We start from the raw sequence: 115,343 nt of genomic DNA on the forward strand, positions 1-115,343 counted from the left end.
ATCCTGTAACAGGCGACAAGGCCAGAGGTTTTCGTGAAGAAGGATATATGCCCGAGGCAACCGCTAATTTCCTGGCCCTGCTCGGATGGAACGCTGGTACGGAGCAGGAGGTTTTCAGTATGGACGAAATGATCAAAGCTTTCAGTTTTGACAGAGTACATAAAGCGGGCGCGCGTTTTGATATCAACAAAGCCAACTGGTTCAACCAGCAGTATCTGAAACACCGCTCCGAAGAATCCATCAGGGAGGAAGTACTTCCGCTTTTGGCTTCTAACGGATTGCAGGTGACCAGCGGACAAGCCGGGCAGATTGTCCATCTGCTGAAAGACAGAGTTCATTTTGTAAAGGAAATTGTGGAGGAGTCACGCTTTTTGTTTGCAGCACCGGAGGAATATGATCAGGATGTGGTAGTCAAAAAATGGAACGAGGAGTCGGTAAGTGCGATCACTGGTTTCAAGGAAGCATTGGAAAAATATGAAGGAGATTTCGTTGCAGATCAGATCAAGACGATCCTTTCGGGAACAATGGAAGCGCTGGGTATTAAAATGGGGAAAGTAATGCAGGCATTACGCCTGGCCGTAACGGGTGCCGGAGCAGGACCAGACCTTATGATTATTATGGAAATACTTGGGAAAGCCGAAGTGGTCAACCGGCTTCAGATAGCCCTTGACCGTTTACCTGCTCAGATTCGCCTGGCATAATTGTATTATAACCGTTGGATCATTTTGTGTTGAAAACAGATTCATGCTTTTATACTTTCGTAAACAATAATTTTTATTTGTTCAGCAAAAATCCGATCGCTGACAGCTTTTAAAACCTATGGCTAAGAAGAAACAAACCGATACTTCGAAACCTGCTGCCGAAAAGCCGCGCGTTCATAAAGACCTGGATGGTTTTGACATCAAGATCAATTCTTTTGGCGAAATCACGACAAGCTTTGATATGGATCGTATCAATGAGTTCCTGAATAAAAATGTGGATGATAAAAAGCTGCGGGACAGGGAAGATATTCCGGGAAGAAAAACGCGGAAGTCCAAAAAGAAGACGATCAGTGAGGAGGAAGAGGAGTAGGAAAGCCAGGTAGGGGCAATCCGCCGGAAGAACAGGGTGATAAATTGTTGGCAGGAAATGGAAAAACATATTCACGAACTTTAAGCTGTATAAAACATGAATTCGCACGAGATTGATTACAAAATTATAGGAGACGATATCCAGGTGGCTGAAATTGAACTGGATCCCAATGAAACCGTCATTGCCGAAGCAGGAGCAATGCTGTTTATGGAAGACGGCATTCAGTTTGAAACAAAAATGGGAGATGGTTCGGAGGCCAACCAAAGTATCATGGGTAAGATATTCCAGGCAGGTACCCGCATTCTTACCGGCGAGTCTTTGTTCATGACGCACTTCACCAACCGTGGTGTGGGGAAGAAAAAAGTGGCTTTTTCGGCGCCTTACCCTGGTACCATCATGCCGATAGACCTTTCCAAAATTTATGGTAATGAACTGATCGTGCAGAAAGATGGCTTCCTTTGCGCCGCTATGGGAACCAGTATGAAAATACATTTTAACCAGCGTTTCGGGTCGGGCTTATTCGGAGGAGAGGGTTTTATATTACAAAAGCTGAAGGGCGACGGGATGATTTTTGTACATGCCGGAGGAGTAGTAATGGAAAAGCATCTGAATAATGAAACCCTCCGGATAGATACCGGCTGCGTGGTGGCTTTTGAGCAGTCGCTGAGTTTTGATATACAGCGTTCAGGAGGACTTAAATCGATGGTTTTTGGCGGGGAAGGTATGTTCCTGGCAACATTGCGTGGTACCGGGCGCTGCTGGATACAGTCCATGCCGATCTCCAAACTGATTCAACGGCTGGCCGTGGGCGGGCCCAATTCCGGCAAAGAGAGTGGTTCGGTAATCGGCGGACTGGGTCGTTTGTTTGAGGATTAAGCCTTGATCATATCAAATATCTAAAAAGGTATGGGAGCAATTCCGTACCTTTTTTGGTGATTCACCTGATCACTATCAGCTGTGTATAAGATCCCTGTTCCGAAATTATTTTTAAAATATAGGTGCCCGCAGATAAGGCATTAACCGGGCGGATGGAGGTAAGCCCGATCACATCATCTTTGGAAGTCCGGATAGGATACTGATGTCCAAGGTTATCATAGAGGGAAAAATGCATGTCGCCTTCAATATCTGATCTGACATAAAAGTGTTGCCCGCTTACAGGGTTCGGGAATGCCCTGAGAGGCTGAGGTTCACCGTTCAGAAACATGGCAATTACCGGCGAATAGCTTTTCAGTCCATCGGGACTACGATACTCAATACGATAGTATATGCCTTTGTCGCCCCTGATGGGATCTGTGATGGTATATAGGTTAGACTGGTTTACCGTTTTTACAAAACGCCCCCCGGGCAAATCCGAGAAAACCTGCCGGTCGGTACTTCTTTGAACCACCATGTCGGCAATATCATTGTTAACTGCCATAAGCCAGGAAATCCTCACCTCTGAATCCTCCATGTCGGTCCGCAGGGAATGGATGAAGTTGGTTTGTTTTAAGGTATGATCAATCCGGAAAATATCGGTTACGCTGCCCGGAAGAATGGGGTGGCTTCCTGTAATCCTTATTTTATATTCACCGTTGGGCAGGTTGGCGGGGAGGGTGATATTGGCAAGCCCATTTTTCCCTGTGCCGACTGTGTCAATAAACTTTCCGCGCGCATCCAGTAATTCGGCATGCACGGCCAGGATATTCGGAATGGGTTCCGTCCTGTAGGGCAGGGTAAAAGACGCACCCGGGAATGTCCTGGAGGGTAACACGCCGGTATGGATAAAAACCGATGGAAGATAGGGCTTCACTGTTTTGAACAAAGAGTCGGACAGATTCCTGTTCCAGGAACGGGCGGCCAGGGTCAGGCCCTGCACCCCGCCAGACACGTTCTCAAAATGTGCGTTGATCGTCCTGGGTATTTGCACAGTATCCAGGTTGGGGCCTTGGAAGGTATTGAAATCTTTGAGAGAAGCAAGCCTGCGCTGCGCATTTACAATGGCCGGTACAGGCCTCGGAATGGACAAGCCGGCTGAGTTTTCGGCGATGATCCAGGGGATTTTTACCCCGAAATCTGTCCGGCTTTTATCAATCAGATATTTAATACTTGAAAAGTAATCCTCTTCCTTCACTTCAAGCTGCGCGTCATTTTCTCCATGTGACCACAATACTGCCCTGATTCCCAGCGTAGCATGGAAGTATCTTAATGTATTTTTGATATTGCTGTAAGGCTGGCGGTTTGGCCAGGTTTTACCTACATAGATATTAAAACCATCTTTTCCGGAAGCTGCGTCCTTATAGTTGGCGGCATTTGCAGCTGCCCAGGCAGCATTCATAAAAAGAACCGGTACCCGAAACCTGTCAGCAAGCATGTCGCCAAGTTCTCCCCAGTACCAGGAGGTTTCGCCGGTAGGATACAGCAGGCTTTTGGCTTTGATGGGTTCAAATTCCATGGAGCGCATCGGGAGGTCCTGTGCTACGGTTATGTTTTCGTTGTTGAGGTATTTGTTGGTATCGTTGAGAGAAACCACCCTGTCCGACGCGTCCCTGGCTCCCAGATTCTGCATGCCCATTGCATTGGAATTGCCAGCTACAAGAAAGACCTCGCCCACTCCGAACCTTGGAACAAGCGCTATATCCGTCTCGTGATTTAACCTCGTACCTGTTACTTCCAGCCGGTAGCTTCCTGCCTTTAATCGGGTGGTGAATGAGAAAAAGCCTTGGGTAATGTGAGCCGCCGGTATGGCGTAATGTATATCCGTACCGCCGGTTTCCGGAGTAATGGTAGCGGTCAGAGTACTGTAGGGATAAAAGCAATATCCGGTAACGGCAATACTGGCCGAGTCTTGAAGATCCCGCTGCATGACTTGATTGTTAACGGGGTTGGTAATCAGTAACTGTGCCGAACAGCAGCCGGTGATCAGACAGAAAAGTAGTGTAATCCTGCCGGAAGTGTTAAGAAAAGTGCGTGAGAAAAACTGGACAAACTGAAGTTGTGATGATAGCATCCGGCCATATTTAGTATAGAACGGAAGTGAAAGTTAAGATAATATAATCCCAATTCCTATTTTGGAAGTTGTCGGATTCCTAAAATAAAAAACCCTGCGAAATCAGGCGAAGATTCCACAGGTTTTTTTTATTTCGGAATAGTTCTAAACCAAATCAACGGTACGTCCCGTGCGTACAGATTCATCGCAGGCAAATGCAATTTGCAAGCTGGTCACTGCATCCTGCAGGTGATCGGTAAGATCTGTGTTTTCCAGGATTGCTTTCAGGAAAAAGCGTTGTTCCCTGTTACACAATTCCTGATGGTCGGGCTCGTCTTCCAGGTTGATCCAGGTATCTTCCTGCACAAATTCATCCTGGTCGTTCAGGTCGGCATGGTGGACGCGGATGGATTCTGTTTTTGTATGAGCTTCTACTGACGATGATTTTCCGGCTCCGCCTGCGTCCTTTGCCACAATGGAAACCGAGCCTTTGGGGCCTATCACATCCTTCACAAAAAAAGCAGTTTCGCTGATCATTGGTCCCCAGCCCGCTTCGTACCAGCCCACGGATCCATCTTCAAACCAGATCTGAAGCTGGCCATAGTTGTAGTTTCCGGCAGGGATATCTTCCGTAAGGCGCGCGCCGATCGCATTCACACGAAGAGGTTTGGAGCGAGTCATCTGGCACATCACATCTATATAATGAACGCCACAGTCCACAATTGGGCTCAGGCTTTTCATCAGGTTGCGGTGTACGCCCCACATGTAGCCATGGCTTTGCTGGTTCAGGTTCATGCGCATGACCAAGGGTTTGCCGAGGTTCTGAGCCTCTGCCACGAAACGTTCCCAGGATGGATGATGGCGTAAAATATAACCAACCACTACCTGTTTCCCTGCCTTTTTGGCGGCCGCCACTACATTTTTAGCTCCCTCAACGGTTGCAGCCAATGGCTTTTCTATGAAAACGTGTGCACCGCTTTCCAATGCCTGAATGGCAAAAGTTTCGTGCGTATCAGGATAGGTGGAAATACAGACTGCATCGGGCCTGGTTACTTTCAGGGCTTCTTCGTAATCACTGTAAAGGTCGTACCCGCCTCCCAGGTTTTCATTCAGGATTTCTTTGCTTTTTCCGGTTGATACAATTCCGCAAATCTCGAAACCGTCCAGTAACTGGTATGCAAAGGCGTGCGATGCACCCATATTACCACAGCCTACCACCAGAACTCTTAGTGGATTTCCATTTTTTAAAGAAGACATAGTAACTCAATTAACATTTAGATTGTAAGGATTGCCGGGAGCTCCGGCCACTTTCAGCAGGCAAGTAAAAAACATCAAAAATAAGGAATAAATCCGGTATAGAGAAAACTCATAAACGGCATTTATGCTGATAAGCATCATCCTTTTTTTGATTTGTAACCAGTAATAATAAAATATACAATATTAGGGGCAAAAGAGTTTGAAATTCAAATTAAAGGTTGCAACTATGTGAAAAAACTCACCCTCTATTTAGTACAGTGAAACATTCCAGAAATTTACCTTCCGCAAGAGGACTGCTGCTCTTTGCATGCCTGATGTTTTCTTTCCAGGCTTTTTCACAAAATGATTACAAACCAAAGTTAGGCCAGATAGACCGGCAGTCTCTGGAAATGACGGCCTATGAAAAGGACAGCACGGCTGATGCGGTAGTCCTCTACGACTATGGTGAGGTCCGGTTTATTTACGACTCCAACCTAGGCATTGTGCTGGAGATGGAATGTTGGGCACGGATCAAAATCCTGAAAGAATCGGCACTGGACAGAGCTTCTGTTTCGCTGCCCTTCCGGGATGGCGGGGAGTTTAAGCTTGATGAGCGGATAGACGGCCTAGTAGCGTATACCCACAATCTTGAGAACGGGCAGATCGTCACCACTAAAATGGATCGGAAATCTGTAAAGACCGAAAAGCTGTCCGATAAATATAAGGCTTATAAATTCAATCTCCCGAATGTTAAAAAGGGTTCGGTTATTGAATATTCCTATACCAGAAGTACTCCGTTTAATCTGCGTGACAAGCCGGACGGCTGGTCTTTCCAGGGCTCTGTGCCTTTCAAATGGAGTGAATACAGAATTAAAATCCCTTATTTCCTTGACTACAAAATGGCAATGAAGGGGTATCTTTCTCTGGATGTGAACGAGCGCCAGCAGGAGAATCTGACGCTCGGGCACAGCACGTATAACGGTGTAGGAACTTCCTACAGGTTCGTAGTGAAGGATGCGCCCGCGTTCAGGAATGAGCCGTTGATTACCACTCCGTCGGATTATATATCCCATATCGATTTTGAACTTTCAGGCATATCTGTTAAAGGTGAAATAGAGAAAAAGTATTCACAAACCTGGGAAAATGTGGATGAGACACTCAACAGTGTGCCCTGGTTTGGAGGCGAACTGAGAAAGAGCGGGTACCTGAAAGATGTGCGGGACAATATAAAAACCACAGCCACTGACCCCGAAAAGCGTATGCTGCTGGCGTATGATTTTGTGAAGGACTATATGAAATGGAATGGAGATTATGCACTGGGGTCCAGCGGGGGTGTGAAAAAATCGTTTGATGCAAAGAAGGGAACTGCCGGGGAAGTGAACATCATGCTCACCACCTTGCTGCGTGAACTGGGGCTGGACGCCAACCCGGTTGTATTAAGTACCAGGAGCAACGGGCGGATATCAACCGAATTCGCTCTCATGGATCGGTTTAACTATGTGATCTGCCATGTTAAAATGGGTGAAAAGGAATATCTGCTGGATGCAACCAATCCCTACGCCAAGCCCGGAATGCTGCCGGAGCATGCCCTGAATGAAATCGGAAGGCTGGTTCCGTCCAAAGGAACGGGGCGGTTTCTGGAGATAGTACCCAAGGACAGCAGAAGCAGGCTTGATATGATTGAGGCCGTCGTTGACCCGGCAGAAGGCACCCTCAAAGGAACCTATAATATATCCATGTCGGGTTACGAGGCTTTGAGCTGGCGGGGAAAATACGCAGGGGAGACCGATGACGTATACAAAAAGGAGCTCAGGAAAAGCTTATCGGACTGGAAAATTGATACCATTACGATCGCCAATAAATCAGAGGACCTGCTGGGCACTGTCAAAATAAAATGTGGTTTTACGATTGAACCGGAGAATGCCTCCGAAGATGTGATTTACCTGAACCCGATTATGGTGAACAAATGGACCGAAAACCCGTTGAAGAGCCCCGAGCGTATTTATCCGCTCAATATGGCAAGCGGGATTTCGCAGACAGTCATCGCCAACATTAAAATACCGGCAGGATATAAACTGGAAGAGATACCCAAGAGTGAGATCATTTCATTACCAGAGAAAGCCGGAAAGTTCACTTACCAGGTAAGGCAGGCCGACAATATGATACAGGTGAGTAGTGTGATTGTAGTGAACAAGCTGCAGTTTGCGGCAGAAGAATATGGAGACCTGAAAGAGCTTTTTGAACGTGTTGTACAAAAACATGCGCAGACACTCGTAATCAAGAAAGTAAACTGATATCCTGCTGCCGGTTATGAAAAAATTACATTTAATGATTGTAATGATCAGCTGTGCGTTGGGTACACCTTGTTGTTACGGGCAGGAGGAATTCATTTTCGGGAAAGTTACCCCGGCGCTCATCAAAGATGCAGATGCGATTATAAGGCTGGAGGAAGATATTTTTGAGGTCCAGTCAAAATCGGAGGCCAGAAGCCGTAAACGGAGAGTCATCACAATTCTGAATGAAAACGGAGAGTCGAGGTATAGCCAGACCGTGATCGGTTATAACAAGCTTACCAAAATCACGGATGTATCGGGAGCGATATACGGAGCAGATGGCAAACTCCTCAGAAGGCTAAAAGCTTCGGATATTGAGGACTACAGTGCATCCGGCAATGAGTTGACCGATTCCAGGATAAAGCTTGTTGAATTTGGTAAAAAAAGCTATCCATATCCCTATACGCTGGAATTGAGCTATGAAACAAAGGATAAAAACATGATGTTTTACCCTGCCTGGGATCCGCTTGGCGGGCCGAAAACGTCGGTTGAAAAATCGATTTTCAGAATTACCGTTCCGGCTGGTTTTGAGTTTCGTTACAAGGAGTACAACGGTGTACCGTCGGCGGAGAAATCAAAAGACAAAAACGGCAATGACAACTACCAGTGGGTGATGAATAACATTCCGGTTGTAGAGGCAGAATCTTTTCAATTGCCTGACATTGACCTGAATCCCATGGTACTGACGGCGCCCAGCGAGTTTGAAATTCAGGATTATGCGGGAAACTTTACCAACTGGCAGGATATGAGTAAGTTTTACTATGACCTTAATGCCGGGAGGGACGTGCTGCCCGCCGCGACGGTGGAGGAAATCAAAAATCTTGTCAAAGACTGTAAAACTGAAAAAGAAAAGGTGTATCGGATATATAAATGGGTACAGGGCCGCACCCGTTATTATAGTATCCAACTGGGGATTGGCGGATGGCAAACCATTGATGCCACCACAGTGGCTACGAAAGGATATGGCGATTGCAAGGCACTGACTAATTTTGTACTGGCATCTTTAAAACAGGCCGGTATAGAGTCGTATGCCGCGCTCATTAAGGCAGGAGATGACGAAAAAATCAATACTGAATTTCCTTCCAGCCAGTTCAATCATGTGATAGCCTGCACCATTGCTGATAAGGATACCATCTGGCTGGAATGTACCAGTCAGACATCTCAACCCAATTATTTGGGAAGTTTCACGGGCAACCGGCATGCATTGCTGGTGATGCCGAAAAACGGAAAACTGGTAGCGACACCTGGTTATGATTCCGGGTCGAATTTCAGGCGCAGAAATGCCAGTATTAAACTGGATGAAAACGGTGCGGGACAGCTTTCAACCAAAACGGTGTACGGAGGCCTTCAGCACGAATCCAGAAAGAGACTGCTGGATAACAGTTCGCATGACGACCAGAGAAAATGGCTGTTGAATAACCTCAATCTGCCGAGTGTAGAATTGAAAAGATTTGAATTTCTGGCAGGGACATCTCTGCAGCCGGTTGTTACAGAAACACTGGAAATGGATGTCAGGAATTTTGCAGGAAAAACAGGTTCCAGGTTGTTTTTGAAACCAAACCTGATGACCAGGACTGTAGAACTACCCATCCAGGCGGAAAGGAAAACGGATTTTTACTTGCCGCCGGGTACTTATAATTTTACGGATGCGGATAGCCTGCGTTTTGAGTTACCTGCCGGTTTTGTACCCGAATCGGCTTTGCCAGCTTTTAAAATACAATCGGCTTTCGGTGTTTATGAGGCGTCTGCCACGCTTTCGGATAACAAACTCATCTATTTCAGAAAGCTGACCATGAAGGGAGGAAGATACAAGAAGGCGGAGTATACGGCCTGGCTTGATTTTCTGAAAGCTGTTAAAAAGGCTGACCGCGCGCAGGTGGTTCTCGTGAAAAAGTAATCGTCGGGCGGGTGGGGTTGTTTTGCAGTATCCTGTCTTGCAATGGGTGGGTATTGGCAGCATTCATGGTAAGATCTGCGAATAATTGATTAATTACTGAAAGATATCTCAAACCATAGTCCGTTATCTTTGGAGAAATTTCTGTATACCGGTCACAGCCCGTGTTAATATTTAATCTGGCAAAAGCTGGCCTATATAGCCAACAGATGCGTATTAATCGTTGGTATGGGCAGTTTACCGAACCTGGAGACGCTACCTACTGTTATGCATGGCAGGCACGGACAGTTCGGAGAGGCCCGGAATTGTTACCAAGTGATTAACACTCAATCTATATTACCCGCGTACCAAATTTTAAAGTTTAAAAATCATGACAGAGGATATTTCAACAACTGAATTAGAGAATATACTGGAAAAGGCGCAGCAGGCTTTTTTGATTACAAAACAATATCCTCTTTCCAGAAGGATATCTTTCATGCGTGCCGTTGCGGATGAAATTGAAGCACTCGGTCCGGAACTTATTGAGGCAGCCATGGCAGAAAGTAATTTGCCCGAGGCCCGGCTGACCGGCGAAAAAGGCAGAACGATTTTCCAGTGGAGGAGTTATGCAGATGCAGTTGAACGCGGAGATTCCCTGGCCGCCAGTATTGACACTGCTAATGCAGAACGGACACCTCCCAAGCCCGACATCAGAAAAACCAATATACCATTAGGTCCTGTGGCAGTATTTGGCGCAAGCAATTTCCCCTTCGCATTCTCGACTGCAGGCGGGGATACCGCAAGTGCTATTGCGGCAGGTTGCCCGGTGGTGGTAAAAGCGCACCCGGGCCATCCCAGAACTTCTCAGCTCATGGCAGACGCCATCAGCCGTGCAGCGGTTAAAAGTGAGATGCCGGAAGGTATATTTTCGCATGTAGTAAGTTCCACTTATACCACCGGACAGTTGCTGGTAAGCCATCCAGTGATCAAAGCAGTGGGTTTTACAGGGTCGTACAGAGGCGGAATGGCTTTGGTGGAACTTGGAAATAAAAGGAAAGACCCGATACCGGTGTTCTCGGAAATGGGAAGTATTAACCCCGTGTTTCTGTTGCCGGAAAAACTGAAAACCTCAGCCTCTGATCTTGCCAAACAATATGCAGGCTCGCTTACGCTGGGAGTTGGACAATTCTGTACCAATCCAGGCCTGGTAATTGGTACAGAAGGTGAGGATCTGGATACCTTTATCCATTCATTAAAAGAAGTCATAGCTCAGGCATCTCCGGCCAAAATGCTGAACACCGGGATAGCACAGGGATATTATATCAATAAGGACATCGTAACGAGCCAGGCAGGTGTGGAAATCGTGGCTGTGGCCGAAGCGGAAATACTGGAAGGACATGGTATTCCTACGGTTGCAACGGTATCTTCGGAGGAATTTCTGACCAATGAACACTTGCAGGAAGAGGTGTTCGGACCATTTGCTCTGATCGTGAAATGTAAGGATGTGGCTGAAATGAAGGCAGTTGCAGATACGATACACGGGCAGCTGACGGCTACTTTACTCGGTACCGGAGAGGACCTCGCAGCCAATCAGGAGCTGATTTCCCTGATCCAGATCAAATGTGGCAGGATCATGTTTAATAATTTTCCGACGGGCGTGGAGGTATGCAAATCCATGCACCATGGCGGTCCGTTCCCTTCTGCGAGCGACAGCCGGTTTACCTCCGTTGGTCCGGATGCTATCAAACGTTTCGTTCGCCCGTTCAGTTATCAGAACTGGCCCGATGAATTATTGCCTGATGAACTGAAAAATGCCAATCCGCTTGGAATATGGCGAACCGTAAATAACGAACTGACAAAGGAAGCCCTGGGGTGATCTGATATTTTTACAAGTATTCAATTCAGAGGCTTTACCAATAAAATAGTAGGTCAATAAAATGGCAATTCCGCAGGGGTTGCCATTTTTTAGTGATATACTTACAACTCTATTTCACGACCAAGCCTTATAATGAACGAAAAAACTTCATTCAAGCCGTCTTTGAGCCTTACTGATGCCACCATGCTGGTAGCTGGAAGTATGATCGGTTCGGGTATTTTCATTGTCAGTGCCGACATAACGCGCCATACCGGAAGCGTAGGCTGGCTTATGTTTGTTTGGCTTATTACAGGATTTATGACCCTGACGGCTGCATTAAGTTATGGTGAACTGAGCGCGATGTTTCCAAAAGCAGGCGGACAATATGTTTATCTGAAGGAAGCCTACAACCCGCTCATCAGCTTTTTGTATGGCTGGAGTTTTTTTACAGTGATCCAAACTGCCACCATTGCTGCTGTGGGGGTTGCCTTTGCCAAATTTACCGCCTACCTCATTCCCCAGCTCAGTGAAGACCTGGTGGCCCTGGACCTGGGTTTTCTGAAGATATCACCGGCACAGTTGCTTTCAATAGTCATTATTGTATTCCTTACGTTTATTAATACACGTGGAATCAACAGCGGAAAAATCATACAGACTACCTTTACACTTGCCAAGTTGCTGAGCTTGTTGGGCCTCATCGTTTTCGGGCTGCTTTTTATGAAACCGGAGGTATGGAGTGCCAACTGGGATGCAGCTGTGATGTGGGATCTTCATAAGCTCAATCTGGATGGAAGTATCGAAACATATACGACCATTGCAGCTTTCGGTGCTATTGCTGCTTCCATGACAGGCTCAATTTTCAGCAGCGATGCATGGAATAACGTGACGTTCATAGCCGGAGAGATCAAAAATCCGCAGCGGAATATCGGCCTTGCCCTTGGCCTGGGGACGCTGATCGTTACGCTTATTTACGTATCGACCAACATCATGTATACCGGCGTTTTATCACTTCAGGAAATAGCTGCTTCGGACAAAGACCGAGTGGCAGTATCTGCCTCACAAATGATATTTGGGAATTGGGGTACCATCATCATTGCGGTAATGATCATGATCTCGACCTTTGGCTGTAATAACGGGCTGATCATGTCAGGCGCAAGGGTATACTATTCCATGGCCAAAGATGGTTTGTTTTTCAAAAAAGTGGGGGTTCTGAACAAAAACGCCGTTCCCGGATTTGGCCTTTGGATACAGTGTATCATTGCCTGCCTGTGGAGCCTGAGTGGTAAATATGGTAATCTGCTAGATATGATCTCCTTTGTAGTGGTTGTTTTTTATATGCTCACGATTATAGGTATTTTCATTCTCCGGAAAAAAATGCCTGATGCCCCCAGGCCCTACAAAGCTTTCGGGTACCCTTTTCTGCCCATTATTTACGTGATCATGGGCGTGTCTTTTTGTGTTTTGCTGATCTTCTTCAAGCCGGAGTATACCTGGCCGGGGCTTGTCATTGTGTTGCTGGGTATCCCGGTTTATTACCTCATCGCACGCAAGGACATTAAAGCTTAGGCCCGAGAGGGGGAATAAAAGTGTATAAATAGTTGGTCTCCGTTCTCCCTTTCCTGTCTTCATTTTTGCGCGGACAAGCATGTATGTAGCGTTATTAGGAAACTATCCAAGGGAAACGAGAGCCAGATATGTAGCTATTCGGACTCGAAGCCGGCAATCCACATAAAACGTCATAATCGGGCTAACCTATTTATTTTTCGTTGCCTTCTGAACTGCAAAACGGAACCCAGAATAAACAGTAGGAACAATATGAGAAGCGTCTTGCCAATCAATGGATCTGTCGGCCCGCTTGCCAAAGGATGTCCCACCGGCACACGGGTGAATGTTTCGTTTACAGTTGGAAGAAGCGACAGAAAGAAGCTGAATGAAAGAAAAAAGTTTTCGAAAAAACGTGATCGGTTGTTTCCCGGTTTCTTCGCATACAGATAGTAAGCCGTTAAGATCAGGATGATAATTAAAAGTGCAAGAATATGTCCTGGATTGACCCCTTTGACACTGGAAAGACCCAGAGCTGTCAGTGAGGCAAACAGGGTGAAATAGAAATATATTTTTCCGGATAACTTTCCCAAATCTATCCTGGCGCTTTTGAATAGAGATACAAATGCTGCGATGATGGCTATAATACCAATAACGGTGTGAAAAATGCCTAAATACGAGAGTCCCATAATTTTTGTGTTTTATTAATGGCACAAAGTTGGGCTAATAAAAATAAAATAATTTTATGGATTGGTTCAGATATTTGGTGAATCGGATCTCTGAAACACCGTGTCCTGTTAAAGTCAGGCTACATTTGGTTATTCTTTTTGTTTGGACCGGTAATGAGATGGAGAGGTGCCAAACTTGTCATGAAAACTTTTAGTAAAATTTGCCAGATCATTGAAACCACAATCATAAGCTATATCCGTAATACGCCCATTAGAAGCAAGCAGGCGCTCTGCCGCCTTCTCCAGACGCTTGGTTTTGATATAATTGGCGGGGGAATCATTATATAGCTTCCTGAATTCCCGTTTAAAGGAAGATGCACTCAGATTGCATTTCTCTGCCAGGCCTTCTATGCCGATTTGCGAAAACAGATTGCCTTCTACGATCTGTTTGAATGTGAATTTTGTTGAAGAAAAAAGCTGGGATAGAATGACTTGTACAATCTCCGCATCCTGTGTCTGCGATAGGAGAAGAATAATCTCTTTTAGCTTTAAAACCAAAATCTCCTCATTAACCAAGGATGGATTCTCGAAATAAAAGAGGAGTCCGTCTATATACTTTTGAATCAGGAAATCATTACTAATTGCAGCTCTGGATTGATTCGTTACGCGGTCGTTTGATTTTAAAATCTGAGGGAGCTCCCGGTCGTAAATTTTTTTCAGAATATCTGCGTGAAACGTAACAATTACAATTTCACCGTTGCGATCTATACGGCTGTTTTGGATTTGTTTTCCGGAATTCAGACAATTCAGCAATAAGGATTGATGGGTTTTTATTTCCAAATGATCTCCTTCTGATCGATAATCCATTTCACCTTTCAACATATATAAGAAGCACGCTTGCTCCGCCACCGGAAAGGTAAATTCGAAAGGTGGCTTTAAATCCAGCTTTTGAATAAGTGTCTTACCAAACAGATCGAATTTTTTATAGTCGGTAACCATTAGTAAAATGATAGCTTTTAAATGTAAAATAACAACAAAGGTCTCATTCAAAACTAAGCCAATTTAAGTATGGACAAAGTTATGAATGAGACATTGCTGAAGATCTTCTATTCCGTTATTCAGTAGGGGTATCAGGAAACAAGTACCGCCTCCGATGTCACCGGTACTTTCAATATTTTCGAAATTAAGCAGTTTTTTTCTGCCTCCTTCGTGATTGCCTCAAATTCTTCTGAACTGGAGCCTGACACATTACCTGTTATTGATAGATGCACGCCGGTAATTCCGGATCCATCCACGGTTACAACCGCTTCCGTGTCCAGCGAAACCGGAAAGATGCCCTTTTCTGTCAGCGCATAACTTACGGCCATCGTAAAACACCCTGCATGGGCAGCTGCTAACAATTCTTCAGGGTTGGTCCCTTTTTCATCTCCTACAAAACGGGTCCTGAAACTGTAATTTGTTTTGTTTAAAATTTCACTTTGTGTAGTTAGTTCTCCTTTTCCTTCCTTTAGGCTTCCTGCCCAATGCGCTTTTGCTTTCCGTTGCATATTTGTATCAGATAGATATTACCGTCGATATTGACAATGCAAAGTTGGGACATTCGGACTGGAAAGTCCTTGCATATCAGGCCGACAATTTGGCAATTTGGGTCATCCTGACCTCCTTATCCATCGTTTGTGTCCTCGCAGACGACCCTCGCCTGTGTTTATGTAATTTCCGAATTAAACCTGTGGTTTGGACTAACCACAAGAACCATCAAAATTCCATTGGTATACTGGATGGTACATGGTAAGGAGATGACGTCAAAAACTACACTGCATTTATTATCGGCTCAGTATGTGGAGCGATTACAAAGTATTTCAAAACACCAGATGTATAACAACGGTGGAGGTTTTTGCCTCTTATCAACCTCAGGTCCTGCCTGGCTTTTTTACGAAGGTGACCTCCCTCTCACAATCGCCGTCTTACCCTTGCGACTATACAATTACTCCGAGTGAATGCCTTTATAAACTTCTTATCTAAGATTACCCCGCTTTCGATCGAGGTTCAGCAAGCCATTAACGCTATTACGGTTTTCCGAAAACCTGCAAAGGGAGATTTGCTGCTTCGAAACGGAGAGATATGTCGCGAATTTCATTTCCTGGCTGAAGGGTTTGCCAGGGTTTATTATTTAAAAGATGGTAAGGATGTAACGGCATGGTTTACAGGCGAAGGAGGAATCGTAAGTGCAATTGATAGCCTTTTTACCGGGAATCCTTCCATTTACCACATTGAGATTTTGGAAGATGCGGAGGTATATTCAGGAGAAGCTGAAACTGGGCTATATAGCATCTTATCTGGGTATCGGCCACAGGAGCATCTCAGCCGGATTCGGAATCAGTATGGATAATCTGAGGCGTTCATTCACAGGTAATATAGTTCAGTTCGGTTACGCCGCAGGTGAATTGCCGGGTAGATATCAGTTTTAGTTTTATTTTGTCTTTGATGTCTGTAAACAATGGTATGCCTTGCCCAAGGATAATGGGGTTGACAAAAAGCCAGTAGCCGTCAATCAGGTTGTGCTGATGAAGCGAATGTGTGGCCTTGGGACTGCCGAAAACCAGGATTTCCCCGCCCGGCTGTTGTTTTATTTCATTGATGTTATCCGAAAGATTGTCGCTAATAATGGTTGTGTTGGTCAAGCCCGCATCTGTCATCGTTTTTGACAGCACCACTTTATGAACCTGGGCATACCATTTAGAATGCTCGATGTCGTGCCTGGATGCTCCGGGCTGGTCGGCGGCGGTAGGCCAGTAACTTTCCATCATTTGATACGTTACCCGTCCGTACAATGCGGTGTCGCCTTTACTGATACGCTTACCTACATGATCGAAAATTTCTTCATCCACCTTGATCCAGTCCATTTCACCATTTGGCCCGGCTACAAAGCCGTCGAGAGATATGTGCATAAATGAAATTACTTTTCTCATGGTTCGGTATTTACTGGTTGTCAATGATTGCTTTCCTGTAAATATAGGCAAATGTTATGCTGTGCAAAGTCTTTTTCGTGTTACAATGAGAGATTTGTAAAAGGAGGGCATAGCCTGGCAGGTTTCTGATGTAACCTGACGCAAAAATAATTCACAGGTTTTTACAAGGCTCCTTATAAGGGAGCCTGTATTTGGGATCAAAAATGTATTCTTTCCAAAACCAGAATTTAAGCGGGTAAATTTTGAAGGTTCTGTATAGAATAGAATCAGATGGATTCTTCTGGCTGTATTTTTTAAACTCGCTTATCAATTCTTCGTGGTTTTCTATAGCCAGGCCCCTGTTGGAAAATCCGCACTGGCCGCTGTTGTAAAAGAAGTCGAACCCATAAAAGATTCTGTCCTGAAATATAAACCCAAGTATAAATGATACGGGGGCCGTATTTGAAATAATGATGACGGATAATATGGCAATGATAACCGTCTTCTGCCGTTTGGAACTCATGATGTGTTGTCAGCTGTATGGATGGAGATGTTTGTCCTTTGATTATCTGATATTTAGAACCTGAAGCTGAAAGCCCAATGCGATTTTAATCCGCAGATAATCAGTTCATTTAATAATGACATCAACGGATCGTATTTATTTCTTAGCTACCTTTTCCCATTTTTGGGTATGGTCATTCCATTGATAGGGGCCTGGTTTAGATATAAATCCATAATAAAACTTATCAATAAAAAATGGTTCATCGATATAAGGAGTGGTCCAATTGGGTTTAGTGAGATATATGCGCCACATGAATAGATATTTCCACTCTCTTTTTCGATAGCAACGGTACAATTTGTGATCTGCTTTGGGCAAATTCTTTTGGTACATATGATAACTGTCGCTTTTTTCTATCGTAGTTATATCTCCGCTTGAAAAATAGCGAGCATCTTTACTGACGAAATAGAATGGAATACCCGCAGTGTCGTAAAGGAATATCGAAAGAATTTCCGATACCGGGGGTAAGTTTATTAGTAGCATGAATACTATTAGGTACTTGGCAAATTGAATCGCTGTTTTCATAAAGTGAGTCAATCAAGAAAGAACCGCATTCACAATATAATTACGGCTGTTTGCGCTTTATTGGAATCTAATTTGTAGAGGAAATACATGCAGAAAGGATATAGAAACTGTATGAATATCGTTAAGTTAAAAATTATTACACTTTAACTTAACGATATTGAATTATCCTTGGCATGACATAGAAAATATTTCTCGTGAGCTGTGAATTCCGCATGTCATTCTTCTGGAAATTATACTAAGAGCGTGTTTGGGAATTATATTTTGTCTGTTGAGTAAATTCGTTGTAACATGATTTGAATATTCGCTAAATACAGCCATCCTACACTGGATGTGACGGTATACTCATAATCCTTGACAATTCTTCTAAAGAAATTAGACCAAGCAATAGTTCTCTCGACTACCCATCTTTTGGCAACCGGAATAAAGCCTTTCGTTGATTCGGGCTTAGCAGCTTTTTCAAATTTGATCTTATGTTTTTCAATCTCGTCTGCGAAAACTCCTGCATACGCCTGGTCACCATAAATTTTAACCAAGCGCTCGTTTTGGCAAATAATGTCTGGCATAAATCCTAATGCAGCTGCACCGTCATGTATGTTTGCAGCATGTACTTTGGCAAACCAAAGCCTTCCACCACTGTCAACGAGAAATTGTCTTTTTCTCCCATTTACTTTTTTGTGGGCGTCCAATCCACGGTTCTCCCAAATCATTGGAGCCAATTTAACTGATTGGCTATCAGCGCTAAATATAGCAGGATTTTCATCTCTGCCATTGTTTTTTCTATCGAGCTTATTGAGGGCAATATTAATTTCTGCGAAAATATTTGACTTTTTCCATTTGGAAAAATACCAAAATATGGCCTGCCAGGGAGGATAGCTATCGGGTAAGTTTCGCCACTGACAACCTGTTCTTAAAATGTAGAAAATCGCATCTATAACATCCCGCAGATTCAATTTCCGCTTACGTTTTGTATCCAAAAATACCGATATTGCACCCCATTGGAGATCGGTCAGTCTAATATACTGTTTAATCAACTCTTTAACGTTTGGTCACTGCAAAGATGGTACGATCTCTATTCTTCTCAATTCCCAAACACGCTCTAATGCAATTTATTAACTTCAATTAAACCGGATTTGCCAATATAAGGGAACAAAACTTAATCCCTCCATGCCGTTATTCTGAATTTTGAATTTATATTCTTTTTTTAAGGTTGCTTCTAGGGTATACAGCTCATCTGGTGTAAACTGGGTATCGTCTTGCAAAAGAAACTCTAACTCTCTGATGTCCCCTGCCGGGCCAATATAATATACTACTATAAATTTTTCATTTTTAAACTTGTTAATCAGTGAAGGAAATTTGGCTGTAATGATATCTTTTATTTTCTTTTGCTCCGATTCCGTTGTGATAATATCGTTTAAAATATTATTCCTGATTTTGCTCGACATCTGTACTTTTTCTTTTTTTAGCACATTCCGTGAATTTCCAATACTCATAAATCTTGAATGTGAGTTTATACTTCCATTATCTATTCGGTTTATATTGTACGTTTCTCCTTTCACCTTAAATGAGGTTTTTCCAAGGTATTTCTGAGCATTCGCTATACTAAAATTTAGCAATAATATCACAATTAGCTTCATTTTCATAATTCATTTCATTTAGGACATTTGGATAAATTAATTAAGCTAAACATGGCATTCGGTGTGAGATTGGGAATAGTTGGATAATTATATTCCGGAAATCTTTGTTTAAAGAGGTCCAAATAGTAGAAGTATTTATTCGATATCGTATTATAACTGGTGGGATACTTCGTCCCACCAGAGGTTATTTCAATTAACCACTTATAATACTCGGGAGTAAAGGCGTCTGGTACCGTCATGCAACACCCATCGGAATTAATTATACGCGCCATATCCTGCAGCAGCTTTGCTTCAAACTCTATATTTGATTTCCCGTTCGTCAAATATTGAGTTGTTCCACCTTGGTAATGAGTATTTTGATATGCATGAAACAATTCTTCTGTAAGGGTATGATAATTTATTTCCCCGGCGGACTGAAAAATTACCTTCTTACTGGCCGGCTGATACCCTCCTGAACTTGCCAGATTGGGATCAATATACCAATCCATTCGATGGTTTGCGGCAACCAGATTCCCATAAATAGTTTTCCCTACGCACTTTGCAACAAGCTCTTCCAAAACATCGTTTAAACGTATTAATTGCGCAGTCGTATAATTTGTAAAGCGTTTAAGGCTGGACACCCTGCCGACCACCTGCCCATAGATTGAACCTGCTCCCCCGGTTGCACCTCCATAACTTATTACGCCGCCAACGACACCCATAAAGCCATTGGAAGAGGTACTTGTCGGTGGTGGAACGGATGGAAAACATATTACCTGTGTATACATATACTGACACGGAGCACTATAACCGATGTCTGGAACGTATGCACATGAACTGTAGTCAACCTCATAACAATCCTGTTGTGCGATTCGGCCTCCTTCGGAGTTAACTGATTCGTTTACGATTTTTCCGTTGTGAACCATAAGCGCTCTCACGAACTCCCCCTTTTCATCTTCAACTACAATCTTTCCGCTCCAATTTTCAGTCTGATCTTTTTGGTTCTCAGGATCATCTGGAATAAAGGTTGCGATCTCAAAACTGTAATTCTTATTATTTTTCTTAGAAACAATAAAAAAGGAAGAGGCTCCATATGAAACGGAGCCGCCGTGTCTATCAATCAAGAAAATTTCTTCCTCCAAAGAAAATGGAACAATCAATCTTTCTCCATCTGGTCTAGTAACACCGTATGTATTTTCCCATTGTAATTTTCGTCTTAGAATTCTTTCTTTTTTATTCTTGCCCGTAGTTTTAAATTAGAGAGCTTACTCATTTCTTCCTCATAATTGGCTCTCACTTTCAAAATATCAAAATCGCCTGGGTTATCATTTGAACTTTGGCGATCAGATAAGGTGTCTGTAGGTATTGAACAGCCATATATTGCCAATCCGAATAGGAGGACATATAGCAGTAGTAAAGGAAACGAATAAATTGTCTTCATAAGATTTAAAAATTAGATAAAAGTATGTGTATGATAATTGCCTTAAATTATATAAATATAATCAAAAATAGAAGGTTATGTTTATATAAGATAAATTTTTTGGTAGATACAATCAAATATCGTTAGGTGGTAATAATATATTGAATTGTGATCGTTTATGATACATTTTGTTGCTTTAAGGCGGCCTATAGTTTCTGAGGTTGGATCTGTTGGATCTAATTATTTCTATTATTTTTTTACTATTAGTAGAATGTTTTCTGTGTAAATGTCGGCGTCAACTTTTTGCTGCATTGCGATTGCTACGGTATGGTTACATTCTTGGCAGTATACTGGATTTTCGCTTACCAAGTATTCAGCTCTAACAGGATCATTGATAGAAAAGGATATACCGCGCAAAGCGTTAGGACAAACATTTTTGCGCAAAAATATTGCTTGACGCCCTTGGCTTTTTTTGGAAAAATTCTCAACTCTACCCGACTTTTAGACATTTTTAGATATCTATCGCTTATGATATCGTTCTTGAAAGTTGATAATAAGATTAAGTTGTTATTTAGCCGGTTCATTTAAATGCCACGGGCAAGGGGCATTCACCCGGATATTTTAAAGGGTCTGGCCGTAACCACCACCTCCCGGTGTTTCTATGGTCAGTATATCATCGGTGTTAACTCGAAGGCTGCAGATTCCGGGTAAGGCCCGGGCAATGTTACCGGTAGCCAGGGTGTGTTTTCCGCATTTACCACTATGTCCTCCCTGAAGGCCATAGGGTGCAATGGTACGGTGCTGTCCCAGCAATGTTACCTGCAAGGGCTTAAGAAACTGAATTTTTCTGATCATGCCGTTGCCGCCACGATACAATCCCTTACCTCCGGAGTTTTTACGGATCCCAAATTCCAGTAGCCTTACGGGGTATTTGAGCTCCATTTGTTCCGGATCGGTGATGCGGGTATTGGTCATGTGCTGGTGTACGGTGGACCTTCCTGCAAATCCCGGCCCGGCGCCAACGCCTCCGCCTATGGTTTCGTAGTAACCAAAATGTTCGTTGCCAAAAAGGAAATTATTCATGGTTCCCTGGCTGCAGGCAGCGAGGCCGAAAGCTTTGAGTAAGGTATCTACAAGGCGCTGGCTCACTTCGGTATTGCCACCTACTACGGCAGGACAAAGACTCACGTCATCGGAAAAAACGGGGTGGAGAAAGCTGTTGTCAGGGAGTTTTATTTCCACATTTTTCATCAGCCCGTCGTTGAGCGGAATTTCCTTGTTTACCAGTAAACGGAGCACGTATAGAATCGCGCTGTATAAAATGGAGAGATTGGCATTGAGATTATTGGGATGGACACCCGAGGTGCCGGAAAAGTCAAAGAGCTGTTTGTCCGAGGTTATTGATATTTTTACCGAAATCAAATGGCCGTCGTCAAGGGCCTCCGACGCTTCGAAAACCTTTCCTTCATAACCGGTTAAGGCCGCTTTCAATTGTTTTGCAGCACTTTGTTTTAAGAGCTGCATATGTTTCCTGACAACAGGTAAACCATGTTGCTCCACCAATAGCAAAAGCTGGCTGCTGCCTTTTTGCAAGGCCGATAAGGCAGCGATAATATCGGCTTCATTTGTGGCGTAAGAACGGGTTGGGAAAGGACCTGCATTAAAAAGCTCACGGATCAGCTCCCATTGGAACACTCCCTCTCTGACCAGATACTGAGGTAATATCACCACTCCCTCTTCGGCAAGACTGGTGGCATCAGGTGGCATGGAGCCCGGTGTTTTTCCTCCGATCTCCGCATGGTGCGCCCGGTTGATCACATATCCTATACATTCCTTTTCAACTGTAAATACACCGGCGATCAGCGTGATATCCGGTAAATGCGAACCTCCGTACCTGGGATGATTGGTGATGATAACATCGCCCGGGCCTATCTCAATATATGCTTTCACTAGCCGGGTGCAAATTCCCATGCTCCCCAGGTGCACCGGTATATGTTGTGCATTGACGAGTAACTCACCGTCGGGATCAACCAGGGCACAGGAAAAATCAAGCCGTTCCTTTACGTTGACGGAAAAAGCAGTGCGCTGCAGCTGGGCACCCATTTCCTCTGCAATGGATTCAAACCTGTTTGTAAAGAGCTGTAAGGCAACCTCTTCGCTCTGGGTTTCGTCGGCAGCAGCAGCCGGGGAATCACGAAAGGCAACGGCATCCATATTTTCCTGAATGATCAGTTTCCATCCATCCGGCAGATACGTCGTGGAAGTATTGTTGAGTAGTATGGCCGGTGATGTTATTTCACTGCCCGGAGCAAGTTTGTCCCATTCATATAAACTTCCATTCAAAAGTACATTGTCGGTGGTTGAGGGAGGTACCCTTGTTCCTGATTTTTTTATATTCAGAGGCGTCTGCACAGCCGCTTTCTGGCGAACCATCAGTCTTATACTTTCAATTTCAATAATGCCGCTTTCGGGATAATAACCGAACTGCGATGTGTAAAGCGCCCGAAAGGCTGGCCTTGTCATTTCCCGTTCATAGGGTACCTCAACTGCATTTTCCTGACCTGCAAAGCGTAGAAATACGGAGCAAAAGGCAACTTCGTGGTCCGTTACATGCTGTGCGCCAAGCGCCAGGATACCTTCCTGATGGAGTTCCGCAATGATTTGTTCCAGGTCACTTTCCACTTCATTCCAGGGAAGTGACAACTGGCGTGAAGACAGGCTGCTGATTAATGCTTCCCCGATTCCGACCGCACTGAAAAGTCCGGCATCATAGGGAATCACCACACTTTTGATATCCAGGAGGTCGGCCAGCTGGCAGCTGTGAAGTCCTCCGGCGCCTCCAAAGGTGAAAAGCGTATAATCGGCAGGGTCAATACCCTTTGCAACCGAAATTTTTTTGATCGCATCAGCCATTTTTTCATTGGCTATTTGTTCCAGTCCCTTCAGGATTTCGGTTTGCGAGAGATAATTTCCGGTCAGGCTGTAAATACTTTGCTGCAGACCGGCCAGTTTTTCCTTTGCTTCACCAGGGTTTATCGGAATACCGAATTTCCCGGAGTCCAGTTTTCCCAGTAATAAATTAACATCCGTTATTGTCAGCGGTCCCCCCGCGCCGTAGCAGGCAGGGCCAGGAGCGGCCCCAGCACTTTGGGGACCCACTTGCAGGGAAAAGCCATCAAACCAGCAAACCGACCCACCACCCGCGGCAACGGTTTCAATTGCCAGCGTGGGGTTATGGAATTCGATACCGTCGATTTGTGTAATGTATTTTAATTCAGGAACACCATCGATCCTGGCAGTATCTGTGCTGGTGCCACCCATGTCAAAAGTGAGTACTTTGGAAAAACCAAGTCGCTGTGCGGCGTTGGCGGCTGCCACTATACCCCCTGCCGGGCCGCTCAGAAGGCTGTCTTTTGCCCGGAAGCCGACAGTAGCTGATAAGCTTCCGGAACTTGTCATCACCCGCAGGCCTCCATGCCCGAGAGATCGCCCTATACTGCTCAGATACTGGTCCAGGACGGGATCCAGGTAAGCATTTACCATCGTTGTCTGCGTTCGTCTCAAATAATGTGAAAAGGGATAAAGCGCTGCCGATGCAGATACATACATTGCCCCTTTTTCTTTTAAAAGGTTTTCAACCGCTTTTTCATGTACGTCATTTTTGTAGGCATGCAACAGCGAAATGGCTACGGAATCGTAATCCTGAAGACGGTTGAGCGATAGACTTTCCGGAACAAACGGAGCCAGAATTTCGCCCTTTTCATCCATCCGGGCATCTATTTCCAGAATATCGGAATAAAGCAAGGGAGGTTCGGGAATGTTGAGCTGAAAAAGTGAAGGACGCTGCTGGTTACTTATATAAAGCAAATCTTTGAAGCCTTTGGTAACGACAAGTAAGGTACGGGCGCCTTTTCTTTCCAGAAGCGCATTGGTCCCCCTGGTGGTACCCAGCCGCATATCAACAGGTGGAAGGGGGCGACGGAGCGGTGTTTGGGTAAGAAGCCTTGCCGCCAGTACGGGAGCCTCCTCCCCGCTGTATATCTCAAAGTCGGCCTGTTTTACATCAGGAAGTTCCTCTGCGATGATCAGGGTTTTGTTGCTGAAATTGATTGAAACAACCCGGGAGGTTTCTTCGTGATCCCTCAGACTGAAAATATAACCTTTCAAAAGCTGATCAGTAAATAACCAGGGAGCGTCAAATTCAAAAACAGCAGGACCGATTTTCCTCGTTATCCTTCCTCTCAGCCTGCCAGAGCTCAGAATTTTAATACGAGTTTTAGTACCGGCAGGATCAACAGCGAGGCAATCGGTGAAGGTTCCGCCGGTATCTATCCATATTTTCCAGGGTGCAGTCGGGGTATTCAAATGAGTTGGATTAGCGCTTGACTTAACAGAGAAGCAAATTACGCTGTATTCTAAACAAAACCAGAAATATGTAAATCGGATTGGGATATCACAAAAAAGTCGGGTCAATGAGATTAGTGTTTTCTCATTGACCCGACTTTTTTACACCGATTGTTTTTATTCCTTTACCACCTTCATTACTCCAGACATGAGGCGCCAGTGACCGGGGAATGTACAGACAAACGGATAATCTCCCGGCTGATCCGGTACCACAAATTTAAGCCGATAAGTTTGTCCCGGATTAACCAGTGGTGTTGCAGCTACTACCTGGGGAATATTGGGAACGTAGTTTTTTTCGGCACCATCTTTTGCTGTAATCATTTTATCTGCTGCCGCTCCGATCACCGGTGTAGATTTTGGTTTGCCCACAACGATATTGTGCTGCATCGCGTCCGGATTTTCAAATACAATTTCAACGGTTTTTCCCGCAACGACTTTGAACTCGGTCACATCAAATTTCATTTCTTCCCGAATGGCTTTGATCCGGACAATCTGAATATTAGGATCCTCAGCAACAGCTTCTTTGATCCCGTACGATTCGAGGACCGTTGTGAATTTGGCACTCAGGTCGGTCGGTATTTCGGTTTTCAGTGAAGCTAGCAAAGCTTTGTTTGCTTCTGAAGCTGTTTCTTTTCTTTTAGGATTCCAGGTATTGATAACCCCGCGTAGTATGGCGTTCCTGCCTTGTAAGTCCATTGATTGCGAGGTTTTTAAGAGCGCAAGTACATCATCGCCTTTTGCGTAAGAAGTATATCCGCGTACCGCACGCTCCAATGCGAAGTCCGACAGTCGGTCTGGCATTTTCACTTCAAATGTTTTGCTCAGCACATTGTTACGGTTTTCGTCTTTTTCGGGAACTACATTGTCAAGGTCGATATTGGCTGTAACCGTTACCTTGCCTGCCTCATCCGAAGAGAATCCGAAGTTACTTCTCCATGGCCCGTTATTGCCCTCAGTAAGCCGGATGGTTTCACCCGGAGCTATACCGTTCATGAGCTGACGGCTGATGTAATTGGTGTTTAGCGAGCGGCTCCGGATGTTGACGTTCACAACGGGCACAACTCCTTTGTCCACCGCAACACTCCCCTGGTTGGTTATTTCAACGATTACCCTTGCATATTCGCGGACAAACGGGCTGGAAGGCTCGAGAATAATGTTCGTAATAGCGAGTTCCGCCGTTCCCTGGACGGTTATTTTGTTTGCGGTATGCTGGCTGTGGTCCATTCCTTCATGGCTGGCTGCTGCTTTGCCGTTACCCATTGTGTGAGCCGGTGCGCTTCCAGCCTGGCTGATCCTCCTGGCAAGGTACTGATCCCGTAGTTGCCCGTTATGTGAATTGAGAACTGCTGCAAAAGCATCGGGCATCCAGCGGTCATCGGCCTGAGGATAGGTATCCAGCAAAGTCAATACCGCCGTTTCAATCTCCGTGCTGAGCGGAATATCAATGAATGCCAGCAGGGTGTTCAGCACAACCAGCGGTTCCTTGTCATGCAGAGCGTCAGCTGCAAGAAGTGTTTTTCCGGTGTCGGAATTCCGTGGTAAAACCTTTACCGCCGTTTTTCTGACCGCCCCGCAGGGATGTTTCAGCGCATCCTTCACCGTGGGCAGAACTTGCGGGTCTGCAATCACCCCTAACCCCTCAAGCGTCCATAAGGCATGAATGGCGGCCGTATTGAGGCCGATTTCATCAACCGATCTGTCCTTCACCAGTTCCAGAAGTTTGGGGACAACATCTTTTTGTCCTCTTTCAACAAGCAACCTTTGAGCATGCTGGCGCCATAGCATATTGGTGTTCTTCAAAGTTGCCACCAGCTCATCTGGCCGAGATTTACTCAGTGAGACGGGGATATAGGCCGGGGCTTTTTTCCAGCCGATACGGTACAACCTGCCGTGGGTAAAATCCCTCAAATCTGTTTCATAGGCATTCCCCTTACCATTTTCGGATCCTTTCGGTGTTGGATTGTGCTGGATGATAAAGCTGTACCAGTCGGCTACCCACACGGCTCCGTCGGGTCCCACTTCGGCAAATACGGGCGAAACCCACTCATCGGCACCAGCAAGCAGGTTAAATCCGTTGACGTCCTCATAATCGGTACCCTTTTTTACCATGATGTTCTGATGCAGGATATGGCCGGTAGGTTCGGAAACGAACGCAACGGTGTTCCAGTAAGATTTTGGGAATGCCCGTGCAGTATAAAAATTATGACCGGCAGCAGCAGTAAATCCGCCGAAAACGTCCACCTGGCGAACTTTCGGAGTAATCGGCTGCATATCCTTGTGTGTGTCAGTACTTCGTCCGCCATTATCCACGGTACTTTTTCCAAAATAGCGGTTGGGAATAGCCGAATACCAGCCATGAGAATTATTGGCCGTAGAGCCGAACAAATCACCGGCTTCATTAAAAGCCAGTCCCCAGGTATTGTTGGATGTTTTGGTCATGACCTCCATATCTGTGCCGTCCGGTTTAAAGCGGAAAAGTGCCTGGCCAAAATTCAGAGAATCACTCTTGCCTACTTTACCTTTAAATCCGGAATAACCCAACGCACCATATACCCAGTTATCAAAACCATAATGGAGATTGGACGGACCTGCATGGGTATCTCCGGTGCCAAATCCTGAAAAAAGTATCTTTTTTACATCAGCCTTGTCATCGCCGTCGGTATCCTGGAGAAAAAGCATGTGAGGTGCTTGCGACACGATGAGCCCGCCATTAGCAAAAACCAGGCCAGTAGGGATACTTAGTCCGTCGGCAAAACGGGTAAATTTATCAGCCTTGCCATCCTTGTTGGTATCCTCGCAGATCAGGATATAGTCGCTTCCGCCGGTGTCCTTTCTTTCATTCGGATAATCTTTGGTGATGAGTACGAACAGCCGCCCGCGTTCATCCCATGTCATCGCAATCGGGTGCATCACATCCGGCTCATGTGCAAAAACGTCCAGGGTAAAGTCAACAGGTATCTGAATATGCTTGATGGATTCCTCCGGGGAAAGGGGCAACTGCTGGAGCTGCGGACCCGGGCGTTGCTCATAGTTGGGAAGCTTGGCTTCGCGGTATGCGAAGGGTTGGGGATTCAGGGCGGTGTATGCTTTGCGTGCCTCTTCATTCACGGCCCAGAGTATTCCCTTTTCCAGCAGATCATGGAACCCCGGTACGGCCCAGGTACGTTCATCATGGCCATAGGCAGTGTAAAAAATACGGCCTTTCCCATGGGTACGGACCCACGTATAGGGCTCTTTTTCTTGTCCGGGCCTGTCCTTTGCCTGATCTTTCTGAATGAGGCGTTCGGTTAAAACAATATTGTCGGGCTGAAGAAGTGTATGCAAATAGGTTTCATCTACGGTTTTAAATGGCGCTACACCCGCAATGGCAGGATGGTCCGGTTTTGTCCAGACGGGCTGAATGGTATCCCAGGTATGTTTCCAGAACTGCCCTCCGATGAGTTTCACTACTTCGGGATTATTACGGAAGCAATACGAAGCGCAATGCACCGGAATAAAACCCTTGCCGCTTGCCACAAAATCCAGCAGCGCTTTGGCCTGTGGGGCAGCAATGGAGTCCCAGTTGGCATATAACATCAGTGCATCATATTTACCGAGTGTTTCAGGGTTCAGGTCATTGATATCACTGGTGTAGGTAAAATTGAAACCTTTTGGCCCGAGTGCCGCCATAATTTGGGGAACTCTTTCGGAAGGCTTATGATGTCCGTTATCTCCAAGGAAAAGTATTTCCAGGCGTCGTGGTTTCGATAGGTCTTGCGAAGATCCGTTGGCGGAGGAGGCATTCCGTGCAGACTGTTGAACGGCACAGCCCAGCAGGACAATTCCAAAAATAAGAGATAAGGCTTTGGCTTTCATTGGGTAGTTAAGTGTAAGACGTTGTGGGCAGAACCCGGCTTGTGTAATATTGTGCTGCATAGTTCCGGTACTCTTTCGTGGGAAGGAGTACCGGAAACTTATCTAAAGGCTTTTGAAGTCAGGAATCTGGATGATGGCGCCTCCCTGTAGTGCTGACTCGTGAGCTAAAATACCAACGCTGGTCCAGTTGGCCGACTGCCACGCATTTGGGAAAGGCTCACGGTCTTCCAGCAAGGCGCTGATGAACTCATGCGCAAGATGCGGGTGAGACCCTCCATGTCCTCCACCCTGTACAAAGGAAAGGTGGGCGTTATCATCCAGATTATATACCCCGTGCCCTGTAAACTGGCGGATTTCCTCGGGCAGATAATGTGCGAAATCGGGAGTCTTTACACGCTCCGGAATTTCATGTTCGGGTTTTTTGGCCGTATGGATCACCGGATCTTCGCCTTCAATAAGCGGCCATTCAAATGATTTTTTACTTCCGTAAACCTCAAAACTTTCACGATACTGGCGAGCCGTATCAAAAAGGGAACGATAAACATAGGCGGATAAGTCACTGTCTTTGAATTTGATATGAGCAGATTCCACAGCAAAAGGGGAGTTATGTATTTTCACCAGATCTTCGCTGATGGTGCCTGACCCGAAACAGGAAACATATTCTGCTTCCAGCCTGAGCAAGCCGGCAACAGGCCCCACGCAGTGAGTTGCATAATGCATCGGAGGCAGGCCCGGCCAGTAATCCGGCCAGCCTTCCATTTCCTGCTGGTGGCTTGCTTTCAAAAACTGAACTTTACCCAATTCGCCTTTTTCATATAGTTCTTTTACGAACAGGAATTCACGGGCGTATACCACCGTTTCCATCATCATGTATTTCTTCCCTGTTTCGCGTGTCGTTTTCACGATCTCGATACAATCCTCAACACTGGTGGCCATGGGTACTGTGCAGGCCACATGTTTTCCGGCACGTAATGCTTTCAGGGTTTGCTCTGCATGGTTTGGAATGGGGGAGTTAATATGTACCGCATCCACGTTGGGGTCATTCAGCAGGTCGTCATAACTCGTATACCTGACGTCGATTCCATACTTATCACCAGTTTCGTTGAGCTTGGATTCCGTTCGCTGGCAAATGGCGTACATGTTGGCATTGGGATGTTTTTGATATATTGGAATGAATTCTGCTCCAAAGCCGAGCCCGACGATCGCAATGTTAATTTTCTGAGACATCTTAAATGAAAGGTTTATGATTTGGTTTGGGAGATTAAACAGAAACAGCCAGGCAGTTTTTGTTGTTTGAAGACGTGTTTCAGATACAGCCTTCTTGACAATACAATTTTAAAGCAAAATAATACTAAAAACTTTACGGGATTTGATAGGTACTGAATATATTTTGACCTTTTTTTAATCTTAACATCAATTTTTGGCAAAATATGGCTAAAAATAACAGAATGAATAGGACGGAATCATACGAAACGATACGCGCCGCAACACCCGACGACGCCCCGGAAGTGGCCGCTCTTATGATCCTTTCCATGGGGCACATTGCCGGAATTTTTGCCAACTCTGACAGGTATGAAGATGCTATCCCTTTTTTTGAAACCTTTTTCAGGGATGATAATAATCAGTATAGCTACGCTAATACCTTGGTTTACGAAGACGAAACCGGCCTGGCCGGTTCCATAACAGGTTATGACGGTGCTCGCCTGCATGAACTCAGGGAGCCCATTCTGAATGAACTGTGGAAAACACAGCCGGGATTTAGCCCTGGCGATGAAACAGAAACGGGAGAGTATTACCTTGATTGCATCAGTGTGAAACCGGACCGGCAAGGAAAGGGGATAGGTAAAAAATTGATCTCTGCATTCTGCGGGCATGCGGCGGCTTTGGGATTCGAAAGAGTTGGCCTGATCGTCGATCAGGCAAATCCAGACGCCAGAAGGCTCTATGCAGGACAAGGTTTTGAATGGATGGGGGAGAGGGATTTCATGGGGCATCGGTATGATCATCTCGTGAAAATCCTGACGAAAAATGTATAACTTGCTTTTTTAAAAATTTTAATAAATCATTTGATTGACTCATTCCGATGATACAACGCCGAGAATTTATAAAAGCAGGAACACTGGCTGCCGCCGGAATAGCGATGTCCAAAGGGGCGTTTTCGCAAGGTAATGTTGCTGGTTTTCCAGTGGTAAGAACCCCGCTGGAGCAACGCAGTTTTACAAGCCCGGCGGTGGAAACAACCATCGCCCGAATGAAAAAGGTGATCAAGGACCCGGAAATTGCCTGGCTTTTTGAAAACTGCTTTCCCAATACAATTGATACGACCGTCCATTTCAAAACCACCGACGGGAAACCGGATACCTTCGTGATCACCGGAGATATAGACGCCATGTGGCTGCGCGACAGCTCTGCGCAGGTATGGCCGTACCTGGCGTTGCTCAAGGAGGATAGCAAGCTGAAAGACATGGTCGCTGGACTGATACACCGGCAAACAAAGTGTATCCTGATTGATCCTTATGCCAATGCATTTTATGATCGCCCCAAAGAAAGCGAGTGGACCAAGGATATTACAGACATGAAACCGATGCTGCATGAGCGGAAGTGGGAACTGGACTCGCTGTGTTACACCATCCGCCTGGCCTATCATTACTGGAAAATTACAGGGGATACTTCTGTTTTTGATGCCGAATGGGAAAAGGCAGCCGGACTCATCCTCCAGACTTGTAAAGAACAGCAGCGTAAGAATGGCCCCGGACCCTATAAATTCGGGAGGGTAACTGCCTGGTCCACGGATACGGTACCGGGTAATGGTTATGGGAATCCTATCAAGCCGGTTGGGCTGATTGCCAGTACCTTCCGGCCCTCGGACGATGCCGCGGTATATCCCTTTTTTATTCCCTCCAATTTTTTTGCGGTAGTATCCTTCCGTCAGATTGCCGAGATACTGGAGAAAACAGGAAAGGACTCAACACTTGCTTCGGATTTTAAGGCGCTTGCGCAGGAAGTAGAAACAGCGTTGAAGAAATATGCGATATACCCGCACCCGGTTTTTGGGAAGATATACGCCTTTGAAGTAGATGGTTTCGGTAATTACCTGCTCATGGACGATGCCGGAATTCCTGGACTCATCAGCATGCCTTATCTCGGAGCGGTTCCGGTGACGGATCCTGTTTATATTAACACGCGCAAATTTATCCTGAGTGATTCAAATCCCTATTTTTTCAAAGGAAAAGCAGGAGAGGGGCTGGGCAGTCCGCATACCCTGATCGATCAGATCTGGCCGATGGGAATTATTGCCAGAGCCATTACCTCGACCGACGATAAGGAAATAGCGGATCAGTTAAAACTTCTTAAAAGTACGCACAATCATACCGGATTTATGCATGAATCATTTGATAAAAATGATCAGTCCAAATTTACCCGGAAATGGTTTGCCTGGGTGAATACGTTATTCGGTGAGATGATATTAAAACTGGAAAAGGAGCGGCCACATTTGCTGGCGAAGGTTTATTAGGTGCAGGATACCTATAAGAACGGGCTGCGGAAATGAGCTTTGGATTATACTGTTTTCTTTAAGCTCATTTCCGGTCTCACGTGTGGCCTGGTTGTGTTTCTTGCGCCCGTGACAGATAATTTTTCGGCGTTCCTTTTACGCTTCTTCCTTTTACCCCACCAGATCAAAAGGCCTGTTGCCGGAAGTGTGGCAGCGACAAGCGCCGCCAGAAGCGCAAGAAGCTTGGTTGGCCAGCCCAGCAGACTGCCAGTGTGTATCGGGAATACCACTCTTCTTGCCTTAAAGCCTTTGGTCTCATTTTCATAAAGCCGCTCGGAGATCAGTGATCCATTGTTTTTATCAAAATAAAGAAAACTGACTACGTTGCTTATCATCGCTTCATCGTCACTTTTAGATACCGTTATAGCCAAACTATCAGACTCGGGCATGGTGAAGGTTACTTTCCCCTCATGCGGTAACAAAAGGTTGGTTTCCGAAAATATTCTTTCAAAGTGTGAATCTGCGGGGAGGCCGGATGAAAGGTTGATGGGCGCCTCTCTTTTTTGCGGAGGCATTCCATCGAATGTCAGGTATATGAGGTTGTTAACCCATTTGTAGCTCCAGACAAGGCCTGTCAGGGCAATGACAAAAATGAAAGGCAAAACATAAAAGCCTGCAACGGCGTGCAGATCCCAGTTCAGTCTTTTGAACGATGCCCTCCACTTAATCCTGAACCGATGCTTACGATTTTTACGATTTGGCCACCACAGCAGGAGGCCTGTGAGCATGACCAATAAAAACGTGACACATGAAATACCGGTGATCACTTTGCCGGTTTCTCCCATGCAGAGGTATCTGTGAAGTTGCAGCACCACGGGGAAAAAAGCCGATTGTTCCTCTCTTTCAGCGGTAATTATTCCGGTGTAAGGATTGATCGCTACGGCCAGGGGATGCTTATCCTTTTTATTTCTTTTCAGGTTTGTAATAATGGTCCGGTGTCCGTCTGGTTCTATGAAAATGCGTGTGAGCTGATGGTCCGGATAGCGTGCTTTGACCGTATGTATAAGCTGATCCAGGGAAAGCCGCTTTTCACCTTCCTCCTGCCGGACTTTGTACAGGGAGGGGTATAGCAAAGGCTCAAGTTCCTCTTCGAAAACCAGTATAGCTCCTGTGATGGCTACGATAAAAACCACAAGGCCGGAGGTAACCCCCAGCCATAAGTGCAGTTGTGAAGCAATAGTTTTCAGCGTTTTTTTCACAGATTATGGTTTACGTGTAAAAGCTAGAAAGTATAGGATATGGTGGCCATAAAGTTTCTTGGAGCCCCGGGGAACAACCTCAGGTAGTCGTATCCGCCAACCCAATGTGTTTTATTGGCTAAATTGTTCAGGTTCACCTGCACCTGGAATTTGTCAATTTTATAGTAAACCGCCCCGTTGAGCAGCGCGTAGCCGGGCAATGTCTGGGTATTATTCAAAGAGAGGTTCCTGGTGGTAACAAAGTTTCCGCCCAGCGCTATGCCCAAGCCTTTAAGAGCTTCCGCGGTGAAAGTGTACTTGGTCCAGATGCTTCCCTGGCTTTTAGGAGCATTGGGCTTTTGCTTGTTTACCAGTACCTGGTCAGTAGCTTTGGTACCTGCATCTGTAATTTTTGCATCGTTATAGCTGTAAGTCAGGATGAGACTCCAATTTGAGAGGATGTTTCCTGTTACATCAAACTCCACCCCTTTTGCCTTTTCTCTGCCTATCTGCTGCATCAGGTTCGGGTTGTCCACAGCGTTGGCCGAGTAGAGCGTGTTGGTTTGTTCAATCTGGTAAGCTGATAAATTTGCAGTAAGCCTGCCGTCGAACCATTCTGTTTTAAGGCCTGCTTCACCAAGGCTGCTGCGTATCGGATCAAAAGGGCCGCCGGAAAGCGGATCACTCTGCACTGTTGCGTCCTGCGGATTATACCCTTTTGTATAAGTTCCGTAAATATTAATATGATTGGAGAGGGAATATACGGCTCCGATGCGGGGCAGCAAGGCGTGCTGTGTAACATTGGTTTCGGTATTGGTAGTATATCCTTTTTTATCTACATAAGTATCCAGGCGAAGTCCGAGCAGAATTTGCAGGCGATTGATTTTCAGTTGCTCCTGCAGGTATAAGCCATGAAGTTTATAAAATACGGGTGTAGTAGCTGCGTTTGCCGTCACATTGAAGATATACTTGGAAGGATCTTCCATGTTATTATTTTGGAGGGTAAGGTCATAATGAGGAATGTTCGGCTTTGGGATACTGTATGTTACGCCGTTTTCTGTATAATTATAAAACTGATACCTTTCAGGCGTTTTTGCATTGTAGGCAGCGGCTCCTCCGCTTTTCAGCAGGTATCCGTTAGCGGTTTGCTGTCCTGAGCCTTTGGGCGTGAATGACTGAATGTAGTCATAACCAGCTACCAGCTTGTGTTCCGCTATTCCGGTGTTAAAATTATGATTAAAAAAGAGGGATACATTATCCATAAATGACTTGGTCTTGCGTATAAACACTTGCCGGGCCACCAGATTCTCTAAAGCTTTCCCGGCAGAATCCACCGCATTTACATTACTGCTGCGGTGCTCCAGCAGATCCTCCGAATAACCTGTGCGAAGATAAGCAATGTTGAAAGAGGTATGCTGGGTAAACTGATGGTTCAGCGAAGTGGTAATGAGGTAGGTCTCTTCATTCAGATAATCATTTACTGCATTAAGTGAAGTACTGATTGAGCTCGAATAAAGGTCATTTCCTTTTACCGACTGCCCGCGGTCGAGGCGGCTGTTAGACCGGTTGTATACTAGGTCAAAGTTAATTCGGGTTTTTTCGGTGGGCAGGAAGGATACTGACGGTGCTACGATGATATTTTTATCAAATTGCAGATTCCGGAAACCCTGCGCATTTACATAGCCCAGATTGAGCCGGTACAGAAGTGTTTTACTTTCATTCATGGGACCGGTGAAATCAGCGAGAGTCCGCAGGGTATTAAAGCTTCCTGTGGTAAAAGTCAGTGATTTTTGCGCGGTTGTCAACGGTTTTTTGGTAACCCGGTTAATGGTTCCTCCCGGTGAAGTATTTCCATAAAGTGCTGATGCCGCTCCCTTAATGACCTCAACTCTTTCCAGGTAATTTACAGGCGGCTGTTTCCAAAAACCTGAAAAGGTACGCAGGCCGTTCACAAGCTGTGTGGTGCTTCCCCCGTTCATCCTGAAACCACGTATGGTAAGGTCGTCATAAAAGGTGAATTGATTGACGCCGCTCATGTTTTTAACAGCATCACCCATCAGGAAAGTACCCTGGTCGCGCATTACTTCTTTGGTAATGTAGCTGATCGCCTGCGGTACATCTTTAATGGGTGTTGCCGTTTTGCTGGCAATGAATGACAGGTCATTTTTATAGGTGGTTTCTTTACGGCCGGTAATTTCTACTGTCTGCAGTTCCTGAACACCCTCGGTGCTGGTCAGTTCCAGGGTAACGGTCTCTCCGTCTTGCAGAGAAATTTTCTTTTCAATCTGTTTAATGCCAATTCCTGTGCCCAGTAAATGGTAGGTGCCAGCGGGCAGGGCACTGAATTCAAAATCGCCATTGGCCGAAGTCAGGGTACCTTTGCCAGTACCTTTCAGAATGATGTTGACAGATTCTTCTGCGGCTCCGGAAGCATTGACAACACGTCCGGAAATGCGCCCGGTCTGGGCATATAGTTTTGTAAAAGATAGCAGGAGTATGACCAGAGATAGATATATTTTCATCGTTTTTAAACTAAATGGGTACTGTAACGGGTGCAAATGTATAGCTATTTAGACTAATACCAAATAATTCAGACCGAACAGCCACACTTATCTGTATTAAAATGAAAATGGATTGGTATCGTTAAATTATTTTTTGAAATATGAATAGAATCGAATATCTCCAGATTCTGAAACTATTCTGAGGTGTTCTGTTTTCTGCTACCTCGGCCGTGTATCTCAGTAGATTTCCCTGCTTTCCTTTTTTATATGGTCAAAGGATTTTAAGTAAACAAATATGAAATGAAAATATCCGGGTTAAGAAAAAAAAGGTACTTGAGACGGTTTTTCAGCGGGGCAGTGCTGGTCGTTGCATGGAGTATGATCGTTACTGATCTTTCCGCTCAGTCCACTGTGAAGGTTACTTCTCTTTTCGACGGAAAAACCCTGGCCGGATGGAAAACGGTCAATCCGGCGGACGAAAAATTATGGTATGTTAAGGACAGTACAATCATGAGCGGGGATGGGGTTAACAAGATTCCTGCCAATACGTACCTGTATACCACCAAGTCGTATTCGGATTTTGAATTCAGATGTCTGTTTAAATTATCAGGAGATGCCAGTACCGGCCTTATCAACAGCGGAATTCAGTACCGCTCTGTTGTGGAAGGAGATAAGATGGTAGGTTACCAGGCGGACATTGGTACGGGCTACTGGGGAGATATCTACGATGAACACCGCAGAGGAAAACTGGTGGGGGGCGACCTGACAACGCTTAGCCATGTACTGAAAGAAAATGGCTGGAACAGTTACATTATCCGTTGCCGGGGTAACCGCCACGAGCTTTATATCAATGGTGTGAAAACCTGCGATTATACCGAAACCGACCCTAAAATACCCAAAAAAGGGGTGATTGCGGTTCAGATACACAGTGGTGGCGTTGCCCAGGTGGCGTTTCGAGATCTTGTGATTACGGAATTTTAGTAAGGTCTGACCTGGAGTTCAGTCCACGGTAAGGCATTTGCAGCATGTCATCACTGATTGAACAACAGCCATATTGAAGTACCCTTTCTCTTAAAGTGTGAAATCCAATTTTTTTCAGATATGAAGGCCATCCAATTCCTTGCAGTACTGTTTTTTGCCGGTTTGTTTGTGACACCGGTTGTTGCCCAGGAAAATAAAAGTCAGTCCGTTCGTACAAAAGTAAACACACCGGAACAGGAGCAGGCCGGTTTCAAACTCGCAGAGGGCTTTGTGATTGAACTTGTTGCCAGTGAAAAAGATAGTGTTGTCAATCCCATTGATCTCACTTTTGATGACGCAGGCCGGCTCTGGACACAAACAGCCCGGATGTACCCGCTGGACCCCGTGGCTGATATTGAATGGGACGATTTGTTAAGGCTCATGGATGATCAGGAAGCCCAGAAAAAGCATCCCAGTTTCCAGCGTATCCTTTCTCTTTATCAGGGCAAAACGAAGGGGAAAGATAAAATTCTGATACTATCGGATCTTTATGGCGACGAGCAGGTGAAGACAACTGTCTGGGCTGATGGGCTCACAATCCCCATGAGTATTTTGCCCTATAAAAACGGAGCGTATGTAGCGCAGGGTTCAGAGCTTTTTTTTCTGAATGATCACAACAAAGACGGAAAGGCGGATCAGCGTACACCATTGTTTACCGGCTTTGGCTTTACAGATACCCATACCATGGCCCATGTGCTGGTGAGAGCGCCTGGAGGATGGATCAATTTCAGCCACGGAGCGCTTAACAAGGGAGAAGTTTCTTCTCTTAAAAGCAACGTAAAACTAAAAATCGATTACAGTAAAATCGCGCGTTTTTCACTGGATGGCAGCAAACTGGAACTGGTGAACAACGGACTGAACAATATATGGGGATTTCAGCTGCGTGGTAACGGACAATGGTATGGCTCCGAAGCCAATGATCTGGGATACTCCGTGACGCCAATGGAGCCAGGGTCGGGATTCCCGGGAATCGGAAATGAACATCTGAGGCCATATCAGCCCTTTGTGCCTGCTCTGCACGACTTCCGTGTGGGCGGCACCGGTATATCAGGAACCGCCTTTGCTGATGATGCTGCAAGATCTTTTCCAAAGGAATACAAGGATGTAGCGTTTCTGGCCAACCCGATAACCAGTACCATCAACGCCGTCAGAATTGTGCGTAATGCAGACGGAACGGTAAGGGCACAGCATTTGCCAGACCTGCTGACTTCTGAGGATGACTGGTTCAGGCCGGTTAATATGGAATTTGGCCCGGATGGCTGTTTATACATCGCAGATTGGTATAATAAAATTGTTTCTCATAACGAGCTGCCGACTACCCATCCCGACCGGGATAAGACTCACGGGCGTATCTGGCGTATCCGGCATGTTAGTCAGAAACCACGCGAAATTCCGAATTTTTATGAAATGGGAACCCAGGAGCTGGCAGGCCATCTCAAGTCTCCCTCCCTTTGGGAAAAACGGGCCGTATGGCACCAGATCACTGATCGCCCGCTCTCGGAAACCAAAAGGCTTGCTCCTGAAATTACAGCCTTTGCAGCCGACGAATCCCTGGATGAGCTGACGCGGATTCATGCCTTGTGGTGCCTGGAGGGTATGGGTCATTATGATGAACAACTGATGACGTCACTTCTGAAATCATCGTCGCCGGATCTGAAACGGGAGGCGATTCGTTCACTGACGAGCTTTTCATTAAGTCCTTCACAGTTATCTGCAAAGGTGAAAGACCTGATCGAGGATGGTAATCCGCAAATCCGTTCACAGGTGATCCGGACATTAACCGAGGCGGCGGCAATAGACCCAAGCGGCATTGAAGTACTGTTGAAGGCCTGCAAGCCGGAACTGCCAGGCAACGAAATGGGCGGATCCTACGAAAGAAGATTTGAACGATACCTTGCACGCAAAGCGCTGGAACAGTATCCTTCTGAACTTCTGGCCTATATCAATGCGCCCAACGCGGGGAATATTCCTGTTGATCATATTTTATGGGCTATACAAGCTTTGCCCGCTGCACAGAAGGAAATGACGTTTCTGCAATTCTGGCCCAAGTCCGGTATCACCAAACTGGACGAGTCTACTTTTGTAGGAATCGCTAAAATGCTTGGTAATAAGGATATATATGAAATGGTGAAACCTGTTGTTCAGGATCCTGGTAACGCTTCCGTCTATTTGAATTTTGCTTTGCAAAATCAATCGGAAGTTCAGTCGCCAGAGCTTGCGGACATCCTGCTTCCTGCTGTGATTTCGCTCATGAAAAGCGGCGTTCAGGCTGATGTTGACCTGGCACTGGATGCCGTCGGACGCTTTAACATGGAAAAGGGAAGAGAGGCGGTCATCGCGTTAATTAACGATGAAACACCCGACAAAACCTTCAAACTTGCTTTGCGGGCCCTGGAAATTAACCCGAAGGCAAATCAGGCCATATTTGCAAAGGCAGTTGAGAATAAAGATCTGAGCTTTGATATCCGTGCAGAATCACTTAACAGCCTGGCAAAAGCAGACCCCGCAATGGCTCAAAAGGCCCTGGAAAAATGGATTCCTGGCCTTGATATGACGGAGAAGGCTGATCTCACCCGGATTCTTTCGGAGTCAGGAGAAGGTTCCAGATTACTGTTAAACATGTATAGCAAAAAATTACTCACCCATCAGGCTTTTGATCTGTCGGCTGCTGAACGTATATCCGACTCGAACAGAAAGGATCCCCGCGGACGGGAAATGATGGCCGTGGTTAAAAAACGCGAGGAGGAAAAGAAAAAGGCTTTCAAGTGGAAGCTCAGCAGATATATGACCATTGCACAGAAAAATGCTGGAAATCCGGAGAACGGCAGGCTACTGTTTCAGACCTGTCTGGCTTGTCACCAGGTAGGAGGTAATGGGCAAACGATTGCACCAGCACTGGACGGTTCTGCCTCCCGTGAAAATGAAGCACTTCTTACCGCTATCCTTGATCCGGATGCGGCTGTTGAATCCGGGTATTCGGTATACAGGATCACCAAAAAGGATGGCAGCAGCGTGGAGGGGTATCTGGTCAATAAGGATGCCCGGGGCAGCACCCTGGCTTTTATGGGTGGCGGGAAAATGTTCATAGAAGCCGGAGCTATCAAAAGTCAGGGATTTTTGGGAGGCCGTTCGTTTATGTTAAAAGGGCTGATCGATAACTATTCCGACAAGCAGGTGGCCGATTTGCTTTCCTATATCAAGACTTTAAAATAACCCCGGCTTAGGCTGTTAAATGTTTGATTTTATAAAATTGAGTCCGTCGCGCATCAGCTGCTCTTCGGACTCAAACATTTTACGCCATATATTAGCTACCGGAAGTTTCGGACTGAAAGCTTCTATACTCAGCCAGCCATCGTACCTGATATCCCTGATCGCCTCAAAAACGCCCTCCCAATTCACATTTCCTTTTCCTGGAGTGGAGCGGTCATTTTCGGATAGCTGTATAAATGAGATACGGTCACCTGCTTTGCGAATGGTATCCCCTATGTTTTTCTCTTCGATGTTGGCATGAAAAGTATCAAACATGACCCGGCAGCTTGGATGATTTACCTCGTCTACGAACCGAATGAGCTCGTCGCCGCAGCTGGTCAGATATAACTCAAAACGGTTGAGATATTCCAGTCCGAGGGTAATATCCAGGGATTCGGCATAATCTGCCAGCTCGCGGATACCTTCAATACCGAATTGCCATTCCTCGTCTGTAGCCGGCTGGCCTGTGAAAACTCCTAAGGCAGAATGGAATGGCCCCATTAGTTTGGTAGCACCCAGGACGAGAGAGCAATCGAGGCAATTTTTAAGGTGGTCAATCGTAGCGCGACGCATTTTTGGATCGCGGCTGATCAGGTGGTGCTCTGGACCGCAAATGGTGTCTGTTTCGCATTCCAGCCCTATTTCATCCAGCTTCTGTCGAAATTTGAACCAGTGTTCAGGATTTGTATTGAAGATGGGTACCTCCACACCATCGAACCCTATTTTTTTGATCAGTTCCAGGGTGGGGAAAAGGCTGTCATCGATCTTGTCTCCCCATAACAGGAGATTCATACTATATTTCATTCCATTCCGGTTTTTTAGAATACAATTTTACACCAATAAAGTACCAATAACTTTACGGCATTTGATTAGTTATGAATGTATTTTGATCGCCAAAATGTTTATTGGAAAGGAATAGGGTTAAAAAAAGATATTTAATGCTCCTGCTTCATTTTGCCCGGCTAAAAACCAGGCGGCTGTTGTTACTGGAAATGAGGGTTAATCGGTTGCTTTTGAGATCGTACAAATTAATATCCGGCAATGCATGAAGGAAAAGATTCCCCCAGTCGGTTTCTTCCCGTTCGGTTCCCCCGCCACCGAGTTGTATGGTATTATCCTGGGCGGTTTCATAAAAGCCGGTCAGGAAATTATTGGAGGATGTAGCTTCAAGTTCACCCTTGTCTTTGAAGGTAAGGCTCACCTCCATAGGCGCATGATAAGGTTCCGGTTTTTTAATGGTATCGTTTTCCTGGATAATATAATCCAGTTTCCATTTTCCCGCAAGTTCAAGATCACTTTGAATAGCTGTTTCCTTCCGGCAGGCGGTGCCCCAGAAGATCAGCAGCAGGTACACCAGCCAAAATTTCAAGTTTTTCATAACGATGCGTGTTTGCCCTTATTTAAATGAAGAAACCTCATAACGTCCGAACGTTGGAAAGGCTTGCTTAAATTGATTTTTTTCATTGTATCTTTTTAAAAGGCATCAGTCTGACGACCTTTTAAAAAGATACCTTAAGGGAAAACACTGATACGGAAAGAATGGTTTGATGGTGGAATAAATAGAATCTTAAACAGCTTTTCTGCATCATGGAATTCTCCCGCAAAGGAAATTTTATATCAAAATGATTAAGATTGACTATATATTGACTTTTATTTGGGTATTGTTTCAAATTTAAGTCAAAATGAAGGTGTAAGGTATGAAGGCGCCGATTCATAAAAATATTGAAAGCCAGGTAAGGACAATAACGGTTCATGAACTTAAAGAGCCGCATTTTGATGCGAACTGGCATTTTCACCCGCACTACCAGTTGTTCACGGTGATGGAAGGAACTGGGAAGCGTTTCATCGGAGATTCCATCCACACTTTTGAGCCGGGAGATACTGTTTTTCTGGGTCCCGACGTCCCACACCTCTGGAGAAGTGATGCGGTCTATTTTGAGGGAAATGCCGCGTTTTCCACCCATGGCATTGTGCTCTATTTTCAGGAAGATTTTCTGGGAAAGGATTTTCTGGAAAAGCCGGAAATGCTGGCGCTCCGGCAATTGCTGATCGACTCAAAAAGAGGGATCGTTTATAAGGGAGAGGTGAGGGAGCATATCAGGCAAGAGCTACAAGGGCTGCTGCATACGGAAGGTTTTAAGAGTATTCTCAGGCTGCTGGCCCTGCTGGACCGCCTGGCGCACGAGCAGGAGGGAACACCGATTGCGAGTTACGGATATGTGAATACCTACAAGATTTCCGAAACCGAAAGAATGCAGAAAGTGCACAATTATGTACTGCAGCATTTTGCTCAGGAAATAAGGCTGAGTGATGTTGCCTCTCTGGCCGGAATGAGTGAAGCAGCATTTTGTCGTTACTTCAAGGCACGCTCGAACAAGACCTTCATCGACTTTGTCAACGAGATACGCATCGGACACGCTTGCAAATTATTGCTGGAGGACCAGTGGACCATTGCCCAGATAGCCTATGACAGTGGTTTTGATTCTTTGTCAAATTTCAACAGGAATTTTAAAAAGTACATCGGGCATACCCCGAGAGAGTATAAGGGGAATTACTGACGTCCTACTTTCCGGTATATCCCGGCCCTTTCACAAATCTTCCGGGTTTTGCATTGGTGTGTTCACCGTTTTTGAGCACTGCCACACCGTTTATATAAACGTCGGAAACTCCCGTTGCGAATTGCTGAGGCTTGTCGTAAGTGGCATGATCCCGTACCTGAGCCGGATCAAAAATTACAATATCCGCGTAGTGGCCCACTTTGATTTCTCCCCGTTTACGAAGTTTCAGGTTGGTGGCCGGTAATTTAGCCAGTTTATAAATAGCTGTTTCCAGGGGGAACAGATTTTCGTCCCTCGAGTAATGGCCGAGTACCCTTATGAAATTTCCGTAGGCCCTGGGATGAGGCTGTGATTTTAGAAAAACGCCCTCAGGAGAATAACTCGCGGCATCCGAGCCAAAACTAACCCATGGCAATGCCAGTTGTTTTTTTACATTGTCTTCATTCATCATAAAAAATGCAACGCCAACCCGGGTGCTATCCTGTACGATCAGGTCCATGGCGGTTTCTTCCGGAGATTTTCCTCTGATCCGGGCAACTTCAGCGAGGGTTTTTCCAATGTATTTTTTTAAGGAATCCTTGGCGAAACCGAGCAGCAGTACTTTTTCCGGTGATCCGGCGGCATAGTACAGGTTTTCCCATTCGGCGGGATTACTGTTCATGGCTTTTTTCATTTCAGAACGGATCGCCGGGTCCTGGAGCCGCTGCCACAATTTTCCGAAACCTCCATCCTGCAGTGTAGGAGGAAAGGCGGCTGTGAGGCCCGTAGCGCCCGCCAGGTAGGTATACATATCTGCGGAAATGTGCAATCCCTGAGCCCTTGCCTTTCCAATCCGGCGGATCACACGGTCCATTTTATGCCAGTTATCTTTTCCGGCTGCTTTGAGGTGATAAATTTCTGCCGGGATATTCGCTTCCCGGGCAATGGTGAGCAACTCTTCAACGGCCTGGTCCAGCTTGTTACCCTCACTGCGCATATGGGAAATATACATACCACCGTGTTTCGAAGCTTCTTTACACAAGGCAATCAACTCCTGCGTGTTCGCGAAAAAATCGGGAGGATAAATCAGGGATGAACCCACCCCCATGGCTCCTTCTTCCATGGCCTGTTTCACAAGCCGCTGCATGCTATCCAGTTCGGCTTGAGTTGCGGCCCGGTTATCTTCACCAACAACATAAGTACGCAACGTACCGGCCCCCACAAATGAGGCAATGTTGCAGCTTGTACCTCTTTTCTCCATCAACTGAAGGTATTCGCCCAGTGTGTTCCAGGTTACGGGGTATCTGATGTCCCCCTGTCCCAGCAGCATTGCGTTTTTCATTTTCGCGTTAATGGGGCCCATACTGGAACCTTCGCCAAATACTTCCAAGGTTACACCTTGCCTTATGTCGCTCTGGCTCCGGCCATCCTGAATCAGGGATTCGTCTGCCCAGCTAAGCATATTGATAAAGCCTGGTGCTACGGCATTGCCTTTTGCATCCTGTTCATTGTTGGCCTCTGCATTTTTAAGATCGCCAATGTAGGCAATGGTATCTCCGTTAATTCCGATGTCGGCAGCGTAGGGTTTTCCGCCGTTTCCGTCATAGATGGTTCCGTTGCGGATGATGGTGTCGTATTTGGTTTTAGAGCAGGAGAGAGCGGAAATGCCCAGGAACAAAAGCAATATATGTTTCATGACGGAGTAATGATTGTAATCATTCGTAGCCGGGAAAGGAGTAACGAAGCCGGATTGCAGCAATTTATGATTTTTACCGTTCCATTCCCGTTTTTGATCCTCACAGTTTTTTCAAATGGATCCTTAATGATCTGAAAAATCGTTATTTCACCAATTTCCTGCGAATTTTATTTAAACTAAAAAAGAACCTCTGCGGCCGCCCGCAAAGGTTCTTTTTTTAGCGAAAGAGTATATCCCTGCTGCTGAATCAGCCCTTGACTTTTGTGGTTCCGTAAGGGCCTCGCTGAGGCCGGGATAAAGTTGCACTGGCTTCCTTGTCGCCTATGAAGTCCTCCTTTTTAGGATCCCATTTCAGTTTTCTTCCCAGTTTCATGGCCGTATGTGCCAAAAGACAAGCCGTGCACGATCGCTGGGCAATTTCTGCGTGGCTGATGGTTTGTTTTCCACTCTGAATACTTTCAATCCAGTTTTGGTGCTGTTCGGGGCTGGCATAAAGGTGAATTTCGTTTTCGCCGATAACAGAACCCAGGATTTTCGGATCACTCGCGTAAAATGCCTTATTCTCTTTGGCTGCCGCAGCCGCACCCGGGTCTGATGCCGTTACGCCTACATTCCCGCGTGAAACGAAAATCCATCCTTCGGTTCCCTCAAACTTCACACCGTTTGGATTGGTACCTCCTATTTCCATTTCTACACCATTGGCATATCGGGCATTCACCAAAAAGTCACCGTGGACATCCCATAGCCCCGAACCCGCAGCGGGGAATGTTGCCTTGCCTTCAATTTCAATGGGCCCGGTAAGTTCTGTATCCATTCCCCAGTGGGCGATGTCAATATGGTGTGAGCCCCAGCCGGTGATCATACCTGCCCCAAACTGTTCCAAACGTAACCATCCCGGACGCTCATTGAGCATGTCGGTTTGGGAGTGAACGCGGTCCAGGGTATAGTAAACTTCGGGAGTGGAGCCCAGCCACATATCATAATTAAGATTAGACGGAACCGGCATAGGCGCAGGGTTACCGCCGGAAGGGTCGCCCGGGAGCCCGACATATACCTTTTTCAGTTTCCCTATCCTGCCGTTTCTGACAAGCTCACAAGTCCGTTTGAACTGCGGCCAGGGATTCATGGAACGCTGCTGGCTTCCCAGCTGGAAAATGACTTTTTTCTTAATGATCATATTGGCCATCTGCCTGCCTTCCCGGATAGTCAGGGAAGTGGGTTTTTGCATATAAATATGCTTGCCCGCAACTGCGGCTTCCATAGCAGGTTGTGCATGCCAGTGGTCGGGCGTACTGATGATGACCGCGTCGATATCTTTTCTTGCCAGAATCTCGTGGTAGTCGTCGTATGTTTTTACTTCCAGATATTTGTCTTTCCCGGTGCGTTCTGCATATTTTTTCTCGATCCATACCTTCCCCTGTGCCAGACGGTTTTTGTCCAGGTCGGCCACTGCGATCACGTGCGCGGCTTCGTTTTTGATGACTTCCGGCAAATCGTGCGAAGACCCGATCCTTCCGAATCCGATCTGCCCGATATTGATTTTGTTACTCGGGGCATTCTTGCCAAAAACACTCGCCGGAACAATAGCCGGGAACATGGACGCCGCCAGGATACCTGCTGTACCGGTGGCGGCAGTTTTCAGAAATGATCTTCTGTCCTGGTTAATTTCTTCAGTAGGATGCATGAGATTCAGGATTAATTAGTTAATACTTGGTTCGGGCCACGGGCAGAGGCTGGCAATACCCGTGTTCAAAATAGGGGTCCTTTCAGATTATTACTTACGCACTTCATCATGCGGACTGGTGGCATAGGCCTTGCTGTAATTCCTGGCTTTTTGCGGACCAATGGCCCATTCGATACTGCCAAGAATATGTTTTTTCAGATCATCCTTAAAATAATCTTCTTTTTCATGACCCAGTGAAGTATAAAAAGCCCGGCCGCCGTCATATTCATGCCACCACACCGACGGAAATACGGTACCGAAGGTATCCAGTGCCTTGCCACCCGGCTTCTGGATCGTTGTGTGATCGTTAACTGCCAGTACATTTAAATTAACGCCCAGCTCTTTGATAAAATAAAATTCGTCTTTCGTTCTTACCCATTGTGCTGGCAAGTGTGCCAGGGAAGGATTTTTTGCATCCAGTATTTTTACCGTAAATCCTTGCCCTGGCTCATGCCAGAAAAACGTTCCGCCGAGCATATCTTTAAACCAACGCCATTTTCGCTCGGTACCCGAAGCAGAATGGAGCCCTACAAAATTTCCGCCAGCCTGTATATACCGCATCAATGCCACTCTTTGGGCGTCGGTATCAAACACGTCGTTGTTGGTATTGGAAAAAACCAGCGCATCATACTGTTTCAGGTTTTCGTCTGTGAAAGTGGCCGGATCATTGCTGACATCCACCTTAAAACCGTGCTGCTTGCCAAGTTCCTGAATGGCCGTTACGGAATTGGCGATATTATCATGCACATATCCACTTCCGTTTTTTGTATACACAAGAATTTTAACCTTATTCCATTTGATCTTTTGGGCATAGGACTGTGCTGTCACCGCCAAGGAAAGTAGCAGCAAAAGGTATTTGAAGAGTTTAAAAGATTTTGTCATGTTCGGAACAGGAAGAATATGAATGCTTTATTGGTCGTACTTAAATTTAAAACCCGATGGAATTTCCGCCATCCACAGGCAGTGATACACCGGTAATGAATTTTGCAGCAGGAGAGGCAAGAAACACCGCAGCCCAGCCAATATCGTCGGGTTTCCCCCAGGTACCCATGGGAGTCCGGTCCATGGCCTTGTCTCTTCTGGACGGGTCACCGTTCATGGCGGTGAGCATCATGGGTGTTTCAATGAAACCTGGTGCAACAGCATTTACCCGGACATTGTAAGGCGAAAATTCCGTCGTTAGCGCTTTCACCATGCCCGTGATTGCAGATTTGGAGGCAGTGTAAGCTACTACGCGGTCAATGCCGTACAACGCAGCCATGGAGGTGATCATGATGATGGAGCCACTTTTACGTGCGGTCATTTTCTTGCCGCATTCCCGGGTGATGGAAAAAACGGCATGCAGGTTGGTCTGTACGATCCGGTCAAAATCCTCATCTGTGACCTCCACGGCATGTTTTTTCATATTTACACCTGCATTGTTCACCAGAATATCAATGGCACCGAATTGTGTTTCGATATCCTCCACGAGTCCTGGGATAGTGCCGAGCTGCGTGATGTCGTTTACAACGTAACCTGTCCGTGGGCCGAGTGCTTTTACAGCTTCCTGTAAAACCGCCTCCCGGCGGCCGGTAATGACCACCCTTGCACCGGCCTGTACCATGGACTGTGCTATATAAAATCCAATGCCACTGCCTCCTCCCGTAATGAGTGCGAGCTTTCCTGCCAGAGAAAAGGGTGTGAGATCGGGTGTTGGGTTTTGATAAGATAAATTTTCTTTTGTGGAAATATTCATTGGGGTAAATTACTTAATCTTATTGATTTTAAAATGTACTCATTTCCCGTTTCAGAGCCAGTTCGAGGCCCCTTAGTTCGGCAAGTGCTTTCAGTCGGCCAATGGCCGAATAGCCAGGATAGGTTCTTTTTTGCAAATCGTCCAGCATCTGAAAGCCATGGTCGGGGCGCATGGGAAGCATTGTTTCCGGATATCCTTTTTCCTTTCTTCGTTTTTCTTCCGCCAATAGTTCTTTTATAACTTCATACATATCCACATCTCCTTTCAGATGTGGCGCTTCATGAAAATTCAGTGGATTTTCTTCTCTTTTTGTTGTCCTTAAATGCACGAAATGAATACGGTCCGCAAACTTCCGGACCATCTCCGGCAGATCATTGTCTGCCCTTACACCCAGTGAACCCGTGCAGAAAGTAATCCCGTTTGCCCGTACGGGAGAGGCACTCATCAGTTGCTGCAGATCGTCGCTGGTGCTCACCACGCGCGGCAGGCCGAGCAGAGATTTAGGAGGGTCATCCGGATGTATACAAAGGTTGATACCCAGCTCCTGAGCCAGTGGGGCAATTTCCGAAATGAAATAGTAGAGGTTCTCCCTGAGTTTCTGATCATTGATGTGGGCATACTCGTCCAGCAGGCTCTGGAAGATGGAAAGGCCGTAGGCTTCTTCCGAACCCGGTAAACCCAATAGCACGGTATTGGTGAGATGCTGTATATCCTGCCCCGACATACCTTTAAATTTCGTATGGGCCGCCAGCCTGACCTGCGGGTCATAATCATTTTCCGCACCAGGCCTCTGAAGAATAAAAAGATCAAAGATGGCAAAATCCTCCCATACAAAACGAAGCGTTGTGGAGCCGTCGGCGAGGGGATAGTGCAACGCAGTTCTGGACCAGTCCAGTACCGGCATAAAATTGTAACAGACTGTTTTGATACCACACAGGGCCAGGTTCCTGAGCGATTCCCTGTAGTTACGGATGTAAGTTTCCCTGGAAGGCAGCCCCTTTTTTATATGTTCATGCACCGGAAGGCTCTCCACTACCAGCCAGTGCAGTGGCGTGTAGTTTTCATTTCCGGCTTCAATGAGCGCTTTTCTTTCACGAATGGCTTCCACACTCCAGATGTCGCCGACGGGTATCTGGTGAAGCGCACTAACCACACCCGTGCAGCCTGCCTGCCGGATATCCATCAGGGATACCGGATCATTGGGGCCGAACCAGCGCATTGTATGGATCATTGTAATTCAGTTGATTGTGAAACAGAACTTCCTTATAAAGACGTGATTCCTTGTGCTTTATCCTTACAGAAATTACTGCCGAGATTTCAATATTTCTCTACCGGGCTGAGAATCAGGTATAAATATCTAAACAAAAAGTTGTATTGCAACCGATTGCAACCTTAAAATATGCCCGTACTCTTATCTGTCAAAGTCATATCTTTGCAAGATACCCTGAACGGTAAGATAAATACAATCACTAACAAAGCAATTCAGCCTGCTCTGGCCGGCCATCATACGCTATGGAGAAGGAGGTAACCATTTATGATATTGCCCGGATCATGAGCCTTTCAGCAGCTACCGTCAGCCGTGCACTTAATAATCATCCTGCCATTAATATCAAAACCAGGAATGCCGTCACTGCAAAGGCGAATGAACTGGGATACCGTTCCAATACCTTTGCGAGTAGTCTCCGGAGAAAAAGTACAAAGGCACTTGGTGTTATTGTACCAAGGCTCAACAGTCATTTTATGTCGTCGGTACTGGCCGGGATGGAGACCGTTGCCAATAAGGCGGGCTACAACCTGCTGATCAGCCAGTCGCTGGAATCGGTACATCATGAAAAGGGTAATACCCGTGCCATGTACAACAGCCGAGTGGATGGATTGATGGTTTCGGTGGCGTATGATACCGAAACGTTTGAGCATTTTGATAATTTTCTGAAAAAAGGGGTGCCTGTTTTGTTCTTCGACCGTACTATTGAAGTACCGGGGTTTCCGGGGATTGTGATAGATAATGAAAAGGGAGGCTATGATGCAACGATGCACCTGATATCGCAGGGTTGCAGAAAGATTATGCACGTGGCCGGTAATCTTGCCAGAAATGTGTACCGGGGGCGCTATGACGGATACCGGAAAGCCCTGGCGGAAAAAGGGCTGGAATTTGCTGAATCTTTACTGATTATCAACGACCTTAGTCCGGAATCGGGAGGTGCGGTTGCTGATTATATTGATAAAATGGAAAATAAGCCGGACGGCATTTTTCTGGCCAATGATATCTGCGCCATTGGTTGCATGAAGGCGTTAAAACAGAAGAGTTTTGCCATTCCCGGAGATATTGCTATCGCAGGGTTTAACAATGACCCCGTATCCGAGGTAATTGAACCGAACCTGACTACCATCAACTACCCCGGAAGGCAGATGGGTGAGTGGGCCGTAAGCGCGATGATCAGCCATTTGAATGGTTCAAAACCCTTTGATGCAACCCAAACCATGGTGCTCCGGTCAGAGCTTTTGATCCGGGATCCCTCTTTAAGAAACCAAATCTGAAAAAATGAAATCGTTTGTTGCTGCATTTTTAATATTGTTGTCGCTGCCTGGGTTTGCGCAGCAGGAAAACTGGCTGGATCTTGCCATGAGACCATTCTGGAAGGGGAAAACCATGTATAACGAATCGGTGATGATGATTTCAAAGGATGGAGCACCGGCCGAAGCAAAGTTGTTGTTCAAACCCAAAAAGATTATTTCGGTAAAAAACTCGGCGCTTAACATCGAATACAAGCGTGGCGTAGACTGGGAATACCGGAATGGCAGGATATGCCTTTTGCCTGGTTCAGGTGCGGTGTCTCTGTCAGAAAAGGAAATGTTTCCGGATACTACCTCTCTTAAAACTTTTCCAAGAAAAGGCGGAGGCAAACTCCTTTTCAGGGAAGGTACGTTTTTCCACGATCATCAGCTGGCTGTGACTTACACCCACCGGAAAAACGCATGGAAGGGACTTGTTTACACGCAGAACAAGGATGCGCTGCCCATATCCATTGGAAAGCTGCAGAAAAAAGAGGCGCTGCATCTCCTGCTTTATGGTGACAGTATCTCTGAGGGATACAATGCGAGCGGCAAATTTGGTGTAGAGCCAAACCTGCCCGACTGGGGTATGCTGGTTGCCGAAACCTTGCGCCGCCAGTATAGGACATCCGTTACTTTTACCAATACGGCCGTTGCCGGACAGGATTCAAAATGGGGTAAAAACAATGCACAGAAACTTGTAACAGATCACCAACCCGATCTGGTTATGATTGCCTTCGGGATGAATGACGGTACGGGCAAAATGTCACCTGAGAAATTCGGAGAGAATATCAGCGCTATTATTGCCAATGTGAGAGCAGAAAATCCAAAGGCTGAGTTCATTCTGGTATCCACAACATTGCCTAATCCTGAGTCGACGTTTTTGGGAACACAGCTGACATTTGGAGATGTGCTGAAAAAAATGGCTGGCGAAGGTATTGCCTATGTGGATATGACCACGGTACATGCAGAATTGCTGAAACATAAAGACTATCCCGACATGACAGGAAATAATATCAATCATCCCAACGATTTTCTGATGCGCTGGTATGCCCAGCAGGTTGCGGGTTTGCTGCTCCCTTGATCATAGACTTTGATTTTCAGTTGGTTTGGTTTGTTAAATCATAGTTTAATCCTTACTTCCTCATCTTTAGGATTTAAACGGAAATTATTATTTTTGACTAAAAGCGGATGATTATGGAAGCTATCGTCGAAAAACTTTATACTCTGGAAGAATACTTTTCCTTCAGTGAATCGCATGAAGGACGATTTGAATTTGTAAACGGAGAAATAGTTGAGATGTCGGGAGAATCAGTTACTGCTAATCAGATTGCGGGAAATATTTCTTACTACCTGCGCGGATATCTGGAGGAACAGCCATATATCTTCGTACAGAATGCGGTAAAATTGCAGGTTGAGGCAGGTAAAATTTTCCGGATCCCCGATTTTTAATATTCAGGGAAAGTGGCAATAAACTTAAGTACGCCACGGAGCCAATCTTGATTGTCGAAGTGATTTCAAAAATTACTGAAAAAACGGACCGCATTACTAAGTTAAACGAATACCGACTTTTGCCATCCCTGCAGTATTATCTTGTGGCAGAACAGGAAAGCTGTTTTGTGGGGGTATACACAAGGGAAGGGGACCGCTGGTATGTCGAGTTTTACGAAAAACCTGAAGACAAAATTCCCCTTCCTTTTTTCGGCCTGGAATTACCGCTCGCTTCTATATATCGAAAAATAGATTTTCAGCCTGAGCACTGAATTTGTTTGATTCCATGGGGATGTACTGTGAGTCAGGAACGTTACTTAATCGTAACCTTCTTCACAAATACCTGCTGAGATCCCCCCTGCGCATCTTCTCCTTTAACCAGTTTGTTAAAGGCAATGGTCTTTCCGTCCGGTGACCATACCATGTTTGTGGGAGCAGGAGTTGAAGGTGCCGTTAGTACCTGTACCCGCTTTTCAAAAGGTTCGTCTCCCAACGCGCAAATCTGAATACTGCCTTTGTGGATGTAACTGACGTGCTGTCCATCAGGATGCCAGCGTATGCTCCCGCTAACGTTAGAATCGTGTTCAGTCAGTTGCCGTGGCGTACCGCCAAAAGGCGAAATCAGGAATATCTGTTGGATACCTTTTTCATCTTTGGCCAGGTAGGAGAGCAATTTTCCGTCCGGGGAAGACCGTACAATGCCTGCACAGCCCGGGTGGCCGGATTTGGCGGTGAAGGTCAGCCGACGCTGAACCGTACCTTTTGGGGGCATCGGAAACTCAGTGGCTGTACCTTCCAGCGGACCGTATGGGCCTGGTTGGGTGATATCGTCCGGAATGTCAACCACATATACTTCCAGTACCGTTTCTCCTTTTTCATTTCTGGTGGCACCCAGGAATGCACGTGCCATTTGCCAGCTTCCATCGGGTTTCTGATAGCCTTTTTTTCCCACCCAGCTATCACTGGCTGCCTGGCTGATGTCATCACTTCCCGGGGCAGGTTCGGGGACTACCCGAACCACCAATGCACTGAACCATTCACCTGAAATGTTCTCACCGTTTTCATCCACCTTAACAGCCTTCACATTTTTGGAAACACCCATCGTCCTTAAATTTCTTTTGACGCCGGTTGAATCTTCCAGGGCCTTCAGAATTGCATCATTGTAGGTATACCCGATCCACTGGCCGTCCCCGCTGTATTCGTGACGGTGCGTCCCGCCGCGCAGCGCACCGGGCGTAAAAGGAAAAGTCACGTCGCGGGCGTCCATATAGATAGGTGTACCTGGGTTGTCATCCTTCACGATCACACCCGTGCGGCGCCATTGCTGGTATGGATTTTCCTTAGAGCTGTTCAGTAAACCATGTATAAAAACCACGGAATTTTCGACCGGGCTGTAACTCACAGCCCCGGCGCCGGGGCCCCAGACGTTATTGTCCTTATGCGCATACAAAACTTCTATCGCACCGGTTTCAATATTCACTCGCTCTATTTTTGCCGATTCAGCAATCCCGCCGTCATCCGTACGGGTATCATACACAAGCCAGCGGCCATCCGGGGAAAAGTTATCATTATTGTCCAGGTCGTGATGGTAGCTCAGGTCATGGGTAAGCTGTTTTTCCTCCATATCAGATGTGGATTGGCAAGAACTCATAAAAGTAAAAAGGGCTAGGATAGTGGCGGTATTCAATAAATCTGCCATGTTTTATTAACGAGGATTTTTAACAGTTTTTAATGTTTAGCAGCAACGGGTGCACTGATTACTCCCAGATACCGGCCCATCCAGTAAGGCAGCAGCCAGATATCCCCCGCACTGTGTTCGGAATTGCCGTTGCCTCCTTTTCTGTCGAGGTTAAACATGTTGCCGTTATGTCTCTGGATAGGCCTTTCGTCCGGAGGGAGAACTTCCTTGGTGGTCTGTCTCCGGAAATTCGGTTCCAGCATTTCAATATCTTTCCTGTGGCTGTTCTCAATTTGCCAGTCAATCAGGTCAAGCGGGTGTTCTTTCAGGTACCAGGCAGCCTCATTAAGGTCAAATTCCTTGGTGCCTGTCAGCGCAGTGAAAATATTCCAGGCTCCCTCTTTTTCGGGGCGTTCCGCTTTCCAGTGATCAATGATCTGCTGTTTATATTTTGCTTTAAGGGTATCATTAAAGGCATATCTGTACAGTCCCCAGTATCCTACAAAGTACATTTCGTCATCGGAATGGTTCCAGCCGTCAGACATATGTTTGGCATGCTCGTCGGCGTCTGCCGGGGCTTTCCCGATCTCATTCATAGGCCGCATCATGTTTTCGTAATAACCATGTTTGGTCATGAGCTCAAATGCCTTTTTCTTGTATTTTTCCTTTTTGGTAAAATGGTAGGCAGTTTGCAGCATGGCTACGATGTTGGACGAATTCAGCTTCCGGTCTCCCACATTGGTAGGAAAGGAATTTACATATTTGGGGTTCCATTTTCCCCACATGGTCGGTTGCCCGTCATAGTCGATCAGGTACATATCGTTTTTCAGGATGTGCGACATCAGCGTGTCGATCAGCGTAATGGCTCTGCTCTTCATGGTAGGCTCTTTAATCAATTCAGCCATAGCGCCAAAGGCAAATATGTGACCTATTACCTCGTCACTGCTGGTGGTAGACTTCCAGTCCCATTCTTTATCAGGGGCATGCTGCCAACGCTCATGGTCTGAAAGCTCGCTGGTGTGTCCGCTTCTCTCAAATGAACGTGCAGGAAAACCAGGTACCGGGTTAATATCGTAGAGCCTTTCGAGCGCGTCCAGTGACTCGCGGCAATTTTGTAATGCTGAAGAATCTTTTGTTACTGCATAGCGGAATATCTCGCCGCCCAGGTACATGGTAGTCCACAGACCGTCGTTGTCGGAATCTTCCAGGAAGCCGGTGGCGATATCCCCTTTTTTCATATTTCTTAAAGTCGAATTGAATCCAAGACGGATATGCCTGGACCGCACCTGGTCTTCAAAATAGGCTGCTTTTTCGGCAAGGGTTATCTGCTTGAAATTAAGATGGCCTAGACCTGCGGTCGTAAGCATCAGAACGGAGTTACCAGGACCTGCCTTAATGGTTTTTACTACATTGCCGGGAAGCCAGCGTTCTCCGTTGTAATAATTGAATTTACCATCGGTCCGTAGTGAAAAGGCGCCGTTGTTTGAGCCAAACCATAACTCTCCGTTAATTTCTTCTACAGCAGTGATATGCGTAACAGGCAATTTTTTATGGATTTCACCCGCCTGTTTTTTAGCGGTAATATCATACGTAATGTAGCCATCCGTAGTACCGATTATTACTTTGTTGCTGCTCCCGGTAATGTCGAATGAAGTGAAGCCGGTAGCCTGAAACACTTTGCTCAACACATTTCCGGCTGATAAAGTGTACAAAGATTTTTTTCCTAGGATCCAGAACTGATCATTTTTTGCCTGGTAACGTATCCCGATGGCCTCATCCTCCGGAAATGCAGCGCTCCACAAAATTTTGGAGTCTTTAACGAGCTGCAAGGCTTTCCCGTCCGATACCAAAAAGGCAAAATCTTTTCCACCTTCGAATATTTTTGCATCCGGCAGGCCATGTTTAATGAACACTTTCCCTGCCCAGGCATTACTGAAAACGACGGAATTGGTAAGGTATACCAGCTGATTTTTGTAGCTGATTAGAGAAGTTATTTTTTTATCGGTATTAAAACGATAGGTGTTGTCGGTAACCAGCGTTCCCGGATACAGAAACTGCCCGTCGCGCGGGTGAAGCAGGATGTTGCCGGATAAAATCTGGATAACGCCATTCCTGTCTGAAGCGATGTCCAGCAGTTGCTGGGAGGGGCTGTCGGTGTAATATTTTATACTGTAATCCTGCCAGTAAGGAACATCTTTATAAACTGGCTGCTGAGCCATGCTTTGGCTGGAGGGTATTATTCCTGCCAGGATGCATATACTAACAAGAATAGAGAGAGCGTACTTTTGCATGATAATCTTCGGTTATGAGTGGCGTGCTAGCCTATGGTGTTAAAATTCAAAAAAGCAATAGGATTGGTATTTTGTTGCGGTCATTATTTCGTTTTAGCCAGTTTCCCCGGATTCACTACTACGTACTTGATCGACTTTTTGTCTTTTTCGGAATGGTGGGAGTAGGTCATGTGTAAAAGCCCGTCTGCGGTTTGTATCAGCGATGGGTAAGAGTAGCCGCCTTCGTTTGGTTTATGATCTTCGATTTTGGTTTTCCATTTCCAGGTTTCACCTTCATCGTCAGAAATAAAGAGACTTAACCGGTACCTGCCGTCATCAATATCATTTCCCAGAAAGGCCCAGCGGCCGTCGGCAAGGGTCAATAGTTCCACGCTGGCAGTATTAGGAATATCCAGCTTTTCGGTGGCGGTCCAGGTTTCTCCCTCATCCACCGACTCGCTCATGTGCACACGGGTGGGTTCATCCCCGCTGTCGCGCATGTAGGCTACCAGGTTTCCATTTTTACGTTTGGCAATGGCGGGCTGTATGGGCCCGCGGCCCACCACCGGCAGGCTTGGCCGCCAGGTTTCGCCGTCATCGTCTGAAAGGGCCATGAGCGATAAGTTAAAGCCGTCGGAGTATAATGGCAGAATAATTCGCCCGGATTTCAACTGGGTTGGTTTTATTCTGGTCATCCAGCCGATACTTCGTTTTGGGGCGTCCTTGCCCGCTTCAATGATCATTTTATCATACTTTGGGGCATAACCGGCCCAGCCAGTGTGATGTTCGGGAAGGTCCTTGAACTTTTTTTCAAGCTCTTCCGGAAAACGATGATCGGGTTTCAGCAGTATATTGTCCTGCCAGCTCCAGACGGGTGCGCCGGCTTTGGTGTAATTGGTTGAAGTCCGGAAACGCAGGATAGACTGTTCCCAGAGATTGGCCTGCACTGCTATCCATACCAGGAATAACTTGCCGGATTTGTTAAGAAACAAAACCGGATTGCAATCAGGGATATTCGGAGTATCTGCCATCAGAAATGGTTCACTCCATGCCTTTTTACCTTTTTTGAGCCTCGCTCCCATAATGCGTACATCATCGGCCTGCCTTTCACCACTTCCCTGAAACCAGGCTACCAGGAAGTCGCCATTGGGCAGGCTGACAAGGCTGCTTCCGTGAACGTGTTGTTTTTGTTGGGGGAAAATGATTGATTCCTGAATGATTTCCGGGCTTTGTCCTATTGCAAAAAATGAAAAGAGCAGGTAAAAACTCAGGAAGCAGAAAAAGGATATTCGCATGTTTGAATGAGTAAGTTGAAATTCGGCGGTAATAAAATGGGGTACCCGTAAGGCACAAGACTTTGGCAGGATACTCTACTTGATTTTCTGTCTCCTCTCCATCAGCTCTTTCCAGGTAGTCAGTACAATACCATTTGACTTGATATAAGCCTTAAGGTCGGGATCCATCATGGATAACATATCCGCATAGCGTGATCCGCCGGAACCGCTTATATATTTGAATTCCTCGGTAATATCACTGCTATGGACGATCAGCATGGCTACTCCGGGCTGCATTTTTTCCAGCGCTTCCATCCATTTCTTTGCTTTATATTTCCCCCAGTCAGCAGCAGGAACATTGCTTCCTTCCGGCCGCCAGTCGCCGCTCATGGTATGCAAATCATCCAGTACAGGCAGGCCCGCTTTCCATATCATTTCACCAACAGATGTGGATTGTTTGAGCAGGTCAAGGTCGGGGAGTTTCATGCCTTCCTGCCATTTTCCTTCCGCTTTCAGTTTTTTGATCATCGGATACTGGAGGCAATCTTTCAGAAGGGTATTGTTTCCGCCTGGGAACATCACAGGGATCTTGTATTCGATACCTATTTTGATATATCTTTCAAGAAAAGGCACGTGCGCAAATAGTGTACCCATGTGCGAGTCCAGGTGCGTAGGTTTCAGCCCCATTTTTAGAGCCCGTTCCACCTGCGCCCGAATTTCCTGCTCGACCATATCGGGGTTGGCATTTTTAACTACTTGCTCCACGGTATGCCACATACATCCATCGTTATCTACCAGCCCTGGGGAATGGCTTATGCCATTCAGCGGTGGCCAGCGGTAATCCTGCCATTCGGAGGTAAGCGTGAGATGAAGACCAGCATCCACGGATGGATTTTTCAGAACATATTTGCCAAAACTTGCCGCCCAGGAGCAGGGCATCATGATACTGACCGAGGTGGCCACTCCTTCTTCTATGGACCGGATGGCACCGCGGTTGGACGAATAGGACATTCCGGCATCATCCACATGGAAGATAACCACTTTGGTCCCTTTAGGCCAGCCTAGTTTTTCGGCATAGGTATTCTTGGTTTGGGCTATGGTACTTTGAGAATAAACGATCATCAGGACGTAGCATAACCAGCGGGGGATAACCAGATTTTTAATAAGCATAACTTCAGCGAAACGTAGGATAAGATTGTATGGGATACTTCGAAAATGTGAAAGAATACTATTTTATTCGATCAATTTAAGATATTTCCCCATCCAGTAAGGCAAAAGCCAGAAGACAGGCTCGCGTTCAACCTGCGGATTTCCACCTGCCAGTGTCCAGGGATTTTTATCCCAGCGCACGGTCATGCGGATACTTGCCGGCTGAAGCTCGCCAAGCTGTTCTTCTTCCAGAGAGGGTGCGCGCACTATTTTAATATCCTCCCGTTTACGGTGATCGATGGGCCAGTCCACAAGGTCCAGCGGGGTGTCTATCAGGAAGTCAACCGAATGGGCGGTTTCTTCTTTTTTGTTCTGAGAATAGTTGTAAATAAAGTTGATCAGCGGATTATGATCTGCTCTTCTTTTATCAAACCATTTATCCAGATGGTTTGAATAGAATTTGAGCAGTTCAGGATCTTGTTCACATTTCATCAGGATGGGATACAGGTATGCCTGTAATACTACATCGAAGTAAATAAACCAGGCGGGGTTCTGCATAGTTACCTCGCTCATATTCTGCAGGTAATGTTCTTTTTCGATGAGCCTTCGGTATTCCTTTTCGTATTTCTGATTTCCCGTCGTGTGATAGGCCAGTTTAAGAAAGGTCAGAAGTTCCATAGAATTCTGATTCCTGTCGGGCACCCATTCCGGGTTACGGTTAAGGTCGTCGGGTGACCATACCGACCAGCGCGTATGCTTCCCGTCGATGTCGGTCATGTTGTAGTTATGCTTCATGAGGTGGTCCACGATACGGCCTATGTGGGCAGCTATGACTTTTTTCTCTGCTTCGTCTGCCACAAGGGTATAGTAGAAGTAGTACCCAAACATGTGGCCGCACATTTCGTCACTGCTGGTATCCCCTTTCCAGAGCCATTTGCCATCTTTGGATTTTCGCCAGCGCATTTCGACTGGTTTAAACCTGGGTTCTTTCACGCGCTCTTCAGCTAATTCTATGGGTGTATAAGTGCGGTTTTCGTCATGGAGGCCGGTCCAGTTGGCAGGGACAACGGTGCGGGCAAAGAAGCCGTCAGTATCGGTAACTTCCTGTAAAAATTTCAGGAAGCCAAACGCTTTTTTCGCATTCTCGCGGGCTTCGGGGCTTTTGGTGGCGGCGTAGCGGAAGCTTTCCATGGCCAGGTAGTTGCCGGTGTATTCACCGTCGTTATCGTCATCTTCCGGTTTCCACGAAGTAGTATCCCCAGGAATGACCAGATGTGCCTGCCCTGCAATCCATGGAGCGCGGATATGCCTTTTCATCAGCACATCCATGAAGTAATCATTTTTTTGTGCCAATGTAAATTTCTTCTTCCGGATGGCGCTTACGCCATTCGGAGTGGCTATCCAGGCTGTGCCGTCGGTGTCAAATGCGATAGCGTTCACATGGTCGTCCAGTAGCCAGCGCCTTGAAAAGCGTAACGAATGGCTGCCATCGGGGCGGTACCTCACCACGCCAGTCTGGCTGCCCACCCACATGGTACTATCCGGTGCACGCCTGATCCTGGTAACAAATACGGACGGAACTCCGTCCTTTGGGAGCAGCACTTTTTCTTTGCCTTCACTGTTTCGGATGGTTACTCCGCCGAGGCCACCTACCCAGAGTTTTCCCTGATGATCAAAAGCTACCCCTTTGGTGTAACCACTGATGATATCATTGGTTTTGTAAAAATGCCTGCTTTCCTTCTCCGACCAATAGTAAAGCCCTACGTCAGTAGCGATCCACAATCCGCCGTCAGGTGAAGCCGTAATATCTCTTACCGAGCCCGGTAATGCTGCCTCGATTTTTACAAAGCCAGTACCTTTGCTGGCCCAAAGGCCATCCGGGCCCAGCGCAAAAACGGTGTTTGGAGTGGAGCAGATAAGCGAAACAGGACCTTCCGGTCCTGTCACTTTCTCCAGTTTCTGGTTTTGGTACCGGTACAATCCCTTCCAGTTACCAACCCATATATCATGATTGGCTGCAACATGAACGGCATAGGCAGGTCCGGCGGTTTCACCCGCCGGGACCTGCCTCCATACTGGCGCATGATTATTTTTTTGGTAAACACCTGCGGCCGAAGCAATCCAGATATTGGACTGCCCGTCAACGGCTATATCCCTCACATCATTTTCCGGCACGGTACTGCCAACGGGATAAGCCTCATGATATTCCTGCCAAAAGGCGGAATCCTGATAAGGAGTACTTTTCTGATTCCTTGAGCAACCGCCCACGAGCGTCAGAACAAGCATGTAAAAGGGCAGATTTTTACCAGTTTTGAGGATCATGCATCAGCAAAGTTTACATCTTCCTGAAACAAAAGGGATACCAGTTTCTTGTATTGCGAGAAGTCGGGGATGAGCAGCTGAGCGCCTGCTTTTACCAGACGAGGGCGTTTGGCTGGATTGTGGCCAAAGCGTTGGACTTCGTCGGAAGTGATACCCACGGAGATCCCGCCTGCCCGGCGTCCTTCACGGATTTCGTCGGGACCGTCGCCAAAAACGGCGAGTTCGTTGCCATTCAGGTTGTTTTCACGAATGATTTTTTCGATGATCATCTTTTTAGAGAATTTGGTATAATCTCTTAAAGCACCGTAAATTCCGCCATTGAACAATTCTGCGTAACCCAGCGTCTCTGCTTCATGTCTTACATCATCCACATCGGTACCGCTGGCGAGGTACATGGTAACGCCACGTTCTTTTAAAGCATGAAGGAATGCAACTGCGCCCTTCATGGTATAATCTTCCTGGCCCAGCTCGCCGGATAGCAGCTTCGCCATGCGTACGTTCACCATTTCCATCAGGCCGTCGTTGTAAATTTCTTTGTATTGAAATTTATCCAGGATTTTGTCTTCCGGCACAAATCCAAATTCGCGGACCAGGTTCACCAGGCCTTCCATTTGGTAGATCGTCTGGATACCCGTGGTTTTCTGGATAAATTCCTTCACCGTTACTGTCAGTTTTTCGAAGGTACCGCTATCTATAGTATCGTATTGTTCTCCCAGGATAGATTTCATCATGACCGGCTCCATGATCTCCTCCCAGCCCTGGCGGAGAGAACTGATCGTTCCGTCATGATCAAAGACTGCATATTTAATATGTCCGAGTTTTTCCAGAACCTCCGGAGCACAAATCTCAAATTCGGTTTCGGGCAGGTAAACTGCTCCGCGTTCATTCACCGCCAGGTCGGCATTGTAGATGTAATCGGGTTCCTCGCCAATCTTAAGTATTTCTTCGGCGCTTGCAGTTCCTGTGGTAAACAATTTCTGTACGGTAACACCTGCCGCAAAGTTTCCGAATGCTGCAGCATCTTTCGGCTCGAAACCAGCAGCAAGGCATAAGGTAATTGCACTGATGGTGGTATCTCCGGCACCCACGGTATCCAGCTTGCCTTTCAGTTGCAGCCCGTGGATCTGATGGCTTCCTTCTGCATCAAATGCGATGATACCTCTTTCGCCACAAGTTGCAAAAACAGGCTTGCCGCTTTGCTCAAACACCTGAGCTCCGTATATTTTTACATCTTTAATAGCCACCACAGCGTCGGGCGAAACGGGGAAGCCGGCCAGCGATGAAATTTCACGATCGTTGACCTTACGGTAGGTATTTGTGAAATGTCCGTTGAAATGACGGGAGTCCAGCATCACGATCTTGTCGGGATACTTGGCAAAAAGTGCATTGACTGCTGTTATAAACGCTTCGTTATTGATACTTCCCGTAACCTGCTGGTTGAATATCAATGCATCGTATTCGAGGAGCGCCTCCTCAATGGCCGCCAGCAATTTGGCATCTGTTTCATCACTCCTTTCGTTGTATGCACCGAAGTCAATCCTGGGTTCCTCTTTGCCATCTACAAGTCTTTTCAGATAGGTATAGGTCTCAAACTTTCCGGATTGAATGAAAAGAGAAGAGGTGTCGGCACCGAAAGCCTGAAGCTGAGCCGTGAGCTCCCTGCCGTAAAGGTCGTTACCAATTGTTCCAATGGCTTTAATAGATGCAGGATTTAGCGCCGCAAGATTAGCCACCACGTTTCCTGCTCCACCGGGTGTATAATAATGCGTACCGACTACTTCGGTAAAAAGTCCGGTTTCGACCGATACTTCTGAGGCCCTGTTGTCCATCAGCCAATAGGCGTCCAGACAGAAGTCTCCATAAACTGCGATCCTGACGTTTGAGATTTTCTCAACGATACTTGTGAGTTTTTGCTGATTCATTTGATTCTGTAATCTAATGTTTAGGAAGTTGCCTGCGAAAGGATTTTCCGGATGCAACTAAAGTATGTCAATATATACTGGTCATGCCTGTAGGTGGGCTATCTGGCCGAAATTCATTTTTGGGCTTCTACTAGAAAACATATCCGTGAAATATTATCCTTATATGAAGAATATATTAAATATGTGTACCTCTAAACGCTTTGATACACAGGATTTAAAAACTGTAATGATAAAATAATACAGTGTTAGGATAATTAATTATAACTTGCGCAAAATGAAGATAATTTTACGCAAGTTGCGATTTGAAAATGAAATAAGGGTGCTACATTTATCCTAAGATTTCAATGACACCGCGCAATAGAATTTATTCTTTAAGTCTCTGTTAAAAGATTATTGTTTCCTGAAAGCATCAGACAGAGGTTCGTTATTTGGTTAAATATTACTTTTTTGAAATTAAGTTTGTTTATAATTTAAATTGCATGCGAAGTTGAAACTTGTATTAATTGGAGAAAAATTAGAATATAATCTCCGCTGTAAATTAAGACTTTAACAAAAAATATTATTGAAATAAACCCTTTACTCCCGTGGCCTGTCCTGACGAAAACACCCTAAGAAAAGTAACGCTGGGCGATGAAGCAGCCTTTGCCCAACTTTACAATTATTACAAAAATCCTGCTTTGAGGTTCTCCATTTCCTTACTAAAGGATGAAGAGGAGGCCGAGAATATGACCCAGGATCTTTTCCTGAAGATATGGATGCGACGTGCACAGATCAAGCCGGACCAGAACTTCAGTTCTTATCTGTTTACCTGCCTTCGTAACATGGCCTTTGACCATTTCAAGAAAATGGAGAAAAGCGAGCAAATGCGAATGCACTATATGGATATGATGAAGGCTTATGCCGAAGATGAAAAGGAAGAAAAGGAAAGAAGGCTTAACATGGTGCAAACAGCTGTTGACTCGCTTTCGGTCAAGCGCAAAATGATACTGAGGCTTAATATTGAAGAAGGGAAATCATATCAGGAAATTGCTGAATTTCTGAGGATTTCTAAAAATACGGTTAAAAATCAGCTGGTGAAGGCAAAACAACTGCTAAGAGACAAAGTGGATTTTGCAGTAGGCTGATCGTTAAAAAAGGAATTTGTAAACCCTGATCCTGCCAGTGCAAGATCATATATTTTCTCCACCTCGCGAAAAGAGGAGCCATTCGGCTCCTCTTTTTATGTTAGCGGGTAAGTATCTATTTTATCTCGGATAACTTATCCAGGTCAATATCCTTTAATAAATCCTTCATTTCATCCGACGAAATCTGGTCGGCATGTACGTTCACAATGTACCGGTCTGCCACCAGTACGTTTAGTTCACCGGATTTGCTTTCATTGTCATACTTTTCGAATGCCTTATGTCCTTCCAGGGTTGTGGTTTTTTCGTAGCCACTAGCCGTTTCCTTGTCAATGTCGGCCATGGACCAAGCCGCCAGCGCCATGGTGGTTGCCCCGGCAATGCCTCCTGTGTCAACAATCTCGATCCTGGCAGTACCACCACCCTGATTCTGGTACCGGGCCTGCGCTGTAGATACCGTAAATCCCATTGCGCCCGTTTTTTCTCCTGTTGCTTCCGTTCTTGTTAGAGAACCTACTTTTTCCGGCAGCAACTCCTTTAACTTTCGGAAATCAACCGGGTCCACGGGTTCTTTGGTACTCATTTCCTTTGCCTTGTCGGCGATGCTTTGCAGGGCTTCCACTGCATTTTTTGGTTCTTCCTTTTCCTCTTCTTCTTTTTTTCCGCCGCAACCACTCAGCATCAGCAAAGACGCCAGGGTGAGAGATAACATTATCTTGTTTTTCATCTTGAAAGTATTTAAGGGATTGCAGTAAAGTACAAATTAACCAAAAAAAACTTTTATTTGTCTATGCTTTCTTGAGGTCCGAAGGGGCTTATTTGCCGCCGCTTTGCGGAAGCGGTTTCCTGGACTGAACGATAAAATAGATCCCCAGCAGTACTACGGGGATACTTAGTATCTGCCCCATGTTGAGCGGATAATTGGCTTCAAATGCTTCCTGGTTTTCCTTAAGGAATTCATAGAAAAATCTTAGAGTAAATACCCAGACAAAAAACACACCAACCAGCAAACCGCGGGGTGTTTGGGTTTTGTATTTATTCCAGAGTGCAAGCAGCACAAAGAAAAGAATGAAGCAGGATATGGATTCGTAAAGCTGTGCGGGGTGGCGTGGAATTTTAGTGAATTCGGTATTTTTCATAAAAATGAACCCCCAGGGAACGTCGGTGTAGCGGCCTACTATTTCAGAGTTCATCAGGTTTCCGAACCGGATAAAAGCCCCTGCCAGGGCTACGGTGATAACCATACGGTCCGCAACCCAGAAAAACGTTTGTCCTGAACTCTTTCTTGAACGCGCATACAACCAAAGTCCTGTAACAATGCCGATGACAGCGCCATGGCTAGCAAGCCCGGCATAGGGAGGCAATATTACTTCGAGAGGGTTTTTGAATAAAATTTCGGGCTGATAAAAAAGAAAGTGTCCTACGCGTGCACCCACCACTGTTGCAATTACCATATACAACGTCAGCGCATCAATATCGTCCAGAGACTTACCCTCCTTTTTGAAAATATGAATCATGATTTGCTGGCCTATCAAAAAACCTGCAGCGAAAAGAAGACCGTACCATCTGACAGGAAAAGGGCCAAAACCTGCAATTTCAGGAATTGTAAAGATTTCGGGATTTACATCCCAAAGTATATAGGAAATCATGCGTTATTAATGTTAATTGACAGTTTCAAAGATAATACTTTACACAAGACGCGACATGAAATTTTTACTCATCGGGCTGGTCCGGATTTATCAGGGTGTACTGTCGCCGTACCTGCCCAATTCGTGCCGTTACACTCCTACCTGTTCGCAGTATATGATCGAAGCAGTTCAGAAGCACGGGTTTTTCAAAGGAGGATGGCTGGGCCTGAAACGTTTTTCGAGGTGCCATCCGTGGGGTGGGCACGGTCATGATCCTGTCCCTTGATGGTTGCCAGGTTATCCGATGGCCACTTTCCTTAGTATGGAATCAATAATGCTCAGCGTACGTACACCGTCGGCTTCTGCCTCGTAGTTAAGCAAAATCCTGTGATTCATAATATCGGGGGCAAGTTCCTTGATGTCCTCTGGTAATACATAGTCCCGCCCTTCGAGAAATGCCAGTGCTTTGGCTGCGCGGTTCAGGTAAATGGTAGCCCTTGGGGAAACACCGAACTGGATATACCGCGCCTCATCCCGTAAATTATAATCCAAGGGCCGCCGGGTGGCAAAAACCAGCTCGATAATATAACGTTCGAGTGTATCTGAAATATTGACTTTGTTGACATTCTCCCGGATCGCGAAGATATCTTCCTTGTTGAGGATAGGCCTGATCTGGTACTCATACGAGATATCCGACATCCTTCTCATTACTTCAAGTTCTTCTTGCTTGTTGAGGTAGTCCACATATACCTTCATCATAAACCGGTCTATCTGTGCTTCGGGAAGAGGGTAGGTACCTTCCTGTTCCACAGGGTTTTGTGTGGCGAGTACGATAAACGGGCGGTCCAGCGGGTAGGTTTCGTCTCCAATGGTCACCTGTTTTTCCTGCATCGCTTCCAGCAGCGCTGACTGTACTTTTGCGGGGGAACGATTTACCTCATCGGCTAGGATAATGTTGGAAAAGATCGGTCCCTTTTTAACCTCATAATCACCGATTTTAGGTTTATAAATCATCGTCCCGATGAGATCAGCAGGAAGAAGGTCGGGAGTGAACTGAATTCGGTGGAAATCAAGATGCAGTACTTTTGCCAGAGTGTTGATCGTCAATGTTTTAGCAAGTCCTGGTACACCTTCAAGCAACACGTGTCCTCCGGTAAACAATCCGATGAGCAGCCTGTTAAGAAGTTTTTCCTGGCCAACCACCACTTTTCCCATTTCATCCAGGACATCCTTTATTTTTTCTAGGTACATTTCGTCTGTTTTAAAAGCAAGGTTTTCACAGCTTTCGTTGAGTAAATGTTCTTGGTGTCAATTGTTCTTTAGACCTCGTGTCACCTATCAGCCTTCCCATATCGCCCTCACGAAGCGGTCTTTACCGTGAATATCGCGCAGAATTTCTACGTTTTTGTAACCTCTTTCGTCAAAAACCTTTTTTGTCTCCAATCCAAAATGTTCGTTGATCTCAACGTAACATTTACCTCCTGCTTTAATATGGTGTTTGCCAAAATCTGCGATGGCCTTGTAAAATAAGAGCGGATCGCTGTCTTCCACGAACAAAGCCTCATGGGGTTCGAAGCGTAGCACATTGGGAAGCATGTGCTCCGCCTCTGCGTAGGTGACATAGGGAGGGTTACTCACCAGGCAGTCAAATTGCTGCGTGTTACCGGCTAGCGGGAAAGTGACGTTCAGCATATCCTGTTTTGCAAACTGAACGTCTGCAATCAGCTGGCGAGCGTTTTCACGCGCCACTTCCAGGGCTTCGTCTGATACATCCCAGGCATGCACCGTTACGTGCGGCAGAAAACGTGCCAGCACAATAGCAATACAGCCGCTGCCGGTACCGATGTCCAGAATTTCAATATTTTTGTCAGGTTCGGCGTAATCTCTTGTAACCATGCGGACGAGTTCCTCTGTCTCCGGACGCGGGATAAGTACCGAGGAAGATACCCGAAACTCCAGTCCGCAAAATTCGGTGGTACCGATAATATGCTGTACCGGTTCATTGTTGTTGAGCCGTTCGATGATGCCCTCCCAGTCCGGCTGAGCGGTGTTTTCAGGAATGGGCCGATCCACCAGAACATCAATATTCCGTAGCCTTACATAGTGCTCCAGAAGCATGAATGTAATGGCTTGCGCCTCTTTTTCGGGATATACTTTTATGCTTTTAACAATGTACTGATATAGCTGCCGAGCGGAAGTCATTTTAACTGAGTTTTATTCCAATGTCGGAAAGTTAGCAAATTATAAGAACTCCCGAAAGTTGAGTTTGCAGAGAGGTTCTTATTTTTGTGGTATGGAGACAGATATGCAATGGATGAAACGGGCATTACAGCTTGCTGCCTATGGACGCGGGAGTGTTAGCCCCAACCCGATGGTCGGTTGTGTGATAGTCCATGAGGATAAAATCATTGGCGAGGGCTGGCATCGTAATTATGGCGGACCGCACGCGGAAGTGAGAGCTATTGAGGACGTTGTTTTCAAAAAGAACGAAAATCTTTTAACAGAAGCTACTGCCTATGTTACACTGGAACCTTGCGCGCACACAGGCAAAACGCCTCCCTGCGCGGATCTTTTAGTAAGCAAAAAACTGAAACGGGTTGTTGTTTGTAACCTTGACCCGAATCCGCTGGTAGCAGGAAAAGGGATTGCAAAACTGAAAAGCGCAGGCATTGAAGTGAAAACGGATGTACTATCGCAGGAAGGCATTGCGTTGAACAAGCGGTTTTTTTTGGCGATGCAGGAGGGCCGTCCGTATGTTATTCTTAAATGGGCCGAAACGGCCGATGGTTATTTGGGAAGGGCCGATGGTGGCCAGGTCAGGATCAGCAGTGCGCTTTCGGGCTTGCTTGTCCATCAATGGCGGGCAGAGGAAGATTCCATTTTGGTAGGATTTAAAACTGCACTTATGGATAACCCCAAACTTAACGTGCGTCACTGGAAGGGGATAAATCCGGTCAGGGTAGTTTTGGACAGGAATCTGCAGTTGCCGGCATCACTAAATTTAATGGATCAGTCTCAGCCTACTTTGATCATCAACTACTTACAGCAGACAGAATTGAAAAACTGGCCTGAAAGATATGGTGAGGCCCGAGAAGTTTCTTACGCCAGGATCAATCCTGAAAATGAGGAGACAGGACAGATCCTACACAGACTTTTTGAACGTAAAATACACTCCGTTTTTGTGGAAGGAGGAGTAGCAGTTATAAATTCTTTTCTGCAGGCAGGTTTGTGGGATGAAATCAGGCGGTGCCAGGGAACGATTCAATTAGGAACGGGCGTTAAAGCGCCCGCCCCGCAGGGGATTCTTCGGAAATCGGAAATGGTTGAAGGCGATCTGTGGACCTATTATTCAAGATACTAAACACTCCACATACCTTCTTCGGTTGTCCAGATATCCCATGCTTTTTCGGCCTGTAGTTCAAGCATTTTGAGGCCATTTAAAGTGGCGGCTCCTTTTTCTGCACCATTTTTGAGGAAAGAAGTTTCGGCGGGATTATATACCAGGTCATAAAGGAAATGTTTGGAACCGATCCACTGAAAAGGTATCGAAGGGCAGCCTTCTATTTTGGGATAGGTACCCAATGGTGTGGTGTTGATGATCAGCAGGTATTCATTCAACACATCTTCTGTAATTTCTTCGTAAAGGAGCGAATCTTCTGACTTTTGACGGGAAACAAGCCTGAATTCAACGTGCAAGTCCTGTAAAGCTACCTGAACGGCTTTAGCAGCACCACCGTTGCCGAGTACCAGTGCCTTGAAATTGGAACAGGTTTCTCCTCTTTTGTCCAGCCATTCTACCAGCGACTGGCGAAACCCGTAGTAATCGGTATTAAAACCTTTGGTGGAACCGTCTGCATAGACCTTTATGGTATTCACTGCGCCAATGCGTTCGGCAGAAGCCTCATCCAAATCATCCAGATAAGTAATCACTTCTTTTTTATGGGGGATCGTAACGTTAAGGCCTTTTAAATCAGCTTTGCTTTTGAGTAGTGAAGGCAAGGAATCCAGGGTTGGCATCTCGTAAAGATCATAGCTGCTTTCCTTTATACCTTCACGTTCAAATTTTTCAGTAAAGTATTTTTTTGAAAAGGAATGCGAAAGCGGAAATCCTATTAAACCGTATAAATCCATAATTCAGGTGACATAATTAAATGTTAGGCGGCTTCCAGTCCAGGAAGCGCGGCTAAGTTACTCCGGCTGTAATCGAATTACAAGGCAGGTTTGTATCAAATTTCATTTCTTACCGGGATATTGTCATGGTGTCCGCTCTTTTCATGCGGCTGATTTACAAATTTATGGCTGGTAGTACCTGATGGGCGCTTATTTCATTTCGGGGCTCATGATATAGAATATGAAAAATTTTATTGAAATTCGTTCAAAAGGCGGTGCCTTTAAACTTTCCTCTTTCCCACTAATATGAAATGCTGCAAGCGCTACCTATTTATTATTTTATTTTTTCTGGTGTACTGGCCTTCCTATGCGCAAAACCGGCCTGATCGTATGATCCAGCTACGTTCTGGGTCTTTTTTCCCTGAAAAAAATATCTCAAGAAGTGGTCTGAACTCAATAAATACCAGATTTAAGCGGGCAGGGTCAAAAATGTTCGTCATCCTTCAGTTTGCTCATATTCCGGATAGTGAGGAAAGGACAGCGCTTGAAAAAGAGGGTGTTCATCTCCTGGATTACATTCCCAACAATGCGTATACTGCAGTGGTCAAAAATCAGCTTGCCCCGGCATCACTGCTCAGGTCAGGTGTTACGTCGGTAGTAGAGCTCTCCGCGTCACAGAAAATGGAACCTGGGCTGGCATCAGGAAAGATACCCGCGCATGCAATCAAATCTCCAGGAACAGTGGATATCTGGCTCAATTATCCTAAAACATTTTCTTTCGACGAAATAACAGAGTTGGTCAAGGACAGGGGCTACGTCATAGTTTCGGATTTATATAAAACGGCGCAAATCATCACAGTGCGGGTACCGGAAAGTGAAATCGTTGCGCTGGCATCTTCACCTTTTGTGCAGTATCTGCAGCCTATTCCTGGCGCTGACAAACCTATTAATAATAAGAGTACAGTCAATGGAAGGGCCAATGTACTGGGTTCTTCATTAAGTATTGGGCGTAACTTGAAAGGAGCAGGTGTGGTAGTTGGAGTGGGAGACGATTCGAACCCGTATCAGCATATTGATTTTAACAACAGAATTATTAATCATATGGGTATTGCGGGAGGCACTCATGGTGTACATGTCATGGGTACATTGGGAGGGGCCGGTATTATGGATGAAAAATACAAAGGGTTTGCGCCTCTGGTAACAATGTTGAGCCAATATTTTTCCAACATTTTCGCGCTGGCAGGTACCTATGTCAAGGATTATGGGATGGTGATTACTAATAATTCTTACGGAGCGGATGTGAATACCTGTTTAACCCTGGGAACCTATGATTTGTATTCCTACGTGCTGGATCAGCAGTCCTTTCAGTTTCCCTATCTTCAGCATGTATTTGCGTCTGGAAACAGCGGTTCAATGGTGTGTAGCCCCAATCCTTCTGGTTTTGGAAATATTCTGGGAGGGTATCAGACTGCAAAAAATGTAATAACCGTGGGTAATACCAACGACGAGGGGTTTTCGATTTCAACTTCAAGCCGCGGACCTGTCAAGGATGGCAGAATAAAGCCGGAGATCATGGCTCAGGGGACGCTTGTGGTATCGACCTCTCCAACGGATGATTATGCGACGAAATCTGGTACCAGCATGGCTGCTCCGGCAGTTTCAGGCGGGTTGGCTTTGTTGAATGAAAGTTATAGAAAAAAAAATTCGAGTAACCCTAAGAACGGTCTTCTGAAAGCACTGATCTGTAATGGAGCAACAGATAGAGGAAATGAAGGCCCTGATCATAAGTATGGTTTTGGCTGGATGAATCTGCTGAGGTCTTTGAAAATGTTAGAAGCAGAGGCATATAAGAATGATTCTGTTTATCACGGAGATACAAAGGAATTTACCATCACTATTCCTGCTAATTCGGCACAGGTAAAGGTTATGTTATACTGGAATGATCCGGCGGCCGCGGTCTTTTCATCACAGAATCTGGTGAATAATCTTGATCTTAAAGTTAGGAATCCATCCGGCAACACGGTATTGCCATTGGTTCTTTCAACAGATCCTACAAAGCTTGCACTTTTAGCAGCCCCGGGAGTGGATAACGTCAACAATATTGAACAGGTGGTCATTAATAACCCGGTTGAGGGAACCTACACTATATCCGTGAAAGGGTCTTCCATTGTTCAGAACCCTCGGCAAGAATACTTTGTGGTATACGACATCATCCCTGTGTCAACTACGCTGACTTACCCTATTGGCAAGGAAAGTTTGGTTAAAAATGACGTCATTACGATTAGCTGGGACTCATACGGGAATACAAGCAGCACGTATACCGTAGAATATTCTGTCGACAACGGTGCAAACTGGCTACCGATTGGAAGTAACCTTGTCGCGGCGACCCGTCAGTTAAGCTGGACGGTCCCGGACGTCATAACTGACAAAGCGCGGGTGAGGGTTACACAGAGTGGCTCCGGGACACAAAGTGTAAGTGAACCTTTCACCATACTCGGTATTCCGGAAATTAATGCCTCGGATGTGCAGTGCGAAGGATATTTTGCCGTTGAGTGGGGGGCTGTATCCGGTGCAACGGATTATGAAGTGATGATACTCAGTGGTGACGAAATGGTCAGGGTGGTCAATGGCATTACTACTTCCACACGTTTCACGATCAACGGCCTTTCCAAGGATTCTACCTACTATGTATCCGTGCGAGCCCGCCTCAACGAAAATCCCGGGAGACGGGCATTAGCCATTAAACGAAAACCGGATAACGGAAACTGTACCGGAACAATTTCAGACAACGATTTAAAGCTTGATGCCATTGTTACACCGGCCACTTCGGGCAGAAAATTTACTTCAACCGAACTCAGCGCCAGTCAGTCAGTAACCGTAAGAATTAAAAACCTGGATGACGCCGGCTCGACTGATGCTTTCACGATCAATTATGCGGTAAATGAAACGGTAATATATTCTCAAACCATTAATCCGCTCATTGCCGCCGGAGGAACATATGACCATACTTTTCCCGTGACTGCAGATCTTTCTGCCATAGGTACTTACCAGATAAAGGTGATACTCAGCCGGGGAAACGATCCCGTGACCAGCAATAATGTCATTACAAAGACTTTCAAACAATTAGCGAACCCTTCGGTGACTTTGCCTTTTACGGATGACCTGGAATCTCTGTCCAAACAAAGTATCATCGGAACACAGGTGGGACTTGATGGTGGTGACCGGTATGATTTCACAACCAATGTAGCCACCGGCCGGATAAGATCTTTTGTCAGTTCCGGAATTTCCTATTCCGGAACGAAGGCGCTTACGCTGGATAGTTATAAATATAGTTCGGGGGGCGTAACCAACTACCTGATGGCAACACTGGACCTATCGGCCTATACCCCGGGTACCAACGATGTTCGTCTGGACTTTGTATATAAAAATCACGGTCAGTCCAGCGATGGAGCTAATAAGGTTTGGATCCGTGGGAAGGATACGGACAGCTGGATTCAGGCCTACGATCTATATGCCAATCAAAAAGGGAATGATGAGGGGTACAAGGCAGTTTACGGTCTCGAGTTAAGCCGTTTGTTACAGGAACAGAGCAAATTGTTTACATCCAGTTTTCAGATCAGGTGGGGCCAGTGGGGCGAAAACGTAGCGGCAGATAAAACCCGGGCAGATGGTTATACTATTGATGATATTCACGTTTACACCATCATAGATGATATGCAAATGTTATCCATTTCGAGCCCCGTGGCAGAGAAATGTACCTTTGAAAGTACAGAGGGGGTTACCGTTACAGTCAGGAACAGTTCGTCCGGCGTAATTGCGGATCTCCCTGTGAAACTGGTTGTAGACAACGGATCAGAAATTACGGAGCACATTTATAATATTCCGGCCCGGAGCAACATGGATTATACCTTTACTGCAAAGGCAGATTTTTCTGCGCCAGGCAGGCATACCTTAAAAGTTTCTGTGGCTTATCCAACGGATAATTATGCATATAACAACGAACTCACCAAGGAGTATTATCATTCACCCGCTGTGACCACTCTGCCCTATCTTCAGGATTTTGAAACCAATGATGGTTACTGGCATGCGGAAGGGGCGTTTAGTTCATGGCAGTACGGGATTCCTTCCGCACCGAAAATCAGTAGGGCTGCCAGCGGAAGAAAAGCCTGGAAAACGGGCCTTACAGGGAATCACAACGACTATGAATTGTCCTACCTGTACTCTCCCTGCTTTTCGATGAGTGGCGTGGCTGCGCCTACCCTGAGCTTTAGTATGGCGCTGGATATTGAAGTCTGCGACCCTAATCCCTGTGACATAGCCTATGTGGAATATTCCGGAGACGGTGGCAGCTGGACGCGTCTCGGAGCAGTGGGGCAAGGCACGAACTGGTACAACAAAACCTTTTCGGATGCGGGGAGCTGGTGTGTCAAAGACTACATTAACTGGCATGTCGCTACCATCGCTCTGCCCACCGGATTTTCGACCATCAGGCTACGGTTCGTTATGAGTTCGGATGCCTTCGTGAGCAGAGAAGGAATAGCGATTGACGACATCCATGTCTATGACAAACCCAATGGAATTTATGATGAGACTTCCATCACTACTGCCATCAGCCAAACCGTCTCTGCCAGTGAAAATTGGTCGCACTTCCTTAAAAATAACAAGCTGGTTGCCTCGATAAAACCAGGATCACAAAATTTGGGAACAACCAATGTGCAGGCCAATATCAATACCAGCGGGGTGCGTAACACGATCGGACAGTATTACCATGACCGGAGTATTACCATTAAGCCGCAAACTACCAGCCTCACTGACTCGGTCACTTTAAGACTCTATTTCTTGGATACTGAAACCGAAAATCTGCTGAGTGCCACCAGTTGCTCCGGTTGCGGGAAACCGGTGTCAGCGTATGAATTGGGCGTCTCGGAATATACAAGTTCAAATAAAAACCTGGAAGATGGCGACATAAGTAATAATAACGGAGGCTCCTGGTTGTTTCATTCCGGTGTTCGCAAGGTGCCGTTTGATAAAGGATATTTTGCTGAGTTCAAGGTCAAGGGGTTTTCGGAATTCTGGCTGAGCAAAGCGCTAATCGGAAACTCTGCCGCATTGCCGGTCAGGCTTATTAGTTTTAGTGCTAAAAGGTTGACGGACTCTGAGGCCTCCGAAGATGTGCTGCTGGTATGGAAAACGGCAATGGAGGAAAATGCGGATCATTTTGACATTGAAGTTGCAGTGGGGGATGATCGCTTAAAAAAGGGTGATTTCTCAAAAATTGGTGAAATAAAGGCCAAGGGAAACTGGGAAGGTGAGCAAAGTTACTCGTTGACCGATAACGAAATGGGAAAAAGCGATACCAGATATTACCGTTTAAAAATGGTCGATATGGATGGTTCTTTTGCTTATTCGGTCATACGTCCTGTATTGTTTAATGAGCAGCCAAACTGGCACATTTATCCTAATCCTTCCAAGGAAATATTCAATGTTGTTGCGCAGGCAAATGACGGTGAGCTGATAAAGGTGAAGGTTTTGGATGAATCGGGGCGAACGTTGCTTACCACATCGGCAAGGGGAAATGGGTTCCTTCAGAAACATAAAATTGATCTTTCGGGAAGTGCTTTTTCTTCGGGACTCTATCTTTTCGAGGTGTCATCTGAGAAGGACAAGCAGGTGTTTAAAGTGGTGAAGGAATGAGAATACATTTTAGAATCGGATTAGAATTTTAATGAGCAGGGTTAAAGTATAGAGATTGGAAGTAATTTGCATGGGAAGGGAACATGATAATAATTTTATTACATCTGGCGTAATACTTAGTAGTAACTTTCCTTAGCGTGTGAATCAATATGAAAATTTTTTTAGCTGCCTTTTTTACCTTTAGTTTTGCCGCGGTTGTTGCTCAGAATCGCGCAGCCCAGGGAATTTCCATGATACTGGATACAGATATCGGTCCGGATTATGATGATGCAGGTGCCATGGCTATCATGCATGCTTTGGCGGATAAGGGAGAGGTGAACCCGCTTGCCGTGATTGCAAGCAACAAAAATGAATTGGTTGCACCTACTATAGAAATTCTGAATACTTATTTCGGACGTCCTGAACTTCCTATCGGCGCTCCCAAAGGACAGGCTCCCAGTTATGGTGCAACACAAAAGTGGCCCGAAATGCTTTTGGAAAAGTATCCGCATAAAATCGCACGAACCTCTGATGTACCCGATGCCGTCGAAACTTATCGTAAAATTTTGTCAAAACAGCCGGATCATACAGTGACCATTGTAACCATAGGCTTTCTGACCAACCTTGCAAAATTAATGGAGTCGGGCCCCGACCAGATCTCGGGCCTTTCAGGAATGGATCTGATCCGGAAAAAGGTAACCCAACTGGTTTCCATGGCGGGGAAATTTCCCGAAGGCAGGGAGTATAACGTATATGCGGACTCAGTGGCTTCTGAGAAGGTATTCTCTTCCTGGCCTACGCCTGTACTTTTCAGTGGTTTTGAGATTGGAGAAAAAATTAAAACAGGCAAAAGGTTACTTGCGAATGAATCCCTTAACAGCCCGGTAAAAGACATATATGCCAAGGCAATGCCATTCAGTAAGAATGATGAAAACGGACGCATGAGCTGGGATCAGACGGCCGTGCTGGTGGCAGCCCGAGGAACACGCCCGTATTTTGGCCTCCGGCGTGGGAAAATGATCGTAGAAGGAGGCAATAATAAGTGGCAGGAAGATCCTATGGGCCCTCATGCATACCTCCTCTCCGACATGTCGGCAGAGCAGATAACGATGATCATCGAGTCGCTTATGATGTGGGAAGGCCGGAAATAAAAGCTCCGGCCCTTCTGGCAGCGGTTAGATAACAATGGCGCTATTGTCGGTGTAAGAGAAATCGCCGGTTGCCTCCCTGATAATGGCAAGGTCTTTCTGTAATTTCTGGCTGAATAAGGCTACGTCAAAACTGTGGACGATGATATTGGCACCTTCTTTGATCCAGCGAATCTGGCGTTCAGGTTCAAGGGAAAAATGGATTCCGATGGATAGACCCTTGCTGCGGGTAGTTTTAATAATTTGTGTTACTGCCGCTTCAAATTCAGGGTGGTCATATTGTTCGGGTAATCCCATGCTTACTGAGAGGTCGTGAGGGCCAATGAATACAGCATCAAGACCAGGAATCGAAAGTAATTCATCCAGTTTTTGCATAGCTGGCACACTTTCGATATTGGCTATACAGATATGGTTGGTATTGTACTTCTGAACATACTGCCAAAGATCTTCGGGCATGGCCTCTTCTCCGTTCAGGTATTTATACAATACTTCCCCTTTTAACGGCCGGTATTTTGTAGCACCCACCAGATCCAGTATTTGCGTCCTTGCCTCAAGGTACGGCGCTACAATACCCAGAGCACCGGCATCTATTGCCTGGCATGCCAGGTAAGGGTCGGGGCTGGGGATACGAACGATGGGCGTAACCTCCAAGGCTTTGAAATGCTGGCATAAGGCGGCAAGTTCATTTCTGCCGAGTGGTACATGTTCCGTGTCCAGAAATACAAAATCAAGTCCGGCGCGTTTTACAGCAGCCGGCCACATAGGCCCTGTTGAAGTAATGCAGGTACCGTAAACATTTTCACCGGTATTTAATTTGTCTAAAAGTCCCATTTTTATCTGACGAAATTCTTGTTATTTGTAATCAGTACTATTTTTTCATTAGCCATATCTCGGTCACCTGTGAGCCTCTTTCGCCTTCCCCGCAGTTCCAGATAAACGTCACCTCACCATCCTGGGTGGCTTGTTGCGGTACATTAAATTCAAAGGTAGGCTGCTCTCCGGTTTGTATCAGTTCGTGAACGACCTGCCCGTCGTCTGTAGTCATTTTCATTCTGGACCGGAACCGGCCTGTGTAAGAAATTCTGATGCGGTACTCGGCTTTGGGGTCAAGCTGGTCGTAGTGAATTTTCAGAGGTTGGTTGTATAGTGTTTTGGCTTGTTTCATCCATACCCTCGGCGTTACCTGCCCTTTGAAGCCCGTTGCTTTTATTTCGTCAACCCACTCTTCGCCCACCAGGCCAACCCCGAATCCTATCCTGGGCGATTGTAAACTTCCCGGATCCTCTTCCCAGCTTAACCCTGGCACCACGCGGTACCAGCTTTCCGGGTCTCCGAAATGGTCATAAAACCCACCTGGTCCGGCATCTGTTCTATGGAGCATTTCATGGATACCCTTCATCCTGTCGCTTTCTTCCGTAAGTTTTTCTATTTTCTCCATCTGATCCAGCAGCCAGGGAGCATCATTCAAAGGCATGTTGATCAGGTCAATAAAGTTACCTCTCCCCGACATTGCCCCGTGTTTCTTCATCGTGAGCTGTGCTCCAATGCTTTTATAGAGTGAGTCGGCCAACTGGCTGCATTTTGTTTGAAATTCCTGAAGTATGGGTTCTTTCCAGGCTTTTTCCAGGGTGAGCCGGGCCTGTCTGATAGCCTCTCCTGAACCTGTTGCCTTTGCCGACGCCAGAGTCTCTCTCGCTGCCCGCTCAAGTTCCATTTCACGGATCAGCCGCTGGCGGGTATAGGCATCAAAATAAGCGCGGATCAGGCCCATTTGGAAGCGCGGGTTCTGCTGCACTTTGAGCGGAGCCATTTGTTCTATTTCCTGCCATTGCTGCAAAGTCCGGTTCACACCATCATTGGAAACCAGTTCGCCTGTCCAGTTTTTTTCAAGCGAAATCAGGCCCTGTGTAACGGATTCGGTATAGTCTTTGCCAATAAATAACCGGGCATAATCACGCAAGGTTTCCACCACCGGCGTTTCAGGGTCCCAGTCCTGATCACTCCATACGAATTTATTGACGTCATCATTGGTACCCTCGGAATAACTAACACTGCCTACTCCATACTCGTCGAAGGCATTGTGGATAGCTTTTTCGTCGTGCGGGCGCGGGTTGATACTTTCCCGGCCTAGTGTCATAGCCCATGCCAGATCCCAATGCGGAACAGGATACTGAGAGCTATAGTTATGAGTGATATCCGGATAGTGCCTGATCGGAATGGATGGTTTTACCAGTGCCCTGATTTTCTGTACCGGAATCTTGATCCACGGCCCGAAAACTACTCCGCCAAACCAGGGATACCCTTTGTTCACATGTTCAAAGAAAGTATCGAACCATTTTTGCGTTGGTCTGAAAACCTGTGGTGATACCCAGATCTTGGCTTCGGGATGGTACTTCTGCAGAACTGCGGCTTCTTTGGCAAGCCAGTTAAAAAGTACATCAGGTTCCAGCTCGCCCGGATCTCCTGCGGGAACAAATACTGCATTTAATTTGGGAAGAAGCCTGAAAATCTCTTCCCGCTCTTTGATTTCCCTGGCTATAGAATCAGGATGAACATAGTCTTTTCCCATATTGGGGTACCAGACAGACACATCAAGTCCGTACTCCTTACATATCCGTGACTGCTCCACCACCATCTGAATGGGTGGTACTTTCATGTGGGGACTGGTGGCGTCGTCATCTGTTCTCGGGGGAAGTATCTCAATGGTATTAGCTCCAAACAGAGCCAGATCTCTGATATACTGATCAAATCCCGCTACCGTAAATGCATCGTATGCGTTGGTTTTTGGCCTATACCCAAGCTGGTGCCCCCTGACAGGGTAGCGGGGGCTGGTGGAAAAAGTGAACTTGCTATCCATAAGAAACTGATTTGGACCCATTTCCGCTTTTCGGAGCAACCTCCCCACACCATATAAGATTCCCCTTGCATCTTTTCCGGCTATTAGTATCGTTTTGGTGGCATCATTTACCAGCAGTTTGAAACCCTCTTTTTTTATTTCCGAAAGGGCGTTCAGGCTACTGTTGATTTCGGGCGAAATTTTTGCCAGATCGCTTTCCAGACCAATGATGATCAGGTTCTGGGCCGATTTGGGTCGCTTTTTGACGACCGGAATTTTAATGCCGGTTCTTTTTTGAACCTCAGTTTGTAAAACTTCGACACTCCGTAACAAGACGGATTTATCGGAAACAGGGCAGAATATCTGAGCTTTGGAAAAATCTGTCTGTTGGGAAAACGCCGTTCCGGAAAGCAATGAAAACGACAGCAGTACTAATATAGAATGGATATATTTCATTAAAAAAATAATTTAAATGCCAGATAAAGGATTTTACAGGGTTTATAATTTGATGAAAATTTTCCTGCGATAAAGCAGGTAAGCAGGGATAAAATTGATGCAGACAAAAATCAGTGCGTACAGCAGGCTGGCAAGCTTAGGTTCCAGCCCGGCCTGGCTCAGGCTGTCGGTAAAATGATGGTTAAGTGTTTTTCCGCCAAAGTCGGATATGTAAAAAATAAGTGCAAGGATGTCTGCCAGCACATACACCGTAATGGCGTTGGCGCCGAAAATAACCCCAGGTTCAGTACCTTTTTGTCTCTTGAGAATATCGACCACAAAATAAAGTGCGCCAAGAAGCAGAGATGCAAAACCGGAAGTCACCAATACAAACGAACTTGTCCAGAGGTTTTCGTTAACTGGAAAGCCAAGTCCCCAGAAATAGCCGGCCGCAGAAGAAAATAGCCCGGCTGTCATGAGATAGTTAACTTTTTCATTTGGAGTGAAATTCCCCAGAATAAGGCGGCCAGCCAGCATCCCGGTAATGCAGGTAACGAAAGAAGGGAATGTGCTGAGAATTCCTTCCGGGTCCCAGTTTCCTTGCCACATTTTTCCCGGCAGATATTGCTGATCCACCCAGGCTGCCAGATTTTTTCCGGGCTCAATGACTACCTCTCCGATACCCGGCGTTGGGATATAATTCAGGGCGAGGCTGTACAAAACCAGGATGGTAATTCCGATAATGGCCTGCTGTTTCCAATTGGTATTCAGGAAAAGAATGGCGCAGACCAGAAACACAATGGCAATCCGGTGTAACGTTCCTGTGTAACGAAGGTCGGTAAAATCAAAACTGGGAAGCATATTAAGAAACATACCGACGGCAAATATCTTAACAGATCTGACGACGATCTTTTGGTATAATCCCGGTTTGATGCCTGCCATGCCCAGTTTTTTTGAATAGGCAAGTACAATGGAAACACCCACAATATACAGGAAGAACGGAGCAACGAGGTCGGTAAAGGTCAGCCCGTTCCATTTGGTGTGTCGGAGTGTGGCATATACAAATTCCTCGTTACCCGGGAAATTCACCACGATCATCGCGGCGATTGTAAATCCACGCATGGCATCCAGCGAAATGAGTCTAGTAATTTGAGTACTGCTTTCCATGATTTGCGTTTCCTTTTAATACTATAGTGAAGAAACTATGGGCTATTCCGCTGGGAAATGGATTAAACCAGCAATTTTATTAGGTATGTATGGGAGAGAGGAATGCTCTTATTTTATTAATGCTCTGATGATTAGCGTAGCGGGGTTGTGGGAGGATCATAACATCCGGTTTTGCTCAGGCAGTATTTGTTAAATCGATAGTATGTTTTTGTATATTCAGAGTATTATTAACGTTTCCTGTTTTTCGGGCAGGATGAAATAAACAAAGACCATTAACATGCATCTTAATCACTCTATGAAGAATACCATTTACCTATTTATTTTCGCACTGTTGGTTCTGACAGGATGTGGCAAATCGGGAAAGATTTCCAGCGATGAAGCCGGGAAGATCGGCATATCCTGGAAGCTTGTCAGTAATTTTATTGAACCTGCGGGGCACTTTGAAGCTAAATTTACGATCAGGAACGGCAGTAATATTACCCTTGACGGCCAAAATTGGGCATTGTTCTTCAACATGTCGCCCAGGCCGATTCAGTCCAATAAAACACCTCAGCCTGCTATCATCGAACATATCAATGGCGACTGGTACAAAATGGTGGCGGGTAAGGATTTTAAGCTGAGCCCGGGCGATTCTATCACCGTTCAATATACAGGATCAGAAGGAATTATTAAGGAAACGGACGCCCCGCTAGGCCTTTATTTTGTGTTTTACGACAAAGAGGGAAACGAGCAGGACATTGTTCAGGTTGCGGATTATACCATAGAACCGTTTACTACCAAAGAACAGATATTGAGGGGTACGATGGACCTGAAGGCGTTGCCAACTGCTGAAAACCGTTATAAGGATAACCTGGTCTTTTCAAAATTGGCAGCAGATCAGTTACTGAAAATAATACCTACTCCTGTGAAAATCAGTGGAGGTGCAGGAACATTTACACTGACAGACAAGGCCGGAATATATTTTGGAGAAGGACTGGAGAAGGAGGCGCAATACCTTGCAGACAAACTGAAAGAGCTGACCGGAACAGCATTCAGAACAGAAAAAGGACTTCCTGTTAATCCTTCAGGTGCTTCAGTGATTTTGAAAAACGATAAGATCCAGATAAGCGGTATCGCAAAGGAAGCGTATAAACTGGGTATATCTGCAACCGGAATTAGCATTACCGGAAGCGACGCCGCAGGTGTTTTTTACGGAATCCAGAGCTTGCTCCAGCTGGTACCGTTGGAGTCATATCAGAAAAAGGCTGCATCCGTTGTTTTGCCTGTTACACAGGTGGAAGATGCGCCGCGTTTTCATTTCAGAAGTCTGCATCTCGATGTTGCCAGAAATTTCCAGACGAAGGAATCTGTGAAACGGATTCTCGACCTTTTGTCTACCTACAAGGTAAACCATCTGCTGCTTTACACCACGGAGGATGAAGGATGGCGGGTTGAGATTGAAGGCCTTCCTGAACTGACTTCCGTAGGGGCACAGCGCCAGCATACCTCAGGAATGAACGCTCCTGCGCTGCATCCCGGCTATGGTTCGGGCCCGGTAGCTTACGATAAAGACAAGTATGGAAGTGGATATTATACCAAAGCCGATTTTATTGAAATACTGAAATATGCCAATGACCGGCACATCAAAGTAATACCGGAACTGAATTTCCCTGGTCACGCCTTAGCGGCAATTAAATCAATGGAAGCCAGGTACAACAGGCTCATGAAAGAAGGTAAGGAAAAAGAAGCCAACGAGTACCGCCTGATTGACCCTGACGATAAGTCGGTATACCTTTCTGCACAGGCTTATAAAAATAATGTGGTGAACGTGGCGAGTGAATCTACTTATCGTTTTTTCGAGAAAGTGGTAGACGAAATGGCCAAAATGTATAAAGAGGCTGGCTTAACGATGGATACCTTTCACACCGGAGGAGATGAGGTGGCTGCGGGTGCGTGGGAAAAGTCACCCATGGCTGCTAAGCTGATCAAAGATAATCCGGAGATCAAAAGTGCTAAAAACCTGCAGGCATATTTCTTCAGACGGCTTTTGCCAAGGTTGGAAAAACGGAACATTAAAGTGCATGGCTGGGAGGAAGTGGCACTTACCAAGGGTGCGGACGGGAGTTATCTGGTTAATCCGGAGTTCATCGGACACCCGGTGGTACCTTACATCTGGAATAACGTCTTTGATGTGGATCTGGGAAACCGTCTGGCAAATGCAGGATACCAGGTGGTACTGTGTAATGTTACCAATTTCTATTTTGACATGTCCTATAACAACGATCCCAAGGAGCCGGGGTTGTACTGGGCAGGGTTTGTAGACACGCGTGACAACTGGGCTTTCGCACCCTTTAATATGTTCAGGACCACTGAAGAAACAGGTATGGGCAAGCCAATGAAAGAGGAGTTTGTAGGAAAACAGCCCATGAAGCCGGAGGCACGTAAAAATGTTCTGGGTATTGAAGCACAGTTGTGGAGTGAGACTATCAAAGGGCGGGGAATGATGGAATATTCCATTTTACCAAAGCTGCTCGGTTTTTCAGAAAGCGCCTGGGCACCAGAACGCGCCTGGGAAAATGTTGCTGATGCGGTGCAGCGGAATCGTGCCATCCAGCAAGGCTGGAACTTATTCGCTAATACCATTGCGCAGAAAAACATTCCAAAGCTCAGCTATCTGAACGGAGGTTATAACTATCGTTTACCGTTACCGGGTGCGGTGGTGGAGAGTGGCATGCTGAAAGCGAATGTAGAACTGCCCGGCCTGGCTATACGGTATACAACGGATGGGTCGGAGCCGACTGAAAAATCGGCCTTGTATGAGGTTCCAGTGAAGGTTTCAGGTAAAATTAAACTTAAAAGCTTCGACAGCGCGGGTAGGTCAAGCAGGACCTGTGAAGTAGCTGCCCAATGATCTGAAAGGAATCAGATTTAATCAAATTACACCGGCTCTTCAAAAGAGCCGGGTTACTAACTATTGTCTAAACAAACTCAACATACCTAATTTAATGAATATCGGAGTAGACATCGGCGGTACAAATATCCGTGCCGGGATCGAGCTGGGAGGAACGATTACGAAACAACACAAAATGTTGCTGGAGAATAAGGATTCACTTGCTGCAACTTTATCACAATTAAAGGACCTGATCAGACCCCTCACGCAGTATCCGATAAAAGGGATAGGCATTGGCGTGCCTTCCGTGGTGGACGTGAGCAAAGGAATTGTTTACAACGTGATGAACATACCCTCCTGGGAGGAGGTGGCACTCCGTGATATTATCGAAAATGAATTTAACATCCCCGTTTCGATCAACAATGATGTAAATTGTTTTATCTTGGGAGAGCATCGTTTCGGACTGGCAAAAAAGTATAAGTCTGTCGTCGGAATGGCAATCGGAACAGGGCTGGGGTCGGGGATAATCATTAACGACCAGCTGTATGCAGGGAACAACTGTGGTGCGGGAGAAATTGGTATGCTGCCTTATAGGGATTCCGTACTGGAAAACTATGTCTGTAACCGGTTTTTTGAAGATACCCTCGGTATGGATGCAAATGCGGCTCATCAGCTTGCCAATGCCGGAGACTCACGTATGCTGGCCGTTTGGGAAGAGTTTGGGAAACATCTGGCGGCAGTAATCAAAACGGTAATGTATACCTATGATCCGGAAGCCATCGTCCTGGGTGGCTCCATTGCCAAGGCCCATCAGCTTTTCAAGAAAGGCATGCTTGAGAACCTGAAAGATTTTGCTTATCCCGAATCGGTAAAGAGACTTACCTTATTGCTTTCCGAAGATGACAACATAGCCCTTCTGGGAGCGGCGGCACTTATGCATGATATTCAGTAAAAAAGTTGATTGTAAGGAATAAGCTGCCTAACTTTTGGTATATCATTTCGGAACCGGAACAGTAAATCAAATAACTGAAATACTGTTTCTTTAAAAACCCTACTAATCCATGCAGCGTAATACTTTTATTGTAGTACTGATACTCCTTATCTTTTTTGTAATATCATTTCTTACCAATATTCTTGGCCCTATCATACCTGATATCGTCAAAAGTTTTGACCTGAGTATTGGTCTGGCGGGCTTCCTGCCATTTTCATTTTTTGTTGCTTATGGGATCATGTCAATTCCCTCCGGTTTGCTGGTGGAAAAGTACGGAGAGAAACGAGTACTTCTCTGGGCATTTTCTCTTGCATTTGCGGGTGCTTTGCTTTTTGCATTAATTCCAGGGTTTTCGATCGCATTGTTTTCGCTTTTTGTGATCGGAGTAGGAATGGCAATGCTTCAGGTGGTGATCAACCCGTTACTCAGAGTGGCCGGAGGAGAGGAAAAATTTGCCTTTAATTCGGTACTGGCGCAGCTGTTTTTTGGTGCAGCATCATTTCTGAGCCCGTTGCTTTACAGCTTTCTGGTACTGAATGTGCACTCAGGAAGTAACAGCTTTCTGATCAATATCCTGGATGGCCTGGTTCCGGAGCATCTGAAATGGGTTTCACTATATTGGGTTTTTGCCGTAGTTGCCCTGGTAATGGTGATCATTATTTCTGTTGTAAAATTTCCGAAGGTAGAACTCAGGGACGAAGAGCGGATGGATGTGGGCAAGTCGTTCGGGGAGCTCCTGCGCAACAAATATGTATGGCTGTTTTTTATGGGAATATTTGCCTATGTGGGTACCGAGCAGGGAATTGCCAACTGGATTTCCCAGTTTCTGCAGAGTTATCATGGCGTGGACCCTGCCACGGAAGGAGCTACCATCATTTCCTATTTCTGGGGATTGCTCACCATTGGTTGTTTTTTAGGGCTGATACTGCTTAAGTTATTTGACAGCCGTAAAGTGCTGATGCTTTTTACTTCCGGAGCGGTCATAGCATTACTGGCGGCCCTGTATGGGACGAAAGAACTAGCTTTGTTTGCTTTTCCTGTTACCGGTTTTTTTGCCTCCGTAATGTATTCTGTCATTTTCTCACTGGCGCTTAATTCCGTTCCAAGCCATCATGGTACCTTTTCAGGAATTTTGTGTGCTGGTATAGCGGGAGGGGCTGTGGTGCCGTTAATCATCGGAGGGCTGGCTGAACTGGTGGGCCTGCAGACGGCTATGCTGTTTTTGCTGATTACGCTGGGTTACATTCTAAGTATTGGTATCTGGGCCAAGCCGCTGGTCAATAATGATACGATTGGAAGTATCAAAGAAATATTCGGAAAGTGATCTCTGCTGATTTGATCGGTCAAAAGATATCTGCTTATGTATAAAATAATTCTCCTTCTGGATTTTGCCGAGGAGTACAGCAAGAGCCTGATGAAGGGTATCAATGCGTATTCAAAAGAGCACGGACCGTGGGTTTTCTGCCGGATGCCGCTTTTCCACAGAGAGACCGTCGGTATTGGCGGGATACTGAAATGGGCCCTTGAATGGGGTGCTGACGGCATCATCGGGCAGTTGTACAACGATAAGGAGATCCAGACAATCGTGGAGGCAGGGATACCGCTCATCGCGCAGGATTTTAAGGAGCGCTTTGCTGAAATACCTAATATCACTGGCGCCTATCATGTTACCGGTCAGCTTGCGGCTGATTATTTTCTGAAAAAGGGTTTCCTCAACTTTGCATTTTATGGTTTCCGGGATATTGTCTGGTCCAGGGAACGCGCCGAAGGTTATGAAGCCAGGCTGAAAAAGTCAGGACATAAGGTCCATTATTTCGAGCATAAAAAAGCCAGAAGCAGTGAACTCTGGTACTATAAACCGAGCTCGCTAAGCCGCTGGCTGAAATCACTCCCCAAACCCATTGCCCTGATGTCCTGCGACGATAACCAGGGGCAGCATATTACCGAGGCTTGCCGGCAGCTTGGGATCAGGATTCCAGAGGAGGTGGCTGTTCTGGGTGTGGATAATGACGAGATGATCTGTGACCTGTCTGACCCACCATTGTCCAGCATATCCCTTGATGCTGAAAAAGGAGGCTACGAATCTGCCAGGCTCATGGACCATATGATCAGAAATGGGACCAAGCATTTTTATGATATAGTTGTGGAACCCGTGCAAATCATAACCCGGCATTCAACCGATATTTATGCTACACACGACGACCACATTGCATCTTCCCTGAAGTATATCCACCAGAACATCGATAAAAACCTGCACGTGGACGAGGTTGTAAAACAGGTTCCATTGTCCAGACGGGCGCTGGAGAAGCGGTTTTTCGAGATCACCGGCTATCCTGTTTACAAGTATATATTCAATCTTAGGATTGAGAAATTTACGCAGAAATTACTGGATACCGATATGTCCGTTTTTGAAATTGCTTTGGATATGGGGTTGGCTGACAGTAAAAATATAGCGCGGCAGTTCAGACAGGTAAAGGGCTGCAGTCCAAGTGTTTACCGTAACAGGTACCTTACCGGAAAACAAAAGTAATCGGCTGGACAATCGCCCATCATACTAACTTTTACCCTTTGGTGAGCCTCTCTCTCGAGGTTTTACTGAATTCCCCCCATCCAGTTTTTGACAGGCTTCCAGAAAACCAGAAGAAGCAATCCAAAGCCGATAGAAAAGAGTGTTACCTGATTGAACAGGGCAGGCATTTGCTGCACATTGTTTTCATCAAAATTTCCTGCGAAAAGACCTGCGATGAGATTACCGAGCGAAGCTGCCACAAACCAGATACCCATTAACTGGCTTACATATCTTTTTGGAGCGAGTTTGGTATAGGAGCTCAGTCCAACGGGACTCAGGCAAAGCTCTCCAATGGTATGGAACAGATAGGTAAATGTCAGGAATAGGGGAGAGACAAGAGACCCTGTAACAGCTTCTTTCGCAGCCATTTCCATTACAAAAAATCCAATACCCAGGAGAATTAGAGCCAGTGCGAATTTCACAGGAGTGGAGGGGTTCAGTCCTTTGGAAGAGAGGAAGATCCAGAGGCTAGCCATTACGGGGGCAAAAATGAGAATGAAACTACCATTGAAATTTTGAAACCAGCTGGACGGCATTTCCCAGGTGCCAATGCTGCGCTGCGTATGTCTTTCGGCAAATATCTGCAGTGAAGAGCCAGCCTGTTCAAACCCAGACCAGAACAATGCAGCTGCAAGGAAAAAGACGATCAATACAAATACGCGCTTTTTTTCGACCGGTGTAAGCCCGCCTGCCACGAGAATAAACAGAAAGTAAAAAGAAGAGACCGAAACAATGATAACGCCCGCGCCCTGCGCAAGACCTGTGGCGGTGGTCATATCTATTGTCCCTGTCCACTGCAGAACAGAAAGGAATCCGATCAGCAGAACGATAAGGCCATAGCCAAGCGTTGTATTGGACTTCGTTTGCTGGGCTGACTCGGGTGTGCTGATTTTTGCAGGAGGAACGTCTCCGAAACCACGCAGATATTTTGCACTGCCCAGTTTAAAAACGACTAGGCCCAATAGCATACCTATTGCTGCCGCACCGAAGCCTATATGCCAGTTGATTTTCTGACCCAGATAACCGACAATCGTGATACCGAGAACAGACCCCAGGTTGATACCCATATAAAAAATGGAAAAAGCGGCGTCGCGGCGGGCACCTCCTTCGGGGTAGAGTTCGCCTACTATAGAACTGATATTCGGTTTAAGCAGCCCGGTACCCAAAGCAACAGTGACCAGACCAAGAAAGAATATCCCTGTTCCGCCCGGAACGGCAAGTATAATATGCCCGAGCATGATGATGATGCCTCCATACCAAATCGCCTTCTTTTGTCCAAGCACGTTATCTGCCATCCAGCCACCCGGCAAAGTCAGCAGATATACAGATGCCGTATACAGGCCATAAATAGCAGCCCCTTCGGCGGCATTTAATCCCATACCTCCGCGGACATTGTCAATCAGGAAAAGTAACAGAATGGCACGCATTCCGTAATAGCTGAAGCGTTCCCACATTTCGGCAAAAAAGAGTACGTAAAGCCCTTTGGGATGTTTTTGGGATATTGGTGCAGACATTGACAGCAGAAGTGGTTTGTTTGGTTAAAGGGCGATATTCCCATCATTCTATGGTGCAAGATAGGAAATTACCGTAAATATCGAATATCCTGTCCCGGAAAGAGAAATTATAGTAAAACCGGTACCGGGATGGCTTGGCACAAAGTAAGCAGCCCACCGGAAACAATGTTCCCGATGGGCTGCTCGATGCTTTACTTCAATATCGGTTAATAATCACTGCTGGCTCCGCCTCCTCCAAAACTACCTCCTCCGAATCCCCCGAAGCCACCACCGTCGCCGCCTCCCCAGCCACCACCACCCCAGTTACCTGAGGAGCTCCCTCTGCTGGAATGCGTTGCGTAGGGCCAGATAATAGGTCCTCCACCAAAATTACCAAGGCCACCTCCGCCGCTCCCGCGGTTCCCTTTGTTTCTGGATATGATAAACAGAATAATGATAAAAATGATGATAACGACAAATATGGGCGATATGCCACCACCCTCATCATTGTCGGACGGGTCAGCTTTATACTCTCCGGTAGCATATTTGAAAATGGCTTCAACGCCTTTGTCCAATCCCTGATAGTACATTTTGTTCCTGAATTCCGGAGCAATTACCTGGCTGGTGATTCGTTTTGCAATGGCGTCCGGAATTACCCCTTCCATGCCATAGCCGGTACTGATGGCTATCTTGCGGTCTGTTGATGCCCAGAGCAGCACAATTCCGTTATCCTTGCCCTTTTGTCCAACACCCCATTCCCGGCCGATCTTGAATGCATAGTCGGCAATCGGGTATTCGCCAGTTGTCGGTACTACCACAATCACGATCTGTGAAGAGGTAGAGTCATTATAAGCCACAAGTTTTTGCTCCAGCTGAGCTATTTCCGTTGGATTAAGCTGGTTGGCAAAATCATTTACCAGGCGGGGAGGATTGGGGCGGGCGGGAATATTCTGCGCTGTTGCGCCGAAGATAACTGCCAGGATCAGGAAACAAATACTAACTAATTTCTTCATGCTGTATTATCCGAACGATATATCGTCAGGAAGTTCGTTGATGTCATCAGAGCGGTAGGGGAAATGCTTTTTAAGCTGTTCTCCGGCTTCTTTTATACCCAGGCAAAGTCCCTGCGTAAATTGATTCTGGGAAAAATAACTTCTCAGAAGGTCTTTGGTGCTATTCCAGAAGATATCGGAAACTTTTTCATGAATACCGCTGTCGCCCAGTACCGCAAATTTCCTGTCTTCGTAGGCCAGGTAAAACAGGACACCGTTTTTTTGCGCTGTCTGGTGCAGATTCAGGAAGCCGAAAACCTCCTTGGCTCTTTCCATGGCATCCGGGGTATTACAGTTTCTCTCCACGTGCACTTTAATCTCTCCGGACGTCTGCTTTTCAGCTTCCCGGATAGCAGCAACAATCTGCTGTTGTTCTTCTTCTCCAAAAAAGAGTGATTCTTCTGCCATTATTCTAACCCGACATTATAAACAGGACAGGTCCATTGACCTGCCCTGACGAACATTTAAATTAGAATTGGACCGACGGTGCTTTCTCTGATCCGGCAGCAGCAGTGAAATAACCTTTCTGTGCAAATCCGAACACGCCTGCAAAAAGGTTGGTTGGGAAAGTACGCACTTCCTGATTATAATCTTTCACCACGGTATTGAAATCGTTACGTGCAACTGTGATCCGGTTTTCAGTACCTTCCAGCTGTGCCTGTAATTCCAGGAAGTTCTGGTTTGCCTTTAACTGGGGGTACTGTTCAACAGAAACCAGCAGACGGGACAATGCACCACTGAGCTGATCCTGAGCGCCCTGAAATTTGGCTATGTTTTCAGGCGTGAGGGCATCCGCGCTGATGGTTGTCTGTGTTGCTTTGGCACGAGCTTCTATTACACCCGTCAGCGTGCTTTTTTCGAAATCTGCAGCACCCTTTACAGTACTGACGAGGTTGGGGATAAGGTCGGCCCGGCGCTGATACTGGCTTTCTACCTTTGCCCATGACTCTTTTACAACTTCATCTTTACTAACAAGACCGTTATATTTGCCACACCCCACAAATCCAAGAATCAGAACGATAGCGATTACGGCAATTAATCCTTTTGACATTTTAATTCAGTTTAGAGTTAATGAATTCTTCTCAAAGTTGTTCAAAGCTAGTAAAATCTTCAGCAAAAACTACATGACCGGCCCCGACTGGTTATATACCGCACCTCTGCCGGATAAAGGGTTTGTGTGATTTACCAAACGGTGGCCCAAGGGTAGTCTCAGGAGGGTGCAAGTAGCTCATTCTACACCCACTTTTGCCACCTGGTTCCATCGGCCCCAGCTCACGGCTACGTCATAATCCAGTAACAGGCTTTCAAAATAAGTGGCTCCCCAGGTCCAGTTGATATCCAGCTCGTTCACGAGGTAATTGGCTGCCTGGTACCTTTCTGCAAGATTGGGATAACCGGTTGCCTTCAGCTTCAACATGATCTTATTGATTTCCGGATTTTCTGTTTCGCCGAGTTTCCATTTTTCAAATATAACGGGATCGTTGTTCCAGCGATGCTCAAAAAGATGTTTGATTCCGCTGGGTTTGAACAGCCGGGGGCCGTATTTCAATAAAGTGAAATGGGCGTAGTCGCGCTCAAAGAGATTCTTGATTGTTTCATTCCTGCCGGGAGTTTTCTCCGGCAGTTTTGCCAGCTGGGTATAAATCTGCCTGGCAGATACGCACCCGAGCGCAATCCAGAGAGAGAGCCGGGAATCCGTTATGTGGTCGTAGGTAGCAGAAGAGGTGCCTTGTTTTAATTCATTGACTAACTGTGAAAGAAGCTCAAGCCCTGTATTTTCCCCTCCTTGTGGTATTTCACCGGTGTATGTTTCGGAAATTTCATCAGGCTGAAAACCCAATGAGGGAACCTCCGGCATTAGGCCCGGATCATAATCACTGGGCAAATGAAGCTTTTCAGGAGCGGGGAGTATTGTTTTAACGGGCAGCCGGTCTTTAACCATTTGCCAGTAAGAGTCAAATCCATGAGGAAGTTTTGCAATAGAAAAAGGAAGATCCTGGACATTTAACAAAGTATCAATCCAGAATAGTTTTATATCTACGTTGTGAATTTTGAGGTTCTTACTAAGCAGTGATTCGATCCTTGTTTCTTTGGGGCCGATTTTTTTGGTGGTATACACATAGTCAGCATGGTAGTCTTCGGCCAGTTGGGCTATGATCTTTTCGGGCTCCCCAACTCTGATCAGCAGATCTGCCCCCAAAGCTTTCAAACGGTTTCGGAGCTCGGCAACCGACTCGATGATCAGTTGGGCACGGAATGCACCGGTCCGGCGGAAGCCCAGCCGTGTTGTTTCAAACTGACGCGGATCAAAAACATAAACAGGGACAATTTCGTAGGAATTTTTAGCCGCCTGGTACAAAGCTTCGTTATCATGAAGGCGCAGATCGTTTCTGAACCAGAAGATAATACGTTGGGTCATCACTATGATTAAAAGGTATTAAAACCAAAACAAACTGCAAGTATACAAAATATTGAAATGGTATAAATGAAAGAAGCCCGCCCTTTCGATCTGAAAGAGCGGGCCCTTGGTTTTGAAGTCGTATGAAGTCCGAAACTATGGTTATATCTTTAATTAATAACTCAGAATGGTAAATTCTGTTCTCCGGTTCTTCTGGTGTTCTTCTTCCGTTTTTGCATTGGGAATGATGAGTTCTCTTTCTCCATAACCCCTGGCCACCATGCGGTCTGCATCAATACCTTTCAGGTTGAGATAATTTACAGCCGATTCGGCCCTGTTCTGTGAGAGTGTCATGTTATAGGCATCGGTGGCGCGGGCATCGGTATGTGAGCTGAGCTCAATCTTCATGCTTGGATTGTCTTTTAAGATCTGCACCAGTTTGTCGAGCTCTATGGCTGCGTCGGGCCGGATATTGTACTTGTTAAGATCATAGTAGATATTTTCAAGAACAAAGGTTTTGTTCAGTTCAAGCTTATCCAGTTTTACTGAAACATAATAGGTGGTATCCGTTAAAACTTTGGTCAGAAAAATGGGAGGAATCGTGCGGCCGTTCATAGAGAATGGCTCACGTTTGCTGATATATCCTTTCCGCTGAACCAGTAATACGTATGATTTGCCTTCTTCCACGGGGTGCCTTCCAAATTTGCCCGCAGCATCAGAAAACACCTGAGCAATAGGGACGTCCGAAGTATCAGGTAAAATATTCACAATCGCAGAATCCAGGGGTTGTGAAGGCGTGGTATTCTCTGAGATATCCCCGGCAAGAAAATAGCGGACTACTTTTGGCTTGCCATTCACGTAATTTGGATTTTTGGGATTCATAGGATCGTTGGGGTCATCCTTTTTGGCAATCGTAGTACTATCGGGCTCTTCAGGAGCAGCAAAGTAATACAGGTCGTCATCTCCTTTTCCTCCATCCCGGTTGGACGAGAAAAAACCTTTTCTGAGACCTTCGTAAAACACCAGTCCGAAATCGTCCTGCGGACTGTTAAAAGGTAGCCCCAGATTTTCAATTGTTATGATGCCCTGAGAGCGCGTTGCCGAAAAAAGATCCAGTTTGCCAAGGCCCGGATGTCCGTCCGAGGCAAAATACAGTTTTCCGCCTTCGGCAACATAGGGGAACATTTCATCTCCTGCGGTATTGATATCCCTGCCCATGTTGACGGGCTTGGAGAACCTGCCCGAAGCATCCATATTGGTCCGGTAAAGATCAATTCCGCCAGCACCGCCAGCGCGGTTGGATGCGAAGTAGAGCGTTTTTCCATCGCGCGAAAATGCAGGGGAACCGTCCCAAGCCAGTGAGTCATTTACAGGGAGTATAGCGGGCGGTGTCCATTGGCCATTTACATTACGGCTGAGATAGAGATCCACATCGGCAGTGCCATTCTTTTTACCGGTATTGCCTCTTGCAAAAACAAGCGTCTTGCCATCCGGAGAAAATGCCGGAGAACCTTCGTTGGCATCTTCTGCAAAAATTTCCTTGCTAAATAATACAGGTGTTCCCTGTGTCTGCCACGGATCTTCTGCAATGTTTACTTTATAAAGGCCCAGCATGGCCTGGCCGTTGTTCTTATAGATTTTTTCTTTTTTGGAAGAAGAAAAAACAAGCTCTTTGCCAAGTATTGCAGGAGAGAATTCCGCTCCGCTGGTATTAAGGGGCAGGTCCTTTAGTTCAACTTCCAGTTTTGTTGTTTTAAGCCTATCGGCAATTTTCAGGATCTCAACTTCCCTTAATGCTCTTTCCTGTAAATTTTTCGGGCTGTTTGGCGCAGAGGCAAAAGCGGAGAACTGGGTGGATGCTTCGGCATACTGCCCGGCTGTTTTTAACGCATAGGCATACTGAAACTGAGCTTCCGGATTGACGATACCACCGTCGAGCGCTTTTTTGTAATAAGGAATAGCTTCTTTGAAGCGGTTGGAAAGCCGGTACGATTCAGCAATGAAAAAGCTGGTTTGGGTAGGTTCGTAATTGGCATCGGCAGCTTTTTGAAATCCCTTGATAGCGAGGTCATATTCTCCGTTGTCAAATTTTTTGACGCCATCTTTGTAGGCTTGCATGGCTGAATTACACCCCGATAGCAAAGCACTTATTACCAGAAGACTTATAATGAAAGTAAAATTACTCCGCAAAATTCTCATAATTAAAGGTATAAAATCTATCGATTGTCAAGACACTTCGTGGGTTTTTAACAGCAATACTAATAAACAACGTTTGGAAATAAAATTCCGGATATAAGGATGGAATATTTTTATTGAAATATTTAAATCAATATCCGGGTGCTGACAGAAGCTTTTATTTACTACGACAACAGGTAACTTTTTACAGGACCTTACCAATCCCGTTGCTGGATATGTAATACTTTGTCAAGGCATTAGGGTGTAAAATTTACCCGGATCGGTCAATTCAGACCATGTTTTGCCGAATGTAGATAAATTTTCTGGCAGTGAACGCCGGTTGGTCCAACAAAACATACCGGGGCATTCCGGAAGTGACAGCACAGGACTTGTCTGAAACGTGATCTATCACAAGCCTTCACTCCTCACAACAGGCACATCAGGCTGTGATTGGGACGTATAGATGCAGATAATGTTTGTATTAATCAAAAAAAAATGTCAACCTTTTGTAAATCAATATGAAAGTTATAATTTTGCAGTCCGATTTTTCGGGAAAACTGTTTTAAAAACAAACGACTGGATATCTAACCAGATCAAAATCAATTTGTTAAATGCCAACTATTTCACAATTAGTACGTAAAGGTAGAGAGACCATTACTTGGAAATCAAAGTCTCCGGCTTTGGATTCCTGCCCTCAGCGTAGGGGTGTGTGTACCCGTGTGTACACCACAACGCCAAAAAAACCAAACTCAGCACTTCGTAAAGTAGCCCGTGTGCGTCTTTCCAACAACAAGGAGGTGAACGCATATATCCCGGGTGAAGGACACAACCTGCAGGAGCACTCCATCGTGTTGATCCGCGGTGGTCGTGTGAAGGATTTGCCAGGTGTACGTTACCACATCATCCGTGGTGCATTGGATACAGCCGGTGTAAACGGCCGTAAACAACGTCGTTCTAAATATGGTGCGAAACGTCCGAAACCAGGACAAGCTCCGGCAGCACCAGTAAAAGGTAAGAAAAAATAAAAAAGTAACTCTCTCTGCTTTTATTAAGTCATTCATCTAAATAAAAGGGAAGTAATCCAGGCGATGGCCAGGGTGAATAAGTTGCAAAACGAAACCTCGTTAAACATTAAGTATTAAAATGAGAAAGTCCAAACCAAAGAAAAGATATATCCTGCCTGATCCAAAGTTCAGGGATGTACAGGTGACCAAGTTTGTTAACAACCTGATGCTTGAAGGTAAGAAAAGCATCGCTTTCACCATCTTCTACGATGCGTTGGAGCTGGTTGAGAAAAAGACAAGCGAAAGCGGCCTCGAAACATGGAGAAAAGCATTGAACAATGTAACACCCTCTGTGGAAGTAAAAAGCCGCCGGGTAGGTGGTGCTACTTTCCAGGTTCCTACCGAGGTTCGTCCGGAACGTAAGCAGTCGCTGGGTATGAAATGGTTGATCAACTATGCACGTAAACGTGGTGAAAAAACCATGATGGACCGTCTGGCCGGTGAAATCATTGCTGCTGCCAAAGGTGAAGGTGCTGCTGTGAAGAAGAAAGATGATACCCACCGTATGGCGGATGCGAACAAAGCATTCTCGCACTTCCGGTTCTGATTCTTCCGAATATACAAATTACAGAAAAAGGACACTGCCACATGCAGTGTCCTTTTTTTTGCCCGCAGGCCAAATGCTGCCTCCATATTTTTATTCTTTTTCCAGGTTGATCGAAAAAATTACTTTCAATCATTGTTTTTATAATCAACAATTTATACTTTTGCGCTCTGAATTTTTGAAAGTAGTGATAAGCTATGCCTTCTGAGTTCATAATTGCTTCGCATTAGAATTGCACATCGAAATAAAATAACACATCACCATTTATCATGGCACGTGATCTAAGATTAACAAGAAACATTGGTATTGCCGCGCACATCGATGCTGGTAAAACGACTACTACAGAACGTATTCTTTACTACGCTGGGGTTAGCCACAAAATTGGAGAAGTACATGATGGTGCTGCTACAATGGACTGGATGGAGCAGGAGCAGGAGCGTGGTATTACCATTACATCCGCTGCAACTACCGTTGGATGGAAGTACCGTGATGAGAACTACCATATCAACATCATTGATACCCCTGGACACGTGGACTTTACCGTTGAGGTAAACCGCTCCCTTCGTGTATTGGATGGTTTGGTATTCCTTTTTAGTGCTGTTGATGGTGTTGAGCCTCAGTCTGAAACCAACTGGCGCCTGGCTAACAACTACAACGTTGCACGTATTGGTTTTGTCAATAAAATGGACCGTTCGGGTGCAGACTTTCTTAAAGTATGTACACAGGTGAAAGAAATGCTGGGCAGCTACGCTGTTCCGCTTCAGTTGCCGATCGGTGCGGAAGATACTTTCCGCGGAGTGGTTGACCTGGTTAACTTCCGTGGTATTGAGTGGAACGAGGCAGATAAAGGTATGACCTTTACCGAGGTGCCCATTCCTGACGATATGCTAGAAGAAGCAACAGAGTGGAGAGAAAAGTTACTCGAAGCTGTTGCTGAATTCGACGACACTTTGATGGAGAAATATTTTGAGGATCCAAACTCCATTTCCGAAGACGAAATTCTTGCTGCGTTGCGTGCTGCAACCATCAGCATGAAAATCGTTCCAATGGTGTGCGGTTCGTCTTTCAAAAACAAAGGTGTACAAACGATGCTTGATTATGTGATGGCTATCCTGCCTTCACCGTTAGATCGTGAGAACATTGTTGGAACAGATCCTCGCACGGGTGACGAAATCAGCCGGAAGCCTTCTGAAAAAGATCCTTTCTGCGCGCTTGCATTTAAAATTGCAACAGATCCTTACGTAGGACGTCTGTGTTTCATCCGGTCTTATTCAGGTCTTTTGGAATCAGGTTCTTATGTACTGAACAACCGTTCAGGTAATAAGGAGCGTATCTCCCGTATATTCCAGATGCACGCCAACAAGCAAAATCAGATCGACAAGCTTGAAGCCGGTGATATTGGTGCGGTTGTAGGTTTCAAAGATATTAAAACAGGTGATACCCTTTCTGATGAAAAGAACCCGATCGTTCTGGAATCAATGGTGTTCCCAGAGCCTGTAATTGGTTATGCAATCGAGCCTAAAAAGGCAGCTGACAGCGATAACTTCTCTAAGGCGATCACTAAACTGATCGAAGAAGATCCAACACTTCAGGTTGAAAGTAACGAAGAAACCGGGCAGACGATCATCAAAGGGATGGGTGAACTTCACCTTGAGATCATCATCGACCGTATGCGTCGTGAGTTCAAAGTGGAAGTGAACCAGGGTGCACCGCAGGTTGCTTACAAAGAGATTCTTACTAAGAATTTCGAGCACCGTGAGGTTTATAAGAAACAAACAGGTGGTCGCGGTAAATTTGCCGATATCGTATTTGAAATCGGACCACGTGACGATAACGAAGAAGGCAAAGAACCAAAAACCGGTTTGCAGTTTGTGAACGAGGTTGTGGGTGGAGCTATTCCCCGCGAGTTTATCCAGCCCGTTCAGAAAGGTTTTGAGGCAGCCATGGTGAATGGTGCACTCGCAGGGTATCCTTTGGATTCCATGAAGGTTCGCTTGTTCCACGGTTCATTCCACGACGTCGATTCAGATTCTCTTTCTTTTGAATTGGCTGCTAAAATTGGTTTCAAGGAAGCTGCTAAAAATGCAGGTCCTAAACTGATGGAGCCTATCATGCACGTTGAAGTATTAACACCGGATGAATATACCGGCCCAATCACCGGTGACCTTAACCGTCGCCGTGGTATCATGAGAGGGATGGATTCAAGGAATGGTGCACAGGTTATCAAGTGTGATGTACCTCTTTCCGAACTGTTTGGATATGTTACGGACCTTCGTACTATGTCATCAGGACGTGCAACGGCTTCACTTACTTTCGCTTACTACGAGATTGTACCTAACAACATCGCAGAAAATGTAATTGAGAAGGCAAAGGGACTTGTTAAAGCATAAATAATGAAAGCGACATGACTGGTTTAGCCGGTCATGTCGCTTTATGTATAAGATTTACACCGTCGAAGTAAATGGTTCTTTCGCCGGGGATTGCCAGAAGTCACTGGCTAACATTTCAGAACCGCAACAATAAAAGAAAATGAATCAAAAAATTCGTATCAAACTCCGGTCTTTTGACCACAATCTGGTTGATAAGTCAGCTGAGAAAATTGTTAAGGCTGTAAAAGCAACCGGTGCAGTAGTAAGCGGTCCGATTCCTTTGCCGACAAAAAAGGAAAAGTTTACGGTTTTGCGTTCTCCTCACGTGAACAAAAAATCCCGCGAGCAATTTCAGCTTTGCACCTATAAAAGATTGGTGGACATTTTCTCCACCAGCGCAAAAACAGTTGACGCACTGATGAAACTGGAATTGCCAAGTGGTGTGGATGTAGAGATCAAAGTATAGTCAGATACAAGTTCTGGTGAGTAACGGATGGAGTGGATGTTAAATCAGAACGAAGACAGGTGGGAATAAACAGCTAAGCTGCGTATACCTCCGAGAGTAAAACTCAAAGACATAAATTGGATGAAGGTCCGTACAGGAAACCACATCTGAACTCAAACAGAGAGACTAAAAGTGTGTTTTAATACGTACTTGAAGCTTCGAGGTTCTAAACGAGGTCAGATGTAACAAACATCTGACCTTTTTTGCTGATTATCAGAGAGAAATAATAGAATACTGCTTGGATAGTAAAATTTGATTTTCTACCTTTGCAGTCCGTTTTAAAGAATAAGGGTTTTACCTGCTAAATTTTAATTTCAAAACATGTCTGGTTTAATTGGTAAAAAAATCGGAATGACTAGTTTGTACAATGCTGACGGGCAGGCTCTGGCATGTACTGTGATCCAAGCTGGTCCTTGTGTTGTTACACAAGTTAGGTCCGAAGAAAAGGATGGCTATAAAGCTATCCAGTTAGGTTTTGGAGAGAAAAAGGAGAAAAACTCGTCCAGGCCGTTAATTGGTCACTTCAAAAAAGCAAACACAACACCAAAGCAAAAAGTGGTTGAGTTTAAGGAGTTTGAAGTGGAGCATGAACTTGGAACGTCACTTTCAGTTCAGGATGTGTTCGCAGAAGGTGAATTCGTTGATGTTGTTGGTTCTGCCAAAGGCCGCGGTTTTCAGGGCGTTGTAAAACGTCATGGTTTCGGCGGGGTAGGAGGTCAGACACACGGTCAGCATAACCGTGCGCGTCACCCAGGTTCGATTGGTGCTTGTTCATTCCCATCACGCGTATTCAAAGGCATTCGTATGGGTGGACGCATGGGTAACAATCGTGTAAAGATTCAGAATTTGCGTATTCTGAAAGTGATACCTGAGCAAAACATACTCGTAGTAAGTGGCTCAGTACCGGGATCAAAGAATTCATTTCTAATCATTGAGAAGTAGTACCAATGGAACTGTCCGTATTAAATATAAAAGGAGAAGATACCGGCAAGAAGGTGGCTATGTCAGAAGAAATTTTTGGCATTGAACCTAATACGCATGCGATCTATCTCGATGTAAAGCTGTATCTGGCTAACCAGCGCCAAGGCACGCACAAGTCTAAGGAACGTGCTGAGATTAATCACTCCACACGTAAAATCAAGCGTCAGAAGGGAACCGGCGGTGCCCGTGCAGGCAGTATTAAATCTCCTGTATTTGTAGGTGGTGGCCGTATTTTCGGACCAAGACCTCGTACCTACGGTTTTAAAATCAATAAGAAAGTAAAGTCACTGGCTCGTATTTCTGCATTCTCCGTGAAGGCAAAAGCAGACGCGATATCAGTGCTGGAAGCTTTCACTTTTGATGCTCCTAAAACTAAATCGTATCTGAATGTTCTGACTTCACTTTCATTGGTGAATACCAAAACATTGTTGATCCTGCCAGCTATTGACAGTAATGTATATCTGTCGAGCCGTAACATTCCAAAAGCGAAAGTTACAACGGTTGATGCAGTGAATACATACGACCTGATGAATGCAGACCGTCTTTTGATAAGTGAATCTGCGCTGTCTATTTTGGAAACCCAATTGAACAAATAATCATGAGTGTACTGAAACGTCCGATCATAACCGAAAAGGTAACGGCTCAGGGTGGTCAAGGAAAATATGCCTTCGAAGTATCTCTTACAGCTAACAAAGTAGAGATCAAGAAAGCTATTGAAAAACTGTTCGGGGTTACCGTAGAAAGCGTTCACACAATGCGTAGCATTGGTAAAAGCAAATCCCGTACTTCGGGAGGAAAATTTGTAAGTGGAAAAACATCAACTATCAAGAAAGCTATCGTAACAGTAGCGGAAGGCGAGATCATCGATATCTACGGTGAAGCATAAAATAGTTGATCGATTCAAATCTTTGACGAGTTAATAGCAAATGGCAGTTAAAAAATTAAAACCGACAAGTGCTGGTCAGCGTTTTCGCTCGGCTCCTACGTTCGAGGAGATCACAGCAGCGAAACCTGAAAAGAGTCTTCTGGAAACGATCAAAAGAACAGGTGGTCGTAACAGTTCAGGACATCGTACCATGCGCCATATTGGAGGCGGGCATAAAAGAAAGTATCGTGTAATTGATTTCAAAAGAAATCGTTTCGATGCGCCGGCAACCGTACTTACTATAGAATACGATCCGAACCGTTCAGCACGTATTGCGCTGGTTCAGTATCAGGACGACGAAAAGCGTTATATCATTGCTCCTAATGGCTTAAAAGTAGGACAGGTAATTGTATCTGGTTCTGCTGTGGCTCCTGAGGTAGGGAATGCCCTTCCACTGGGATCTATGCCGATAGGTACCATAGTGCATAACGTTGAACTCACTCCCGGAAAAGGAGGTCAGTTTGCAAGAAGTGCAGGAGCTTATGCTCAGTTAGTAGCGCGTGAAGGCAAATATGCCGTTCTTAAAATGCCTTCGGGTGAAATGAGGATGATCCTTTCAACCTGCATCGCTACGGTTGGAACGGTTTCCAACTCAAGCCACATGAATGTTTCGCTTGGAAAAGCAGGACGCAGACGCTGGTTGGGACGTCGCCCCCGCGTACGTGGTGTTGCCATGAACCCGGTGGATCACCCCATGGGTGGTGGTGAAGGCCGCTCCTCAGGAGGGCAGCCCCGGTCAAGAAACGGACAGTTCTCGAAAGGACTTAAAACCCGTGACCGCAACAAGCATTCTGAGAAATTGATTATCAGCCGTCGTAAAAAATAATAGTATAACATGGCACGCTCATTAAAAAAAGGACCATATATAGACTTCCGTCTGGAGAACAAAGTTACGGCGATGAACAGTGCGTCCCGTAAATCTGTGATCAAGACCTGGTCGCGCCGCTCAATGATCTCTCCCGATTTCATAGGGCATACCTTTGCGGTGCATAACGGTAACAAGTTTATACCGGTTTATGTAACGGAGAACATGGTTGGACACAAGCTGGGTGAATTTTCACCAACACGGAATTTCCGCGGTCACACTGCGAAAAAAGATAAAGGAAGAAAATAATTAGTCGACGATAGCTGGTTTATCATACATAAACGAGCCTATATCTGAAAGAACATGGAAGCAAGAGCTATATTAAGAAATGTGCCTACTTCTCCTCGCAAGATGAGATTGCTGGCCGACATGATTCGCGGACAAAAGGTCAGCAAAGCGTTGGCGTTACTGAAATTTCAGCCAAGAGCTTCTTCACCTGTTTTGCATAAAGTTTTACTTTCAGCGGTAGCCAACTGGCAGCAGCTGAATGAGGATGCAAAACTTGAAGATGCAGACCTGATTGTAAAAACCGTTTTTATTGACGGTGGACGTATGTTGAAGCGTTTGCGTCCTGCGCCCCAGGGAAGGGCTCACAGAATTCGTAAGCGTTCTAATCACATCACAATCGTGATTGATGATGAAGCGGCACAGGCAAGCGCAGAAAAAACAGTTATCACCGAATCATAAGTAAAACGATCTATATCGAATGGGACAAAAGGTTAATCCTATAGGTCTGAGACTTGGGATTGTCAGAGGTTGGGAATCAAGTTGGTACGGAGGGAAAGATTTCTCGGACAAACTGGTTGAAGACGAAAAAATTCGTAACTACATTAAGGCACGTATCCCCAAAGGATCTATCTCCAAAGTAGTTATTGAGCGTACATTAAAGCGCATCACTTTAACGATACACACGGCTCGTCCGGGTATTGTAATCGGAAAAGGTGGTAGTGAAGTTGATAAAATCAAAGAAGAGCTTAAAAAGATTACAGGAAAGGATGTTCAGATTAACATCTACGAAATCAAACGTCCTGAAATCGACGCGAAGCTGGTAGGTGAGGCAATCGCTCAGCAATTGCAGGCTCGTATATCTTACCGTCGTGCCATGAAGCAGGCAATTGCTTCTGCTATGAGAGTAGGAACACAAGGTATCAAAGTTCGTTTGGGTGGTCGTTTGGGCGGAGCTGAAATGGCGCGTACCGAAGAGTACAAAGAGGGCCGTATTCCCTTGCATACTTTGAGAGCGGATATCGACTACGCGATTTCTGAAGCACAAACGATCTACGGTAAAATTGGTATCAAGGTTTGGATCTTCAAAGGCGAACTTTACGGTAAACGTGATCTTACGCCAAGTGCTGCAACAGCTGCTGCTGACAGGAATGACCGCGGCGGAAATGAAAGAGGCGGCACAGGTGGTGGTAACGACCGCGGCGGAAGAGGAGACAGAAGAGGCGGACGTGGCAATGATCGTGGCGGAGAAGGCGGTGGAAACCCCGGCGGAGGTGGTGACGCAGATCGTCGCAAAAGAAATAAAAATAAGAAGAAGTAATCAGACATTTCCCGGTTTTATAAATCGGTTCAAATAGATTAGAATCATGTTACAGCCGAAAAGAACAAAATTTCGCAAGCAACAAAAAAACAAAGGAGCTGAAAAAGGCCTTGCCACGCGTGGTGCTGAAATCGCCTTTGGATCCTTTGCGATCAAGTCGCTTGAACCAGGCTGGCTAACAGCACGTCAGATTGAAGCAGCGCGTATTTCAGTGACGCGGGCTATGAAACGTGAAGGCCAGGTGTGGATTCGTGTTTTCCCTGACAAGCCCATTACAAAGAAACCTGCAGAGGTTCGTATGGGTAAAGGAAAGGGTGCCCCCGAATATTGGGTAGCTCCGATCAAGCCGGGAACAATTATCTTCGAAGCAACCGGTGTTCCACTGGAAACTGCCAACGAAGCATTGCGTTTGGCTGCACAAAAGTTGCCAATTAAAACAAAGTTTGTGGTTCGTCGGGATTACCAGGAATAGACTAACCCCGAACGAAATCAAACCGCTAATAACTTAAAGCAATGACTAGTAAAGAAATTAAAGGTCTGTCACAGGATCAACTGAAAGAGCAGATCGCCCAGGAAAGAGAGCGCTTATTACGGTTGAAATTTGCGCATGCGATTTCTCCAATCGAAAACCCTTTGCGTATTCGTGCTTCTCGTAAGGAAATTGCAAAACTCTTAACCGAGCTGTCGGCTAAAAGTAACCAACAGTAAATCAGTTTAGAAAATTATGGAGGCAACAGAAAGAAACTTACGTAAAGAAAGAATAGGTAAAGTGGTGAGCAACAAAATGGATAAATCCTGTGTGATCACCGTTGAGCGTAAAGTAAAGCACGCAATGTATGGTAAGTTTATGACTAAAACGACCAAGTTGATGGTGCATGACGAAACTAACCAGGTAGGTATCGGTGATACGATCAAGGTTATGGAAACACGTCCGCTTAGCAAAAATAAGCGTTGGAGATTAGTAGAAATCCTTGAAAAAGCTAAGTAACAATGGTACAGCAAGAATCAAGACTGTCGGTAGCAGATAACAGTGGAGCAAAGGAAGTACTCGTAATACGAGTGCTCGGCGGAACTGGAAAACGCTATGCTTCAGTAGGCGACAAGATTGTCGTAACAGTAAAATCGGCTCTGTCTTCGAGCAATATGAAAAAAGGAACGGTATCTAAGGCCGTAGTGGTACGCACCAAAAAGGAAGTACGCCGCAAAGATGGTACCTATATTCGTTTTGAAGATAATGCTGCTGTTTTGTTAAACAACAACGATGAGCCACGTGGTTCACGTATCTTCGGACCAGTTGCCCGCGAATTGCGCGAAAAGCAATTTATGAAGATCGTGTCTCTGGCGCCGGAAGTGTTGTAAGAAATCAGGCAATTGAAGTATTTCTTTAAACCGAATTAAGAGAAAATCTCAAATGGAAAGCAAAAGTAAAAATGCACCTGCAAAACTTCACCTGCGTAGCGGAGACACCGTAAAGGTTATCTCTGGTAACGCTAAGGGAGAAACAGGCGTTGTAAAAAAGATCCTTGTTGACAAGTTAAGAGCTACTGTTGAAGGCGTAAACATGATCACAAAACATGTGAAACCTAATGCTCAGAACCCTCAGGGAAGTATAGAAAAGCTGGAAGGAAGTATCCATATCAGCAATCTGCAGGTGGTAGATCCGAAAACAGGAGAGCCAACCAGGACAGGACGTAAATTGAACGATAAAGGTAAATTGCAGCGCTTTGCTAAAAAGTCCGGCAACTTTATATAAGTCGTTTTCGAAATAAGTAAAATTATTTAAGCCCGTGGGTCGGCAATCCACAGTAATCAATTTAAAAAAATGGCAAAGCCGAGATTAAAAGAAAAATACGAAACAGAGGTTGTTGGACAGCTGAAAGATAAATTTCAGTTTAAATCTATCATGCAGGTTCCACGTCTTAAGAAAATTGTAATCAATAAAGGAATTGGAGCTGCGGTTGCAGACAAGAAATTGGTGGATGTTGGTGTAGATGAGCTTACCCTGATCACAGGACAAAAAGCAGTTGCAACCATTTCGAAAAAGGCGGTTTCTAACTTCAAATTGCGTGAAAATATGCCAATTGGTGCAAAAGTAACGCTTCGTGGAGACCGTATGTATGAGTTCCTTGACCGTTTGACGGCCATTGCAATGCCACGTGTACGTGACTTCAAGGGTATCAGCGACAAAGGATTCGATGGACGTGGAAATTATACGTTTGGTGTGAAAGAGCAGATTATCTTTCCTGAAATCAGTATCGAAAAGGTAAGCAAGATTACAGGTATGGACATCACATTCGTTACATCTACGGATTCGGATGAAGAGAGCTACGAATTATTGAAAGCTCTTGGTATGCCTTTCACAAACGCGAATAAATAAGGATAATTCTTAAGATTAAGATATTTACCGACAATGGCAAAAGAATCAGTAAAAGCACGGGACAGAAAGAAACAAGCACTCGTTGCAAGGTATGCTGAAAAGCGCAAGAAGTTGAAAGAAGCTGGTGACTGGGTAGGATTAGATAAATTACCCAGGAATTCATCCCCCGTTCGTCTGCACAATCGCTGTAAGATTACCGGAAGACCAAGGGGATATATGAGAAAATTCGGTATATCAAGGGTTTTGTTCAGGGATATGGCCTCAGATGGTAAAATTCCCGGAGTTACAAAATCAAGTTGGTAAGAATATTTTCAATTCTGATTTCAATTACTTAACTTTGCACTCCCTTTTCAGGAGGAGTGTTTAAACTAAGATTAAAAATGTTAACGGATCCCATAGCAGATTATCTAACCAGACTCAGAAACGCAATTAAAGCGAAACATCGGGTTGTAGAGATACCTGCGTCCAACATAAAAAAAGAAATAACGAAAGTACTTTTTGATAAAGGGTACATTCAGAGTTATAAATTCGATGAAACCGGTCCTCAGGGTACAATTAAAATAGCCTTGAAGTATAATCCTGTTACGAAGCAGTCTGCAATTGTTAAATTGGAGAGGGTAAGTAAGCCAGGTCTTCGTAAGTATGCGGGTTCATCTACACTCCCACGGGTTTTAGGCGGTTTAGGTACTGTAATTATCTCGACATCAAAAGGCGTGATGACAGATAAGGAGGCCAAAACATTAAACGTAGGTGGTGAAGTGTTATGTTTCGTGTATTAATATTTTAAAGTATTCAGGAAATGTCACGGATAGGAAATAAAGTTATTGTTTTACCGGCAGGGATATCTGTTAATGTAGCAGATGACAATGTGGTGTCGGTAAAAGGGCCTAAGGGTACGTTGACCCAGGCTGTTGATGCGGATATAATTGTTGAAGTAGAAGGAACAGAGCTTAAAGTGAAACGCCCAACGGAACAAAAACGTCACAAAGCGCTACACGGTCTGTATCGTTCACTGATCAATAATATGGTGATCGGAGTAAACGAAGGTTACAAAAGAGAGTTGGAGATTATTGGTGTAGGTTACAAGGCAACATCAGCAAACAATGTGCTGGAATTGCAACTTGGTTATTCGCACAATATTTTCATGGCGATTCCGGAGGAGATCAAAGTGACCACGACCTCAGAAAAGGGTCAGAATCCAAAGGTAATCCTGGAAGGTATCGACAAAGAATTGATAGGTTCCGTTGCAGCTAAAATCAAGTCACTGCGTAAAGTAGAGCCATATAAAGGAAAAGGTATTCGCTTTGTAGGTGAAGTTGTACGTCGTAAGGCTGGTAAATCGGCTTCTAAGAAATAGTGCGTAGCCGCGGAATTATTGTATAAACAAAGTTTAGATAAAATATAAAATGGCTACCTCAAAAGTAGAAAGAAGAACCCGCTTAAAGCTTCACATCCGTAAAAGAGTGAAAGGAAGCACGGAGCGTCCGAGATTGTCAGTTTTTCGTTCTAACACTTCAATCTATGCGCAAATCATAGACGATGTGAATGGAATTACGCTGGTAAGTGCTTCAACACACGAACTGGGCGAGAAAAAGGCGAGCAGTAATATAGCTGCAGCGCTGGAAGTTGGCAAGAAAATAGCCGGTAAGGCACAGGAGGCAGGTATTTCGGCGGTGGTTTTTGACCGTAACGGTTATCTGTATCACGGAAAAGTTAAAGCATTGGCCGAAGGAGCTCGTGAGGGTGGCCTGAAATTCTAAGAATAACGAAAGACTATGTCTACAAATACAAGACCTTCAAAGGTTAACGAATCAGAACTGAAAGAGCGCGTTGTTGCGATCAATCGTGTTGCAAAGGTAGTAAAAGGTGGTCGTCGTTTTAGTTTTTCGGCCATTGTAGTGGTTGGAGACGGCCATGGCGTGGTTGGATACGGCCTAGGTAAGGCTAATGAGGTAACCGATGCAATTGCCAAAGGAATTGACGATGCAAAGAAAAACCTTATTCAGATCCCTATGCTTAAGCATACTGTTCCTCATGAAATGGAGGGTAAGTTTAGCGGAGGCTTTGTGCTGATTAAACCAGCTGCTCCTGGTACAGGAGTTTTGGCGGGCGGCCCTATGAGGGCTGTACTGGAAAGTGCGGGTATCAAGGACGTACTTGCGAAATCAAAGGGTTCTTCCAATCCGCACAACGTTATTAAAGCTACAATTGATGCGCTTTTGAAAATGAGAGCTCCGCATCAGGTTGCTTTCCAGCGTGGTGTTAAATTAGACAAAGTATTCAATGGTTAATCCTTAACGGATTTCCCTTTATCTGAGAGTAATCATGTCAAAAGTACGTATTACACAAGTTAAAAGCGCAATTGATCGTCCTGAGAAACAAAAGCTTACAATCAAAGCTTTGGGACTAGGGAAACTGAACAGGTCGGTTGAAAAAGAAAATAGCGACGCTATTGCGGGAATGATCCGTAAAGTTAGCCATTTGGTTAAAGTTGAAGAAATTTAATAGATACTAATAGTATGAATCTTAGTTCATTAAAACCGGCGGCTGGATCTGTAAAGGTCGGAAAGCGTGTAGGTCGTGGTCAGGGATCCGGAAAAGGAGGAACTGCTGCCCGTGGACACAAAGGAGCTCAATCCCGCTCTGGTTACAGCAGAAAGTTAGGTTTTGAAGGTGGTCAGATGCCTCTGCAGAGACGCTTGCCTAAGTTCGGATTTAACAATATCAATCGTGTAGAGTACAAAGCGTTGAATCTGGATGCCATTCAAAGTCTGGCTGAAAAGACAAGCGCTACTGTAATTACTCTTGAATTGATCCGGGAAAATGGTTTGGCGGCTAAAAAGGATCTTGTTAAGATTCTAGGTCGTGGAGAAATATCTCTGGCGGTAGAAGTGCAGGCTCATGGTTTTTCCGGAAGCGCGGCAGAATCTATTGAGAAAGCAGGTGGTAAAGCGGTTAAACTATAACTTTCGTTTTTCGGTCAGAGATTTAGAGATCGGATTGCAAATGTAAGCCCACAACATGAAACGATTTTTTGAGACGATAAAACATATATTTGCAATTGAGGAGTTGAGAACACGTATTCTCAACACTCTTTTGTTTATAACCATCTTCCGTTTAGGGTCTTATGTAGCTTTGCCTGGTGTAGAACCAGATCAGATGAATGTATCGTCTCAGGGTTTACTAGGTCTTTTGGATACTTTTCTGGGAGGAGCTTTCAGTAAGGCATCCATTTTTGCCTTAGGTATCATGCCGTACATCTCGGCATCCATTGCGATACAGCTTCTGACCATGGCGTTGCCTTACTTCCAGAAGATGCAGAAAGAAGGCGAGTCAGGCCGTAAGAAACTGAATCAGATTACAAGGGTACTTACCATTGTGGTCACGCTGGTGCAGGGTACGGCTTATCTGAATACAACTGTTCCTGATGAGGCGTTGCTGGTATCACGAAGCATGTTCACTGTTTCGTCCGTTTTTGTTCTAACAGCCGGTACGATGTTCTGTATGTGGCTGGGAGAAAGAATTACGGATAAGGGTATCGGTAATGGTATATCTATGTTGATCATGATCGGTATAGTATCTCGCTTTCCGGGAGCTATTTATAAAGAGTTCGTTTCAAGGGGTAGCGGTCAGATACTTATTACTGTCCTGGAGATGGTAGCCCTTTATTTTGTGATCATGGGTGCGGTAATGCTTACCCAGGCGGTTCGCAGAATACCTATTCAGTATGCGAAGCAGGTTGTGGGTAACCGCGTAATGGGAGGCCAGCGTCAGTATCTTCCTTTAAAGTTGAACGCTGCGGGCGTTATGCCGATCATCTTTGCGCAAGCACTTATGTTTATCCCATCGTTGGGTGCATCTTATTTTGCAGAGAAGAGTGATTTTGCGAGTAATGTCGCCACTATTTTTGCTAATTATACCACCTGGCAATACAACTTACTTTTTGCTGTTCTGATTATTGTTTTTACATTTTTTTATACTGCGATATCAGTCAATCCGCAACAAATAGCGGATGACATGAAGCGGGGGGGAGGATTTATTCCAGGGGTGAAGCCAGGTCAGCAGACATCCGAATACATCAGTACGGTGTTAGACAGGATTACTTTCCCGGGTGCTATCATGTTAGCGATTGTAGCTACATTGCCTGCATTTGCAAGCTTGTTGGGAGTATCCAGTGATTTTGCTCATTTCTTTGGCGGAACCTCGTTGCTGATCATGGTAGGTGTGGTGCTGGATACTCTTCAGCAGATTGAGAGTTATCTTTTGATGCGTCGTTACGAAGGGCTGATGAAGTCTGGAAGAGTAAAAGGAAGAACTGAGAGTGTTGCGATTTAAGAAGTAATAATGATATACCTCAAAACTGAAGAGGAAATAAACCTCATCAAACAAAGTGCACAGGTGTTGGGAAAAGCCCATGCAGAGGTTGCTTTGTGGGTGAAGCCGGGTGTAACCACCAAGCAGCTTGACACCATTGCTGAGGAGTATATCAGAGATTTTGGGGGGGTTCCTTCCTTTAAGGGATTTAATAACTTCCCGGCCTCTTTGTGTATTTCGGTGAATGAGGTGGTAGTTCATGGAATTCCAGGCAACTATCAGCTAAAGGATGGAGATATTGTTTCTATTGATTGCGGAGTAAAGCTGAACGGATTTCATAGTGATAGTGCTTATACATATCCCGTTGGAGAAGTAGCGCAGCCCGTAATGGATCTTTTGAGCGTAACAAAAAAATCGTTGTACAATGGAATTGAACAAGCGATGGACGGTATGCGGATGGGAGATATAGGGTTTGCAATTCAGAATTACGTAGAGGAGAGAGGATACAGCGTGGTACGGGAACTGGTAGGACATGGAGTAGGCAGGAGTCTGCATGAAGGTCCTGAGGTTCCGAATTACGGTAAGAGAGGGAAAGGCATTAAGTTGAAAGAGGGGATGGTACTGGCAATTGAGCCGATGATAAATCTGGGCACCAAAGGGGTTGTACAGGAAAGAGACGGCTGGACAATCAGGACTGGAGACAGGAAGGTTTCGGCTCATTTTGAACACACAATAGTAGTTCGGAAAGGTAAACCAGAAATTCTCACCACATTCGATTACATAGAACAAGTAACGGCCAATACCAGCCTAATGGTTGCAGTACAGTAATAAACTTACGAATGGCAAAACAAGCATCAATCGAACAAGACGGAGTAATTGTTGAAGCACTCTCTAACGCAATGTTTCGCGTAGAACTGGAAAATAAACATGAGGTTATTGCGCATATTTCCGGAAAAATGAGAATGCACTATATAAAGATTTTGCCGGGCGACAGGGTAAAGTTAGAAATGTCTCCTTATGATTTATCCAAAGCCCGGATTGTCTACAGATACAAATAAGGAGCCGATCACCTAAATAAGTAAACGCAAAAGTATTATTGAGATGAAAGTTAAAGCATCAGTAAAAAAACGCAGTGAAGACTGCAAGGTAATACGCCGCAAGGGTAAGGTATATGTGATTAACAAGAAGAACCCACGGTATAAACAAAGACAAGGTTAATAATTATGGCACGTATTTCAGGAGTTGATATTCCCGACCGCAAAAGAGGCGAAATCTCACTTACTTACATTTTTGGAATTGGTCGCAGTTCAGCGAAAAAAATTCTGGAAAAAGCAGGTGTTGATATTAACAAAAAAGTTATCGACTGGTCGGATGAAGAGTCTGGTGCAGTTCGTTCCGTAATTGCTGGTGAATATAAAGTAGAAGGCGCACTTAAGTCGGAGGTTCAATTGAGCATTAAGCGCCTTATGGACATTGCTTGCTACCGTGGTCTTCGTCATCGTAAGGGATTGCCATTGCGTGGTCAAAGAACGAAGAATAACTCTCGTACCCGTAAAGGAAAACGCAAAACAATCGCGAACAAGAAAAAGGCTACTAAATAATAAATGAGTGGTGTGTAAGCAGCACAACTTATCCCGAAAGCAATGGCACAAAATAAAAGAAAAGATAAAGCAAAAAAACGGGTTGTAGTAGTGGAGTCGGTGGGTCAGGTACACATCAAGGCTTCTTTCAACAACATTATCATATCCATCACTAATGCGAACGGTCAGGTGATATCCTGGGCATCTGCTGGTAAGATGGGATTCCGGGGTTCTAAGAAAAACACGCCTTATGCAGCTCAGACAGCTGCATCAAACTGTGCACAGGTTGCTTTTGACCTGGGCATGCGCAAGGCTGAGGTTTTTGTAAAAGGCCCAGGTTCCGGTCGTGAATCAGCGATCCGTACAATCCAGAATGCAGGTATCGAAGTGACCACCATTCGTGACATCACTCCGCTTCCGCACAACGGATGTCGTCCTCCAAAACGTCGCAGAGTATAGTTCTTTGTCGTCAGACAGAGCCCATTCGTAATTTGGACACTGGGGTTACTGAATGGTTTTTATTTAATTTCGCAAACAAAAGTTTTTAATGGCACGTTACACAGGTCCCAAATCAAAGATAGCAAGACGTTACGGAGAACCCATTATGGGCCCGAGCAAAGCGTTGGCTAAGAAGAATTACCCTCCGGGAGTTCACGGAAAGGGTCGCCGGTCTAAGAAATCGGAGTATGCTTTACAACTGATGGAAAAGCAGAAAGTGAAGTTTATCTATGGTATATTGGAAAGACAGTTCCGCAATCTTTTTGAGAAAGCAGCTGTTAAGGAAGGTATCACCGGGGAGAACTTACTTAAATATTGCGAAGCCCGCCTTGATAACACCGTTTATCGTTTGGGTATTGCGCCAACCAGGCGTGCTGCACGCCAGCTGGTAGCACACAAGCATATCCTTGTGGATGGTGAGATCGTTAACATTCCTTCTTATTCATTACGTCCCGGTCAGATTGTTACAGTTCGTGAGAAATCAAAATCTCTCGAAGCGGTTACAGACAGCCTTGCAGGTCACAGTGCTAAAGGGTTTAACTGGCTGGAATGGGATGGACAGCAACTCAGCGGTAAATTTGTTACATTCCCAGAGCGTGAGCAAATTCCGGAGAATATCAACGAGCAGTTAATCGTTGAATTGTACTCGAAATAATAATCTTCATAATTTATTACGGCACGTCTCGTTTACGAGGCGTGCTTTTGGCCGGAAACGGCTATTTTGCGATCGCAAAGGTAACGGTAGCGTGATCAACTATCATTTACTACTATAAAAGGAGCAAGGACTATGTCAATATTAGCTTTCCAAATGCCTGATAAGGTCGTCATGGAAAAAGCAGACGACTTTCATGGGTTGTTTGAGTTTAAACCTTTAGAGAAAGGATACGGCGTAACGATCGGAAATGCGTTGCGCAGAATACTCCTTTCATCTTTGGAAGGTTATGCCATCACGAGTGTAAAGTTTCCTGGGGTCCTTCACGAATTCTCTTCCATTGAAGGTATCGTTGAGGATGTAACGGAAATTATCCTGAACCTGAAAATGGTTCGTTTTAAAAAAGTCTCAGATTTGAGCGAAAGTCGGATCGTAGTAAATCTTAAAAATGTATCGGTGATCACAGCAGGTGACATTGGTAAATTTACCAACGCTTTCGAAGTATTAAATCCAGAGCTTGTTATTTGTCATATTGATGACAACAAGGAGTTTGAAATGGAACTTCTGTTGGATAAAGGAAGAGGATATGTACCGGCAGATGAGCCCAGGGCCAATGAGTTGCCTTTCGGATACATCGCGGTAGATTCTATTTATACTCCGATTAAGAACGTAAAATACAGCGTTGAAAATACCCGTGTAGAACAACGTACGGATTACGAGCGCCTTCTGATAGACATTCAGACGGATGGATCGATCCATCCGGAAGATGCGCTAAAAGGAGCAGCGAATATCCTGATTCAACACTTTATGCTTTTCTCTGATCAGACCATGACGTTTGAGAAACAGAAGGCAGAGGAAGATAATCAGGTAGATGAGGAAATGCTGCGCATGAGAAAACTTCTCAAAACCTCGCTTTCTGAACTTGATCTTTCTGTACGTGCGTACAACTGTTTGAAATCTGCGGATGTTAAATCACTTGGGGATTTGGTAAGGCTTGAAATTTCGGATATGATGAAATTCCGTAATTTTGGTAAGAAGTCGCTTACCGAGTTGGAACAGCTGGTTGCTGACAAACAACTCACATTTGGAATGGATGTTGCCAAATATCGTTTGGACGAGGATTAATTAAATATTCCATCATAAGTATGTATTCTGAAGCGCGTAGTGACGCTGCTCGAAGCAACTAAACAAAAAAAATAATGAGACACGGTAAGAAAGATAATCACCTGGGAAGAACCGCATCACACCGCAAGGCGATGTTGTCCAACATGGCGTCTTCATTGATTATCCACAAAAGAATTGAAACTACCCTTGCAAAGGCGAAAGAGCTTAGAAAGTATGTTGAGCCTTTGCTGACACGTGCTAAGGAGGATTCTACGCACAACAGAAGGGTTGTGTTCTCGTACCTGAATGACAAAGAATCGGTTAAAGAACTTTTCGGAACAGTTTCCGATAAAATTGCTGACCGTCCGGGAGGATATACCAGGATTATCAAATTAGGTAATCGTTTGGGAGATGCGGCCGAGGTAGCGCTGATCGAACTGGTTGATTTCAATGATGCATTACTTCTTGCGAATGCAGATAAGCCAGCTAAAACACGTCGTAGCCGTCGTGGTGGTAAAAAGGAAGCAGGCGAAGCAGTAGCCGTAGCAGCACCTGCTGTTGAGGCACCTGCCGTTGTTGCAGACGGAGATGATCTTAAGATTATTGAGGGAATCGGTCCCAAAATTGCTGATTTATTGGTTGAGGGCGGCATCGTAACATTTGCTGATCTTGCAGCGTCAACTCCTGAGGCTATCCAGGAAATTCTTGATAAAGCAGGACCTCAATACAATGTTCATAACCCATCCACATGGCCAGCTCAGGCACAGCTTGCTGCGGATGGCAAATGGGATGAACTGAAAACATTACAGGATGAATTAATCGGTGGTCGTGATAGTGAGTAAGAAAAAGTTCATCATGGAATTTTAGTAGAAGGGGTTAAACGTTTTTCGTTTAACCCCTTTTTATGAGCTTTATTCCTTAATTTTGCACCGCGGAAATTGTAATGAGTGAAAAAGTCTCATAGAATCAGCCAGTTACACAGGTAGTTCGAAGTTTAAATCAAAAGGTAAATAACATAAACCAAATATGAGCCAAAAGAAAGAGGCCTTGCTTTTGCTGGAAGACGGAACAGCATACAGAGGATTAGCTTTGGGGATTCACGGTACTACAGGTGGAGAAATCTGCTTTAATACCGGTATGACAGGGTATCAGGAAATCTACACTGATCCGTCTTACTATGGACAAATTATCGTGAACACCACTTCGCATATCGGTAACTACGGTGTGCAGCTGGAGGATGAAGAGGAATCCGGTTCGGTGAAAATACGAGGAATGGTATGTAACACTTTCTCTCCGATTTATTCCCGCTTCACCGCTGATTTCTCTCTTCAGGAATATTTTGAACGAGCGAAGATTGTCGGGATAAGTAACATAGATACCCGGCATATTGTACGCCATGTAAGGCAAAAGGGAGTAATGAATGCCATGATCTCCTCTGAAATCCTGGATGAGGCCGAACTGATGGTGGAACTGAAAAAGGTACCCTCGATGGATGGTTTGGAACTGTCGTCGTTTGTAAGTACCTCGGAGGCGTATTATATGGGAGACGAGGCCAGCAGCAAGTGGAGAGTGGCAGTAATGGACTATGGAATCAAGAAAAGTATTCTGAATAACCTTACTTCCAGAGGATGTTATT

Annotated in this window: 103 protein-coding genes (2 of these 103 running past the window's edge); 60 read left to right on the top strand and 43 right to left on the bottom strand. The window is 45.5% G+C overall.

The window, feature by feature from the left end:
• The 3 genes from gltX to KOE27_RS00635 form a co-directional block, all read left to right on the top strand.
• Window positions 1-701, top strand: the end of a protein-coding gene (gene gltX / locus KOE27_RS00625) for a glutamate--tRNA ligase (RefSeq protein ID WP_215236946.1). 850 nt of this gene lie to the left of the window's left edge; 701 of the gene's 1,551 nt are visible here — the last part of the coding sequence; its start codon lies off the left edge, out of view; it ends in the stop codon at window positions 699-701.
• A gap of 118 nt (window positions 702-819) precedes the next feature.
• Entirely contained in the window at window positions 820-1,071 is a 252-nt protein-coding gene (locus KOE27_RS00630; RefSeq protein WP_215236947.1) for a hypothetical protein, read from the top strand.
• 96 nt (window positions 1,072-1,167) lie between these two features.
• Window positions 1,168-1,947 carry a TIGR00266 family protein gene (locus tag KOE27_RS00635; protein ID WP_215236948.1) on the top strand — a complete coding sequence of 260 codons (780 nt, stop codon included), beginning with the start codon at window positions 1,168-1,170 and terminating at the stop codon, window positions 1,945-1,947.
• A gap of 61 nt (window positions 1,948-2,008) precedes the next feature.
• Here the strand turns inward: KOE27_RS00635 and KOE27_RS00640 are convergent, their stop codons facing one another.
• Together KOE27_RS00640 and KOE27_RS00645 are read right to left on the bottom strand one after the other, a co-directional pair.
• Complete coding sequence (locus KOE27_RS00640) at window positions 2,009-4,057, bottom strand: T9SS type A sorting domain-containing protein (RefSeq protein WP_215236949.1); 2,049 nt, start codon at window positions 4,055-4,057, stop codon at window positions 2,009-2,011.
• Window positions 4,058-4,201: 144 nt separating this feature from the next.
• Window positions 4,202-5,293, bottom strand: a complete 1,092-nt coding sequence (locus KOE27_RS00645; RefSeq protein ID WP_215236950.1) for a Gfo/Idh/MocA family protein — start codon at window positions 5,291-5,293, stop codon at window positions 4,202-4,204.
• Between the two features lie 257 nt (window positions 5,294-5,550).
• On the opposite strand from KOE27_RS00645, the gene KOE27_RS00650 reads away from it, so the two are divergent.
• The 4 genes from KOE27_RS00650 to KOE27_RS00665 all read left to right on the top strand — a co-directional run bounded on the left by KOE27_RS00650 (window position 5,551) and on the right by KOE27_RS00665 (window position 12,899).
• Window positions 5,551-7,566: a DUF3858 domain-containing protein gene (locus KOE27_RS00650; protein ID WP_215236951.1), complete on the top strand. Its 2,016-nt coding sequence runs from the start codon at window positions 5,551-5,553 to the stop codon at window positions 7,564-7,566.
• Between the two features lie 16 nt (window positions 7,567-7,582).
• Entirely contained in the window at window positions 7,583-9,502 is a 1,920-nt protein-coding gene (locus KOE27_RS00655; protein WP_215236952.1) for a DUF3857 domain-containing protein, read from the top strand.
• Window positions 9,503-9,869: 367 nt separating this feature from the next.
• Entirely contained in the window at window positions 9,870-11,354 is a 1,485-nt protein-coding gene (locus KOE27_RS00660) for an aldehyde dehydrogenase (NADP(+)) (protein ID WP_229252574.1), read from the top strand.
• Window positions 11,355-11,486: 132 nt separating this feature from the next.
• A complete protein-coding gene (locus tag KOE27_RS00665) occupies window positions 11,487-12,899 on the top strand; it encodes an APC family permease (RefSeq protein WP_215236953.1) in 1,413 nt (470 codons plus the stop codon).
• 170 nt (window positions 12,900-13,069) lie between these two features.
• Here the strand turns inward: KOE27_RS00665 and KOE27_RS00670 are convergent, their stop codons facing one another.
• The 3 genes from KOE27_RS00670 to KOE27_RS00680 all read right to left on the bottom strand — a co-directional run bounded on the left by KOE27_RS00670 (window position 13,070) and on the right by KOE27_RS00680 (window position 15,090).
• The gene (locus tag KOE27_RS00670) at window positions 13,070-13,564 is read right to left on the bottom strand and encodes a hypothetical protein (RefSeq protein WP_215236954.1); all 495 of its coding nucleotides are present in this window, start codon (window positions 13,562-13,564) and stop codon (window positions 13,070-13,072) included.
• A 129-nt stretch (window positions 13,565-13,693) separates the two neighbouring features.
• Window positions 13,694-14,542, bottom strand: coding sequence for a helix-turn-helix domain-containing protein (locus KOE27_RS00675; RefSeq protein ID WP_406566844.1), 849 nt, complete (start codon window positions 14,540-14,542; stop codon window positions 13,694-13,696).
• A 131-nt stretch (window positions 14,543-14,673) separates the two neighbouring features.
• Window positions 14,674-15,090 (bottom strand): OsmC family peroxiredoxin, encoded by a 417-nt coding sequence (locus KOE27_RS00680; RefSeq protein ID WP_215236956.1) that lies wholly within the window; start codon window positions 15,088-15,090, stop codon window positions 14,674-14,676.
• A 446-nt stretch (window positions 15,091-15,536) separates the two neighbouring features.
• Here KOE27_RS00680 and KOE27_RS00685 point away from each other — a divergent pair, with 446 nt between their 5' ends.
• Entirely contained in the window at window positions 15,537-15,932 is a 396-nt protein-coding gene (locus KOE27_RS00685; protein WP_215236957.1) for a Crp/Fnr family transcriptional regulator, read from the top strand.
• A gap of 10 nt (window positions 15,933-15,942) precedes the next feature.
• Here KOE27_RS00685 and KOE27_RS00690 read toward each other — a convergent pair whose 3' ends face one another.
• The 9 genes from KOE27_RS00690 to KOE27_RS00730 form a co-directional block, all read right to left on the bottom strand.
• The gene (locus KOE27_RS00690) at window positions 15,943-16,512 is read right to left on the bottom strand and encodes a dihydrofolate reductase family protein (RefSeq protein WP_215236958.1); all 570 of its coding nucleotides are present in this window, start codon (window positions 16,510-16,512) and stop codon (window positions 15,943-15,945) included.
• A 151-nt stretch (window positions 16,513-16,663) separates the two neighbouring features.
• Window positions 16,664-17,014 carry a hypothetical protein gene (locus KOE27_RS00695; protein ID WP_215236959.1) on the bottom strand — a complete coding sequence of 117 codons (351 nt, stop codon included), beginning with the start codon at window positions 17,012-17,014 and terminating at the stop codon, window positions 16,664-16,666.
• A gap of 135 nt (window positions 17,015-17,149) precedes the next feature.
• Window positions 17,150-17,575, bottom strand: coding sequence for a hypothetical protein (locus KOE27_RS00700; RefSeq protein ID WP_215236960.1), 426 nt, complete (start codon window positions 17,573-17,575; stop codon window positions 17,150-17,152).
• Between the two features lie 254 nt (window positions 17,576-17,829).
• Complete coding sequence (locus KOE27_RS00705; protein WP_215236961.1) at window positions 17,830-18,606, bottom strand: IS5 family transposase; 777 nt, start codon at window positions 18,604-18,606, stop codon at window positions 17,830-17,832.
• 84 nt (window positions 18,607-18,690) lie between these two features.
• Entirely contained in the window at window positions 18,691-19,215 is a 525-nt protein-coding gene (locus tag KOE27_RS00710) for a hypothetical protein (protein ID WP_215236962.1), read from the bottom strand.
• 8 nt (window positions 19,216-19,223) lie between these two features.
• Complete coding sequence (locus KOE27_RS00715; RefSeq protein WP_215236963.1) at window positions 19,224-20,330, bottom strand: hypothetical protein; 1,107 nt, start codon at window positions 20,328-20,330, stop codon at window positions 19,224-19,226.
• Window positions 20,331-21,229: 899 nt separating this feature from the next.
• Window positions 21,230-24,973 (bottom strand): hydantoinase B/oxoprolinase family protein, encoded by a 3,744-nt coding sequence (locus KOE27_RS00720; protein WP_215236964.1) that lies wholly within the window; start codon window positions 24,971-24,973, stop codon window positions 21,230-21,232.
• Between the two features lie 156 nt (window positions 24,974-25,129).
• Window positions 25,130-28,867 carry a PVC-type heme-binding CxxCH protein gene (locus KOE27_RS00725; RefSeq protein ID WP_215236965.1) on the bottom strand — a complete coding sequence of 1,246 codons (3,738 nt, stop codon included), beginning with the start codon at window positions 28,865-28,867 and terminating at the stop codon, window positions 25,130-25,132.
• 102 nt (window positions 28,868-28,969) lie between these two features.
• Entirely contained in the window at window positions 28,970-30,094 is a 1,125-nt protein-coding gene (locus tag KOE27_RS00730) for a Gfo/Idh/MocA family protein (protein ID WP_215236966.1), read from the bottom strand.
• A 221-nt stretch (window positions 30,095-30,315) separates the two neighbouring features.
• Here KOE27_RS00730 and KOE27_RS00735 point away from each other — a divergent pair, with 221 nt between their 5' ends.
• Both KOE27_RS00735 and KOE27_RS00740 read left to right on the top strand, forming a co-directional pair.
• Window positions 30,316-30,903 (top strand): GNAT family N-acetyltransferase, encoded by a 588-nt coding sequence (locus KOE27_RS00735; protein WP_215236967.1) that lies wholly within the window; start codon window positions 30,316-30,318, stop codon window positions 30,901-30,903.
• A 47-nt stretch (window positions 30,904-30,950) separates the two neighbouring features.
• Window positions 30,951-32,381 (top strand): glycoside hydrolase family 125 protein, encoded by a 1,431-nt coding sequence (locus tag KOE27_RS00740; protein ID WP_215236968.1) that lies wholly within the window; start codon window positions 30,951-30,953, stop codon window positions 32,379-32,381.
• 44 nt (window positions 32,382-32,425) lie between these two features.
• Here the strand turns inward: KOE27_RS00740 and KOE27_RS00745 are convergent, their stop codons facing one another.
• Window positions 32,426-33,619 (bottom strand): PepSY-associated TM helix domain-containing protein, encoded by a 1,194-nt coding sequence (locus KOE27_RS00745; RefSeq protein ID WP_215236969.1) that lies wholly within the window; start codon window positions 33,617-33,619, stop codon window positions 32,426-32,428.
• A gap of 23 nt (window positions 33,620-33,642) precedes the next feature.
• Entirely contained in the window at window positions 33,643-36,120 is a 2,478-nt protein-coding gene (locus KOE27_RS00750) for a TonB-dependent receptor (RefSeq protein ID WP_215236970.1), read from the bottom strand.
• Between the two features lie 312 nt (window positions 36,121-36,432).
• Here KOE27_RS00750 and KOE27_RS00755 point away from each other — a divergent pair, with 312 nt between their 5' ends.
• Window positions 36,433-37,080, top strand: a complete 648-nt coding sequence (locus KOE27_RS00755) for a 3-keto-disaccharide hydrolase (RefSeq protein ID WP_229252575.1) — start codon at window positions 36,433-36,435, stop codon at window positions 37,078-37,080.
• A 120-nt stretch (window positions 37,081-37,200) separates the two neighbouring features.
• Entirely contained in the window at window positions 37,201-40,332 is a 3,132-nt protein-coding gene (locus KOE27_RS00760; RefSeq protein ID WP_215236972.1) for a DUF7133 domain-containing protein, read from the top strand.
• Between the two features lie 15 nt (window positions 40,333-40,347).
• On the opposite strand, the gene KOE27_RS00765 is transcribed toward KOE27_RS00760, so the two are convergent.
• Both KOE27_RS00765 and KOE27_RS00770 read right to left on the bottom strand, forming a co-directional pair.
• On the bottom strand, window positions 40,348-41,172 hold the full coding sequence (locus KOE27_RS00765; RefSeq protein WP_215236973.1) for a sugar phosphate isomerase/epimerase family protein: 825 nt from the start codon (window positions 41,170-41,172) through the stop codon (window positions 40,348-40,350).
• A 145-nt stretch (window positions 41,173-41,317) separates the two neighbouring features.
• Entirely contained in the window at window positions 41,318-41,746 is a 429-nt protein-coding gene (locus KOE27_RS00770; protein WP_215236974.1) for an META domain-containing protein, read from the bottom strand.
• A gap of 319 nt (window positions 41,747-42,065) precedes the next feature.
• Between KOE27_RS00770 and KOE27_RS00775 the strand changes: the two genes are divergently transcribed.
• The gene (locus tag KOE27_RS00775) at window positions 42,066-42,926 is read left to right on the top strand and encodes an AraC family transcriptional regulator (RefSeq protein ID WP_215236975.1); all 861 of its coding nucleotides are present in this window, start codon (window positions 42,066-42,068) and stop codon (window positions 42,924-42,926) included.
• Window positions 42,927-42,930: 4 nt separating this feature from the next.
• Here the strand turns inward: KOE27_RS00775 and KOE27_RS00780 are convergent, their stop codons facing one another.
• From KOE27_RS00780 to uxuA, 5 genes are all read right to left on the bottom strand, one after another.
• A complete protein-coding gene (locus KOE27_RS00780) occupies window positions 42,931-44,601 on the bottom strand; it encodes an N-acyl-D-amino-acid deacylase family protein (RefSeq protein WP_215236976.1) in 1,671 nt (556 codons plus the stop codon).
• A gap of 247 nt (window positions 44,602-44,848) precedes the next feature.
• Complete coding sequence (locus KOE27_RS00785; protein ID WP_215236977.1) at window positions 44,849-46,285, bottom strand: Gfo/Idh/MocA family protein; 1,437 nt, start codon at window positions 46,283-46,285, stop codon at window positions 44,849-44,851.
• A gap of 90 nt (window positions 46,286-46,375) precedes the next feature.
• A complete protein-coding gene (locus KOE27_RS00790; protein WP_215236978.1) occupies window positions 46,376-47,206 on the bottom strand; it encodes a ThuA domain-containing protein in 831 nt (276 codons plus the stop codon).
• Between the two features lie 46 nt (window positions 47,207-47,252).
• Complete coding sequence (locus tag KOE27_RS00795; protein WP_215236979.1) at window positions 47,253-48,059, bottom strand: SDR family NAD(P)-dependent oxidoreductase; 807 nt, start codon at window positions 48,057-48,059, stop codon at window positions 47,253-47,255.
• A 28-nt stretch (window positions 48,060-48,087) separates the two neighbouring features.
• On the bottom strand, window positions 48,088-49,290 hold the full coding sequence (gene uxuA, locus KOE27_RS00800; RefSeq protein WP_215236980.1) for a mannonate dehydratase: 1,203 nt from the start codon (window positions 49,288-49,290) through the stop codon (window positions 48,088-48,090).
• Window positions 49,291-49,571: 281 nt separating this feature from the next.
• Between uxuA and KOE27_RS00805 the strand changes: the two genes are divergently transcribed.
• The 4 genes from KOE27_RS00805 (at window position 49,572) to KOE27_RS29815 (ending at window position 52,375) form a co-directional block, all read left to right on the top strand.
• Window positions 49,572-50,597 (top strand): LacI family DNA-binding transcriptional regulator, encoded by a 1,026-nt coding sequence (locus KOE27_RS00805; RefSeq protein WP_215236981.1) that lies wholly within the window; start codon window positions 49,572-49,574, stop codon window positions 50,595-50,597.
• Window positions 50,598-50,601: 4 nt separating this feature from the next.
• A complete protein-coding gene (locus KOE27_RS00810; RefSeq protein ID WP_215236982.1) occupies window positions 50,602-51,696 on the top strand; it encodes an SGNH/GDSL hydrolase family protein in 1,095 nt (364 codons plus the stop codon).
• A gap of 113 nt (window positions 51,697-51,809) precedes the next feature.
• On the top strand, window positions 51,810-52,064 hold the full coding sequence (locus tag KOE27_RS29810; RefSeq protein ID WP_255573609.1) for a Uma2 family endonuclease: 255 nt from the start codon (window positions 51,810-51,812) through the stop codon (window positions 52,062-52,064).
• Window positions 52,065-52,123: 59 nt separating this feature from the next.
• Complete coding sequence (locus tag KOE27_RS29815) at window positions 52,124-52,375, top strand: PDDEXK family nuclease (RefSeq protein WP_255573610.1); 252 nt, start codon at window positions 52,124-52,126, stop codon at window positions 52,373-52,375.
• Window positions 52,376-52,416: 41 nt separating this feature from the next.
• Here the strand turns inward: KOE27_RS29815 and KOE27_RS00820 are convergent, their stop codons facing one another.
• The 6 genes from KOE27_RS00820 to KOE27_RS00845 all read right to left on the bottom strand — a co-directional run bounded on the left by KOE27_RS00820 (window position 52,417) and on the right by KOE27_RS00845 (window position 62,718).
• On the bottom strand, window positions 52,417-53,727 hold the full coding sequence (locus KOE27_RS00820; protein WP_229252576.1) for a DUF3748 domain-containing protein: 1,311 nt from the start codon (window positions 53,725-53,727) through the stop codon (window positions 52,417-52,419).
• A 104-nt stretch (window positions 53,728-53,831) separates the two neighbouring features.
• Window positions 53,832-56,072: a hypothetical protein gene (locus tag KOE27_RS00825; RefSeq protein ID WP_215236983.1), complete on the bottom strand. Its 2,241-nt coding sequence runs from the start codon at window positions 56,070-56,072 to the stop codon at window positions 53,832-53,834.
• A gap of 83 nt (window positions 56,073-56,155) precedes the next feature.
• Window positions 56,156-57,346: a sialidase family protein gene (locus KOE27_RS00830; protein WP_215236984.1), complete on the bottom strand. Its 1,191-nt coding sequence runs from the start codon at window positions 57,344-57,346 to the stop codon at window positions 56,156-56,158.
• A gap of 75 nt (window positions 57,347-57,421) precedes the next feature.
• Window positions 57,422-58,495, bottom strand: coding sequence for a polysaccharide deacetylase family protein (locus KOE27_RS00835; protein WP_215236985.1), 1,074 nt, complete (start codon window positions 58,493-58,495; stop codon window positions 57,422-57,424).
• Window positions 58,496-58,558: 63 nt separating this feature from the next.
• Window positions 58,559-60,796: a ligand-binding sensor domain-containing protein gene (locus KOE27_RS00840; RefSeq protein ID WP_229252577.1), complete on the bottom strand. Its 2,238-nt coding sequence runs from the start codon at window positions 60,794-60,796 to the stop codon at window positions 58,559-58,561.
• Window positions 60,793-62,718: a PfkB family carbohydrate kinase gene (locus KOE27_RS00845; RefSeq protein WP_215236986.1), complete on the bottom strand. Its 1,926-nt coding sequence runs from the start codon at window positions 62,716-62,718 to the stop codon at window positions 60,793-60,795. Before KOE27_RS00845 ends, KOE27_RS00840 begins: the two co-directional genes overlap by 4 nt.
• Window positions 62,719-63,302: 584 nt before the next feature.
• Between KOE27_RS00845 and KOE27_RS00850 the strand changes: the two genes are divergently transcribed.
• Window positions 63,303-63,842 carry a sigma-70 family RNA polymerase sigma factor gene (locus KOE27_RS00850; protein WP_215236987.1) on the top strand — a complete coding sequence of 180 codons (540 nt, stop codon included), beginning with the start codon at window positions 63,303-63,305 and terminating at the stop codon, window positions 63,840-63,842.
• Window positions 63,843-63,957: 115 nt separating this feature from the next.
• Here KOE27_RS00850 and KOE27_RS00855 read toward each other — a convergent pair whose 3' ends face one another.
• Both KOE27_RS00855 and lgt read right to left on the bottom strand, forming a co-directional pair.
• On the bottom strand, window positions 63,958-64,566 hold the full coding sequence (locus tag KOE27_RS00855; RefSeq protein WP_215236988.1) for a hypothetical protein: 609 nt from the start codon (window positions 64,564-64,566) through the stop codon (window positions 63,958-63,960).
• Window positions 64,567-64,654: 88 nt separating this feature from the next.
• On the bottom strand, window positions 64,655-65,488 hold the full coding sequence (lgt, locus tag KOE27_RS00860) for a prolipoprotein diacylglyceryl transferase (RefSeq protein ID WP_215236989.1): 834 nt from the start codon (window positions 65,486-65,488) through the stop codon (window positions 64,655-64,657).
• Between the two features lie 55 nt (window positions 65,489-65,543).
• Between lgt and yidD the strand changes: the two genes are divergently transcribed.
• On the top strand, window positions 65,544-65,753 hold the full coding sequence (gene yidD / locus KOE27_RS00865; RefSeq protein WP_215236990.1) for a membrane protein insertion efficiency factor YidD: 210 nt from the start codon (window positions 65,544-65,546) through the stop codon (window positions 65,751-65,753).
• Window positions 65,754-65,764: 11 nt separating this feature from the next.
• Here yidD and KOE27_RS00870 read toward each other — a convergent pair whose 3' ends face one another.
• Both KOE27_RS00870 and prmC read right to left on the bottom strand, forming a co-directional pair.
• On the bottom strand, window positions 65,765-66,718 hold the full coding sequence (locus KOE27_RS00870) for an AAA family ATPase (RefSeq protein ID WP_215236991.1): 954 nt from the start codon (window positions 66,716-66,718) through the stop codon (window positions 65,765-65,767).
• Between the two features lie 87 nt (window positions 66,719-66,805).
• Complete coding sequence (gene prmC, locus KOE27_RS00875) at window positions 66,806-67,669, bottom strand: peptide chain release factor N(5)-glutamine methyltransferase (RefSeq protein WP_215236992.1); 864 nt, start codon at window positions 67,667-67,669, stop codon at window positions 66,806-66,808.
• 91 nt (window positions 67,670-67,760) lie between these two features.
• Between prmC and ribD the strand changes: the two genes are divergently transcribed.
• Window positions 67,761-68,828 (top strand): bifunctional diaminohydroxyphosphoribosylaminopyrimidine deaminase/5-amino-6-(5-phosphoribosylamino)uracil reductase RibD, encoded by a 1,068-nt coding sequence (ribD, locus tag KOE27_RS00880; RefSeq protein WP_215236993.1) that lies wholly within the window; start codon window positions 67,761-67,763, stop codon window positions 68,826-68,828.
• Here ribD and KOE27_RS00885 read toward each other — a convergent pair.
• Complete coding sequence (locus tag KOE27_RS00885; RefSeq protein ID WP_215236994.1) at window positions 68,825-69,598, bottom strand: shikimate dehydrogenase family protein; 774 nt, start codon at window positions 69,596-69,598, stop codon at window positions 68,825-68,827. The genes ribD and KOE27_RS00885 overlap by 4 nt on opposite strands.
• 468 nt (window positions 69,599-70,066) lie before the next feature.
• Here KOE27_RS00885 and KOE27_RS00890 point away from each other — a divergent pair, with 468 nt between their 5' ends.
• Window positions 70,067-75,271 carry a S8 family serine peptidase gene (locus tag KOE27_RS00890; protein WP_229252578.1) on the top strand — a complete coding sequence of 1,735 codons (5,205 nt, stop codon included), beginning with the start codon at window positions 70,067-70,069 and terminating at the stop codon, window positions 75,269-75,271.
• Window positions 75,272-75,420: 149 nt separating this feature from the next.
• Window positions 75,421-76,401 (top strand): nucleoside hydrolase, encoded by a 981-nt coding sequence (locus KOE27_RS00895; protein WP_215236996.1) that lies wholly within the window; start codon window positions 75,421-75,423, stop codon window positions 76,399-76,401.
• Window positions 76,402-76,425: 24 nt separating this feature from the next.
• On the opposite strand, the gene KOE27_RS00900 is transcribed toward KOE27_RS00895, so the two are convergent.
• The 3 genes from KOE27_RS00900 to KOE27_RS00910 are packed head-to-tail and all read right to left on the bottom strand — an operon-like array spanning window position 76,426 to window position 80,836.
• Window positions 76,426-77,229, bottom strand: coding sequence for an HpcH/HpaI aldolase family protein (locus KOE27_RS00900; protein ID WP_215236997.1), 804 nt, complete (start codon window positions 77,227-77,229; stop codon window positions 76,426-76,428).
• Between the two features lie 37 nt (window positions 77,230-77,266).
• Complete coding sequence (locus KOE27_RS00905; protein ID WP_215236998.1) at window positions 77,267-79,690, bottom strand: alpha-glucuronidase family glycosyl hydrolase; 2,424 nt, start codon at window positions 79,688-79,690, stop codon at window positions 77,267-77,269.
• A gap of 42 nt (window positions 79,691-79,732) precedes the next feature.
• Complete coding sequence (locus KOE27_RS00910; RefSeq protein ID WP_215236999.1) at window positions 79,733-80,836, bottom strand: acyltransferase family protein; 1,104 nt, start codon at window positions 80,834-80,836, stop codon at window positions 79,733-79,735.
• Window positions 80,837-81,131: 295 nt separating this feature from the next.
• Between KOE27_RS00910 and KOE27_RS00915 the strand changes: the two genes are divergently transcribed.
• From KOE27_RS00915 to KOE27_RS00930, 4 genes are all read left to right on the top strand, one after another.
• Window positions 81,132-83,726: a family 20 glycosylhydrolase gene (locus tag KOE27_RS00915; RefSeq protein WP_215237000.1), complete on the top strand. Its 2,595-nt coding sequence runs from the start codon at window positions 81,132-81,134 to the stop codon at window positions 83,724-83,726.
• A 94-nt stretch (window positions 83,727-83,820) separates the two neighbouring features.
• A complete protein-coding gene (locus KOE27_RS00920; protein ID WP_215237001.1) occupies window positions 83,821-84,657 on the top strand; it encodes an ROK family protein in 837 nt (278 codons plus the stop codon).
• A gap of 109 nt (window positions 84,658-84,766) precedes the next feature.
• Window positions 84,767-86,020 carry a sugar MFS transporter gene (locus KOE27_RS00925; protein WP_215237002.1) on the top strand — a complete coding sequence of 418 codons (1,254 nt, stop codon included), beginning with the start codon at window positions 84,767-84,769 and terminating at the stop codon, window positions 86,018-86,020.
• Window positions 86,021-86,056: 36 nt separating this feature from the next.
• Window positions 86,057-87,226 carry an AraC family transcriptional regulator gene (locus tag KOE27_RS00930; RefSeq protein ID WP_215237003.1) on the top strand — a complete coding sequence of 390 codons (1,170 nt, stop codon included), beginning with the start codon at window positions 86,057-86,059 and terminating at the stop codon, window positions 87,224-87,226.
• A 62-nt stretch (window positions 87,227-87,288) separates the two neighbouring features.
• Here the strand turns inward: KOE27_RS00930 and KOE27_RS00935 are convergent, their stop codons facing one another.
• The 6 genes from KOE27_RS00935 to KOE27_RS00960 form a co-directional block, all read right to left on the bottom strand.
• Window positions 87,289-88,779: a peptide MFS transporter gene (locus KOE27_RS00935; RefSeq protein ID WP_215237004.1), complete on the bottom strand. Its 1,491-nt coding sequence runs from the start codon at window positions 88,777-88,779 to the stop codon at window positions 87,289-87,291.
• Window positions 88,780-88,985: 206 nt separating this feature from the next.
• Window positions 88,986-89,771: a TPM domain-containing protein gene (locus KOE27_RS00940; RefSeq protein ID WP_215237005.1), complete on the bottom strand. Its 786-nt coding sequence runs from the start codon at window positions 89,769-89,771 to the stop codon at window positions 88,986-88,988.
• Window positions 89,772-89,777: 6 nt separating this feature from the next.
• Window positions 89,778-90,218, bottom strand: coding sequence for a TPM domain-containing protein (locus KOE27_RS00945; protein WP_215237006.1), 441 nt, complete (start codon window positions 90,216-90,218; stop codon window positions 89,778-89,780).
• Between the two features lie 61 nt (window positions 90,219-90,279).
• On the bottom strand, window positions 90,280-90,861 hold the full coding sequence (locus KOE27_RS00950; RefSeq protein ID WP_215237007.1) for a LemA family protein: 582 nt from the start codon (window positions 90,859-90,861) through the stop codon (window positions 90,280-90,282).
• A gap of 177 nt (window positions 90,862-91,038) precedes the next feature.
• Entirely contained in the window at window positions 91,039-92,229 is a 1,191-nt protein-coding gene (locus tag KOE27_RS00955) for a deoxyribodipyrimidine photo-lyase (RefSeq protein ID WP_215237008.1), read from the bottom strand.
• 153 nt (window positions 92,230-92,382) lie between these two features.
• Window positions 92,383-94,326, bottom strand: a complete 1,944-nt coding sequence (locus KOE27_RS00960; protein ID WP_215237009.1) for an OmpA family protein — start codon at window positions 94,324-94,326, stop codon at window positions 92,383-92,385.
• A gap of 668 nt (window positions 94,327-94,994) precedes the next feature.
• Between KOE27_RS00960 and rpsL the strand changes: the two genes are divergently transcribed.
• The 34 genes from rpsL to carA form a co-directional block, all read left to right on the top strand.
• Window positions 94,995-95,408 (top strand): 30S ribosomal protein S12, encoded by a 414-nt coding sequence (gene rpsL, locus KOE27_RS00965; RefSeq protein WP_026350530.1) that lies wholly within the window; start codon window positions 94,995-94,997, stop codon window positions 95,406-95,408.
• Window positions 95,409-95,526: 118 nt separating this feature from the next.
• Window positions 95,527-95,994 carry a 30S ribosomal protein S7 gene (gene rpsG, locus KOE27_RS00970; protein WP_215237010.1) on the top strand — a complete coding sequence of 156 codons (468 nt, stop codon included), beginning with the start codon at window positions 95,527-95,529 and terminating at the stop codon, window positions 95,992-95,994.
• 266 nt (window positions 95,995-96,260) lie between these two features.
• A complete protein-coding gene (gene fusA, locus KOE27_RS00975; protein ID WP_215237011.1) occupies window positions 96,261-98,381 on the top strand; it encodes an elongation factor G in 2,121 nt (706 codons plus the stop codon).
• 139 nt (window positions 98,382-98,520) lie between these two features.
• Window positions 98,521-98,826 carry a 30S ribosomal protein S10 gene (rpsJ, locus tag KOE27_RS00980; RefSeq protein WP_025764310.1) on the top strand — a complete coding sequence of 102 codons (306 nt, stop codon included), beginning with the start codon at window positions 98,521-98,523 and terminating at the stop codon, window positions 98,824-98,826.
• Between the two features lie 360 nt (window positions 98,827-99,186).
• Window positions 99,187-99,807, top strand: a complete 621-nt coding sequence (gene rplC / locus KOE27_RS00985; RefSeq protein ID WP_215237012.1) for a 50S ribosomal protein L3 — start codon at window positions 99,187-99,189, stop codon at window positions 99,805-99,807.
• Between the two features lie 5 nt (window positions 99,808-99,812).
• Window positions 99,813-100,442 (top strand): 50S ribosomal protein L4, encoded by a 630-nt coding sequence (gene rplD / locus KOE27_RS00990; protein ID WP_215237013.1) that lies wholly within the window; start codon window positions 99,813-99,815, stop codon window positions 100,440-100,442.
• 2 nt (window positions 100,443-100,444) lie between these two features.
• Window positions 100,445-100,732, top strand: coding sequence for a 50S ribosomal protein L23 (gene rplW, locus KOE27_RS00995; RefSeq protein WP_149640522.1), 288 nt, complete (start codon window positions 100,445-100,447; stop codon window positions 100,730-100,732).
• Between the two features lie 40 nt (window positions 100,733-100,772).
• Complete coding sequence (rplB, locus tag KOE27_RS01000; protein ID WP_215237014.1) at window positions 100,773-101,597, top strand: 50S ribosomal protein L2; 825 nt, start codon at window positions 100,773-100,775, stop codon at window positions 101,595-101,597.
• Between the two features lie 9 nt (window positions 101,598-101,606).
• Window positions 101,607-101,885 (top strand): 30S ribosomal protein S19, encoded by a 279-nt coding sequence (rpsS, locus tag KOE27_RS01005; protein ID WP_215237015.1) that lies wholly within the window; start codon window positions 101,607-101,609, stop codon window positions 101,883-101,885.
• Between the two features lie 54 nt (window positions 101,886-101,939).
• Window positions 101,940-102,323 carry a 50S ribosomal protein L22 gene (gene rplV, locus KOE27_RS01010; RefSeq protein ID WP_215237016.1) on the top strand — a complete coding sequence of 128 codons (384 nt, stop codon included), beginning with the start codon at window positions 101,940-101,942 and terminating at the stop codon, window positions 102,321-102,323.
• Between the two features lie 19 nt (window positions 102,324-102,342).
• Window positions 102,343-103,182, top strand: coding sequence for a 30S ribosomal protein S3 (gene rpsC, locus KOE27_RS01015; protein ID WP_215237017.1), 840 nt, complete (start codon window positions 102,343-102,345; stop codon window positions 103,180-103,182).
• A 46-nt stretch (window positions 103,183-103,228) separates the two neighbouring features.
• Entirely contained in the window at window positions 103,229-103,654 is a 426-nt protein-coding gene (rplP, locus tag KOE27_RS01020; protein ID WP_215237018.1) for a 50S ribosomal protein L16, read from the top strand.
• Between the two features lie 41 nt (window positions 103,655-103,695).
• The gene (rpmC, locus tag KOE27_RS01025; protein WP_215237019.1) at window positions 103,696-103,890 is read left to right on the top strand and encodes a 50S ribosomal protein L29; all 195 of its coding nucleotides are present in this window, start codon (window positions 103,696-103,698) and stop codon (window positions 103,888-103,890) included.
• A gap of 16 nt (window positions 103,891-103,906) precedes the next feature.
• On the top strand, window positions 103,907-104,170 hold the full coding sequence (gene rpsQ / locus KOE27_RS01030; protein ID WP_215237020.1) for a 30S ribosomal protein S17: 264 nt from the start codon (window positions 103,907-103,909) through the stop codon (window positions 104,168-104,170).
• A 2-nt stretch (window positions 104,171-104,172) separates the two neighbouring features.
• A complete protein-coding gene (gene rplN / locus KOE27_RS01035; RefSeq protein ID WP_015813798.1) occupies window positions 104,173-104,541 on the top strand; it encodes a 50S ribosomal protein L14 in 369 nt (122 codons plus the stop codon).
• A 52-nt stretch (window positions 104,542-104,593) separates the two neighbouring features.
• Window positions 104,594-104,935 (top strand): 50S ribosomal protein L24, encoded by a 342-nt coding sequence (gene rplX, locus KOE27_RS01040; RefSeq protein WP_215237021.1) that lies wholly within the window; start codon window positions 104,594-104,596, stop codon window positions 104,933-104,935.
• Between the two features lie 69 nt (window positions 104,936-105,004).
• Window positions 105,005-105,559 carry a 50S ribosomal protein L5 gene (rplE, locus tag KOE27_RS01045; protein WP_215237022.1) on the top strand — a complete coding sequence of 185 codons (555 nt, stop codon included), beginning with the start codon at window positions 105,005-105,007 and terminating at the stop codon, window positions 105,557-105,559.
• A 33-nt stretch (window positions 105,560-105,592) separates the two neighbouring features.
• Window positions 105,593-105,862, top strand: coding sequence for a 30S ribosomal protein S14 (rpsN, locus tag KOE27_RS01050; protein WP_215237023.1), 270 nt, complete (start codon window positions 105,593-105,595; stop codon window positions 105,860-105,862).
• Between the two features lie 77 nt (window positions 105,863-105,939).
• Window positions 105,940-106,338 (top strand): 30S ribosomal protein S8, encoded by a 399-nt coding sequence (rpsH, locus tag KOE27_RS01055; protein WP_215237024.1) that lies wholly within the window; start codon window positions 105,940-105,942, stop codon window positions 106,336-106,338.
• A gap of 20 nt (window positions 106,339-106,358) precedes the next feature.
• On the top strand, window positions 106,359-106,916 hold the full coding sequence (gene rplF / locus KOE27_RS01060; protein WP_215237025.1) for a 50S ribosomal protein L6: 558 nt from the start codon (window positions 106,359-106,361) through the stop codon (window positions 106,914-106,916).
• 49 nt (window positions 106,917-106,965) lie between these two features.
• Window positions 106,966-107,319 (top strand): 50S ribosomal protein L18, encoded by a 354-nt coding sequence (gene rplR / locus KOE27_RS01065; RefSeq protein WP_215237026.1) that lies wholly within the window; start codon window positions 106,966-106,968, stop codon window positions 107,317-107,319.
• Between the two features lie 15 nt (window positions 107,320-107,334).
• Entirely contained in the window at window positions 107,335-107,850 is a 516-nt protein-coding gene (gene rpsE, locus KOE27_RS01070) for a 30S ribosomal protein S5 (RefSeq protein ID WP_215237027.1), read from the top strand.
• Window positions 107,851-107,884: 34 nt separating this feature from the next.
• Entirely contained in the window at window positions 107,885-108,064 is a 180-nt protein-coding gene (gene rpmD, locus KOE27_RS01075; protein ID WP_304488611.1) for a 50S ribosomal protein L30, read from the top strand.
• A gap of 14 nt (window positions 108,065-108,078) precedes the next feature.
• A complete protein-coding gene (gene rplO, locus KOE27_RS01080) occupies window positions 108,079-108,525 on the top strand; it encodes a 50S ribosomal protein L15 (protein WP_215237028.1) in 447 nt (148 codons plus the stop codon).
• A 55-nt stretch (window positions 108,526-108,580) separates the two neighbouring features.
• Entirely contained in the window at window positions 108,581-109,894 is a 1,314-nt protein-coding gene (gene secY / locus KOE27_RS01085; protein WP_215237029.1) for a preprotein translocase subunit SecY, read from the top strand.
• A gap of 9 nt (window positions 109,895-109,903) precedes the next feature.
• On the top strand, window positions 109,904-110,701 hold the full coding sequence (map, locus tag KOE27_RS01090; protein WP_215237030.1) for a type I methionyl aminopeptidase: 798 nt from the start codon (window positions 109,904-109,906) through the stop codon (window positions 110,699-110,701).
• An 11-nt stretch (window positions 110,702-110,712) separates the two neighbouring features.
• A complete protein-coding gene (infA, locus tag KOE27_RS01095) occupies window positions 110,713-110,931 on the top strand; it encodes a translation initiation factor IF-1 (protein WP_215237031.1) in 219 nt (72 codons plus the stop codon).
• 43 nt (window positions 110,932-110,974) lie between these two features.
• Window positions 110,975-111,091 (top strand): type B 50S ribosomal protein L36, encoded by a 117-nt coding sequence (gene ykgO, locus KOE27_RS01100; RefSeq protein WP_015813811.1) that lies wholly within the window; start codon window positions 110,975-110,977, stop codon window positions 111,089-111,091.
• A gap of 5 nt (window positions 111,092-111,096) precedes the next feature.
• Entirely contained in the window at window positions 111,097-111,474 is a 378-nt protein-coding gene (rpsM, locus tag KOE27_RS01105; protein ID WP_215237032.1) for a 30S ribosomal protein S13, read from the top strand.
• Window positions 111,475-111,516: 42 nt separating this feature from the next.
• Complete coding sequence (gene rpsK, locus KOE27_RS01110) at window positions 111,517-111,912, top strand: 30S ribosomal protein S11 (RefSeq protein ID WP_215237033.1); 396 nt, start codon at window positions 111,517-111,519, stop codon at window positions 111,910-111,912.
• 88 nt (window positions 111,913-112,000) lie between these two features.
• Window positions 112,001-112,606: a 30S ribosomal protein S4 gene (gene rpsD, locus KOE27_RS01115; RefSeq protein WP_215237034.1), complete on the top strand. Its 606-nt coding sequence runs from the start codon at window positions 112,001-112,003 to the stop codon at window positions 112,604-112,606.
• Between the two features lie 132 nt (window positions 112,607-112,738).
• Window positions 112,739-113,728, top strand: a complete 990-nt coding sequence (locus tag KOE27_RS01120; RefSeq protein WP_215237035.1) for a DNA-directed RNA polymerase subunit alpha — start codon at window positions 112,739-112,741, stop codon at window positions 113,726-113,728.
• A 74-nt stretch (window positions 113,729-113,802) separates the two neighbouring features.
• Window positions 113,803-114,549: a 50S ribosomal protein L17 gene (rplQ, locus tag KOE27_RS01125; protein WP_215237036.1), complete on the top strand. Its 747-nt coding sequence runs from the start codon at window positions 113,803-113,805 to the stop codon at window positions 114,547-114,549.
• Window positions 114,550-114,733: 184 nt separating this feature from the next.
• On the top strand, window positions 114,734-115,343 hold the 5' portion of the coding sequence (gene carA / locus KOE27_RS01130) for a glutamine-hydrolyzing carbamoyl-phosphate synthase small subunit (protein WP_215237037.1). The gene runs 494 nt beyond the window's last position; the window shows 610 of its 1,104 coding nt (coding positions 1-610); it begins with the start codon at window positions 114,734-114,736; its stop codon lies beyond the right edge, outside the window.

It is taken from the genome of Dyadobacter sp. CECT 9275 (genome assembly GCF_907164905.1).
Classification (GTDB): Bacteria; Bacteroidota; Bacteroidia; order Cytophagales; family Spirosomataceae; genus Dyadobacter; species Dyadobacter helix.

Bases quoted from the DNA above. Each gene is read 5' to 3' on its own strand.
- rplD (WP_215237013.1), top strand. From the start codon at position 99,813: ATGGAACTGTCCGTATTAAATATAAAAGGAGAAGATACCGGCAAGAAG.
- yidD (WP_215236990.1), top strand. From the start codon at position 65,544: ATGAAATTTTTACTCATCGGGCTGGTCCGGATTTATCAGGGTGTACTG.
- KOE27_RS00730 (WP_215236966.1), bottom strand. From the start codon at position 30,094: ATGTCTCAGAAAATTAACATTGCGATCGTCGGGCTCGGCTTTGGAGCA.
- KOE27_RS00775 (WP_215236975.1), top strand. From the start codon at position 42,066: ATGAAGGCGCCGATTCATAAAAATATTGAAAGCCAGGTAAGGACAATA.
- KOE27_RS00750 (WP_215236970.1), bottom strand. From the start codon at position 36,120: ATGAAAATATATCTATCTCTGGTCATACTCCTGCTATCTTTTACAAAA.
- rpsM (WP_215237032.1), top strand. From the start codon at position 111,097: ATGGCACGTATTTCAGGAGTTGATATTCCCGACCGCAAAAGAGGCGAA.
- KOE27_RS00845 (WP_215236986.1), bottom strand. From the start codon at position 62,718: ATGAATCAGCAAAAACTCACAAGTATCGTTGAGAAAATCTCAAACGTC.
- KOE27_RS00640 (WP_215236949.1), bottom strand. From the start codon at position 4,057: ATGCTATCATCACAACTTCAGTTTGTCCAGTTTTTCTCACGCACTTTT.
- KOE27_RS00810 (WP_215236982.1), top strand. From the start codon at position 50,602: ATGAAATCGTTTGTTGCTGCATTTTTAATATTGTTGTCGCTGCCTGGG.
- KOE27_RS00780 (WP_215236976.1), bottom strand. From the start codon at position 44,601: ATGAAACATATATTGCTTTTGTTCCTGGGCATTTCCGCTCTCTCCTGC.
- KOE27_RS00680 (WP_215236956.1), bottom strand. From the start codon at position 15,090: ATGCAACGGAAAGCAAAAGCGCATTGGGCAGGAAGCCTAAAGGAAGGA.
- KOE27_RS00700 (WP_215236960.1), bottom strand. From the start codon at position 17,575: ATGAAAACAGCGATTCAATTTGCCAAGTACCTAATAGTATTCATGCTA.
- rpsS (WP_215237015.1), top strand. From the start codon at position 101,607: ATGGCACGCTCATTAAAAAAAGGACCATATATAGACTTCCGTCTGGAG.
- rplC (WP_215237012.1), top strand. From the start codon at position 99,187: ATGTCTGGTTTAATTGGTAAAAAAATCGGAATGACTAGTTTGTACAAT.
- KOE27_RS00870 (WP_215236991.1), bottom strand. From the start codon at position 66,718: ATGTACCTAGAAAAAATAAAGGATGTCCTGGATGAAATGGGAAAAGTG.
- KOE27_RS00665 (WP_215236953.1), top strand. From the start codon at position 11,487: ATGAACGAAAAAACTTCATTCAAGCCGTCTTTGAGCCTTACTGATGCC.
- rpsK (WP_215237033.1), top strand. From the start codon at position 111,517: ATGGCACAAAATAAAAGAAAAGATAAAGCAAAAAAACGGGTTGTAGTA.
- KOE27_RS00670 (WP_215236954.1), bottom strand. From the start codon at position 13,564: ATGGGACTCTCGTATTTAGGCATTTTTCACACCGTTATTGGTATTATA.
- rplF (WP_215237025.1), top strand. From the start codon at position 106,359: ATGTCACGGATAGGAAATAAAGTTATTGTTTTACCGGCAGGGATATCT.
- KOE27_RS00725 (WP_215236965.1), bottom strand. From the start codon at position 28,867: ATGAAAGCCAAAGCCTTATCTCTTATTTTTGGAATTGTCCTGCTGGGC.
- KOE27_RS00940 (WP_215237005.1), bottom strand. From the start codon at position 89,771: ATGAAGAAATTAGTTAGTATTTGTTTCCTGATCCTGGCAGTTATCTTC.
- prmC (WP_215236992.1), bottom strand. From the start codon at position 67,669: ATGACTTCCGCTCGGCAGCTATATCAGTACATTGTTAAAAGCATAAAA.
- rpsD (WP_215237034.1), top strand. From the start codon at position 112,001: ATGGCACGTTACACAGGTCCCAAATCAAAGATAGCAAGACGTTACGGA.
- KOE27_RS00905 (WP_215236998.1), bottom strand. From the start codon at position 79,690: ATGAAATATATCCATTCTATATTAGTACTGCTGTCGTTTTCATTGCTT.
- KOE27_RS00795 (WP_215236979.1), bottom strand. From the start codon at position 48,059: ATGAATATTTCCACAAAAGAAAATTTATCTTATCAAAACCCAACACCC.
- KOE27_RS00805 (WP_215236981.1), top strand. From the start codon at position 49,572: ATGGAGAAGGAGGTAACCATTTATGATATTGCCCGGATCATGAGCCTT.
- KOE27_RS00830 (WP_215236984.1), bottom strand. From the start codon at position 57,346: ATGCGAATATCCTTTTTCTGCTTCCTGAGTTTTTACCTGCTCTTTTCA.
- KOE27_RS00945 (WP_215237006.1), bottom strand. From the start codon at position 90,218: ATGGCAGAAGAATCACTCTTTTTTGGAGAAGAAGAACAACAGCAGATT.
- KOE27_RS00790 (WP_215236978.1), bottom strand. From the start codon at position 47,206: ATGACAAAATCTTTTAAACTCTTCAAATACCTTTTGCTGCTACTTTCC.
- KOE27_RS00630 (WP_215236947.1), top strand. From the start codon at position 820: ATGGCTAAGAAGAAACAAACCGATACTTCGAAACCTGCTGCCGAAAAG.
- rpsN (WP_215237023.1), top strand. From the start codon at position 105,593: ATGGCAAAAGAATCAGTAAAAGCACGGGACAGAAAGAAACAAGCACTC.
- KOE27_RS00760 (WP_215236972.1), top strand. From the start codon at position 37,201: ATGAAGGCCATCCAATTCCTTGCAGTACTGTTTTTTGCCGGTTTGTTT.
- KOE27_RS00910 (WP_215236999.1), bottom strand. From the start codon at position 80,836: ATGGAAAGCAGTACTCAAATTACTAGACTCATTTCGCTGGATGCCATG.
- KOE27_RS00645 (WP_215236950.1), bottom strand. From the start codon at position 5,293: ATGTCTTCTTTAAAAAATGGAAATCCACTAAGAGTTCTGGTGGTAGGC.
- KOE27_RS00655 (WP_215236952.1), top strand. From the start codon at position 7,583: ATGAAAAAATTACATTTAATGATTGTAATGATCAGCTGTGCGTTGGGT.
- KOE27_RS00950 (WP_215237007.1), bottom strand. From the start codon at position 90,861: ATGTCAAAAGGATTAATTGCCGTAATCGCTATCGTTCTGATTCTTGGA.
- rpsC (WP_215237017.1), top strand. From the start codon at position 102,343: ATGGGACAAAAGGTTAATCCTATAGGTCTGAGACTTGGGATTGTCAGA.
- rplP (WP_215237018.1), top strand. From the start codon at position 103,229: ATGTTACAGCCGAAAAGAACAAAATTTCGCAAGCAACAAAAAAACAAA.
- rplX (WP_215237021.1), top strand. From the start codon at position 104,594: ATGGAAAGCAAAAGTAAAAATGCACCTGCAAAACTTCACCTGCGTAGC.
- rpsL (WP_026350530.1), top strand. From the start codon at position 94,995: ATGCCAACTATTTCACAATTAGTACGTAAAGGTAGAGAGACCATTACT.
- KOE27_RS00770 (WP_215236974.1), bottom strand. From the start codon at position 41,746: ATGAAAAACTTGAAATTTTGGCTGGTGTACCTGCTGCTGATCTTCTGG.
- KOE27_RS00920 (WP_215237001.1), top strand. From the start codon at position 83,821: ATGAATATCGGAGTAGACATCGGCGGTACAAATATCCGTGCCGGGATC.
- KOE27_RS00885 (WP_215236994.1), bottom strand. From the start codon at position 69,598: ATGGATTTATACGGTTTAATAGGATTTCCGCTTTCGCATTCCTTTTCA.
- map (WP_215237030.1), top strand. From the start codon at position 109,904: ATGATATACCTCAAAACTGAAGAGGAAATAAACCTCATCAAACAAAGT.
- KOE27_RS00635 (WP_215236948.1), top strand. From the start codon at position 1,168: ATGAATTCGCACGAGATTGATTACAAAATTATAGGAGACGATATCCAG.
- KOE27_RS00675 (WP_406566844.1), bottom strand. From the start codon at position 14,542: ATGGTTACCGACTATAAAAAATTCGATCTGTTTGGTAAGACACTTATT.
- KOE27_RS00735 (WP_215236967.1), top strand. From the start codon at position 30,316: ATGAATAGGACGGAATCATACGAAACGATACGCGCCGCAACACCCGAC.
- rplO (WP_215237028.1), top strand. From the start codon at position 108,079: ATGAATCTTAGTTCATTAAAACCGGCGGCTGGATCTGTAAAGGTCGGA.
- fusA (WP_215237011.1), top strand. From the start codon at position 96,261: ATGGCACGTGATCTAAGATTAACAAGAAACATTGGTATTGCCGCGCAC.
- KOE27_RS00895 (WP_215236996.1), top strand. From the start codon at position 75,421: ATGAAAATTTTTTTAGCTGCCTTTTTTACCTTTAGTTTTGCCGCGGTT.
- KOE27_RS00740 (WP_215236968.1), top strand. From the start codon at position 30,951: ATGATACAACGCCGAGAATTTATAAAAGCAGGAACACTGGCTGCCGCC.
- KOE27_RS00840 (WP_229252577.1), bottom strand. From the start codon at position 60,796: ATGATCCTCAAAACTGGTAAAAATCTGCCCTTTTACATGCTTGTTCTG.
- rplV (WP_215237016.1), top strand. From the start codon at position 101,940: ATGGAAGCAAGAGCTATATTAAGAAATGTGCCTACTTCTCCTCGCAAG.
- KOE27_RS00825 (WP_215236983.1), bottom strand. From the start codon at position 56,072: ATGCAAAAGTACGCTCTCTCTATTCTTGTTAGTATATGCATCCTGGCA.
- rpsG (WP_215237010.1), top strand. From the start codon at position 95,527: ATGAGAAAGTCCAAACCAAAGAAAAGATATATCCTGCCTGATCCAAAG.
- KOE27_RS00660 (WP_229252574.1), top strand. From the start codon at position 9,870: ATGACAGAGGATATTTCAACAACTGAATTAGAGAATATACTGGAAAAG.
- KOE27_RS00915 (WP_215237000.1), top strand. From the start codon at position 81,132: ATGAAGAATACCATTTACCTATTTATTTTCGCACTGTTGGTTCTGACA.
- KOE27_RS00935 (WP_215237004.1), bottom strand. From the start codon at position 88,779: ATGTCTGCACCAATATCCCAAAAACATCCCAAAGGGCTTTACGTACTC.
- ykgO (WP_015813811.1), top strand. From the start codon at position 110,975: ATGAAAGTTAAAGCATCAGTAAAAAAACGCAGTGAAGACTGCAAGGTA.
- rplW (WP_149640522.1), top strand. From the start codon at position 100,445: ATGAGTGTACTGAAACGTCCGATCATAACCGAAAAGGTAACGGCTCAG.
- rpmC (WP_215237019.1), top strand. From the start codon at position 103,696: ATGACTAGTAAAGAAATTAAAGGTCTGTCACAGGATCAACTGAAAGAG.
- rplE (WP_215237022.1), top strand. From the start codon at position 105,005: ATGGCAAAGCCGAGATTAAAAGAAAAATACGAAACAGAGGTTGTTGGA.
- rpsH (WP_215237024.1), top strand. From the start codon at position 105,940: ATGTTAACGGATCCCATAGCAGATTATCTAACCAGACTCAGAAACGCA.
- KOE27_RS00890 (WP_229252578.1), top strand. From the start codon at position 70,067: ATGTTCGTCATCCTTCAGTTTGCTCATATTCCGGATAGTGAGGAAAGG.
- lgt (WP_215236989.1), bottom strand. From the start codon at position 65,488: ATGATTTCCTATATACTTTGGGATGTAAATCCCGAAATCTTTACAATT.
- rpmD (WP_304488611.1), top strand. From the start codon at position 107,885: ATGTCAAAAGTACGTATTACACAAGTTAAAAGCGCAATTGATCGTCCT.
- infA (WP_215237031.1), top strand. From the start codon at position 110,713: ATGGCAAAACAAGCATCAATCGAACAAGACGGAGTAATTGTTGAAGCA.
- KOE27_RS00690 (WP_215236958.1), bottom strand. From the start codon at position 16,512: ATGAGAAAAGTAATTTCATTTATGCACATATCTCTCGACGGCTTTGTA.
- rplB (WP_215237014.1), top strand. From the start codon at position 100,773: ATGGCAGTTAAAAAATTAAAACCGACAAGTGCTGGTCAGCGTTTTCGC.
- rplN (WP_015813798.1), top strand. From the start codon at position 104,173: ATGGTACAGCAAGAATCAAGACTGTCGGTAGCAGATAACAGTGGAGCA.
- KOE27_RS00955 (WP_215237008.1), bottom strand. From the start codon at position 92,229: ATGACCCAACGTATTATCTTCTGGTTCAGAAACGATCTGCGCCTTCAT.
- rplQ (WP_215237036.1), top strand. From the start codon at position 113,803: ATGAGACACGGTAAGAAAGATAATCACCTGGGAAGAACCGCATCACAC.
- rplR (WP_215237026.1), top strand. From the start codon at position 106,966: ATGGCTACCTCAAAAGTAGAAAGAAGAACCCGCTTAAAGCTTCACATC.
- KOE27_RS01120 (WP_215237035.1), top strand. From the start codon at position 112,739: ATGTCAATATTAGCTTTCCAAATGCCTGATAAGGTCGTCATGGAAAAA.
- uxuA (WP_215236980.1), bottom strand. From the start codon at position 49,290: ATGATCCATACAATGCGCTGGTTCGGCCCCAATGATCCGGTATCCCTG.
- KOE27_RS00925 (WP_215237002.1), top strand. From the start codon at position 84,767: ATGCAGCGTAATACTTTTATTGTAGTACTGATACTCCTTATCTTTTTT.
- KOE27_RS00785 (WP_215236977.1), bottom strand. From the start codon at position 46,285: ATGCATCCTACTGAAGAAATTAACCAGGACAGAAGATCATTTCTGAAA.
- KOE27_RS00765 (WP_215236973.1), bottom strand. From the start codon at position 41,172: ATGAAATATAGTATGAATCTCCTGTTATGGGGAGACAAGATCGATGAC.
- KOE27_RS00835 (WP_215236985.1), bottom strand. From the start codon at position 58,495: ATGCTTATTAAAAATCTGGTTATCCCCCGCTGGTTATGCTACGTCCTG.
- secY (WP_215237029.1), top strand. From the start codon at position 108,581: ATGAAACGATTTTTTGAGACGATAAAACATATATTTGCAATTGAGGAG.
- KOE27_RS00855 (WP_215236988.1), bottom strand. From the start codon at position 64,566: ATGAAAAACAAGATAATGTTATCTCTCACCCTGGCGTCTTTGCTGATG.
- KOE27_RS00900 (WP_215236997.1), bottom strand. From the start codon at position 77,229: ATGGGACTTTTAGACAAATTAAATACCGGTGAAAATGTTTACGGTACC.
- KOE27_RS00930 (WP_215237003.1), top strand. From the start codon at position 86,057: ATGTATAAAATAATTCTCCTTCTGGATTTTGCCGAGGAGTACAGCAAG.
- rpsJ (WP_025764310.1), top strand. From the start codon at position 98,521: ATGAATCAAAAAATTCGTATCAAACTCCGGTCTTTTGACCACAATCTG.
- KOE27_RS00820 (WP_229252576.1), bottom strand. From the start codon at position 53,727: ATGGAGGAAAAACAGCTTACCCATGACCTGAGCTACCATCACGACCTG.
- rpsE (WP_215237027.1), top strand. From the start codon at position 107,335: ATGTCTACAAATACAAGACCTTCAAAGGTTAACGAATCAGAACTGAAA.
- ribD (WP_215236993.1), top strand. From the start codon at position 67,761: ATGGAGACAGATATGCAATGGATGAAACGGGCATTACAGCTTGCTGCC.
- KOE27_RS29810 (WP_255573609.1), top strand. From the start codon at position 51,810: ATGGAAGCTATCGTCGAAAAACTTTATACTCTGGAAGAATACTTTTCC.
- rpsQ (WP_215237020.1), top strand. From the start codon at position 103,907: ATGGAGGCAACAGAAAGAAACTTACGTAAAGAAAGAATAGGTAAAGTG.
- KOE27_RS00960 (WP_215237009.1), bottom strand. From the start codon at position 94,326: ATGCAAGCCTACAAAGATGGCGTCAAAAAATTTGACAACGGAGAATAT.
- KOE27_RS00695 (WP_215236959.1), bottom strand. From the start codon at position 17,014: ATGAGTTCCAAACGGCAGAAGACGGTTATCATTGCCATATTATCCGTC.
- KOE27_RS00710 (WP_215236962.1), bottom strand. From the start codon at position 19,215: ATGAAAATGAAGCTAATTGTGATATTATTGCTAAATTTTAGTATAGCG.